This is a genomic window from Sunxiuqinia indica (genome assembly GCF_009847015.1).
GTDB classification, from domain to species: Bacteria; Bacteroidota; Bacteroidia; order Bacteroidales; family Prolixibacteraceae; genus Sunxiuqinia; species Sunxiuqinia indica.
The window spans coordinates 1-113,338 of the sequence record NZ_WVEM01000016.1 but is presented as its reverse complement, the minus strand read 5'-3'; the positions used below and the strand labels follow the sequence as shown (position 1 = coordinate 113,338).

Here is a 113,338-nt window from a genome sequence, read left to right as displayed (position 1 = left end):
AGCAGGGATTATTGCAGACCGTTGATTTTAAACAAATCCGAGCAAGCTCAGCACGAAGAAATATGCAAGGAAAGAATGCGCGAGGCTTCAATGAGATACCGAAAGTAGTATTTGCGGTAACGGTGGTAACATGTTGTCGAAAGCCAACCACTGCCACCGGATTCAGCGTACAGCCTTAACATGGCTTTTGCAATATGTTACGTGTTATATGCTGGGCTTTCATGGCTTCACTGACTTAGATTAAATGAACAAAAAAATAAAAAGAGAAGGGATGGGGAAAACTTCTTTTAGAGTACCTAAAATTTAATACATACAGCAAAATGAAACGAATAGTTTTTTTATTAATGGCTTTAACTGCCATAGTTTTTACAAGTTGCGACAAAACTCCGAAACCGAATGCAGACAAGGAGTTACAGAAACAGACTGAAATTGCGATGCAGGAATCAAATAGACAAGTTGGAATGCCTGCAATCATCAATTTTCAGGAAAAGAAAAATCTGAAATGGATTTACGAATTGTGCGACCAAGAGGATTTAGTTTGCTATGCTTACTTATTTAATGAAATGCAGGGAACAATCGGACAATATTTAGGCGAATGCATTGGCTACGGAATACCGTACAGTACACAATTTAGTAATCCTGAAAAAATGGTTGATGGTGGAGAAATGCTTGGTTTTTCACTGCATAATTACGAAACAGTTCAGCCGCTTCCACAACCCGAACCAAACGGATTGTTTAAGCCAGAAGGATTGAGCGCAACATGGTTGATAATGCTTGACCCGGAAACTAAAAAGCCGCGACCTGTTTATATTGAACCGCAAATAATTGTTTCACCTTTTAAATTGAAATAACATGAAAAGAACAGTTTTATTATCAATAGTTGGATTTATCCTGTTTATCGGCTTGATGATTGGATTGAGCTACGCTTTTGGGTGGATTGGTGTTCATCAAACTAAAACTATCGGTAAAGCGCAACAAAATGCTAAACGGGAGGTTTTTGAGCAAACTCAAAGTTACGTTGAAGGCAAAAGACAAGCAGCCTTAAAATATTACAAAGAATACCAGCAAGCCGATGAAGATGCGAAAAAAGGTTTAAAAGGTATCGTTTCTCAGGATTTCGCAAACTTTGACGAGGACAAATATTTAACAGGTGAACTTCGCAATTTTATACACAATTGCAAGTACAATCCTTAACAGCTTTGCTGTATGCGGGCTGGGCTTTTTATTTTTTCATCGCACTGCACGGACTTTGATTAAATGAACTGCCCAAGCCTTGCATATAACGGACGAGTATATGGTGCGTTGTTGCACTGAACTAATTAAATAAACAAAAACTATGAATTTACACGGAAAGATTACAAAAGACACGGACGACAATGCACTATATACATTGTTAGGTGCTGTGCGTTACAAGAATTTTAGCGAATTGTATAACCGTTTGAAAAATGATGATGAATTGCACCAAGTTTTTAAATCTGACTATCTAAGTAGTGAAAAACTTGATAAATGGTTTGTACAGGAATTTGCAACACAAGAACCACAATGGGATTTAAAAACGATGATTGACGATGAGGACTACTTTGATTTAGTGCAGAGAATTAATGACGGTTATTCAATGAGCGGATTTGTACTTGCTCACGTTGATAGCGTTACAGATAAATATTATAGAGATGGGTGTCATTAGCATTGCACCTAACGGATGGCAATAAGAATAGTTGGCTTATCCGAGTTTGCAGAAAAGTTGAATTGAAACACAAATAAAAACAAAAATAGCGATGGATATTAGAACAGAAATGCACAGCAATATAAGTAAAGATGAAGCTTATAACCTAATGGAGAAGGGGCATAAGATATGCCATGAATATTATTCGGATAATGAATACTTAAAAATGAAAGATGGTGTTATTCGTGATGAAAATGGGTATAATATGGGAACTAAACACGGAGAATTTTGGAGTAAAATACAAAAGTGGGAGACTGGATGGATGACTACAAATGCGCGGTAGGCTTTTGTTTTTATTCCTACAAATTACGCAGAAACTTTCGCACGAAGCACAGCCAATTATTTTTATTGCGTGTTGTGCTTAACGAAGTGGCGTTTTAATGAAGCACAACGGTTGGTGTTTGTGGTGTTGCTTCACTGACTTTGATTAAATGAACGAAAGTAGTTTTTATTGTTTTTTTAGGGAGGGATTTTTTATGGTTTTAAATCACGGTAGTTTATTTTCAGGAATTGGAGGTTTCGACCTCGCAGCCGAATGTATGGGATGGAACAATATTTTTCATTGCGAATGGAATCCGTTCGGGCAAAAGATTCTGAAATATTACTGGCCAAATGCAATAAGTTATGGAGACATTAAACAAACAGATTTCACTATTCACAGAGGAAATATTGACATCCTTACCGGAGGGTTCCCATGCCAACCATACAGCGTTGCAGGGAAAAGGCTTGGAAAAGAGGATGAACGCCACTTGTGGCCAGAAATGCTTAGAGCAATACGAGAGATTCACCCGACGTACATTGTGGGGGAAAACGTTCCTGGGTTACTTACTTGGAACGGGGGATTGGTTTTCGACGAAGTGCAAGCTGACTTGGAAAATGAAGGGTACGAAATATGGCCGGTTATACTTCCAGCTTGTGGCAAAAATGCTCCCCACAAAAGAGAACGAGTTTGGTTTGTGGCCTACTCCGGTGACGAGCGATGCAACAACGGGAGCAATAATAGGGAAGAACGACACCTTCAAACAGACTGCCGGACTTCCACGGAAAATAAACCAGAACGGAACGGATGGGAGCGTAGGATTAGCGAGGTTAGTGAAACTATTACCAACACCGAACGCTTCGGACAATCGGGACAGGGGCGGACCAAAGGACAATGCAGTGAAAAGACGTATAGAAATTGGGAAGCAAGTTGGACTAACGCAAATGGTGGATGGCCAACTCAACCCTGGGTTCGTAGCGGAAATGATGGGATTTCCGACAGATTGGACGGAATTACCGTTTCTGAATGGAGCAAAGAAAGCCTAAAAGCCTACGGAAATGCGATAGTGCCACAAGTTGCACTGGAGATATTTAAAGCGATTTCAAAGGCCGGGTCGGCCAGGCAAAAAAAACAATGAAAACGGGCAATTATGCACAAACTTAGCTATGAAATACGGCAGCAATACCATAAACACGGTGTTATGCACCGTGCTTTCAGTACTTTGAAAAACTGCCATTGCATCAGAGCTATTAAATTGATTTTTAGCATGGTGCATAACGACCGAATAAACTCACCATACACTAAATAATTAATTACTAACCAATTAAAACTAATCTATTGTGAAAATATTAGAAAACTACACAAGAAAATTAAAGATTTTAGGGATGGCCGAAAGCACTCAAGCACAATACTTGAGTGCCTTTAATAGCTTCCTGGAATATTTTGAAGGTAAGGATTCAAGGTATATTTCTAAAAACGACATTTTGAATTACCTGGAATCATTGTATGATCTTGGAGTATCTAAATCCTATATCAATTCACGCATTAATGCCATTAAGTTTTACTACGAAAAGGTTCTGGATAATCCGAGAGATACTTATTTTATTGACCGGCCTTTTAAGGACCGTAAATTGCCAACTGTATTGTCGATCGAAGAAGTAGATTTAATTCTAAATGCCATTCCAAATTTTAAGCATCGGTGTATTATTGAGACAATTTATTGTCACGGATTACGAATATCCGAAGTAATCAACCTGAAAGTGCTTGGCATCGACTCAAAAAGAGGTCTTCTTTATGTCAGGGATGGGAAGTTTAACAAGGATCGGCAAGTTGCATTGGATGACGAGTGTCTGCATAATCTTCGTAGATATTACAATCAGTACAAACCTGAGAACTGGTTATTTAATGGCCAAACGAAAAACGGACAGTATTCAGCAACTTCAATTCGTAAGTTTTTACAGAAAGCGGTTAATCAAGCAGGAATAACCAAAAATGTAACTCCACATACCTTCAGGCATTCTTTTGCAACCCACTTACTCGAACAAGGAGTTGACATTCGTGTTATTCAGGAAATTTTAGGACATGCAAGTAGTAAGACAACAGAAATTTATACGCATGTATCTACCCGATACATTGGAAGGGTCAAGTTGAGACACCGGATGTCAGCTTAATGGTTAAATTTCTTTCGGATGAATAAAACATCGTAGTACAAGTCCGGGCCTTTCGGTAAAGTCAAGCACCCTTCTTTTTTCAGCAACTTCAATTCCTTCGCGCCCCCCACTTGAATTGGTGTTTCCATCTATGGTTTTGATGTGGTCGTGTGCATAGTCAATGACTATTCCGGCATGGCCCGACCATTGCATTTGTCTTTTAGCATTAAAAGAACGCCACACAGCGATATTTCCCTCCTTTGGGGCGTCATCTACCACAAACAAGTCTGATCGTTTAAAATTAGCCTCCGTTTGAGCCACAGAAGCCGAAAACAATCTATTGAGTTCCGGTATCATCATTGAATCGTATTTGGCATACGCCAGTTTCCAGATTACTTCACAATTGAGCATACACCAGGCATAGCCTTTCTTCCACCCTATCGTTCTAAACAATTCCTCCGGGTGCATGTGTGTTAACGCCTGAATCCCTTCATGATCATAGAATCCTGAATTACCTGGTTTCTCGGTCAACCCGATAAATTGGTTGGCTATTTCAATGATTTTATTCTCAATCATGCTTTTCATTAGTGCCTCTAAAATTATCGACTCTCAATAGCTCTTTAAGACCATTGTTAAATTTAAAATAAATAACATCGGAGTTATTGGGGTTCCTAATTGCTTCAACATCTGCTGAATGCTCAATATTATCAAGATAGACGTAGTTTCCTCTTGAAATGAAATTTTCTAAAACATATCTTTCATCTATCTTATTGTCTAATTCTTCTTTCAGCTGCAGAATGTCTTTTTTATTTTCGGCGGCTCCCTGCTTAGCATTATACGCTGTTGCCGTAGCCGGACCTGCAAGAGCTATTGTCAGCCCAAGCATTGTAAGCATTGTGCTTATTGCAACTATCATTGTTCTATGAACGTTTTTTTTAATGGAGGTCATATGCGACTCCATTTGTTCTTCTATCAATGCTAATAAATAGTCCCTTTCACTGTCACTCATAATCAAAGATGTTTATTTCGTAAACTCTATTTTTGTAACTTTTTTCTCTCCACAATCCGAATAAGCCTTAAATTCTTGTTTACCTTTCCACCATAAAAACCCTAAAAATCGTTCTCTGGTCACTAATAGTTGAATTGAATTATCTGATCGTCTTTCAATAACATTTAATCTACTTTCGGGATCGTGAGAAATTATTTCTCCTTTCATAGACCAACAGGAGCCTTTAATATTTGTCGGAATTCGATATAGTGGTTTAATATTCTGAATGATGATTGGAGAGATCGTATCTTTCGGTTGAATAATCTCTTCTGGTAGTCCCATCTCTGCCGTTTGAGTAGTCGTATCAATATAAACCGTTTTAACTACTGTTGCCGATTTGACTTCTTTCAGTTTAATGTTGTACTCCTTCCTGATTGAATCAATCTTTTGTTTAGCTTCAAGATTCGATTCTTTATACTCTTTACGAGTCAGTTTAAGTTCTAAATCCTTATCTTTTAAAAGACTTTTTACGTTGGCTGTTTCGCGCTTGGCTGTTTCCCTGCTCTTTTTATACAGATAAGATTGAGCCGAAAATGCCAAAGACAAGGCAATTATTACACCAATAAGTGTTTTAGTGAGCATGTTCATGATATTGGCTTTTTGTGATTGGAAAACCACTCCGGAACTGTAAGGCCAACAAGACCAAAGGCAAGACCAACAATAGCATAAATCACAATCTCATTAATTTGAGTGTTTACAGCCGCCCGATTTAACATCCATAAGCACCAGAAAAATCCAACCCGTTTACTTGATATGCTTCCAGCCTTATCTTCAACAACAGTTGCAATCCACTTTACCATTCGTACAAACCAATTTTCTGTTTTCATTGTCTTTATGTTTTAACTTTTTAATAAAAAATATTTAATTCTGCTATTCATCTGCCGTTGTCCGAGGTCTTTTTTTCATTTTTAAAATCTAATTTGTAGTTACTATAAATCCTTTCGCCTCTAAACTAGCCTTTGCTGCTAATCCATTATAGCCGCCAGAACTACTATCTGGGGCTGCATTAGAACCGGCTATTGAAATTCCCCTGCCGGTATAATCTCCACCACTTGCTTCCGAAACTACAAGCACAGATAAATCATATAAAATATGATTCACTTCTTCGCTTGTGAGATTGTTGTTTGATAATTTTATCTGACACCCATCAACCTTGACAAGGTTGATTATTCCAGAAAAATTAATATAACCCAAATCACAAGCACTTGCATCAAACAATGAAATTGTTCCTGTTGAAGCAGGCAGTAAAATAGAGGTAAGGTTTGGATTTGAAGATAATCTAATTTCAGCCCCGGAAGCAAGGAATGCAGGTATCATCGATAAATCAAGCGTTCCTGTTAAATTGCATGAATAGGCATAAATTGTTCTAATTACTCCTGTTATACTTGAGTTGATAGTAAGACTCGTAAGACCTGCATTACCGTGTACCCGTATATCTGAATAAGAAGGTGAAAAGGCTGAAAAACCTGTTAAATTAAGATTTCCTGTTAAATTACAATTGTACAAGTACAGATATCTAACATATCCAGTTATAGAGTTTGAGAAATTTATCTGTGTTAAATTTGGATTCGAAAACAAATAAAACGAGCAATTAGAAATACTGGTAATCATCGATAAATCAAGCGTTCCTGTTAAATTGCATGAATAGGCCAAAAAAGAAGACCAATCGCCTACTACTGTCGGAGAAATTAAAATATCTGTCATTTCTTGATTTAAAAAGGCGTATAAAGAAAGAGAGCTTAGTTCTGTTACTCCTGTTAGGTCTAGAGGACCAACAATTTTTGCATTATCAACATAGATTCTTGATAAAACAGGAGATTCTTTTCCGTATAATTTTGCAGCAATCAAACTACCGGATAGCGGTAATGATAAATCATTTTGATTGTAATCTATTCCATCGACATTCCATTTTAAAACTCCAGAATCATTATTTATGTCGGTTATTAATGTCCCATCTTTATTCGTTTGAAAATCAGCCAACAGTTCCCATTCATTAGATATTCCTACCCAATCAATATAATCCTGACTCTTACAGCTCGAAAATATTGACAATAGGATAAACGATACTAATAATACTTTTTTCATGACGTTAATTTTTTAAATAGTAAATTATCACTTTTGAGCCGGTTCCGGCAGTTGTACTTCCAACCTGGTCGATGTCTATAGTCATTTGAGCATCATCAGCTATGGAGCTGTCCGAAATCACATAAGGAGCGCCTGCTGTTTTGCTTGTTGTTTCCCCAATGTCGATACTCAGCTTTGTTGATAGGATTGATGTACCACCCTCATTAATATCTAGAACCAAGTTGGTACCACCCGTTGCTGTTGTTAAGCTGGCTCTGAGTTTTGTGATTGTACATGCTACAGGCATTCGAAATGTCCTGATTGCTGTTCCAATCGTTAAATCAGTTGTTTCGTCGCTCAGTGCTATGGTGGTAAATAGGGTGTCGGCACTCGATCCACCGCTTAATGATGATAAATCAACTGTTTTTGTGGCTTCACCGTCATTCTCAACCGATAGCTGTAAGATGTTGCCAGCTAATTGAAAAACATCAATAGTTTGATCATCAGTTCCGGCAGTTGGCAAGTCTGCTTTTGTTGCGATAATTGTAGTATCTGCTTTTAATGGATTACCTGAAGTTCCATCGCCTGTCAAGGTATTATCGCTAACTACAGTTTGTACGCCCCAATTATCGCCACCAGCCGTTCCAGTGCTATCAGTCCATGAAACGGTATTCCCATTTTCAATTTGAAGATGGAAGGTTTTCGTTCCTGCGTTATAAGATGAATCGAGTGAAAGAATTTGGTCATCGGTAATGGTTGGTTTATTGATCAGGCTATTGTAGTTACCATCAAAGTCGTCCGAAACGTCTTTATCCCATCCGTCAAAGGCAGCTTCGTTACCGGTTGGCTCACCTGTTGGTATTGGCTGTTCTATTCCACCTTGTAACTTAATCAGATCGATATAAAACCCGGCATGTTCGGTATCTGCTCCGGTTTTTCCCCAGCTAAATACAATCGAGTCAACATCGGTTCCAAAAATACCCAGCTGATCGATTGTTAATGAAACGATTTGCCACTGTCCGGTAGCTGATTTATCTACTGGCAGTGTTACTCTCGGTGAAGCAATCGAACCTGAATTAAAACATTGTATTCTTAAACTGTGCCGATTCGACATACTTTCATTCAAATAAATAAAAAAGGAGAAGTTGGTATAGTTGGTTTTATCAATAGCCGTAGCGGTTGAGAAGGTAATTACATCTCCGTTTGATATCGCACTAACACTGTCGCTCTTTACCCCGTTATAAGCATTAGACGTATTGTCAAAATCATTAATAACTCCGGTCGATGATCCGGTCCATTCAATGTTTTCATCGTAGATAATTTCATCTTCAATTGTTCCACCACCCGAGCCTCCGGGAATAATAGATCCGGCCGGAATCCATACCTGTGTTAACTCAATCTGGTATTGCGGATCAGCTGTAGGCTTTTGCGGATTAGCTGCCGGAACTCCTGCAACAACACTAACTTGCCCGAGTGTATCAACAACAATAATATCAATTCGTGAATAAGTCGGATCAGCATCGGCAAGCGTAACAAATTCAGATGAAGTTGTGTAGAATTCGCCATTTATGTAATACGCTGCCGGGCTGACAGCAAAATTCAAGCTGTCAATCCAGGTAACATTACCCCCCTCTTTTAGTCCATCATACTTAAACAACTGAGTAACGGTATAGGTGTTTAGTCCGTAGTCGTATTTGAGGTATTCAGTGTTAAATACTGAATCAATTTCAGTATAGATTGTGTCTATTCCATTACCGGCTTCAATGGCATCAATTTGTGTTTGTAAATTGCTCCTTGAATTATCCAGGTTGCCGAGTTCGAAAGTTGAAATAATGGGGCTTACAGCTATCTTCCCTTCGTCGCTTGATATCAAAGCTCTCCCACTGTTGAGATTATCACTCGCCACAGTTGATGCAGCCCCATTAATTATATCTTGTTTGCTATCTAATGAATCCTGAAGATTTGTAATTTGTGAAATCGGGTGTAGATGACTACTATCTTTAACAATTCCGGTTATTAAGTTGCTGGCATCGAAATATTCAAAAATAACATCGCCATAAGTACCGTCGTCTATAATTCCACCAACGGCATCTTGCGCCATTTCGTCGTTATAGCCATTGGATGTAATTATTTGCTGATTGATGTACCATTTAGTACCAATAATCGAGGTGTCTACCTTTAGCGGGTCAGGCTCTGTTCCTGAACCAACAAGCGTTGTGTCGTGGTGTACAATAAATGATATTTGCGGCAGGTAAACACTGTCGATCACGTTAGCCCCGCAATAAGCCCTTAAATATTCATCAACATCATATGTCAGGCTGTCCAGGCATAAGTTAGACTCTACATTGGTCCACCAACCATCAATGCGTTTAATGATCTGACCATCGGCCGGAGTTACATTGCGCCCAAACTGAACCGAGTCGCCATTTAAGATCAATACCGTATCAATAACGGCCTGTTCTCTAACCTTCAAAAAATAAGCATCTCTGTCCTGTGCTTTTGCCGACAGGATACTTACGAATAATGCTATGAGTAAAAATGTTTTTTTCATGTTGTTATAAAAAAATGTATTCAACAATAATCCCCGTTAAGTCAATGCTTTCATCAATGTAAAATGAAAACCCCTCGGTGCTCACATCAAGGTTTAGTGGAGTGTATTTAATGTCAGTTGTATTCCCGTCGCCATGTGTTCGCACCTTGTAAACGTTAAGGTTTCCCCTGCCTATTGGTATGTCGTCAAAAGCAAACTCAAAATCAACAGCTACATAATGATCTGTCAGCCCGGTAAGGCGACCTTTTTCGATGTGTATTCCCCCGCCAAGCCCACCGGCGCCAGCTAGTAGTTCGCCCAAAGAGAACCGCTTTGGTTTCGACCAGTCAACATAGTCAACCATTAAGAAAATATTATCCGGATCAACATATTCAGGGTCACCCTCTCCATACTGAATATAGAGTGGAAGCTCATATGGCCTGGTCTGCGTTATCGGATTCTTTATAATTAATTCTTCGGGCATAATTTCCGCATTAAACAATTAATTTATCATAGCCTATTGGTAGGCCGTGGTAATAGTCGAACTCCTCGTTTAAGTCGCGTTCGAACTGTAAAAATTCGTTATTGTCAGCGACAAAGTAGTAATCTTCGTGCCTGTAAACAGGTGTTATTGTTGTCGTTTCATTGTCGTAGTCGTATTCTTTTTCAATGATATTTGCCATACCTAGCCCGGTGAGTAAATAATGGTCTTCAATAATCCCCTTCAGTTTAATTTGTTTCCCGTTCCGGCATTTTTTTGTGAACTTGAAATTGACTATATCTCCATCGATATAACCCCTTGACCATGTTCCTTCGTAATTTCCAAAATTTCGTAGCAGAGATGGCGTTGACAGCAAGCCATTGGGAACTTCTTTTTTTGTAATTATGCCCTTTCCGTAGCGTATTGTCTTTGATGTTCCGTCATCGATGTAGTTTACAAGCAACATCCCGTTTTCAAGTTCATCACGGTATTCAATAGCATGTTGCACATCTGTACAGATTACCTTTGTTGCCAATTCCTGTTTAAGATCTCTGTTTCGCTTGTTGGTTACAATCTTATCAAAGATCATTTCGCTTCTCTTGAAATCCTTGTAGCTTGAGTTTAGTTCTTCGCGAATAATATTACCATAAAGCTCGTCGGGGTTGAAGTCGTACTCCTTATAATCACCAACATAATTGTATCCCGTTATATTTATAATGTCAGTAAATACAAGAAACCGGTCGGTAAACCGCAAATGTTCGATGTGCAAGTTGTAATCCTCGTCGATCCACCAAATTAATGAAGGCCATTTTACCTTTAAATCTTCAAAGAAATCTTTAAAGCTTACTTTAAGGTCTGTGTTTTCTTTATCCGGATTATATACTGTTTTAAGATCGGATGTATGCACAGCGGCAATCTGGTTTAGATAATTACCATTTTTCCGATTCATCCGGTAATAGTTTTCGCCATTCTGTAGTTCCAGGAAGTCCATAAACGGGGAATCGTTCCAAAAGAACGCCGAATACACCTCTTTTGATAACAGGCTGTTATGCGTTCCGCGGTATATTTTACGGCATACATCACGAAAATCTACTGCAGATTCGATTGTTTCTGAGTTATCGCCGGCTGGATATTGCTTTATCGATGTTGATTTTTCCGACCATCCCCATTCATATTCGCTACCTCCTGACGTATCTTTTGGGTATTTCACCCAATTGCCAGCGCCATTGTATGGGGTTCTGCCCCACTTGGTATATCCTTTTTTATCTTCGGTAATATTGATGTTCGCCCATCCTCCGCCGTCAGGTTTAACCGATTCACCATTGTTATCATTTTGGGTCCAGATTTCTTCACGGGCAAACTTGGCACTCGCTTTTAAACTTCTGTATTTTTTGAAAAACTGCGTGTAGGTATTGTTATCCTTGTAAATTGACAGTTCGCAAATTTCGCCTAAGAAAAATGAAGAATTTGGATCGTCCGCAAATTTATTCATCAAATCGGTGATGTATTCTTGTTGTCCATTCTCGTCTGACGGGCCAAACTTTCCATCAGCCAGCAATGTTTCATTAGGGCTCCCATCGTCATCAAAATAATCGTCAATGTTAGGATAGTCCTTTTCCCTGATACCAACTCTGAAAAACTCCGGATAAAAACTACCATCTTCGCGCTTAATGCTTTCCAGCTTATATTCTTTAAATTTATTATCAAGCAAGCTCACATCTACCGACATGTAATTAATATCGGATGTTGCGAATTCGAGTGAAGTGACATACAGGTGCGAAAAATCAGCTTCAGAATAATAGAACAGAACAGGAGCTTTATAGTAAAGCCTTATTTCAACATCGCCCGAAATTGGGAAAGCACTGATTGTTTTATTAAAATATGAAAAGCTATCAACCGAATCAGTCGGAAGTGGAACCTTATTGGTAGCGTATTTTATTTCTTGCTTCCCGGACGATAATATCCAGGAATCCTGATCTGTATATTGGTAAGTATCCGTATCATTCGATATTGTCAAGCTATATTCAAGGTCTACATTCTCCGTAAGGTTTCCAACAACACGATAGTAGAATGATAGTTGAGACTGTGCCCCCTCTCTTAATCCTGCTACCGTTTGAGTAAGAATAGACATTGTTGGAAGGTAGTATGGCGGCAACCCTCCATCGATATAATTATACGATCCTAGTTTAGCACAGTATTTGTCGAGCAAAATACCACGGGCAATACCTGTTGATGATTCGAATCCGATTGGGAGTCCATCAAACCAATTTTCAAAATCTCCGTTACGAACCACGTTTGATGTTCCGAATACATTAACTTTTGTTTCGTAGTTTTCAAGAAACTCAGTGTATTGATCAAGTGTTGCCGCATCTATTTGGATCAACGAATGATCTTCATTTATTTTGCAATCTACCTTTCCGAAGTACCCTTTGACAACCTGAGTTCCAAGGGTGAACCTAACGATGTATTTTGTAGTTGGGGTATAATTTGGATCATTCACAATGATATCGTAAAGCCGGAAACCATTCAACGCGCTTTGCTTGTAATTGTAAGGTTTATTCCTGATCATAAACGGCTGCCATGTTTTTCTCCACGAAGGCATTCTGTCAACCATTTCTTCACCATGCTTCACCCCGTTTTCAGGCTCAACCTCAAAGTAATTTTCCTCGTTGTCAAGGCTAATATGTAGCGAGTAATTCAACATGCAGCACGTATAAACTCTTAATTTTGATTGATTTTATATATCAAAATTACTAATTTAATAGATATTATCTATTGATATTGCTGCATTTTTTCATTGAATATGCTTTTTGTTTATATATATTCGCATTTAATTGCTTTTGTGTCGCTGTGTGGAAACTTATTGCATTTTTAAATGCATTTTCGTGTTTCTAAGCTAAATGAGTTCTTTTTGGAAATGTATTCCGGGTATTGTATGTTTGTAGTGCGAGATACTTTAAATATTACCTATGATGCTACAAACATCTATTACACGACTGAAACAAAGATACAGGGGAGGCATATCGGTGCAAGTCCGCCAGTCCTTTCATAGCATCGCTTTGAAGTGTCTCGCAGTGACCTCCCCGCTTTGTTTAATTTTAATCATTTCATTATGCGAGACACAAATGGACAGAACAACCAGCCACTAACGGCTGAAGAAGTAATTAACGGCTTTGCTAAACTTACCGACATTGCCGAAGTACGAACTATTTTTACCAACCTTTTTTTAGAATGGGTGGCATCGGACACTGAAACAGATCAATCCTGCCGATCATCTGCTGTAATGACCTATAAGTTGATTAACGAACTTCTTTCAGATATTGAAAACTATCAGGAAAGGAGCGCGTCATGAATGAACTTGTATTTCAATCATCAAAAGGTAATCCGGTTACTAATTCGTTGTTGGTGGCTAAAAAATTCGGGAAACATCATAAACATGTACTCGAGTCAATTGATTTTCTCGTGGCCGAAAATTCGGCTGCCAGATTTTTTCATAAAACAACCTATGCCAACAGAGGAAAAGACTACCCAATGTATTTAATGAATCGTGACGGATTTAGCTTATTGGTAATGGGATTTACCGGAGCCAAGGCATTGCGATTTAAGATTGAGTTTATTCATGCTTTTAATAAGATGGAAGAAACACTTCGCAAAGGAATTGATTTTTCTGATCCGAATGCTGTTTTGATGTTGGCTCGTAATTGGGCTGACGAACAAAAACGAAGGATTGAAGCTGAAAAAAGAATACATGAGCTGGCTCCAAAAGCTGAATTAATGGACCGGGTACTGGACTCGGACGACCTGATTGACTTTGGACAGGCTGCTAAGATTCTTGGATTGCCGTTTGGCCGGAATACCCTGCTTAAAAAAATGAGGCAAAAGGGTATTTTATTTGCCAACAGGAACGAACCAAAACAGGAGTATGTGAACCGCGGATATTTCACCGTAAAAGAAAAGTTTATTGAACGCAATGATCATCCGGGATTTGTTGTGTTAAAAGTGTTGATTACCCAAAAGGGGCTTAACTATTTGAGTAAGCTTTTCAAAACAGACAAGCCAATTAAGAAAATGGCTGCTATTGAATAACAAAAGGGGCGTGATGCCCCTTTTGTTTTATATTTCAATTGATTAAAACTTAAGGCCAATTGTTAATCCATTTTTATTAGGTATCAGATAAGCACGTTTCAACCATCTATAGCTAAATACATGCAATATACTGCCTCCAATAATTAAGATTCCACCACCAACATTTAAGACATCAATTGTATTATTTAGATCATTTATTTTGTTCTCATACTTTCGCTCGGCTAAAATTCTTCTTTCAAGACTTGTGCCTGCTGCTGCAATCTCATAATTATAGGTATCAAGCGCATTACCCATTCCATTTAAAGCATCTATGTTTGCAATAGCAATTAAAACACCTCCTAATAATTGGCTGCTTATTCCAAGCATATTCTCCTTCTGAAATTTATATAAACAATAATTTGTATGGTTCATGATAAAAGATAAAGTATCAGACCCTATATCTCTACTATAATCTTGATTTAATTTAACTTTTATTGATCCTAAAATAGAATTCCTGTTTGTCTGTGAAAATGAATATATACTCAGACATAATAAAAGAATGATAATGGTTAATTTTTTCATTTGATTTTAGTTTTAGAAAGATTAAAATTATGGCAAATAAAACTAAAATGCAAATGGGTGTTAATTCAATTTGTTGTTTACGCTGATTGTTTCGCTGATATCGATAAAGGTAAGTTTTAACTGGTAAGTTTTATTTCCGTTGTTTTCGGTTACATCGGTCATGATGTCGTTAGCGGTATAGCTTACCGACTTCCATGTTACGGTAACTGTTCCGTTACTTTCGAGCACCCGTAGCCCGAGCAAAAACCGGTAGATATACTCGGCAGCGTAAACCTCGAACTCGTGTAAAGGTACCAGGTTGCCGTAAAGGACTTTTGTTACGCCTCCCCTTGTTGCAATTTCTTCATCAACTTCGGGTTGTAGCCCCAGGTATTCCGAATTTATATAGCATTCGAATGTAAACCCGGTCAAATCCATGTCGTAGTAATTGCTCAGCCTTATATTTGATGAAACGGCTGTTATTTTAAGCAAGTCGTCCAGGTAGTACTCGTTGCTGGTCCATCCGAAAACATCGGTATAATAAACAACGGCGTCAATCGTTATTTTCAGGCTGTAATCGCCATCGTCGTAGCCGCTTAATGTTGTACCGGCATAAATTACTTTTTTATAGCCTGTTTCGGATAATATGGTCATTGACAACGGACTGCCAAGCGGATTATCGTTTGCATCGAGCAATTGGACTGAAGCGGTACTGGCATTGTCAACAATAAGTTGGATTGCCGGGATTGTATTTGTTTCCAGAAATATTCTGAATAGTTCAGGATTACCGTTTACTTTAAGCGACTCCCAAAGCCGCGCCTCTTTACTTGCGTAAACTCCTAATACATTGTATTGCGCCAGTATGCTCATACTACTTTAGATGTTATATATCCTCGTCGGATATAGGTTTGGCCGTTGCGCTCAAAGACTTCTTTTTTGCGCCTTGTATTGTCTTCAATTTTTTTGAGGTACTTGTTGGTACCCGACATGTCAATTACATTGTCGTATGTATGGTTAACGGCATAGTCTGCCAGCCACTTTTGTGTTTCGTCGTGTGGGATAATTGTTGAGCCGATGTATGATTTATCGTTGTAATACGTAGGCTTGTTGGGGGTAATTTCAACCGTCCCATCCGGTTTAAATATTGCCTCTGAACCTTCGTCACCCGCAATAAATTCTTTTGGTGCACTGTCTGTTCCCTCGGCAAACTCCGGTATTGGCGTAGCAAGTACAGTAGCCAGTTGTGCGGCTCCTAGAACACCTATTATTATTGAAAGAGGAATATTTGGCAATGCTTCGACAATAGCTGCTGCTGTGTTTAGCGCGATGGACAAGGCGGCCTGTGCTTTCTCGGCAATGGCCTGCCGCTTCATGATTTCATTTTTCTCTTTCTCGTATTTACGTTCGGCTATTACCTTTTTTTCAAGGCTATCTCCTGCTGCAGCCACCTCGTAGTTGTAGCGTGTTTCTACATTTTGCAATTGCCTGTCGTAAAGTGCCGAAGCAAAATTAAACCCCTCCATCAATAATTCTTTTGATTTCTCGTAGGTCTGCTGCCTCAAATCCTGCTTTATTTTCTCGTTTTCGGCAAGTTTTTGATTCTCATTTTCACCCTGTTGCTCTCTTAGTCTTCGTCTTCGCTCAACGGCACGTTCGTAGGCGTTGGTTTCGGAATCCATCGATTCAATGGCAATATCAAGCTGCTTGATCTCATTAGCAATTAAATCATCAGTTAGTTGATCGTCAATTCGTTTTATTTCAGTGGCCTTACCTTTTGCTGCTGAAATTTCGTCTTTCGCTTGCGCCAGCCTTTTTATGTAGTATTCATGATTAGCCGCTTCAGCATTGGCCAGGGCATTGTCGGCCTCTTGCTCGTTGACATTATTTTTATCCTTCTCAATTTTTTCAAGTTCTTTCTGCCGTATTTTTTGTTCATCGAGAAGCCTGTCTGTTAAATTTTCTTCGACCTGTGTTACCAGTTGGGCTTTTTGAGCAATTAGTTTCAATTCTTCGCTTGTTCCTTTATCGGCATATTTCAACTGTTCATCGATGAATCCAATTCGCATTTGTAACAACTCCTGGTCGTTGTCGAATTCAGCCTGTCTACGTTGGTCGGCTGTCAGCTGTGTATTTTGAAGCAGTAATTGTTGCTGTTGCTTGGTTTCTTCAAGAAGTAATTTTTGTTGCTCTTTCAGCTTTTTAATTTCTTCCTTCGGATCACTAGTGTCAATGTCAGGAGTTTTCGTTTTTGTATTTACCAGGTTTTCAAATTCAGTAGTAATGGTGTTTATTGCTTTAACTATCGCATCACTATCTTTTTCATAGTCCTTGCGTACATATTGCAAATCAATACTTTTGGTAAAACTTCCTCCAAGCCCAATTGCCTGGTTGAGTTGCTCAGCAAATTTTGTTAAAAATCCGGGTTCTTGTTCTTGTAATTTATTTATTTTCTCGTTTACATCGAGCCGTTCTTTTTGTAAGTCACCAATCTTTTTGACTAATATCTCCCTTCTTTTTTCGACATCTTCCGTTTTTACCATTTCATCGCGAATATCGCTTACAATCTTTGCGCTCCTTTCTCCAATTGTATCGGCATCAGATTTCATTAAGGAATTTATTCGCTGTATGGAGTCGGCAAATGAATTATAAATTGAGATTAACGGCTTACTCGCATTCAGTTCATCAATAAATCCCTGCCATGCCAATGTAAGCCTGTTTTGTGCAGCAACCAATGTGTCAACACGATCTACGCTCTCGATACCAAATGACCGTTCTAATTCTTCTGCAAACTTTGGCAGTACCTCGGCAGATAAAACCTCACCTTTTTTGAGCATTTTATCAAGTTGTGGGATGGTAACATTAAGTGCTTTTGCCATGATACCAAACGCACCCGGAAGACGCTCACCCAATTGCCGGCGTAATTCTTCGGTTGTTACCTTTCCTTTGGACAACATTTGTTCTAAGGCCAGGAATACACCTCTTAGTTCATCGGTACGAAGTCCAAGTACTGACCCCGCTTTTGCTGCAGATTCGAATATTTTCTGTGTATCCTTTGCCGATAAGTTGGATTGCATGGCAGCGGCACGAAATTTTATATATCGTTCTGTTGTTGATACGAGTTCAATACCGTAAGCCTCTGTTATATCGGCTAAGAATTGCTGTGTTTGAGCTAATTCAATCTGATCGGTAATCACTCGTTTCATCGCAAAATCGAGCGAGTCAAGTGTCGCTGTTGTTTTGATGATACTGGATATTAATTCGCCCGCTTTTGCTATGCTAAGATAGATTAGCAAGTAACTTTTTAGCGACTTAATCAGATTGTTAAAAGATCCTAAAAGACCTCTGTTTGAAGTAACAATTCCCTGGTTTGCTCGTGCTTTTTCTCGTGCGGCACGAGTAGCTTCCTGTAATCTTACTTTTTCTTCGATTAATTTTTTACCTGATTCCGTTCTTAATGCGTTTGACCTGGCAATCGTTTTTTGCAGTTGTGTTTCTACTCTTAACCGTTCCTTTTCGGCTTGAGATAAGTTTCGTGAATTCGTAGTAGCTTTTTTAGACAAGCTAATTATTTGAGACAACGACTCAGCTCCACCAACAGATTTACTAAGCCGTTCGCCCTCGTCGGCTACGCGCTTAAACCCATCGATAACTGGCTGAACAGCTTTTGCTATTTCAGTTAGCTCCTGCTTAATTCCAGCATCAAGTATGTCTTCTCTTCTCAACTGCCCTGCCATTACGCTGTGTTTTTAGTTTTTTGCTGTTCTTCGTTTGCCTTTACTTTTTGCTGCTACCTGTGCTTCGGCTTCGCGTTTCTGCCTGATATCGTCCAGGTAAGCAACCCATCGTTCAAGGTTTACTTCGGTTGTATTTAGCTGTCGGTTTAAGCTTCGTTCAACACTGGCCAACATTTTATAAAAGGTTGATGCTTCGTGGCTGTCGGCCTTTTTACTTTTCCGGTCGGCGGCTGTTTTCGCAAAGTCCAGCTTTGTTTCTTTTCGAAAGATGGCCGACTTAATTTTGTCCGGTTCTGTCGCTTTTATTTTAAAGTACTGCAAGACCTCATATCCTTCATCACTTCCTAATTCCACCATGTGTAATGCGGCCTTGCAGCTTATTATTTCGTTTTCGAGCTGGATTATTTTTTTCAGGGAACGCTTAAATTTCTGAAAGCTCTGTTTGTTTGTTCCCTCGTAATAATACTCCTGCAGGTCGAGCCAGACCTCATCCAGTTTTTCAGGACTTACCTTGCTTTTTGGGTTTACTTTTAGCAGTTCCCTGTTTCCAGTCTCCATGATCTGGTAGAACAGCTCCACGTTTATCTTCCTTGGTGTATCGTACAACGGCACTTGGTTTTCCGGGGTAGTCTTTAACTGGTTTGAACCGGAAGATTTTGTACCTGTTTTCGACTGTTTGGAAGACGGCCTGGTCTTCTCTTGTTTTTTGAGCCTGTTCTTTTGCAAGAATTTTAACATGGTCGATGTTTTGTAATTTCAGATTTGTCATAACACTTCATTTATCATTGATTTCCAAATAGCGAAAGCCTTTGGATGAATAAGGCCATTAGCCTTATCGGTTTCCATTTTTTCAAGCCTTCGGGTTAATTTTTTCTTGTATTTCGATTGCCATAACCTGTCGGACCAATGCGGATTTTTGCTTGCCCTTTTCAGTTCATTGATCATATGCAGGTATTTGGTTTCCAGTTCGTGTCCGTTTGTTTTCATTAGTCTTCGTTTATGAGGTTATCAATCCGGGAGTTTATTTCCAGTTTAATTTCATTGAGCTTGGTTTCCAGCAGGTCTTTTACCGGAATCTGATCTTCTTTACCTTCCGACATTCTTTCTGCTGCTCTGTAAAAAAGATTCCATAGTCTTGTTTCGAGTACTTCCAGGTCGGCTAATGACAGTTTTTCCAGTTTCATGGTCTTTAGTTTAAAAACATGGCATTGTGTAGTGCCTGTTTAAATTCCACGTTAATTGAGTTGATTAAAATAACCCTTGATTCTTCTGTTAGTCCATAAATGGAAGAACCGTATTTTGCTTCCAGTTCAGACGCTTTACTGTCGAACGATTCGAGGGAAATGCCATAAGTACCAAACCCGGCTTTCAGTGCTTTGTAAAAGTCGCCGGAATAGCGAAGGTCTGTTGTTGGGAAAATGTTATAGGTGTCGATGTACTGTTCTTTAAACCCGGCATACTCGATATTTTGATAGTCCGGCATTGCCGACCCGTCAGCACGTTCGCCCCTGCTCAACTGATCCCTGTTTAGTTGTTCAATTTCGTCAAAATGCTTTTCCAATATTGGCCTTAACAGTTCCCAAGGGTCAATATTCAGGATGTTATTTTGAAATTGAATCAGATCCATCGCCAGTAGCTTTAGATAAGGATGCCAGAATAAAAGGCATCCTTATTTTATAATTATTCTATTATGCAATAGTTACCGTTGCTGCCCCGGTTGATTTAATCAATAAACCATCGGACACCATGTTTGCAGGTGTTTTCAGATCCATTGTTCCGGTGCTGAATGCGGCTGCCGAAGCGAATGTATAAGTACCATCGCCATTATCGGTAAATCCGGTTTCAGCGGTCCATACGCCTGCCGTTGATTGCCAGTCGGATTCAACGATACCCTTAATACCTATTTTTTTGACCGACCCATCGGAGTCTACCCCATCGCTACCGAATACGCGAACAATAATTTCGCTTGCTGTTGGTGTCCCAACCACTTCAAGATCAACGTCAATCAGCGGTTCAAGGTCGTTTGCTTCCCATGTAGGTTCAATAAACTCACCGTACATATCCCACTCGCGGTAATTATCCATATCGAGGTAAAGCGGAGTAAATGCCGGAGTTGAGCCATCGGCAGGAACTTCTTTCATCCGGCCAATGTTGATCATATCAGTTGAAAACCCTTTGGCTACTCCACCATCGTTGTAAAAACAGATTTTACCGTCGCGCAATGGCCAGTAAGTTAAATCGGCATTGTTGTAGTCTTGTTGTAGAGTACGATGTACCGATAAAGGAATGTCCAATTGGAACATCATTCTTGTTTTTCCACGTTTCAGCAATTTTCTGTTCCCAAGTGCTGATTCATAAATGGTGTCATCTGAAGATTGATCTTCGTAACTGTCGAGTCCGTTAAGTGGCATCACTGTTCCGGCACGAATACCTGCAATCCAAGTTGCTTCTAAGGCAAGGTCAGCAATGCTAGGGGCAAAATCAGAAGTAGTGAGGATAACGCCATCGATAGAAACCATTTCGTTATCTTTTCTTGTTCCTTTTACACCCAAATTGCCGTAGCTTGCGCTTGTTACTTTTGCTACTGTCATTTTGTATAATTTTTCAAGTTTTTAATTTCTGTAAACCTTAATACTGAGTTCTTTTAACTCAATGGCATCGATAAAGTCTATTCCATCATTGCCGACATCTTTTTTACCCCAATAGAGGTGATTAATCGGTTTGTGAGGGATAGATTTATGATCGATGTGTAATCCCCGTCTACGCTTCAGGTGTTTTAAAAACAGGTCGTAAATGGGTGTTAAAATGGTGTTGAATGATTTTTCGTAACGCTGAGTGGCCTTATAGCTTGAACTTGAATCGGTCATGATTACAATGTTTAACTTTGCTTTTGACCGGAACAGGCCCAGCGGACCCTCTGCTTCAAAATCTTCGAAAAGCGCAATCAGCGGGTACTTTTTAAATTTGTATTGAGCATCTTGCGTCTTCTCAATCAGCGTATTTACAATCTCCAGTGGGTGACCATGCAGGTAGTAGGGTTTTTCGTTGTTTTCGGGGTCATATTCGGCCCTTACATCATCGATAACAAGACCGATTAGATCAACAATATTCTGAACCTCACTATTTACTACATATTCAACTGTCATATCCCAAAAGCATTTACATTCCTGATTGGGGTAAATACCCAATTGGAATAGGTTTCAACATTGGCAAGCAAAAAGTTGTAGGCAGAAGGTTTAGCATTAAAATGCCGGTAGTCTGCGCTATTTAAAAATTGATAGTACCTTTTTGCTGCTGCCGGAATTTTACCGTATAAATCCAACATTTGACTGTGCACACGCACCATTTTATTTAGCGGGCTAACTTTTTGAGCATTTTCGCTTTTTGAAGACACTTCACCGATTCCGGTATATTCTGATTCGTGATTAATACGATGGTTATAATACACGTAGTAGGCAATCAGGCTTTTCTTTTCGGTATTGATCAGCCCGTTCCATTTTGTGTTTATTGTTTGCCCGTTCCATGTAAATGAAAATTCGGCTCCATCGCGTAAGTCGATCCATTTTTGAGCCAGGGCAACATAGCCCTCGTTCCCTTCGCCTATTGCGTCGGCAGTTACCGCATCGGTAAACTCTTTCCACAGCTGGTACCCTAACAATTTCAGGAGAACTTCATTCTCATATTCGGTTACCGCATCTGTGAATACACTGTTAAGCTCCGGCTTTTCGCTCAGCGGAACGTTGATATCACGAATAAAATATGTGGTGTCTATTAAGCTCATTACTCAGAAAGCTCTCTCAGTTTTTTCTTGTAAGCATTTTTTACAACCTGCCGGGTGTCGTCTTTGAACTGTTCCAGATCTTCGGTTTTTTCAACCTTTTCAATCAGTTCTTTCACCTGGTTGGCAGTTGGTGGTGTCGCATTTTCTTCTTTCCCTGAATTTTCAGGATTATCAGTTGTTTGCGGCTCTTCCACCAGATCGTTGTTTTCAACAGGAGGTTCTTGTTCAACCTCCTGCTTTTTATCTTCTGTCAGTGATACCTTCAACCCGTATTTAGCCACCCGAACACGACTGGTTTTAGCAATTATTTCGAGTTGCCTGATATCACCTTTTATGGTCAGAGTTCCCATTATGCAGCTTTAATTGCAGCAACAGCAGTTGAAAAATCGCCAACTACAAACATGTACTTGTTGTAGATTGGGAACAATACTTCTTCCTGGATAATTGCTTCAACGTAGTTACCCAATTTCTCCTGAGTAGACTCAGAGAATTCAAGCACAAGCTCAGAGAATTCGAGCAAGGCGGCAGCCATGGCCCAATCGCCAACAGCAAACTTACCGGCTGGCATTGCAGTAGTTTCTACCACCGGAATACCGGAGATTGTCAATATACCGTTATCCAGGCGTTGCACATCGATGTAATGTTCATCATTACCTTTCAAGGTCTCGATAAGCGTAGCATCAATTGGGTTAAGAACAATACCGCTGGCTGTGTATTCTTGTGAGGTAACCAGTGTTTTACCTACTTTAAGCGCATCAATTTGCTGTGCGGCAGCAATAGAGCCTTTAAACGGACTGTTGACAACAAATGTCCATGCAGAAGTATCAGCTTCGGCAACGTAAGTCAAATCAATTACAATTTGAGTAGGACTGATAACGTATGCTTTATACGCTGCGTTATAAGTTGCTTCGGTTGCACTTGCAAAGGTGATTGTTGAACCGTTTTGAATGTTCTGATTAGCTGCAAACGTAACTAATGTTTTAGCTCCGCTATCGTAAGAAGCTACGCTGGCTACTGAATTAGCGGCACCTGTAATGGTTGTGTTAACCAAGGTTGCAAAATCGGACGCTACTTTACCAATACCCAATACGTTATTTCCTTCTCCGTCACCCCAAAGCAATTGGAAGTCTTCGAAAAATTTAACCAAGGCAGGAAGTTTCTGCATCAAGTGATTCAAAATATACTGAGTTGATTTCAGCATGCGCTTAGAAATCGGAACGTGGGTTCCAATCCGTTTTGCATCGGCAGTTGCTTCGCGAACTTTGAACGAGCTTTCGGCCAATGTTCCATTTTCAGTATTCATGCCAATTGCGCGATTCCAGTCGTAAACCTCGGTAAAGGCCAAGTATGGAAGGTCGGTTGGCATAACAGTTAACAGGTCGCGAATATTCAACCTTGTCACCTTTGGATGATCAACTACGCGGCTGTCTCTTGATGTGATATGCACCCGTGAATCTCCGGTATAGTTATCGGTAATAGAGGTTGCTTTGAGGCTGAATGACGCTTTTTTCTTACCATTGCTATCAACAAACTCCTTAAACTCATCGGTTGAAAGGATATCGCCAATTTCTTTACGCAATGATTTGTCATCGCCGCCCATTCCACCTTCTTCAAACTCTTTCAGTTTTAAGTTGCTTTTCTTTAGCGACTCTTCAAACTTTTCAAGAGACTTTTCAAACTCAGCAAATTTTCCAGCATCGAATTTTTCAAGTTTGCTGGTAACTTCCTGAAATTTTTCGTTGAATGTTTTTTCATCAATCAACCCTTTTCGGAAGTCGGCACCAAGATTCTGAAACTCTTTTTTGAATTCGCCAATTTGCTCTTTGTTTTTCTCTTTAATATCAGCAAGCAATTTTTCATGCTTCGCTTGTTCTTCAGCCGTTAATCCTACCGGCATAGTCATAGCCATCATAATTCCTGCTTCGGTACCACCTGCCATAAAGGAAATGGTAATTGCTAAAAAGGCAAATAACCCCACCAGCCAGTAGTTTGATTTTTTACCCATTCCAAAAAATAATCTTCCTAATTTCATTGTTTTAATTTTTAAGATTTTCGATTAAAAAGTCATAATTAATTCCCTTGTGAGTGCCTGCTGGCGGCTCGGTATATTGTTCTTGAGTGCCTACTGGCGGCTCATTTTTTGAACTCACGCTTAATGTTGGAGTAGCCCAATTGCTTCCCTTGGGGACCGCACTACCTTCGATGACCTGAGCATCGCGAACAGCCCAGAAAAATCCGGAGTTGTCGGCATCTTCTTTATTTACTATTTGCGAATAGTACTTTTCCCAAGCATCATGTTCAGCTCCGTAGTCTTCGTCATTTATGCAAAGGATAAGCTTAATATAGCGCATGCCTACGCTGTGGTTTCTAACGTACCCCTTTTGGTACTGATCGAACATATAAGGGTTTCTTGCCCGTTTAATTGTTGATTCGAAAACCAGTGCTTCGGTATCACCTTCGAATTCGTACCCGAGTTTTTCCCATGTATATGTTTTGGTGTAAGCCTTTAAGTCGTCACCATCTGAGATTATTTTATCGAACTTCATTTGATGTTCCTGAAGGTGCATAATGAGCTTGTTTTCCTTTAAGCTCTTATGCCATAATCCGGGAATGTGAACATCTTTATGGCTATCAAGAAGGTTTGTTGTATTGATGACAACCTTCACTTTTATTTCATCCGGATTATTGTTATCGTTATCTTCGTCGGCCTTATTTGCTCCTGTGTTTTTGGCAATCTTTATGCACTGAAAAGAAATTGCGTCAGCACATTTCATCTCTGCTTTTTTTTGAGCAATAAGACTGTTTTGGTTTTTCACCAAAAAATCAAATAGTTCCTTTTGTGTTTTAAATTCGGGTATTTCCATCACTTTCGAATTACATCATTATCCCTAATCTCTTTTTCCTTATCCTTGATCAGTTTTTCTTTATCAAGCTTTTCCTTTTTCTTATCCTTGGTTGTGTTTATCGTGTGTGCCATATCGTTAAGCGTTTGGGTTTTCCAATGAGTCGTTTATGGTATAATTGCCTTTGATTTTCTGAATTTCATCCATTGACATTTCGGTAATTCGCTTGTTACCCCATGAGGTAGCCGGTAGTCCTACGGCCTGTATCCAGTCGTTATAAGTACAAGCCCCTGCAAAGAACATTTCCTTGTATTGAGCACTTACAAACTTGTTGGTTTCGGCCTTGTCTTTTTCGTTTTTCTGCAGCACCGGGATGTGGTCGAAGCTGACTATGTACTCATAGTTGAAGTCGCGGCATTTAAGCCAGTTATTAATATCTTCCCACCGGTCTTCTTCTTCCGGGATGGTTGTATTTTGATACATGCGTCGTTCGGCCGTGTCCTGATTTTCAAATGTGGCCCCTTTCATGTAAAGCTTTACCAATGTTTCGGGAACATTATAGCGGGAGCAAACAATCATGGCATCGGAAGCAATTTCGTTTAACAGTCCGAGTTTGCGAACATCCTGATCGATATGATGAACATTGATGTTATTTTTTGTGACCATGAACTGGCTTTGCCCTTCCATGAATCCGTATTCTGTTTTCAATGATTCCTGTACCTCTTCTTTCTCGGTGTCGTCCATTGGCATGGTTCCAGCAACGCCATCGGCCTGAGCACTTGAAATAATAGCCCTCATTCCCCGTTCCCTGGCGATAACATTACGGCTTTCGTAAGCTATTTTAATGTTTGACAAGGCCCACGATAAAGATTCCTGCCGGGACTGACCAAGCACCATATCGGTAGATCTTGTAAATCGAACGTTTGGCTCCTTCCGGTGTAAAATCTCATCGGGGTGAAATTCTTTTGTATATACTCCTCTGACAAACTCCCATTTGCGAATAATCCCTTCCTTGCTTGTGCGGTCGAAGTATTTGCCTGTAATATCAGGGATCATAAACTGTGACCAAACATGCCACAAGTATTCGACATCTTTAATATTAATGTCGTCTGTGCCGCTGTTCGCGTAGGTATATCCGTTGCCAAATACATCTTTAAAAATGGATGCCAGAGCCAGAAATTCTTTTGTAGACTGAACCGGGTTTGGGTTGTTTTTTAGCCGGAACATCTTTTGGACAATCTTGTCTACACCTTTACTTTCGCGGTATATTTTATCGGTAAATATTTCTCCGTTCCTGATATCGCGGACGTAAATTCTGGCATTTGAGGCATAATCAGCTTTTAAATTGATTACCGATGCCAAAACCGGATTTTCGCAATATTCTTTCTCGAGCTGAGTCATTGTGCCAAGCCTTGTGAACATTGGCGTTCCGGCACCTAAGAGAACTTCTCTGGCTGAGCTTATATTTAAAGGTGATAACGGGTCGGATTTTGCGACAATAGCTCCACCCAAAATTTTCTCTGCCAATTTATGCCTTAGTTTGCTTGCCACATTGATAAAATTTATTGTGCATTGTAAAATTATAGATTTTTTCTATGATAATGAATATTTTCATAGATTTTATTTATTTATCAATGTCGTGAAAGTGAATTAATTGAATAATTGGCCGTAGAATGTTCGAACAACATAGGCCAGTCCTGCAATTGAATCGGGAGCGTCGTCGCGCTTTTCCTTCCCGTTTTTAAGGTATCGCCAAATTTGTTTCATGAATTTACCATATTCTGAATCAGGAACTATCTCGGCACGAAATACGAAGTGATCCTTAATGAATCCTTCCTGTGATAAGATTCGGATGAGTTTATTGGTTGTATTTTTAACCCCATGCACCTTTGTAGACATCTTACTTTTACCGGATTTTGCCAGTCGTTTATTGATTACATTTTGGTAAGCCGGTATATTTTTACGCAGGTCTTTAATATGCAGCGACCCGGCGTTGTTGGCTTCTATAAATACTTTTACCGGGGAGTGGTCGCCAACAGCTACGATTATTCGGGGTTCGATTGCTGAAAGGTTGTCCTGTGCGAAAATAACATCGTGAATATACACTTTGCCATTAATTATTTTAGCCATTGGCATGGAGTAATTATCTTCTCCTTCGTCGGCTGTATCGCCATAAAACAGTTCGATACCGGGCTGCTCCATCATTCTGTCGAATTTTATATCATCGAGGTATTGCAGTTCGCTTTTTGCAAAGCACAGTCCTTCTTTTGGCTGTGGATCTTGCATGAATTGGGTTTCGAAGTGGGTGGTATTTTTTAGGCGGGCTTTTTTCTTTTCTTTGGCAATTTCTTCGTGGTTTAACTTAAACGGCCACAGCGGATCGCCTATTTTAATCCCAGAGATATCAAATCCGTATTTTTGGGCTGTTTTAATTGAATCTTTATCCCATACGACCGGCAGTTTAATTACTTCCCATTCGTCGGGTTCACTTTCCATTAGGTAGCCGCATAAGTCTTCGGGATGTAGCCGCTGCATGATAATGACGATGGGGGTATTTCGACTATTTACACGATTTCGGATGGTATTTTCAAATCGTTGGTTTACTTTTTCGCGTCGGGTAGTGTAATCGGTATCTGCAGGTTTTATGGGGTCGTCGATAATAATGGCTCCGTTAAATCCCCGTTTATCGTCAATGCCATCGATAAAGTTTAAGATATCAATGTCGGACTGAATGTCGGTTTGGGTATCGTCATCGTCAACTTTCCCGGCACCAAACCCGGTAACCTGTCCGGCCGCTGATGCCACATAAATACTACCACCGGCTTCTGTTTTCCATTTTTTCTTTGCCTTGGAGTCTTTTTTTAGTTGAACATTCCCGAACAGGGTTTTATATTCATCTGATTCGATGATATCCCTGATTTTCTCCGAGTTTTCGAGTACCAGGTCATCGGAATACGACAGGTGCATGAAATTGCTTGACGGATTTAAAGCCAGGGCATATGCGATGAAGTTGATAACGGCAAGCTCGGTTTTTCCAAAACGTGGAGCGATGTTTATAATTAGCTTTTTGCATTCGCCACGCATAACCCGTTCGAGTGCATTTGCAATAATTACATGGTGTGGCCCGACCATAAATTTGCGCTTATGGATTGCCTTAAAGAAATAGCGGGTGAAGAAAAGCATTTCTTTTTCGCACTTTACCTTCGCTACTTTGAGTCTTTTTATTTCGTCGGGCGTAAGATTTGACATAGATAAAACTGATAATCTTTAGCAAAGATATAGATTTTATCTATGTGTTTTAGTATTCGATTGATTTTATTGATATCGCGGATCTAATGTAAGCTGTACTGTTTCATCATCTTCGTGCAATCGAGTTGGGAATACAATAATCTTTGGTCCGTCTTTACATTTCCTGTTTTTTATGGTTTTATCAACCCATTTTTGAGCTTTTTCTTTTTCTTCTGGAGTTGTTGGCATTCCGTAAGGGTCGTCTAATAAAGTAATATGCCGTAATTCTATTCTGTCCATAATTTTTAAAGGTTAGGAGTAATCATACTATTTGAAATAAAAATCAAGCAACCCCTAAGCGTGTCCTCTGACAAGAATAGGGATTGCTGTTATCGTGAATTGAACGTGTGTGCTTAATTTCCGATCCATGGGTTGTTCCACATTCTTAGCCGGGATGAATCTTTAAACAGTAATTTTTTGCGCTGGGGTACGTTTTTAATTCCTACAATATTGATTGTGATATTTCCGGCAAACTGATTTAATTCGTTCACTTGGCAGTACCCATACAGTTTTGTATCCCAAAATTTCAATCTTACTATTCCAGTGTCATTCAGGGCAATTATACTACTGTCAATGCCTGTAATATTGACAAGACTGTTCTTGTAAGAAATTAGATGTAGCTTTGCCTGAAAGCCTGTTGAAAAGCTTGGCACCGTATCTCCCTGGCTTGTCTCTGTTACATTATCGAACATGTATAAATCAAACAAGTCAGTCGTGAATGTTTGATTTGTGGACAGACTGTAAAACTCAGCATAGACATTTTCATTTGCTGGGACACGAAAATCATATGATTGCGAGAAACACGCTATCGAAAGCGTAAGCATCAATATGGATAGGATCTTTTTCATTTTATTTGGTATTTTTTAATTTGAGGTGTGTTCTTCCCTGCATCATTCTTCAATCATCTTACATCCACATCAACCAACACCACACCTCAAATTATTTTTTTATCGTTAATTGTAAATTCATAAAAAGGATTCAACAAGCCCTATAGGTGAATTAGAAAGAGTAAGTGCCGACTGGTACAGGTGTCACATTCATGTCACACCACTCTCCTGCCTTTTTTATTACTATTTCATCCCTGTTTGTATCGTAAAACATAGCTCCATTTTCAGCATTTTTCAGAGCAATATAAAGCACACACTTTGCATTCTCTGGGTTATTATCTGGGTTATAAGCCGCATCGGCTTCTGCGATCGTTTCGTATGTGCTGTTTAAGTCAGTTGTCGGGTCAATCCTGGCAAGCGTAATTACATTTTTCAAATCCCATTCACCATATGCAATCGCCTTGTCGCGGGTAAATAAAAAAGAATGATCTCTTACGTCCGACCCAACCTTAAACCACCCATACGACGCCGCACTATGCGTGTGTTCTGTTAAATAATAGTATAACTCTGCCATCGGAATTCCTCCTAACGTATGCTTATTAACAAGCATCGTTATACGCTTAATTTCATCCGCAGCATATCCTTCAAACACATGATACCCCCAGCGCATGAAATTGGTATTAATTCCGCCTGCAATTACTGTCCCTTGCGAGATTAGCTGTGTTAAAATTTCGATTGGCTTTGGAATTGCGGTTTTGTCGACACCAAACACCAGCCGGGGTTCATCCCACCCATTCCAATTAGCGTTGATTACAGGAGCAAGTATTTCTTTTAGATTATCCTGTATTTTTTGGGCTTCTACCCCCCATGTTGTGTCTGTTATTTTTATGTCTTTCATAAAGAGGTATTTGAATTTAAAGGTGTATCAGAGTTCAAAACTGTCTGAGGCTTCAACAGCCATTCAGACAAAAAAAAACCATTCCCATCATTATAGACATCGAGAACCTGCTGATCTGTCCATGCAATTTGATTTAATGAAGCCCAGTTCATGTTTCCTTCCATGTGATATAGATCGCCCCCGGTGGAGTTCCCTAGAATCAACGGAGCCGCAGAAAGCTCTTCCGTGATAATAGCATTTCCACTCTTTACAAGTACACCGTTAGCGAATAGCTTAATTGTATCATCGTTAATGACAAGAGTTACCATAGTTGGCACGTTTAATGGTATTTCAAACGCACTCTTGACTAATACATAGTTTCCTTCATCGTAGGTAAACACCTGTAGGAAATGATCAATACCCCATCCAAATCCCAATCCAGTACTGCCTCCAACAGTTCGAGGTATTGTGAAAATTCTTTTCATAGAGGCTGTGGTAGCATCAAGAGTTCTTTTAATCCATGCGTTAAATGTGATGTTATTGTATGATGTCAGCAAGCTATCTGCATTTGGGATTTCAACATTCCGAAATGGATCTGCAAAATCAGCTGCATAGGTGTCAATTACACCAGCATTGCCAAGTATTCCTGCAAAAAATGCTTCTCCGTCATTCCCTTGCGCACTGGCATCAGCTGCAACCACTCCAGATTCTTCGTTTAACGGAAGAAAAAACACAATTTCGTTTAACAGGTCATTTGACGGAACCTGGTTCAACAATGCCCCTATTTGAGCGTTTTTATTGCGACCTGTTATTTTGCCGACAACCTTGCCTGCTATTTTAAATGCATCGCTCATAGGTTACGATTCTGAGGTATTTATGTCGATATTACCGACACTTCCAGCTTCAGGAGTTACTTTGACCTTTAAAAGTGCACTGTTCACCCCGATATAGTTGCGGCTTCCGGCACTGTTCCCGGCCAGCTTAAAACGGATAGGTCGGTCGGCTCCATCAAACAGGGTTTCGTAATTTACCCCTCCATCGTCCGAAACGAGTAATTCCAATTCAACAACTTGCTTTTCGTCCACTGCTCCACTGATCTTCCACTGTATTCGCACATTGTTTGCATTGGCTACGGCTGTTGATAGCACTTCACCGGTGCTTAAATCGAGATTGTCTACTATTAATGGCATTTCGAAACGTGTTAAGTTATAAATACTTTCTATCTATTTTCAAAATTACATAGATATTCTCTATTAAGCAAGACAAAAAAATGCCATCCTTTAAAAGACAGCATACAAAAACACTAAATAATTGGCGTGGATTAATCTACAGAACCATTTAACACGACCGAATAAATGTCATTCCCAAGGGGGCTGCTTTTTATCTCATGTCCTGTTATTCGTGTAAATTCAGCCTTGAATTTTTCGATATCCATTGCTGCAACCGCGCATTTATCTCCTGACTTCAACTTTCCAAGAAGTATAAGCGCATTGGAATGTGTTTTCCAAACGTTATTTCTACGCCTGTGATTAATAATAAGCTCGTTAGGAGGAGTATCTAAATACGCCAAGCGAAATTTATCGCTGTTCGGATATTCTTTTTTCATTATTTCTACAAAATCTGAAAATGATCTTTGTGGATTTTTATTCTCCATGATTACAAGTTTATGAAATTAAAACGGTAAGTCATCCTCCTCTTCCGGAGCATTATATTCTTCCGGTAGATCTTCCGGGGATTGACTGTTGCTTGTTTCTTCTTCCAACGACTGTACATTAAATGCATTGACGTTATGGTACCAGCGGCCGTTGAATTCCCTTGACTCAACATCGAATAACACCTTAACCAAATCGCCTGTCTTCAGGTTGTCCATGAAGTCAATATTGTCGCCAAACAGGTTAAAACAGATCTTTTTAGGGTATTGATCTTCCGTTTCAACCAGAAATTCACGTTTTTTCCACTCCTTACCGGCCTTAGACACACCTGACTGTTTATCAAATATCTCCTGGATACGTCCTGTTGCTTCGTAGTTACTCATGGTTTTATTATTCCTAAATTTTTAAACTATTCCCATTTCATTTAGCTTATTAAAACACCGCATCGTTGCCTTTACATCTTCCAGTGAATTGTGAGCCGGAAACGTTTCATTAAACAGCTTCAAATACAGTTCTTCAAGTGTCGGAAATTTACCGCTTCCATTAGCCTTTCTTGCCCCTACATACTTCATAGACTTGTACATCGTGTCAATACGCTTGTATTTATCCAACGCCTTGTTTGTATCAGCAAAGAAATCATCATCAACACCAAAATTCCGGATTACATTGGCCTTAATAATCGATGTGTCAAAATACATGTTGTGACCAACGATCTTTTCAGCACTCAAACAGTCGTGAACAAACAACGGAATCACATCCTTAAAAGGAACACCAAGATTCATGGCCATTTCATGCGTTATCCCATGTATCTCTGTAGACGATTCTGGAATAACACATCCATCAGGCTTGATTATATAATCGTGAAATACATCTTCAAACCACCATGACAACTGAACCACATAAGGGAACGTGTCATAATCAATTTCGTACTTAGCCCCCTTTAACGGTAAGCCCGTTGTCTCTGTGTCGAAGAATAGAATGTTGTCATTCATAGCAAGTCGATGTTTACATACACCAACAAATTTATAACTTTTTTGCATACTTTACTGCATCTCATCTATTTCGTTATACTTTTTGCAATATCATATCAAATGAAGCCAAATAAGCCCTTTTAAGAAACTATCGGTTTTCGTGCGACTAAATACTCCTATGACTGGATAAATGAGTTAAAAATACATGGGGCTGCTAAAATAAGGCTGGATTATTGATTGAATTAATCGGCTTTAAGGTGGTGGAAAATGTTACAAAGTTGTGGAGGGTTTAGTTTGATTATACGCCCCAATAGGAATAAAAGCGTTTTCATTTTGGGGTGGGTACCCCTGGGCGGCTCCTGGGCTTGGGTTCGTGGATTATTGAATGAATGAAGGGTTGATAGCTTGGGCCGGCGGCGATCGATACCGCATTAATTCAATCAATCAATATACTTTTATCCTCTGACTGTCAATAAATTACTGGCAGTATGGCAGTGTTTTAAAATCATTCACATATTCGAACATAATAATACATAGATCGCTGTATTTTATTGATATTCAGCATTATACTGTTTAATATATTGTTTGTCTTATAGTTTGTATTGTGTTTAGTAGACATATATTATTGATAAACTAGAGTTTTGTTTTCCCTGCGTGGATGCCTGCCTAACACGTTGATATTGTGACATATACGAAATACATATAAATTACTGTTTATTGTTAATTATATCGCTGTTTTTAATACCTTTTTAGCTATTTCCTGAGCATGAAGCATATTAAACAGAAAAGTCCCAACCTCATAGAGATTGGGACTACTAACCTAACTAAAACTAACTATATGAAAAAATCAAACGCTATCTTCTAAGTCTTCATTTATTCTTTTCGCTTCATCCCTGGACATTGCAACCCCTTTTATAGTCTGGTCATTGGATGTAATGTCTTGTTTTTGTTTCAGTCCTAATAGCATGGCCGCAATTGCTGGATTTGCTTGACCTGTAGTCGCATTGTCGGTCAATTCAGAATCGAATAAATCACACACGTACGCGAAGGATTGGAAAAAATCTTTATATTTTTCGTCCTTTTCGTAGTTCCATAACGTTTTTCCGTCAATACCTAGAAACACTGTAAATCCTTTACGTGAGGGGATTCTAGGCCGTTCAATGTCTACGACATCGCCACCGCGTGGACCTGATTTAATAAGTTCTTTGACGATTATAGGATTATTAGTACAATATTCAATATAGTTTTGAGCAAGATCGATTATTTCTTCAGGGTTTTCGAATAGCTTATCTCGGCCGTGTTTCTTCCGTTCCTTCCAGTATTCGTTGTATTTAGGCGCTCCCATTTCGTTGAGTTTAATTGTTTAATTCAAAGATACTGCATTTAATAGATTATATCAATACTATTTGCAGTATGATAGATATTTAGTATCAATTATACTGCATTTTGTTTGTTTTTTTACTGCATAAAGTTTCGTATTTGACACAAATGTATTATCTTAGTAGTAACAAATAAGGGAGTTAGCGACAAACAGCGGCTTCCAAGTCTTCGCAAAACATAGACATTAAACATTGCATAACGGTACAGAGCAGATGACCGGATACGATAAAGTATTATCCTGCTTAATGTAGCCAGTTTTTATAACTGATAGTCACAAGCCTATTGAATACAGAGTGAGCGAGTTAATAACCTATTAAAACAAAATATCATGAAAACTGAAAAAATTGATATCAAAAACTTCAATCAAAGTAAAATGGTAGCCCGTTTACTGGTTCTTCAAAAAGACTTTAGAATTATGGACCATGAAAACAATGAACAGTTACTTAACTACTGTGAAGGAATAGCAAAGGAAAACTTTGTTATTAACGCCTATCCTTTAAAAGTCTATTCTAATCAACTGGCTTTGTTCTTTTTGGGTTCTAAAAAATCAGCTTTCACACAATTTGTAGATAACCTTTAAAAAATACAATCATGAAAACATTAACTATTTCTGAAAAAATCAAAGTGGCGGCTTTATTCGCTGGAATGGTTCTTATCTCTCTCTTCACTGTATTATCTGTTTTAGATTTTTTCAACCCTGCTTTATTAAGAGGGATTTTGTTTTAAACCTGTAAAAAACTCTAATATGTTCGAAATAATAGAAAATAAAAAAACAACTGCTATAAATGAGCTAAAAAACTATATTTTTCTATTAATTTAGATCAATCTAATCGCACCCGCAGGGAATTTATTTAAACCCTTAAAAATTAACAATATGAAACATTCAGCGTTACAATTAGCAAGACAAATCGTAAACGACAACAAACAGTATATTGATGGAAACATTGCTGAGTATATGATTTTAGAAGTTGATTCAAACGACAATAACTTCTATCAATATCTTACCGATGAAGAAATCGAAGAAATGAACGGAAATCCTGAAAAATGGAATGAACTTGGAGAAGAAGTTCATGCAATGCTTCGTGAAAACTTTGATTTTGACATTACAGAATTTGAATACTAATGAAACGTAAAAAACGTAATAATTAAAAATTGAAATCATGAAAAACTTAACAGTAACTCAGAAAAAACAAATTGCAAAATTGGCAGTTGAAAAAAGCGAAACTATTGAAAATGGTACAATGCACATATATTCAAATGGTTCAAACTTCGAAATATTAATTAATTCTGAATACCGTGACGATGAACACGAGCATATTGCTTCATTGAAAGTATGGAATGAAAGCAAACCTTATACACAGGCTGCTTTTATTCGTCAACTTGAAAATAATTTCTAATAATCCCGCAGAAACTTAAAAATTAAATATCATGACTACTTTATTTCAAACATCAGAAAAAAACGCAAAATTTAGCACTAAAGGAAATGGAACTTTTGGTAACGTAACTCGCACAGGATGGGTAAAAAGCAGATTAGGAGAAGTTAAAAAACAGGCTATTATTGAAGCATTAAACGATAGCAACGTAGACCAAGTTTACAAAAGAGGTAATAAAATTTATGCTTTTCTTCTTAACGGAACTGAAACGCAAATAGCATAATGATTGAACTAATCGAACAAAAAATAAAGGAGCTTTACGGAAGTAAGGCTTTCTATCCGGTTCAATGCCGGAGCAGCGGCAAAATATTATTTAATAATTTAAAACTAAACATCATGAAAACTTCAAAATTCTACATCGGAAAATTTAAAAACGGTCAAGACTTCGCTACTATACTTGATTATTTTGGACATTCAGAAGAAAAAGAGGCCGTGGACGAATTAGTGAAAATGTATAAATCTACTGAATTTGATGAAGATGATTTTGACGGTGATTTAAGCGAAGAAAGTTTGCGCGAGCATCGCCAGTTTAGCCAAGATACTACGAATTACGGTATATTTGAGCTTTCAGAAGATGAAGAAACCGGCAAACTAGAAGCAGCAATAACACGCACATGGGGCGGCCGGAATTTCGACACAAATCAAATTTGATCTAAAAAATAGTAAGAGCTTTATTTATTACTATTAATCCCCGTATTTATTTTTATATATACGGGGTTTTTAATGAGCTAAAAGGGTGCCAACCTCCACAGTTGGCACCCTTTTTTAATTTAAAACATTCGAGTAAAAAACATTTTAACACTACAAAGTTATGCAAAGATTAAACACGAAAGCAAAAAGATTAGAATATCTAAGCTACCAATTTGAAAGCCTTGTAAAAAACGGCTATAAAAAACAGACTTACAAAGATGTTAATTTTTTCACTCAGGCCGGGCCTGGTTGGTTTCTTCTGAAAGTATTTCAGGGAACAAGCACAAACCCGACTCACTTCGTAAAATATCGGGATGAAAGCCGGATGAATGATAAAATTGAAGAAATAAAACAGCTTTTTGACAGTCGCGAAAAGTCAAAAGCTGAACGCAAAGCAAAAAAAGGGTTTTTAACTGGCGCGGCGGCTTGTTCTGCAGCTATAAAAAAGGAACTGAAAAAAGAATTTCCCGGCGTTAAGTTTTCTGTTCGTTCAGACACTTTTAGCATGGGCGATTCTGTTAATATTTCATGGACCGACGGACCAACAACCGCAGAAGTTGAAAAATTCAGTGATAAATATCAATACGGCCGGTTTGATGGTATGATAGATATGTACGAAAATACAAACAGCCGCGACGATATCCCCCAGGCTAAATATGTTTCTGCAAATCGTGAAAAATCGGAAGAAACAGCTAAAAAACTAAGCGAATTTTTAGAAACTTCTCTAAAAGATTCTGATGACTGGCAGATAAAGCGCGAAAAAGAAAACAGCATCTACCGGATTTTTAATAAAACATCGTTCCCGGTTGGTGGAAAAATAAAAGAGATTGGCCGAACTGGTGAAACGTGCGGACAATATGAATATTTTTACAAGATTGTTTTTGAAGGTGGCGAAGCTCCCGAGAAAAAACAAGAGGTAAAAAACAGAGATCCGGAAAAAACAGAAGAAAATGAAACTTTTGTAAGCTTTGAGGAATTAATCGAAGAAGCCGAAAAACAGCGTAAAATTAACGAGTACAACCAGCGCAAAGCAGAAAAGGCCGAGCGTTATAAAGAACTGGCAGAAAAAGCGAAAAACGAATCAGACACAGCCTATAAAACAGCGAAGCAAATAGGCGATTTTATCCCAATGGGGCAACCTATTTTGGTGGGTCATCATTCAGAAGGCCGGCACCGTAGAGACTTAAACCGGATTGATAACAACATGAAAAAAAGTGTTCAGGCTGATAAAAAAGCGGAATACTACGAACAGAAAGCAAAAAACGCTGAAAATTCAAATGTTATCAGCTCCGATGATCCACAGGCTATTGAAAAACTCGAACAAAAATTGGCCGGACTTCAAAAAGCTCATGAATTAATGAAAGAAGCGAATAAAATAGTCCGCGAAAAACACACACTAAGCGCGGCGAAGGTCAAGCAATTAATTGAATTAGGGTTTAATGAAGAACAAGCCAACGAAATTTTGAAACCCGATTACGCCGGGCGCGTTGGTTTTGCCTCTTATGCTCTTTCAAATAACAGCCAAAATATGGCAACCGTTAAAAAACGGATTCAGCAGCTTGAAAAAGCCGAAACAGAAGAACCCACCGAAATAGAAATAAATGGGGTTAAAATTCTTGATAATCCTGATTTAAACCGGGTCCAGGTGTTTTTTGACTCAATACCACCGGCCGAAACAAGAACCGAGCTAAAAAAGAACGGTTTCAGATGGTCACCCCGGAATAAAGCCTGGCAAAGTTACCGGAATCAATACCAAGTAGACCGGGCAAAACGAATTTTACAGGAGTAAAAAAATATCCTTTGTTTTATTTAATGGTTAACACAACACCCGAAAAGAAAACAGTTTCCTAGTAGGGTGTTTAAAAAACTGACATCATGAAAAATACAATCGAATTAACCCCGGAAAAGTTCCGGGAAATATACAGCAATCCAAAATTCAGAAATGAAGTAGCAAGAGCACATAAAAACTGTAATAGCGACGGAGTTTTTAAACACTTTCAAACCTGCTCATATCCGACTACATACATTGTAACAGAATCACAAATAGAAGCCGCAAAAAACGAGCTTTTGAAGGCAAAAAACGAAACGTTTAAAAAACATGAAAATGATTTGCTTTTTGTGTCGATGGGTTCCGATTATGAACCGCGTTTTAATGATGATGCTTGTAATCATCGCATAAGAACCGAGTTTTTAAATTCAGAAGGGAAACGGTTTTTCATTGAAGTAGGTACCGGACGAGGCGAAGAAATTCGGATTGATCACTCCATTGACAGGGATAAAGAAATTGAGATAAAAAACATGCTATCCCATGCCTTTCTTCAAAGAAATACTAAAAAATACGGCTCCAAAGATTGGGTAAAATGGAACGAAAAAATTAGACATCTTCACAATATTGGATCAGGAAACTATAAAGATTTAGAACGCGCCCACATGGGGCTAAAATACACCAAAACAAACGTTTTAGACCTTGTAAATAAATACTTTGATTGCAATTTCAAAAACATTGTGATTGATGGTTATGATATCTCTTGCGCTGATCGTGAAATTATATGTACCAGCCCGAAAAGAGAAAGTAAAAAACAACTTTTAACCGAACAAAAAACACTATTCTAAAAAATGAAAAATACAATACTTTCCATTTTAGGCATGGCTATAATGGCCGGGGCTGCCTTTTATTTCGATGTAAAAAATATAGACCTGCTGAAACGAATTTTTGCAGGTCTTTTTCTGGTCCCCTGGGTGCTTTGCCTGGCTTCTATTATTACTGCAAACCGTAAAAAATAACGACCATGTACCGACCTACACAAAGAAGTTACACAGAAAAAACAACGGGCCAAAGTTTCCGGATGTATCAGAATGACACGACCGGAGAAAATAAGCTCATTAATGAGAAAAGCGGCAAAAAGGCTAAAAGCTTTTTAGTATCTGCATTCACTGGTAAAAAATACCGTTTTGAAGATAATACAGAAATAGCCTTAAATGCGGGTGAATTTATATGTATTGATCCCAAAAATAAGCCGACACACGAAAAATTTTTCTTCCAAAAACGATTTAAAAAACTAATAGCATGTACGACCACCGAACAGCAATAAAAAAAGCACTGGCCGATAAAAAAATAAGCCAGACTGAATTATCCGAAAAAATAGGCTACTCCCGTTGTAACTTTAATCAATTCCTGAAAGGGAAACGCACCATGCCTCTCGATAAAATAGAGCAGGTTATGAGCGAATTAAATATTAACATTGTTTGAGAAAAATAACAAATATGGATATAGATAAATTTTTAATAGACAAAGGCGATAATAAAGAATTTAGAGATAAGTATTTTGCTGAACCAAGCAAGGAATGGATTGAAGCACAGGAAAGGGCTTTTAATGCTGCCTTAGCTTACGAAAAGAACTGTATAGCAAAATACGACTATGTAGATATGAGACCAAGCCGCCCACCAAAAAAAGGTGAAAGAATGGAAGATTTTGCTTTTAGATATGGAACTACAATAAAGGAGATGAAAAACCAATGGCGGCAAGTAGAGAGAGCGTTGGCAAATGAACGCTAACGGTTGAGGCTAAAAGCAGTTGCCTATAATAAATACTGCTTGGTAACACGCTTAGTGGCAATTGCTTTTTAGCCTTTGTTATAAGTTGAAAATTAAAGTTATTGTGTTATGGGAATAGAATACGACATTGTTATATTTAATAGCATACCAGATGATGAGTATGTTGATATTAAGGAATTAGAAAAATTCATAGAGGATGCTGAAATAATATTATCAAACTATGGAATGGCATGGTCAAGATGTTTTGTTAATAAGGTTGGCGATTCCCTACGTGGCGCAACACTTGAGTTCAATGATGGGTTAATGATTTATGGGTATGATATTGAAAGTAAACTTGTGCGCAGGCAGAAATAATTTTAATTTTTTGCTTATAACGACCTGTACAAGTTGCGTTTTTTCCAGTGAATTTGATTAGATGTACGAACCTAAAAAAAAGAAAAAGGGAGGGTTTTAAAATGACTTATAAGGATTTTATAGAAAAAATTGGAAAAGTAGTCGATGACTCGAAATTGCTTTTGAGAATACAAGGAGAAATTATATTTATTGACGGTGATTATTTTCATGAAAGTACTTTAAATAAACTTCAAAGATTACTGCAATTATATGGCGAATGTGAATGGTGGATATTAGTTTCTGACACTATTACAGACGGCGTAATGTATAAAATAAGAATTTACAATTACAAGTAATTATGAATGATAAAGAGAGGATATTAACAACAATAGCAGCAATGACTGCTTATTCCACAACCGAACATCGCGTGTTTGATGAAAATACAATAAGATGGGAGCATATCCATGAAGATACTGAGTTAAAAAAAGGTGATATAGTTTGTGGAATGACAAATCCAAATCATGAATTTGGGGTTTCATTTTTTATAGAGCGCACAGGATATAGTGATTTTCTTGTTCAGGAAATTGGCTCAAACAAAACATGTAACTACACTAATGAAATGTTTTTAGTTCTTAGAAACTTCCCTGATATGTATAAGTTATGCGGAAATGAGCATAAAATAATGTTAAAGATACGAAAAGCTCTTTATGACATTTACATGTGGAAATTTGTAAAAGTTGATTTTGAACCTAAAAAATTAAAAATAACACTAAGAGAAAAATGGACAAACAATATGTTTTCGTTTGACTTTGATTATGACTGCCCATTATCGAGAGTAACATTGAAGAGTCTCAAAATAGCAATTGAGAACGAAACAAAATCAAAATAGCTTTGAAAAAGCTAACGCGGGTAGGCTTTCTTTTTTTTATTATTAAACCACAAGCGTTGATTAAATGAAATGAAAAATGATTTATGTAGCGTGTTAGCGCGGCGAAGCGAACGTTTTTAATAATTGAGTATAGAACTTATTAATCGCTTCTTAAAAATGCACGCTAACGTTTCGGGCTAAAGTGAGTTGCCATAAATACTCACTACACTTTCAAATTAAAATGACATGAGTAAAACGCAAGAACTTATCGGAAACTCGCAGACTGGCAATTCATCTTTAGGTGTTGTTATGCCCCGTAGTTTAACTGCTGAAAACGGAGCAAAGGCACTTTTAATAGGAGAATTTTTTGAGGAAATAGAAGTGCCAAACGAAGAATATTGTGGATGTGGTGAATGTGATTACTGCATAGAAATACAAGATGAAGATGCAACTGAAACGGTAATTCAAAAAGTACCTGTAAGTTGGGATACCGTTAAAAGAATATATGAAAAGGTTGTGACTCACTATGGGGCATAACGGCTGGCGGTATGGTGTCGGTTTGCCTTGCAGACTTTTTCAACATACTACCGCCTTTAATGGCAAACTGCACTATACCGCTTGTTGTGTGTCTGGTGCGGGATTAACATATAAAACTTGATTAAATGAACAGAAGTAATAATTAAATATTTTTTAGCGATGGATAAAATAACTCTTATAAAAAGCAATGGATTTATTGATGTAATAGAATCTGACATTGAAATATCGGACGATTATGTAGATATGGAGAACATTGAGGATACATTATCAAATTATGACGATGGTATATTTCAAATTACCAACATTAAACTTTATCATGACAGTGGACAGATGGGTGATTTCGGCAGATGGGAAATAGCCCCGTATGTTTGTATTGATAATTGTAAGGTTAAGAAGTTGTGTAATATTTATGAATATACAACCAATGCAGAAAAAATACACAATAGAAAGTTAAGAAATGAAAAAATGAGAGACAATCTTCAGAAATTTGTTCAATCGTTTTCAAATAATAAAACAAAATATCAATTGTGCAAAGTTTGGGCGCATGATAGATTAGCACTAAGAGAGGTAAGCGGAGAAACATTTCAGATATTTAAAACTATACATGAATTTGAAAATGATTCATTATCTACTCAAAATATCGGTGCTATAAAAAAGTGGATAACTGAATATTTTAATGGTTTTGAAAAAAACCAAAGCGAGTGGTGAAAAAATATTTAATTATGGTCAAGTTGCTGCAACTGTTGATTAAATGCTCTATCGTAGCACTTGCACACAACGGATGGCAATAAGAATAGTTGGCTTATCCGAGTTTGCAGAAAAGTTGAATTGAAACACAAATAAAAACAAAAATAGCGATGGATATTAGAACAGAAATGCACAGCAATATAAGTAAAGATGAAGCTTATAACCTAATGGAGAAGGGGCATAAGATATGCCATGAATATTATTCGGATAATGAATACTTAAAAATGAAAGATGGTGTTATTCGTGATGAAAATGGGTATAATATGGGAACTAAACACGGAGAATTTTGGAGTAAAATACAAAAGTGGGAGACTGGATGGATGACTACAAATGCGCGGTAGGCTTTTGTTTTTATTCCTACAAATTACGCAGAAACTTTCGCACGAAGCACAGCCAATTATTTTTATTGCGTGTTGTGCTTAACGAAGTGGCGTTTTAATGAAGCACAACGTGCGAATAAACTCACCATCCAGAAACACCTTATAAATCAATCCTTTCAAAATCAATTCTTGTTTTTTCTTTAGCGAATAACACATAAGGATTCAAGCAAGAACTTTTATTCAAATAATCAACAACCTTTCGGTTAGCCTTGTCTACCAAGTCCTGATCATAGTCAATATAAATAGAGGTTGTTTTACTCCCTATTTCATGCCCCAGGGCAGCCGAAATTACATCCTTCGGAACCCCGTTTTTTGATGCTATGGTCGCCCAGCTATGCCGTGCCCAATAAGTAGACAGATTTGTAAAAAACGGGGTTCTTATTTTCTTCCCTCCTGGTCCCTTCCTTTCTAAAAAACCAATCTCTTTCAAATTTTCATTTAACCGGTGCCTGAAATCTCTGTAATCTGAATATCCATCCATCGGGAAAAGTAAAAAATCGGAGCCTTTATATTTTTCTATCAACTCCATCGCTTCTGGAAGCACTTTAATATCATACTGCTTGCCCGTTTTCTCCCGCTTATAGTTTATCCTTCCATTTTTAATTTCCTTCAAATTCACCAAATCAATTACATTTATTCCAATCAGGTAAAAAACAAGCATAAAAAAGTCTCTGTATTTCTCTTGGTGAGGTTCCACCGGGAAAAACCGAATTAAATTCAATTCTTCAACAGTAAGTGATCGCTTGGCTGTTTTTTCGCTCTTAATTTTAAACTCCCTAAATGGGTAAATGTTTTGTGATACCAACCGGTATTTAATGGCATCGTTAAAAACTGCCCTTATATTTCTTAAATGAATTGACCTCGCATTTATCCCCGATCCGGTAGATAAAAAACGCTCAAATTCCTTTAACCACCCGTAATCTACTTCATTAAACATCACCCCTTCCGAAAATAAATTAATCTTGTCAAGTGTGTATTGGTATGTTTCAGCCGTTTTAGGCTTGTTGGCCGCCGCTATGTATCTTTTAAAGTGTTCAGCCAGTTTATATCCTGATTCGTTCGATTCAGCCTTTATATCGCCAGTCTGAATGATTAGCTTCAACTCCTTATTGCTTAAAAAACGTATTTCACCCGACGAATGCAGGTTAATAATGTTTGTCTTGGCCGTTTGTAGTTTATTGCTGAACCCCTGGTTGAGCTTTCTCTTTTGCGGATGATTGACAATTTGCACCCCGTCCCACTGATTTTTCTTGAGGTATATTTTCAAATTAACTGTAAATGACCCTTTATGAGTAACAGCTAATTTTAACGGGTAAGTTCCATCTTTTCGTTCTGACCGGGTGTCGAAATAAGGTTTTACTGAAGCCATTTTTGCATGAATTTTGCATGAATAATGAAACTAAATTACCCTTTTTGCATCAAAAACACCCATAAAAAAGAGATAAAAAATAAAATAACCTCACCATATATAAACCAAAAACCCTACCAAAAGCCTTGCTTGGTAGGGTTTGTAAGAGTTTCCCAATCTGTCGGGATACCAGGATTCGAACCTGGGACCCCCTGCTCCCAAAGCAGGTGCGCTAACCGGACTGCGCTACATCCCGAAAAATATTTTAATGCGGAGAGAGGGGGATTCGAACCCCCGGTACCCCTTGCGAAGTACGCCAGTTTAGCAAACTGGTGGTTTCAGCCACTCACCCATCTCTCCTGAAATATCGTGACTAAATTTTTTCTCCTTAATTCTCTTTAGAACTGTTCCACTCTAGGCTTACCCCTTTGTGAATGTGCGTGCAAATATAGAACTACTTTTTTCTTTCGCAAAATTATTTCGACAAAAAAACAAATCATTTTCACCCCTTAAAAGCAAAGTGGCTTATTGCCAAGCAAAAACAATAACAACAAGGGTTTCGAGGGCATTTGTACGCAGAAAAAATAAGAAAGTTAATCTCGAAAAACATTGCCTTATCCGATCGTATTATAAATCAATGAGATATTCTTAAAATGTTATAAAATCCCACATTTTACTTGGAAAGTCAGCATCCTAAAACTATATTTGATCTAAGAAAACGTTCTTTCACAAAGATATTGTCCGCATTAGTTCAAATTTGGTAAATTCAACAGTTTATATCGAACCGAGAAAGCTTATGGACGTAAAGACAGGCCTTGTAGCCCCGAGTATTCGGGGTGAGTAGTTTACTACCGGTGGAAGTCTGATCGTTCAGGCACTCAAATCCTTATTTTTAGGGATTTTACACAAACGAATTAATGCGGATTTTTTTCTTTTTAGTTACCTTCTTTTATTCTCTTCTGAACAAAAAAATATAGCAATAACAATACAGTAACGAAGGCACTTATTCGTCCAAGGTAATCTCCATATTTTACGTAAAAAGTTAGTTTCTCATTGGCTCTCAAATTACCTTTCATAGCTGTTTTTACGCCATACGTCGTTTTTTTCAGAATATCTCCCCGCTGGTTTATCAATGCTGAAATACCGGTATTGGCTGAACGTGCAATACTTCTTCTTGTCTCAATCGCTCGTAGGCTCGAAATCGCTAAATGTTGACGATAACCAATTGTCCCTTCCCACCAACCATCATCGGTCAGCATCACAATCAATTCGGCACCATTCATCACGTTTGTGCTAATGTACTGTCCAAAAACTGATTCAAAACAAATGACGGGAGCTACTTTTAAGCCTGAATTAGTTATGAAAATTGTTGGTGTATTTTGCCTTCCAAGACTACCGGTTGCCCCGCCCAAATCAACGATATATCGTTCGATAAACGAAAAATATTTACTGAAAGGCATCTTCTCAACCCCACTAACCAACTTCCCTTTGTGATAAATCTGCACAAAAGGATTTTCATTGACCAGCAAGGCTGAATTATAGATATCAAAGTATTGATTTCGATCAGCGTCCCATCGAGCTGTTTTGGAAAGTTTTTCGTCACCACTATAGTATTTCAGGGTATTTACACCAACTACAAAGCTGACCAGCGGACTTTGTTGTGCCAGTTTGCGAAACTGAAATATCGAAGACCGGGTGAGTAAACTGTCATTTTCAGTTAACGTTGGCAGAGCAGTTTCCGGAGCAATCACAAGAGCTGTATTCTTATTCAATAATGAGTCAGTTAGTTCCAACAAAGTAGCGATCTGTTTTTCACGTTGCTTATCGTCAAACTTTTCGGTGTATGGGTCAACATTAGGCTGAAGAACCAAAACGTCATATTTTTCTCCTGTCTCTACATAATTCAGATAATAATGATTCGACCAAATGAATGGTATAAAAATAACAGCGCAGAATACAAACAAATAAAACACAGCCTGAAAAATCTGCTTTTTGAGAACATTTTTCAGGAAGCTCAATAGAATAAGATTGGCTGCCAAAATCAAAAGCGAGCCACCCAAAACTCCGGTGAATTCATACCATTGTATCAGTCTCACTTGGTTGGCAAATCCATTACCTAAAGTTAGCCACGGCCATTCCATGTCCCAATTGAAATGTAAATATTCGAAGGCAAGCCAAAAAGCAAGCAGTGAAATATTAGCAAGATTTACATTGAACTCTCGCTTCATACGATGAAACATCCACCAAGCAGCAGACATCAACAATGCGTTGAGTGTAACAATGACAATCATTCCAAAAGGAACCGCCCGTCCGATCCAGTAACAGGAAAGTAAATTCCAAGTCAAAAAGCTTAAAAAGGAATAGCCTAAAAACTCAATGTGAGAATTTTGTTCTTTGTTGCTACAAAAAAAATCTTCGACCAACAACAGCGGAACAAAAGCAAATAACAAAACCCACCCTGCAGCGGCTGTAAACCATGGAAGACTTAGCAAGACTCCACTCAATATCGACAATAAGACGAAGTGTTTTTTTTTCATAAATCGGTCAGCGAATTCTGAGTAAGAATCGCTTCTTTGGTATTTCTATTTCGATCAAAAATAAAATCAATCCGGCCCAGAGCCATTCCTCCCCAGCCTGCCTGATTGACAATAATCCGATTACCATCTGCATTTCTCAGCTCCAATGGCGCATCCAGAAATGTATGTGTATGCCCTCCAATAATCAAATCGGTATGATGAGTTTCTGCCGCCAGCAGTTTATCCGAAATTTTCGATTCCGTATACTCCAGTCCAAGGTGAGATAAGCAAATGACGACATCGCAACCTTTCTCATGCTTCAGAAAGTCTTCCTTTTCGAGTGCGATCTTTACCGGGTCTCGGTATATTGTCTCCTGGTAATTGCGCTCACTAACCAAGCCTTCTAACTCAATGCCTAAACCATAAACGCCCACCTTGATACCACTCTTACGGAATACTGTAAACTCAGGAAAAACGTTAAAAAGACGTGTATTTGAAAAATCGTAGTTACTGCATACAAATGGAAAATTTGCGAAGTCAATAGAATTCTCAATACCTTCAAGTCCATTATCAAATTCATGGTTTCCAATAGTCGAAGCATCATATCCCATTTCTGACATAACCTTCAATATCAGCTCACCTTTATAATAGTTAAAATAAGGAGTACCCTGAAACATATCACCCGCATCGAGTAACAAAACATTGTCATTCGCTTCTTTAATTCGATTAATCATTCCAGCCATTCGGGCTAAGCCTCCCCGCCCCCGATAAGTCGAATTATCTTCAGGAAAGGGATCAATATGGCAGTGAATATCGTTGGTGTGAAGAATTGTCAAACTTTCCAGATCCTGCTTAGCCAATAAATCGTATGGCAAAGCAGATAAACCAACACCGGCTGAAACTCCCGCTAAATCTCTTAAAAACTTCCTCCTGCTATTCATAATACATCCTCCCGTCAAGTTGAATCTGTATACGCTTACCCCTTTTAAACTGTTCATTCAGACTATCAATCACCAAATCGCGAATTTTTAATCCTGTACTTATAAATTGCTTTCGATCCAACAACATACTCATATTATCACCTCCCGCTGCCACATAGTCGTTGGTTACAATCCAGAAATCTTTCGATCTATCAAATGGCTTTCCTCCAACGAGAAGCGTTCCGATAGAATCATCATTTACTCCCAATTGAATGCCAGCAACTCCATCACCTCCACGACTTGCGATTTGACTGACAAACTCGTACATAGTTTCGCCGTCAACTTTTAATAAAACCATGGTATTTTCAAAAGGCATCAACTCATAAATATCTCCCACAGTAATCTGTCCTTTTGGCAACGACGAACGCAAGCCACCGTAGTTCACAAAAGCCATATCCGGTCTAAAATTTTTATTATTTATTTTACAATAAGCACCCCCCGATTGCAGGATGAGGTCTGCCATCAAATTAGTCAACTTGCTTTCAGGCTTTCCGGCAACCAATTCTTCGTTCGAGATTGAAATTACTTTCGACATATCGCTCTCCAAATTGAGTTTATAGGGCATAACCATCAGAATAATTGAAGAATCGGCAGATAGTTCGGTTGAAGCAACAGGGATATTCCCACCCTCTACATCACTGATATTCAGAGACGTCTTACAGGAACCCATGATTATTAACAATCCGATGATGAAAACTGTGCTTCGCATTCGTTTTATTTTTACGGAATATAAAATAGCTTTATTCAAAATTACGTTCTCAATATTAAATATAAACATTAAACTTAACATTTCGTTCTTATTAAAACATTGTGAAAATACATGAAAAACAAATTTTCAGATAATAGAATCAGCTTTTCGTATAAATATTTCCGTTTGTTTTTGTTGTTCCTTCTCCTTACAACCAACATCCTGGCGCAAGAATATAAAACAGTTGTTGCCCAAAAAGGAGACGGAATTTACAGTTTACTAAAACGGAATGGACTGTCTCCTTCAGATCACTTTAACCCATTTATTGAGCTAAATAAAAGTAAACTGGGCAGAAACAACACCTTATTTGCGGGTCAAAGCTATTCGTTACCTATTGAAGCAGAAATGACAAATAGCATACCTGTAAGCGGAGCTACCTATTCGATTTTCGGAAAAGCATACGAAAAAGTCATTCCAATTGACAATGCCTTAAATGGTGCTGTTTACTATTTAGTAAGCGGCCATGGCGGCCCAGACCCCGGAGCTGTTGGTCGCTACGGCAATCATACGCTTTGCGAAGATGAGTATGCGTACGATGTGACGTTAAGGCTTGCCCGTAGGTTGATCGAACATGGCGCCTTGGTTTATATGATTATCAGGGATGAAAATGATGGTATCAGGGATGACAGCTACTTAACTCCTGACAAAGATGAAAAGTGCTACCCAAACCATACAATACCCCGAAATCAGGTAAGACGACTTAGACAACGAAAAGACGCTGTAAACAAGCTTTACATTAAGCACAAAGGAAGCTTTCAAAGGCTAATCATTACTCATGTAGATTCGAGAAGCAGAGGAGAAAATATCGATGTTTTTTTCTATCATGACAAACGCAGTAAAACAGGAAAAAAATTAGCCAGCAACCTACAGCAGACTTTTAAAAAGAAATACGACACTCATCAACCCAACCGGGGATATCATGGAACAATTTCAGATCGGAATTTATACGTATTGAAGTACAGTTACCCTCCCGCCGTTTTTATTGAATTGGGAAATATCAATCACTATCGCGATCAGCAAAGATTTATACGCAACAATAATCGGCAAGCACTAGCAAACTGGCTTGCCGAAGGTTTATTGCTCGATTTTAAAAACAACAAATGATTCAAATTCCCAAGCCTAAAAGCATTGTCCTGTTTGACGGATACTGCCATTTATGCAGTCGGTCGGTGCAGACGATTCTAAAGCATGACAACGAAAAGAAGTTTTTATTTTGTCCGTTAAGCAGTGACGCAGGCCGAGAATTAATCGATCAATTCAATATCCCTTCAGGCATTGATTCAATTATTCTAATTCAAAATAAACATTACTATATCCAATCGAACGCAGCCTTGGGTATTGCAAACGAGCTGGGAGGTTTTTTTAAACTCGCACTGGTATTTAAAATACTTCCACGAAAGTGGCGCGATCAAATCTATCGGTGGGTTGCTAAAAATCGTTTTCATTGGTTTGGAAAACGAAACAGCTGTATGATTCCATCAGCCGACGACAAAGATCGTTTTCTCTAAAACTCGAATTTGCCTCGCTCGTGCTGAAGATAACGGGCAGACAAATGCCCCATCAGTTTACTAATATGGTCGACAGCAGATTGTGTAGTAGCGGAAATCTCCTTGTTTTGCAGGCGCAATAGAATAATGCTGTACAAAGCTTGAAATCCCAATCGAATATCGTTATCCTCCTTTTCCAGGCTCTTTGATTTAAATTCGTTCAACACGGGTTTAGCTAGTTGAAATAATGCAGGGTACTGACGATCCTTGCCTGTTTGCAATAGCTTGATGTGAAATTCATTCAGATCATCAATCAAGTTCAGGATAAACTGCAAATGTCCGGTCTTTGTAACTCGTTCCTTCTCCATCATGGTAGCCAAATTACGGTACCAATCGAAAATTTCGAGACGCGTATCGTCATCAACATCAAACCGGGAAACTAAACTTTTGCCAATTTGATCAAGATCAAATTTCAATGCGCGCAGCAAATCCTCAACCTGCCACAGGTATAGAATATACTCTGCAATATTTGTCTTCCTTTTTTCTTTGGCAATTAACATGATTACTCGTCTCCTTGAAAGAAGTCATCTAAATCTCTTCTTTCCTTTTTTGTTGGGCGGCCTGTTCCACGTTGACGGTTAAACCAACCCATATTCTTTTGCACTTCCAGTATTTCCAGCTCTTCTTTTGGTGTTACATCCTCCACAAAGTCATCAATAAGCTTCGCCCCCATTCGTTTCCCTGCGAGTTTTAATACCTTATAACTATAGGTTACCGGAGATTTACGAACTTTAATAACGTCCCCTATTTTTATGTTTCGCGATGGTTTTACGGGCAAATCGTCAATTGAAATCCGACCTTTCTTAACGGCTTCTGTTGCTGCACTTCTGGTTTTAAATACCCGCACAGCCCATAGCCATTTATCAACACGAACCTGATCACCCATGTCATTTTCGTTTATTGAATTGATTCATTGTCCGGGCAACACCAATTGTGCCGTAGCTTTTGATAATTTCTATACAGGTATCTATTTTCAGAGGCAGTTCAGCAGCTTCGTCTTTGCTCCATTCTTCAAGCACATAATCCACCTGCTGCCCAGGACGAAAATCACTACCAATACCAAATCGAAGTCGGGCATAGTCGCTTCGCCCCATTACCTGTTGGATATCTTTAAGACCATTGTGTCCGGCATCTCCACCTTTGGCACGTAAGCGAAGCGTACCAAAAGGCAGCGCCAAGTCATCGGTCAGAATCAAAAGATTGTCGAAACTTATCTTCTCCTTCTGCAACCAATAATTCACAGCCTTTCCACTCAAATTCATAAAAGTGGTTGGCTTCAGCAAAACAAATGTTCGCCCCTTGAATTTGTATTCAGCAATAAAGCCATAACGCTTATCGCTAAAAACAATATTGGACGCATCAGCTAGAGCGTCCAATATTTTAAATCCTATGTTGTGCCGGGTATTTTCATATTCACTACCCGGATTTCCTAGTCCTACTATTAAATATTTCATACGTTGGTATTCATTTTATCTGACAGTAACGTATGCAAAGGGAAATTCCCTATTCTTCAGAAGCTGCTTCTGCTCCTTCAGTTTCTACTTCTTCAGGCTCATCCTCTGGAAGAGGTGCTAACCCAAGCGCTGCACGGGCAGCACGTGTAATAACAATAGAAACAACAGGCACTGATTTGTTATTCAAGAATTCGATATTCTCCATTTCCAGTGAGCCAACTTTAAAGCTATCTCCCAACTCAAGATTAGTAATGTCGATCTTGATCGTATCAGGAAGGTCTTTTGCTAAAGCTTTAACTTTCAAACGGCGTAGGTTCACTTTCAACTTACCACCGGTTTTCATACCTTTTGCATAACCCGAAACTTTAATCGGAACTTCAATTTTAACTGGTTTTTCATCGGTCGTTTTCAAAAAGTCAACATGAAGCACCTGATCATCAACCGGATGAAATTGAACATCTTGCATAATTGCTTTATAAACAGTTCCGTCAATATCCAAATCAAGCAGATATACGTTTGGTGTATATACTAATGGACGAAAAGCAGCTGCATCTGCATAAAAATGAATTGGTTCCTCATTTCCATACAAAACACATGGAACTTTTCCTTCACTTCTTAATTTTTTCGATTCTTTTTTTCCAAGACCTTCTCTTAAATGGCCTTTAACTTCAATTGATTTCATTTTTTAATATTTTTAAATTATGGTACTCAGCCCTCCCTTTTTTTATAAAAGGGCAAACAGCATACATAACTACTATGCCGTTGAAAAAGCGGTGCAAATGTATCAAATTATTTAAAGAAAAGCGAACTTATTGACTCATTTCTATACACTCGCTGAATAGCCTCTCCAAACGCTTCGGCTACTGAAATATATTTAATTTTTTTTGATTCCTTTTTGGGTGGTATCGAATTGGTGAAGTAAACCTCCTGCAATGCAGATTCTTCGATTCGTTCGTATGCAGGCTCTGAGAGTAAACCATGAGCAGCAAATGCCCGAACCGAATTTGCTCCTTCTTTGATCATCAAACCAGCCGCCTTAGTTATTGTTCCTGCTGTATCAATCAAGTCATCAACAATAATCACATCTTTGTCACGCACGTCACCAATCAAGGTCATGCTTCCTACAACATTAGCTTTAGCTCTCGACTTGTGACATATTACCATATCGGTTCCAAGCATTCGAGCATAAGTATTGGCTCGTTTCGTTCCACCAACATCTGGCGAAGCAATCACAATATCACGTAATCCCATTTTCTTAATAAAAGGAATAAACATCGCTGAGGCAAACAAGTGATCAACAGGAACATTAAAGAACCCCTGAATTTGATCAGCGTGCAAATCCATGGTGATAATGCGATCGACTCCAGCTGCTGAAAGCAGATCGGCCATTAACTTTGCTCCAATAGAAACCCGTGGTTTATCCTTTCTATCCTGGCGAGCATACCCAAAATATGGGATACAAGCAATAATTTTATACGCTGAAGCTCTTTTGGCCGCGTCTATCATCAACAACAGCTCCAATAAGTTGTCGGCTGTAGGGAAGGTTGATTGCACCAGAAAAACATGCGCTCCACGGATTGTTTCTTCAAAACAGGGTTCAAACTCACCATCTGCAAAAACAGGACAGGAAGATTTTCCCAGGTCAACATTAACACTTTTACAAATCTCTGTAGTTAGATACTTTGTTGCCGTACCTGTAAAAATCTTTAACGGAGCCTTTTTTGACATTTTTTTTCTTTTAATTTATGTAGCTTGGGATCGCGGGCAAAGGTAAAAAAATCTTTAAAATATCTTTACCTGTATGAATTGGAAGTTCATTTAAATTGCATACAAAGCACTTCACGAATAGCATAAATCCCTGTTTTCTAACAGAAAAAAAACTAATTCAGATACTTTGCTCAATGAAGTTTAATATTTCTTCTCGCCCCATGCCATTTTCTGCCGAACTAACCAGAACAGGAGGTAGTTCCTCCCACTGCTTCAATAGCGTTTCCTTGTACTCTGTCATATTTTTGGCTAATTGGTTCGTCCCAAGCTTATCAGCTTTAGTGAAGATTAAAGCAAAAGGCACCTCTTTTTCACCCAACCAATTAATAAATTCCAGGTCGATTTGCTGAGGCTCATGTCTGCAATCGATCAAAACAAACAGGCAATACAGACTTTGTCTTTTCAACACATAATCGACAATATAAGCTTGAAATTTCTGTTTGCTTTTTTTCGAAACTTTGGCATAACCGTAACCAGGTAAATCAACCAAATACCAATCATCATTGATTACAAAATGATTAATTAACTGAGTCTTCCCCGGGCGCGAAGAAGTTTTGGCTAATTTTTTCTGCCCGGTCATCATATTGATCAACGAAGATTTGCCCACATTTGACCGGCCAATAAAAGCAAATTCCGGCTTATTGGGAGCTGGACATTTACTGACATCTGAATTACTCATTAAAAACCGGGCATTTTTTATCTCCATAACTTCAATAAATTTCAAGTTCCAAATTCGGTGTCAGTAATTACTGTAATAAATATCAGCAGCAATGACCAGCGAGATTAATTCTCTATTACAAATAAACTTCCAATAGCTTTACACCTTTACTTTGTGGGGTGAGGATAAAATGCTCCAAAGCCGCAGGAACCAGTATTGTATCACCTTTCTTAACCGTTTCAAGTCCTTCCTGATATTCAATTTCCAAATCTCCTTCCAGGCAAATGTAAATCACAAAAGTATCCTTTTTATGAAAGTCGCGCTCCAGTTTTTGATCTAACTCAAGCACATTTGTTGTAAAGTAGTCACACGTTACAACTTCTACCGGTTCATTTTGCTTCGGTGTATAATCCGTTTTATAAGACTCCGGTACTGCGAAATCAATGGCATCCAAAGCTAACTCGGTATGCAACTCACGCCCATTCCCCTGCGCATCTTTTCGGTCGTAATCGTAAATACGATAGGTGACATCAGAAGTTTGCTGAATCTCTGCAACCATCACGCCACGGCCAATTGCATGTACACGACCTGCCGGCATAAACAACACGTCTCCTTCGCTTACCTCCTCAAAGTTGAGAATTTCCATGAGTTGACCAGCATTGAATTTTTCCAGGTATTGATCTTGTGTCAATTCACTTTTAAAGCCCAGGTTCAGTTTAGCCCCTTTATCAGCCTGCATCACATACCACATCTCAGTCTTCCCGAAAGCCTGATGCCGTTTTTTCGACAGCTCATCATCAGGATGTACCTGGATAGAAAGATCATCATTCGCATCAATAAACTTAATTAAAAGTGGAAACTCGACACCAAATTTCTCATACACTTTGTCACCGACCAATTCGCCCATGTATATTTCAATCAGCTCTTCCAGGCTATTTCCTGCCAAAAAGCCATTCTCAACTACCGACACATGATCCTGAACTCCGGATATTTCCCAACTTTCGCCACAATTGGGCAAATTCCCAAAATCTTTTCCTAGATGTGTTTTAATCTTATTTCCACCCCAGATTTTATCCATAAACTGGGATTTAAACTTCAAAGGATATAAGCTTTTCATTGATTGGTTTTAATGTTTTTTTTAGAACTCAAAATCAACTGCTGCACGTTCTACTGTAGTTTCATTAATCAGCTCCACCACTTTTAAATGCTCCGGATGAACACGGTAAACATCCAAATCAGATAGCGATTCAAAATGCGAAATCAGGCAAATATCATACGATTTTGCATTCAATTCGTAATTTAAACCAACTTCTAAATGTTTAACTTGTTCAATCTTACTTTTTAGTGCTTCCAACGCTGATTTCACTTTCCGGATCACGGCTTCTTTTTCAGCTTCAGGATATCCTTTTAATTTGAAAAGAACAACATGATTTATCATATCAAAAAAAATTTGGTTACGGTTTGTTTTTCGTTTGCGAAGGTAATATTTTCCAACTATAGAGCCATAAACAACCATTAGAATATAGAAAAACGTTTGGGCTTGTTTATCTTTACTTCAAAATTATACAAGAATGATCATTATCGGTATTGCTGGCGGAACCGGCTCAGGCAAAACAACGGTTGTCCGAAAAATCATAGAACAACTACCTCAAAACGAAGTAGCTGTCATCTCGCAGGACTCCTATTACCGCGATAGCAGCCATATTCCAATGGAACGACGCAAGGAAATAAATTTTGATCACCCTGATTCCATTGAATTTAGTCTACTAACTAAGCACTTGGCGGAACTAAAGGAAGGAAAGAGTATTGAAGAGCCAACCTATTCCTATTTAAGCTGCACCAGACAAGAAACTACTCGAACAATTCATCCAAAATCAGTATTAATTGTTGAAGGGATTTTAGTGCTGTCTAACGCTTCGTTGCGCAAAATGATGGACATTAAAGCTTTCGTCGATTGCGATTCGGATCTCCGTCTTTCGCGGGTTATCCAACGCGACATTATTGAGCGAGGACGCAATGTTGAGGAGGTACTAACACGATACGAAGAAACCGTTCGACCAAGCCATTTGCAATTTATAGAGCCCACCAAACGGTTTGCCGACATCATCATTCCACAAGGTGGCAACAATACGGTGGCGATCAATATTTTCACCAATTTCATCAAACAAAACCTATAACCATGCTCACTCAATTAAATGTAGAAGACATCCTGTTTATCGATATTGAAACGGTACCACAACAGCCTGATTTTGGAGAACTACCTGAGGTATTTCAGCAGTTATGGGATAAAAAATCAACCTATTTCAGAACTGATGATCAAACCGCCGGCGACGTATACGAACGCGCCGGGATATATGCTGAATTTGGAAAAATAATTTGCATATCAGCCGGAGTTGTCACACAAAAGCAAGGGGAACGATTCTACCGGGTTAAGTCGTTTTTTGATGACAATGAGAAAAAACTGCTAAGCCAGTTTAACGACATGCTCAATAAATTTATGTCGCATCCGGGAAGACGAATTTGCGCCCACAACGGACAAGAATTTGACTACCCGTATATTGCCAGGCGAACTCTGATCAACGGTCTGCCGCTTCCAAAATCGCTGGATATTGCGGGCATGAAACCCTGGGAAGTTAAAGACCGATTAATGGACACCTTGCAACTTTGGAAATTTGGCGATTACAAAAACTATACGTCACTGAACTTGCTTTGTGCTGTCTTCAACATCCCAACTCCAAAGGACGATATTGACGGCAGCCAGGTGGCCAGTGTTTATTACAATGACGGAGAAATTGACAGAATCATTCGATATTGCGAGAAAGATACCTTGGCAGTAGCTAACCTACTGCTGCGCTATAAAGGCGAGGAAATAATCCCAATGGAAAATATGGAAGTCGTGTAAAAAAAAGTGCCTCCCCAATAATGAGAAGGCACTTATCATTAGTCAATTATTTATTTTATTGCTTCGAATCTTTACATGCATTATATATTCCTTCGAACAACTCGTTAACATCTGCAGCTGCTACGGCCGAAAATGCAACACGCAGCACGTTATTCAAGTTGATCAGTCCAATGCTGTAATTGTTAATCAATATTTTGCGGATTTGTTCTCCGTCTAATCCTTCAGCAAGCTGAACACACATAAAATAGCCAGAGTTGTATGGTAATGCTGTAAAATACTCAGCATACTTTTCTTCTTTTAGTGCTTCTTTTACTGCGTGATATCGTTTGTTCATGATATCAAACTTTTCCGCTTTTTGCGCTTGGTAAGCTTCATCTTCAAATGCTTTCAAGAGTAGCGATTGAGAGATATTTGCTGCGTTGGAGATGTTTCCACGAACAGCTCCGGCAGTTTTAGCTTCAAGGGCGGTATACAATTCAGTATCGCCACCTTTAATACCATAAGTCATAAATCCTACGCGGAATCCCCAAACGTAATCTTCTTTTGTAGGACCGTCAATTTTCAGCGCCAATACATTCTCGTGCAGGTCGCATAGAAACGAAAAGATACTTTCCTTTTCAATGCCATCTTCATACACCAGTCCGAAATAAGCATCGTCGGAGAAAACAACAATTTTATTGCCTTGCTCTGCTGATTCTTTAATTACCATGACGATGTCTTTGATCTCATCCGTTGTTGGAGTGTACCCTGTCGGATTGTTGGGGAAATTTAGAATCAGTACTTTTTTACCAATTCCGCCTTCTGCTAATTTAGTTTTGAATGAATCAACGTCAAAACCACCATCATTAAAAAGGTTAAATTTGGATACTTCAGCCCCATAGGCATGGTTCAAAATCAAGTTATAATTTCCCCAGAACAAGTCGGGAACAATTACCTTTTCGCCTTCATTTAAAAACAGATACCCGGCCATGCTTACACCGTGAGTTAAAGCATTGGTTACAACAGGCACACTTAATTCCTTATTTCTTAAAGTCGGATTTTTCTCGTAAATCATGCTTTTCCATTTCGCACGAATATCAGGACGGCCATAGCTTGGTGCATATGGAAAAACCAATGAAGGATCTAACTTAACGTTTGATTCAATACTGCCCAAACGCATTGGACTGCCATTATCCTCAACAGCTGCTCCAATGGTGGCATTTATTTTTGTGCCTTTTGCATCAGCTGTTTGTCCTAAAATCCCTTTCTTAGGAAAAAAGATATTCTTTCCTTTATCAGACAAAAGATCGTAAACAACTGGATGTTTAGCTTGAATAATTTTGTTTAATTCTTCAGCTTGTGGATTCATATTTAATTATTTAACAGTTTAGAAAAACTCCATATTCCTGACTGGATCAAAAACGGGCGCAATTTATTAAAAAACTTGATTCAATAGTTAATTTTCTTTCAATTTGAAATTATCAATATCGTTTTATTTACGATTCGTAAAATCAAACAAAACAATAGTCCGAAGATTGAACGATTCGTATTATTTTAACAATTCTTCGTCGCGAATGATCATTAAAATTGAAGCATGTGGCAAAATAATATATTTTTCTTTCTTGAATTCAATTTCAAAACCACTCTTTGCCAGATAAATTGCCAAGTCGCCAACATTTACCTGCAATGGAATATATTTGGCTTCATTTTTCGGCCGTTCCCATGGTTCACTTTCATCAGTGATTGATGGAATTGGATATCCCGGACCTACTTTTACAATGTAACCACTTTGTGTTTTTTCATTTTCCTGAACAGTTGGAGGAAGGTACAATCCAGATTTTGTCTTGTTTTTCGGGTGTTTGGGTTTAATCAACACCCGATCTCCTATCATGATAAATTTTTCGAGATCCTTTTCTTCTATAACTAGAGACATGTTTTTTTTTCTACAAAGGTAAAATTTATACTTGGTGTGTTATTATTCAGATTCATGAAAGAGGACCACATTCCTTAATCGACCAACGGTAGGGTGAAACTAACCTCTGTACCCTCGTTTGGCACACTTTTAATGAATAATTCTCCTTCGTTTTTCTGAACAAACTCTTTGGTAAGAATCAATCCAATTCCTGTTCCGGGTTCCTGAATGGTTCCCGGGTTTGAAAACGAAAGTGATGAATTAAAACGCAGCAGCAATTCTTCGCTCATACCAATTCCACGATCGCTAACAGTAACCAGCATTTTATCCTCCTTTTCGACTGCCGAAATGCGTATTTCACCTTCGAGATGCGAAAATTTTATGGCATTCGAAACCAGATTCCTTAAGATAGCACTCGCCATATGATAATCGGCAAATATTTCAGAGTTGCTTTTCATTTTCAGAAAGATTGAGAGCTTTTTCCCTTCAAGCAAGGGATTGAAAAGCTCAATAACCTCACGGTAGATTCTCTCCAATTTAAAAGCAGTCGGAGAATATGGAATATGATCAAGCTGAACGGTTGACCACTTTAACAGATCCTCGAGCAACTTATAATTGTTTTTCGAAACATTAGCCATTTGTTTAATCAATTTCATCCGGTCTTCTTCTGATATCTCATCGTATTGCTCATTCAACAGCGTTGAAATAGACATGAAACTACCAATGTGGTCGCTTAAGTCATGTGAAATAACAGACAGAAACTTTTCCCTGTTTAGCGCCAGGTTTTTATACCTCTGCTGACTGGTCTTTAATGAAGATGATATTTTTTCTAAGCGGCCATACAGGATTTCAAAAACATATTCGTTGGCAAAAGCCATTGCAGAAATAAAAAAGAAAACAATTGAAAGCCGACAAATGAGACTGATGTTGTAACCAGGACTCCAAGAGAACTCTTTTAACCCATAATAAGCGACCGCGTTTAACACAAAAAAAATGCTCAAAGCCAATAGCCCTCTTTCTTTCCCAAGTATTAAAATCACCGGAAGAGGAAGCATCAACATAAAAGCAATGCCGGAATTATTGCTCCCGCCCGTTAGAAAAAAGTAGGTGCTAATAACTGAAATAACGATAACAAAAATGAGGGACGGAATAAATATATTTTTTCCCTTTCGCAATAAATAGAAAGTCAATAATCCAACAATCAAGCAGCTAACATTGAAAATGGCAGTTGTGTAATCAGCACGAAAGATGTTACTAACCAGGGAAACACTAATCGCTAAAAAAAACAGGTAGAGGAAAAGATGCAATAGAATGCTCTTCTTCTTTTCTTCCAGTAACTCGTATGAGCTATCATTCGTGTTAAAAAGTAGTAATTTAAAATAGTAATCAAAAAGCTTACTCACAGCATTATATTTTCATACTAAAATAGCCAATTCAGTAGACTAATACACTACTCAAAAAATATTAAATGATAAAACTTTAGCGGTAATCACCACTTACATCCGAAAGTACTTCATAACCATCATCGGTAACCAGAATGGTGTGTTCGAACTGAGCAGAAAGTTTCCCATCTTTTGTCCGGGCCGTCCATCCATCTTCTCGATCAACTTTTGTTGACGCCCGTCCTTCGTTAATCATGGGTTCGATGGTAAAGGTCATTCCCGGTTGCATAATATCTCCGGTATTCTTGCGGGCAATATGATCAACCTGAGGTGCTTCGTGAAACTCCAGCCCTACTCCATGCCCACAGAATTCATAGACAACGCTGTATTTTTGAGCTTTGGCATATCGTCCAATCACAAAGCCTATGTTTCCAACGTAATTACCTGGCTTCACCTGCTGAATTCCCAGATCCAGTGAATGTTTGGCTGCCTTGATCAATCGGCTTGCATGCTCCGATATTTCGCCAACCGAGTACATCTTGCTGGTATCGCCATAATAACCATTCAAAATCGTGGTTACATCAATGTTCAATATATCACCTTCTTTCAAAATCTGACTATCGCTTGGTATGCCATGGCATACAACATCGTTGAGTGATATGCAGGTTGCTTTGGGATAACCATTGTAACCTATCGTTGCCGGAACGGCTCCATGACCGCGGACAAATTCCTCAATCCTGGCATTCAAAAACTCTGTACTCACCCCAGGTTTCACAAATTCCTCAATCATTACCAATGACTGTCCCGCTAACTGACTACTTTTTCTTATCCCTTCAATCTGTTCGGGCGTTTTTATAATAATATCACTCATCTTGTAGAAAAAATTTTCGCAAAAGTCGCAAAAGCTTCTTTATTTTCAAAACTGAACAATATTTTTGTGGAAAGGTTTAAAAAATACCACAACAACAAATGAAAAAATTCATTCAAGATTATACCATAGGTTCATATCACACTAATCAATACGCTAAAGCATCGGTTACTTCATTATTTAATATGATGCTTGAAGCAGCCTGGAAACATGCTCAGGTAATGGATTGGGGGTACGACAATTTAAAACTAAATAACATGTTCTGGGTGTTGTCGCGAGTTTATTTCGAGTTTGAACGATACCCGGAGTGGCAAGAAGAAATCACGCTAAACACCTGGTCGGCAGGCACTGATGGAATGTACGCCTATCGCGAGTTTATTTTAGAAGGAGCCCACAAAGAAGTATTACTTAAAGCAAGTTCAGCCTGGTTAATTCTGGATGTGGAAACTAAACGCATTGTCAGACTTCGTGATTTTATGGATACGTTTCCTCGGCTGAATGAATCGCAGCCCTGTCGAAATCCCAAACGAATTAAACCACCCAAGGCATCAGAAGGCTTAAGTTACCGACCTGTATTGTTCAGCGATTTAGATGTCAATAAGCATTTCAACAGTGTAAAGTACCTGGAGCGTGTTTTGGATTGCCTGGGAATAGATTTCTTGAATCAGTATGAACTGGCGAGCCTCGAGATTAACTACCTAAAAGAGGGAATGGCAGGAGATCAACTAGCTGTTGACTCACAAAAGCTTGATGATTTACATTATAAATCGACTATTTTTCGGGAAAGCGATGGACTGCCATTGTGCTGTATGGATACGCATTGGCGAACTCGTAAAGCTTAGTTTTACAAGCCGAGTAATTCACTGATATTTAAAACCTTATCCTCCAAGGGCATAAATCCATCCAACCAGTGAATTTGAGTTCCGTGCTTTTCCATACGTCGAAACCAGGTCATTTGCCGCTTGGCAAATTGGTGAATGGCAATTTCGAGCTTTGTAAACATTTCATCGTATGAAATTTCGCCTATCAAATGAAGAGTCAGATACTTATATTCCAAGCCATAATAAGTCAACTGCTCGGGTTTTAATCCTTTGTCAAGTAAACGTTGTACTTCATCAAGCATACCATCTTCCAGGCGTTGTTTTAACCGCTCAGTAATCCGTTTTCGGCGATTTTCGCGGTCAAATTTCACACCAACTACCAAACTGTTGATTTGTGGCATGTCATCAGATAGCTCCGGGTTATTCTGCATGTAAGTTTCAATTTCAATTGCTCTCAACACCCGGCGATGATTTTCGGTATCAGTTGTATTGTGCAATTCAGGTTTCATCACCTCCAGAATTTTTGCTAATTCTTCCAGACTTTTATCTTCCAACTGACTGCGTAACTCCAGGTTTTTAGGAACCTGTATGAGTTTATAATTGTTTAAAACAGCTTCAATGTAAAGTCCACTCCCCCCGCAAAGAATTGGGAATTTACCTTTTGAATTGATTTCATTATAAGCCTTTAAGAACTCATTATGAAATAAATAAACATTGTATTCATATCCGGCATCAACAATATCAATCAAATGATAGGGAATCTGTTGTCCATCCACTTCATAATCTTCATAATCTTTTCCTGTGCCCAGATCCATACCTCGGTAAATCTGTCTTGAATCTGCCGAAACAATCTCTCCGCCAAGCAGTTTAGCTGCGTGTGCCGCAACTGTTGTTTTACCCGAAGCTGTTGGACCAAGTATGGTCAGCATATGATATTTTCGTTGATTCATCGACATTTATGATTAGGGTTTACAAATTAATGTATTTTTGTAACGCAAAACCAGAGATTATGGATTTTAAACAACGATATCGCCAGCTTTTTCAAACATGTAGCAGTGTGATTATTGAACCAACTAAGGTTTGGAAAAATGAAAAAAGTGAAGATTCTGCTCAAACAACTTTTAAAGACTATTTCTTACCATTGGTGCTCCTGGTTGGCACAGGTGTTTTTTTAGGCGAAGTGATTTTCCGCGGCGAGCTTTTGTTTGGCTATGCAGTTGCAAAAGCAGCCCGCGAAGTAATAAGCTATATCCTTCAATACTACATTTCGGTTTATGTGTTGAATGAATTGCTAACCAGTTTTGGAGGAAAAAAAGACCAGAGTGCTATTAGTCGGCTTGTAGCTTATTCGTTCTTGCCTTTTTTAGCAGTATCATTTATCACCGGATTATTTCCCGGATTATATGTCATCGGTATTTTAGGCCTTTACGGAGTCTTCTTATTTTTTCAGGGTGTAAAAGAAAGCCTGAATTTACCGGCGGAAAATCAGAATCGTTACATATTAATTGCCTTGCTCCTGATTTTTCTTATCTTCATAATTTTGAACGTATTTAGTTGGAAATTACTTCAAGCCTTTTACGGATATGGTGCATAAAAAACAACATATAAACATTAAGAACAAACGAGCTTATTTCGATTACGAAATTTCAGAAAAGTTTGTTGCCGGCGTGCAGTTGGTTGGGACAGAAATAAAGTCAATCCGAAACGGAAAGGCTTCGGTAGGCGAAGCTTATTGCCGGTTCACAAGAAATGAGCTATATGTGGTGAATATGAATATTTCAGAATATGACTTCGGAAATATCAACAACCATGAATCTCGTCGTGATCGCAAACTTCTTTTGAATAAAAAAGAGCTTGACAAGCTGCAAAAAAAGATAAAAGAAAGCGGATTAACTATCATTCCCCTTCGCATGTTCCTAAATGACCGTGGTTTGGCAAAGCTCGAAATCGGTCTGGCAAAAGGAAAGAAAACACACGACAAGCGCGAAACCTTAAAGGAAAAAGATGCAAAACGCGACATGGATCGAGCCATGAAGTTTTAATCCTTTATATAAGACAAAAAACTCTTCTAATTATTTGCAACCATTATTACGATTGTTGTAACTTGTAGCATATTAAATTTTAAACACTAAAAACTTATTGTGCTATGCATAAATATTTACCCCAAATTCTGGTTATTTTAGTTCTTCTATCATTATCTGAACCTACTTCAGCCCAAGGTTTTTTAAATAAATTGAGCAAAAAAGTTCAGGATAAGATCGAGAAAAAGGTAGAAAAAAAAGTTGACGACAAGGTTGACGAAGAGGTTGACAAAAACCTGGATAAAGTTTTTGAAGGAGAAGAAAATGCAGATGAAAATAAGAGTGCCCGGCAAAACGAACGCATGCAGAAAATGATGAAAGGCCTGGGCATGTCCGGCGAACCTGTCTCAATCGAAGATGATTATTCCTTTGACTCAAAATTGCAAATGCATTTTGAATCGTATAAAAAGAATGGTAAAAAAGATAGCGACGGCGAATTTATCACCTTCATCGACCCAAATGGCAAAAACTTTGCTTATCAGGTTGTTAACGGAGATATGAAAGAAAAGGGACAAGGCTTGTTTATCATGGATTTTGAAAATAAGGCCATGATTATTCTAACTGATGAAGATGGTGAGAAAAATGGCATCGTGTATGGATTTGATGGAGCAGGTGCGCTGGGAATGGGCTTTGATATGGAAGACTATGAGGAGCTTGAAGATGAAGACGTGTCAGACAATATTGCCATGAATCCCTATGTAAAAAAGACCGGACAAACAAAGACCATTAAAGGATATAAATGCGAAGAATACCGATACGATAACCCGGAAGAAGAAACCAAATCGAATTTCTGGATTAGTGAAGATGTTGATATCATTACCCGTGATTTTTTTGGAACAATCATGAAATCTGCTCAGTATTCGAACGGAATGCCGTGGGGCTTTGTCATGGAAGCAGAATCGGAAAATACAAAAACCGGGGAGCGTTCAATTATGAAAGTAACGGATATTGATACCAATGCCAACAAAAAATTTAGCATGGGCAATTACAAAATCACCAATATCGGCTCAATGAACATCCCAAATATGGACAAAGAGTAGTCGGATTATAGAAACTACAAAATGGCTGTCTTTATTCGACAGCCATTTTCATTTGTAGATAAACCTGTATATTCTGTTTATATTCCCCGAAACAAGCCCAATTGAATACGCCCAAAAACTCTACTCGCCTCAAGCTTATTGGTGTTTTTCAAAAATTCATTCGATAGTAAATTTTGCCAGTCAAGCAGCTTTAATTCCGGCATTAAAATCCATGTATCCTCCCAATTGCAATTAGTTGGCAATGCTGCCGTATTCAACGGAAGTATCACTAAAAAATACTCTTCTTGAAACTGCCGGTAAAAAGCAATCAAATGTTTTTTGTATTTCCCTTCTACCTCGAGCGGAACATAGCTCCCTTCCTGAAAAAGTTTCTCATTGTCCTTCCGTTCTTTCAAGGTCAGGTAAGTAATCCATTGCTTGATCCGGCCACTTTCAGGTTCCTGCATCAACCGATTGGCAAAGTTTAGTTTGTCAACCTCACTATTTCGAATCATCTCATCCAGCTCACTTTCTAAATGTGCATAATCAACCGGCTGACGATTATCCGGATCAACAAAACTCAAGTTCCAGCGTTCGCAGCCTTGATAGGTGTCCGGAACTCCGGGACATGTATTTTTTAGAATCAGCTGGGTCAACGAATTAACGATCCCATGCGGGATAATATCTACAACAAAAGCCTGAAAACGTTCCCGGAAGTCGCTCTTTTCTGACAAAACATTCCGCACAAATTGGATCGTTTCTGTTTCATAGCTTTCATCAGGATCACTCCATGATGAGTTGACTTTTGCTTCCCGCATCGCTTTGACCAAATATTCAGTCAAACGATCAATAAATGTCTCATCCAATAAACCACCCATGGGCCAATGTGCACACAATACCTGATAGATAAAGTATTCATCATTGGCCGTCGGCATTTCTCGTTCGTCGTCAAAAATCTTGAACTTCTTATTCAAAATGCGCCAATCTTTTGTGGCTTCAATCCATTTTTCAGGGACATCACTCAGCACATTTAATCGTGCCCGGGCATCTTCTCCCCGCTTGGTATCGTGGGTTGAAGTGGCATCCAAAGTTAGTGGTTCTTTTGTTTGCCGCTCTTGCATCAGTTGATGGAAAGTTTCTGTTCGAATCCCCAAAAAACCGGGTGAGTCACCAACTTCGTTATGACCAATAAATGGATTATAAGAATAAAAGGCGGTATCTTCAATTCCCTTAGCCATCAATGGACCGGTAAATTGCATACAATGCCGAAAGAACGTATCAATTTGTTTTCGCTCACTCTCCTTGTCAATATTTTTTAACAGAAATAAGTTTCGTAGCTTCTCCAATTCGTCCTTTTCTGATTGGCCCCCAGTTATCGCAGCGTCAATGATAGAATTAACTTCTTCCATCTCGGTGTTGGAGAACACGGAGGGTGACTGGTAGATTTTATAAACGGGACAAAACACTAAAAACTCGCCAAGCGCCCGCTGTGCATTCTCTTCCTGTAGCGGGATTCCTAAATCAGCACTAATTGAGCGCCATTCCTGAGTCAAGTTGATTAATTCACCTTTAAACCGGTTATATAGAATAAATCGGTTTTTCTTGTGAAAAACATCCCGATATTCATCCGTCTTTTTAATCCAGTTATTGTAGTATGAATAAAAAACTGGTCCCTTTTCAGGATTAGTCAGTAAGTTGTTCACCAATGCCAAAAAGTCGTAACCTGTGGTTCCTTCAATTGGCCAATCTGTTGGAAGATTCTCGTCTTTCTCCAGAATTTTCTCGATTGTAATGTGTGTATCTTCTCCTGCCAGTTTTCTCAGGCGCCCCAGATATTGTGACGGATTAAACAACCCGTCGATATGGTCGACACGAATTCCATCTACCAGCTTTTTTTTGATCCAATCAGCAATCATTTTATGTGTGGCATCAAAAACTTTTTCGTGTTGAACATTTACACAAATCAAGCTATTGATGGTGAAGAAACGGCGATAGTTGATCATTTTCTCCGTCTCTTTCCAAAAGGTTGGCCAATAAAACAACTGATTCATTACCTCCATCATTTTCTGCGAATTGGAGTTCACAATCGATAGGCAGTGATTGATATGGCGAATCACCTCGGGTTCCTGCTTGCATACTGCGAAGAGCTTTTGCTTGGCACGATCCCATGGCAAGTTATCCTTCTCTATTAACCATTCATGTAAATCGATTGGAATACGTTCCTCTTTTAAAGGGTTTAGCAAAACGTTATAGGCATTTTTCGACACCGGATAAGTATTCTCATAGTACTTTAGTTGAAATCCCGCTTCACTGTATTCCGCTGAAAGCTCATTCCTTTCGATTAAGGCATCTAACTTTTGACCAAAGAAAGGCAGCATCAGTTTTCCCTTCGTCTGATCTTTAAAATGACGAAGTTGAATATCGAAAAATTCTACATACTCCGATTCCTCCCCAAGCTCCAACACATCTGCAATCCACGGATTTTGAGGTGAATAAGCCATATGATTTGGCACGATATCCTGAATCCATCCCATTTTTCGGGCATGTAACTTATCGATCACTCGTCCAAAGTCATCCTCTCCTCCGATTTCAGCGTTTATTTTTAATGGATTCGTCACATCATATCCGTGCATACTTCCTTGCACCGCCTGAAAAACAGGAGACGCATAAACTGTTTTAACTCCTGTTTTATCCAGATATCGAATAATATTTTCTGCATCCGTCAACGTGAAATCGCTATTAAACTGAAGACGATAGGTTGATCTGGGGTTATATGTTGTCATAAACTTTAAAGATTCTATAATTCCTGAGTAAAATACACGACTCCCAATGGTGGTATCATGATATTAATGGATTGCTCTTCACCGTGATATGCCACCGGGTTGGCTTCTACACCGCCAAAGTTCCCCATTCCACTTCCGCCATATTGAGTAGCATCGCTATTGAGTATTTCGACCCACTTTGTATCATCAGGGACTCCAATCCGATAGTTATATTGTGGTACAGGTGTAAAATTCGCGACAACCAACACATGCTGTTTTCGCTCTTTATCGTACCGAACAAAGCTCAGGATGGAGTTTGTCGAATCGTTAGCATCAATCCATTTAAAGCCATCAGGTGTAAAATCCTGTTCATACAAAGCCGGATGTCGCTTATACACACTGTTTAAATCTTTCATGAAAAACTGTAATCCCGAATGTGTATCGTAATCGAGTAAATGCCAATCGAGACTGGTTTTGTAGTTCCATTCTTTCCATTGGCCGATTTCCATACCCATAAAATGAAGTTTTTTACCAGGATGACCAAACATGAAACCAAACATTGCCCGGAGGTTCGCAAACTTTTGCCAAACATCGCCCGGCATTTTTTCAATCAAACTGCCTTTGCCATGAACAACCTCATCGTGCGAAAGCGACAACATAAAATTCTCATTAAAAGCATACATAATACTAAAAGTCATCTGGTTGTGATGGTAGCTGCGGTGAATTGGTTCGCGCTGAAAATACCCCAGCGTATCATGCATCCATCCCATATTCCATTTCATACCAAATCCCAGTCCGCCGGTATAAACCGGACGGGTAACCATTGGCCAGGCAGTCGATTCCTCTGCAATGGTTTGTACATCCGGAAAACTCGTATAGATCGACTCATTTAAATCTCTTAAAAAGGAAATCGCTTCCAGGTTTTCACGACCTCCATGTTCGTTTGGAATCCATTCTCCCTCTTTTCGTGAGTAATCGAGGTACAACATCGACGCTACTGCATCAACACGAATTCCATCAACGTGGAAATTTTCCAGCCAGCTATGTGCACTGCTAATCAGGAAATTTCGGATTTCACTACGTCCGTAGTTGAAAATATAACTACTCCAGTCGGGATGATATCCTTTTCGTGGATCCTGATGTTCAAACAAATAAGTACCGTCAAAAAAATGGAGCCCATGTTGGTCGCCCGGAAAATGAGATGGCACCCAGTCGATAATCACACCAATATCATTTTGGTGCATCACATCAACAAAATGCATAAACTCATCGGGGGTTCCGAACCGGCTGGTCGGCGCAAAGAAACCAACAACCTGGTATCCCCACGAACCTGAAAACGGATATTCAGTAACCGGCAGAAGTTCAATATGTGTATATCCCTGCTCTTTAACGTAGGCGCTCAACTCCTCTGCCAATTCCTGATAATTGAGTGGCCGCATGTCTTCCTCCGGTTTGCGTCTCCAGGATTCCAACTGCACCTCGTAAACCGAAAACGGGCTATCTAGCGCATTGTTCTTTTTTCTCTTTTCCATCCAGGAAGCATCTTCCCAGTCGTGTCCATAATCCCAAACAACGGAAGCTGTTTTTGGCGGCTCTTCACTATACGTTCCAAAGGGATCCGTTTTTTCAACCTTATAGTCATCATATTTCGACGAAATAAAGTATTTGTAAGCTTCACCTTTGCCAACAAAAGGAATAAATCCTTGCCAAATACCTGATTCATCTTCCCTCAACTTCAAATGATGCGACTCTCGGTTCCAACCATTAAAATCGCCAATTACCGAAACTGACTTTGCATTGGGAGCCCAAACGGCAAAAAAAGTTCCTTTGGTTTTCTCATGGGTTATGATATGTGCCCCAAGCTTTTTGTGAAGGGAAAAGTGCTTCCCCTCGCGAAAAAGGTAAATATCATACTCGGTCAAAAATTCATCAAATTCCCAAACAGAAGATTTTTTATTTTGAGTTGGTTGCTCTTTTGACACTTGTTTAACTTTTGGCTTGGCAACCGGCTCTTTATTTTTTGCTTTTGAAGATATATTCTTTTTTGCGCTCATTTTTATGTTATTTTCTGATTTTCAATTTCAAATTATTGATTCGATTCCACGAGATCGTTCAGAATCTTTTTCAGTCCATTTAGCGGGATATGCAACCAGTCGGGCCGGTTATTAAATTCGTAATCGGCTTCGTAAATTGCCTTTTCAATGGTGTAAACTGAAAGAAGGTTGTGTACCTGGATTTCTTCTGATGGAATAAACGAAGCATCGCCAGCTGTTTTTAAATAGCTGTTAATAAAAATATCATAAACCACTTTATACCATGCCTCAAGCCACGGCTGAATAAACTCGGTGTTGCCGGCAATCTTGGTTTTGCTCTCCAATTGCGACATATAAATTGCGTAATGGAACGAACGTAACATTCCGGCGACATCTTTAAACGGACAATATTTCAAACTACGAGCAGTAAGCGACCTGGTAGGCTCTCCTTCAAAGTCAATGATCATGAAGTCTTTTCCTGTAAATAAAACCTGACCAAGATGATAATCACCATGCACCCTTATTTTTGAAGAATGGATCTTCTTCTTTTCCAGAGTCTTTTTAATCGTACTCAGCAAGAGTGGCTCATTTTTAACAATATCATCAATCAACTCTTGCTGCTCATCATCCAGCTGTTTTTTCGACGATTTGATATCATTCATCGTTTGCTTAATTAGCGTACGGAATGACTGATACAAAGACTTTTGATACAACAACGAGAAAGGTTCTTCCACAAAATCTTTCTTGTTTTTAACAGAAGCCAGTGCCACATGCATCTCGGCAGTTCGCTGAGCTAACAATTCAACCATTTCGACAAAGAATGGCCCGAGCAAGTCCTTCATTCTCTCCGCACCGACATGATCAATCAGATCATTCTTCTCGGAGTATCCGGCCATTAACTCTTCTTTACTTGATAAAACCCGATCGAAGTATCGCTCAATCGAAGACTGGGTAAACTCCCAGGCATTTCCTTCATTCGGAACAAAATCAACCATAATCCCCAACGGCAAATTATCCATTCCCGCAGCACGATACTCCAAGGTACCGGCATAATTCGGGAAATTTTTGAATGATGTATTTTCAGACAAGGTTTTTATAATATCCAACTCCGGATTATTTCCTTCTTCCGGGCTACGGTACATTTTGAAAAAGAAATCATGTTGGTACAAGAAAGAAGTATTGGACTGCTCGGCTGCCAAAACTTTTGAAGGCAACGGAAGCTTATCTTTTTCTACTTTTGTATTTAACTTTTTACCCGGAAGTCCAACGATTGAGCCACTTTGATTTCGAATCTTTCCGCGTTGATAAATAATTCTAAAAATACTGTCTCGTACTTCTTTGTTATACGAACCGTCAAACATGACACCTTCGTGACCATCCACCTCGACATCAACGACCACTGCTTCGGGAGTTTTATGCTTGATATCGAAAACCTGCTCTCCGGTTGCAATGGAAAGGGGAATAACATAGTGTTCATCTTTACCTTCAATGTATTGGGTTTCAACAAGCAGAATATACGATTTCAGTTCATTATTGGCAATCGGGATAGTCTGACTAATCGCAATCTTTTTAATTCGCTTTGATTTTCCTCTAAACCAACGGCTTTTATTCATATACTCTTTAAGCAACTTCGAAAGTGAGGTCTTCGTTTTCTTATCCATCTTGTTCCAGTCGGCCGATGTTAATGACATACTGAATTCCGGTGAAAGACCTTCAAGCTGTTCGTCTTCTTGGGGTTTCGTCAGTTCAAACCAAAAATAGTTTTTGAACTGCAAAGGAAACATATATGGATCTTCACTAATCTGAGCAAATTCATTTCTACTAAACACCTCCACGGGCGTGTATCCTTCAAACTCAGAAAGATCGAGTTGTGCTTGCTGAGAATATCGGGACAAGTTGATCACCACCAATATTTTTTCTTCTTCGAAACTTCGGGTAAAGGCCAATATTTTAGGATTATTCGTATCGATAAACTCGATATTTCCCCGGCTAAAAGCCTTGTATTCCTTCCGTTTTTCGATTACGCGGCGCATCCACCAAAGTAGAGATGACGGATTTTTCTGATGATTTTCGACATTGATAGACTCGTAATGATAGTCGTGATTAAAAATTACGGGTAGAAACATGCGCTGTGGTTCTGCACTTGAAAAACCGGCGTTTTTATCGGAGGTCCACTGCATGGGTGTGCGAACACCATCGCGGTCGCCCAGGTAATAATTATCACCCATCCCAATTTCGTCGCCGTAGTATATAATTGGTGTTCCCGGCATTGAGAATAATAAAATATTCATCAGCTCAATGTTCTTCCGGTCATTATCCAGCAATGGAGCTAATCGTCGGCGAATTCCAAGATTTATTCGTTGCTTTGGATTTTGAGCAAACGCTTTATACATGTAGTCCCGCTCTTCATCTGTTACCATTTCAAGGGTTAACTCATCGTGGTTACGCAGGAAAATTGCCCACTGGCAAGAATCCGGGATTTCCGGTGTTTGCTCTAAAATATCGATCAAAGGAAAACGGTCTTCCATGCGCATCGACATGTACAAACGCGGCATTAATGGAAAATGAAAATTCATGTGGCACTCATCGCCCTCTCCAAAATACTCCGAGGCATCATCAGGCCACTGGTTGGCTTCTGCCAGTAACATTTTATCGTCGTATTTCTCATCAATATGAGTTCTAAGCTTTTTTAGAAATTGATGCGTTTCCGGCAAGTTTTCACAATTGGTATCTTCTCGTTCATACAAATACGGAACGGCATCCAATCGCAAGCCATCCACTCCTATTTCAAACCAGAAATCGAGCACTTTGGTAACCGCCTTGTGCACACTCGGATTATCAAAATTCAGATCTGGCTGATGTGAGTAAAACCGGTGCCAATAATAGGCTTTTGCTACCGGATCCCACGACCAGTTGGAAATCTCAAAATCCTGAAAAATAATCCGGGCATCTTTGTATTTTTCCGTATTATCATTCCAAACATAAAAGTCACGATAAGCGCTTCCTGGCTTCGCCCGTCGGGCTCGTTCGAACCATTTGTGATCGCTCGACGTGTGATTTAAAACCAGCTCTGTAATTACGCGTAGTCCTCTTTTATGTGCTTCGCGAATAAAGCGCTTAAAATCAGCCATTGTACCATAATCTTCATGAATACTGGTAAAGTCAGCAATATCGTACCCTCCATCTTTCAACGGCGATTTGTAAAACGGAAGCAGCCAAATTGCATTGACCCCTAACGATTGCAGATAGTCTAGTTTTTCGATCAACCCTCTAAAATCGCCAATTCCATCTCCATTGCTATCTTTAAATGAACGCACATGACATTGGTAAATAATGGCATCTTTGTACCATCGCTTGTTATTTTCGTTTCCCATAATAGTTAAGTTTTTACATGAAGTAGTCAAAATCTTTCTCCGAACGGACTTTCCTCCGCACCTTAAAAATCTGCACTGGCATAACGCCAGGGTCAATCTCTACATAGTTGTGGTCGCCATTCCATAAATAGAAAGCACCACTCAACAAGTCGTGCACCTGAAATGGAGTGTGTTCATCCATTTCAAACTCTTCCAGAGGAAATCGCACCCAGCCGGAATGGGTATGATGCGGATCGAGGCTCACAACAACCAAAATAATATTACTTAGGTCATCAGTCGTTTTACTGTAGCAAACCAGAGCCTCGTTTTCAATGTCATGAAACTTCAGGCTATGCGTATTTTGCAAGGCTTCATTTTCATGCCGAATTTTATTGAGCCTCTTTATAATTTTCCCAAGATTGTTGGGCTTATTGAGGTCCCAATTTTTAATTTCATATTTTTCTGAATTGAGGTATTCCTCTTTTCCCGGATGAGTAGGCGTGTTTTCCATTAGTTCGTAGGCCGGCCCATAGATACCATAATTGGAACTTAAAGTAGCTGCCAGTGCAATGCGCTGAATAAAGCCGGCACGGTTGGCAACCTGTAAAAACTCCGGTAAAATATCGGGCGTATTGGGCCAAAAGTTTGGTCTGAAAAAATCTCGTGCATCCGAATTCACCAACTCTTTACAATATTTGGTAATTTCATATTTGGTATTTCGCCACGTGAAATAGGTGTACGATTGCGTAAATCCCTGCTTTGCCAAGTTATTCATCACTTTGGGGCGGGTAAAAGCTTCGGCCAGAAAAATCACATCCGGGTGTTCCTTTTTAATGTTCTGAATAGCCCACCCCCAAAACCGCATCGACTTTGTGTGTGGATTATCAACCCGAAATATTTTCACCCCTTTCTCAATCCAAAACAAGAAGACGCTTTTCAACTCTTCCCATAAATTTTTCCAATCCTCAGTTTCAAAGTTTAGAGGATAAATGTCCTCATATTTTTTTGGCGGATTTTCGGCATATTGTAAACTGCCATCGGGTCGTTGCTTAAACCATTCCGGGTGGTCTTTCACGTAAGGGTGGTCCGGAGAACACTGAAATGCCACATCCATCGCAATATCAATTCCTTTTCCGGCTGCTTCCTGAACCAGCTTTTCAAAGTCGTCCATCGTTCCCAGTTCCGGATGAATCGCTTTATGCCCTCCTTCTTTACCTCCTATAGCCCATGGAGATCCGGGCTCGCCTTGCTCGGCGGTAACATTGTTGTTTTCCCCTTTTCGGTTGGTTTCACCAATCGGATGAATAGGCGGCAAGTACAGCACATCGAATCCTAAATTGGCTACATAGGGTAAAAAATTAACCACGTCATTAAATGTTCCATGCTTTTCATCAAGCCCCAGCGAACGCGGAAAAACCTCATACCAACTGCTAAAATTTGCCTTCACACGCTCAACGTTTACTTCAAACTCTTTGGGATATAAAGTAACATGCTTTTTCACCGGATATTGAGTCATAATCTGGTAAAGTCGTTGACTTAAAATGACGTCAATTTTGTCCTCAGCGGCTTTATCTTTAGCTTGAAAATCCTGAATTACATTTTTTAGAAATTCCTTTTCTTTGGCACTAACTTTTGAATTATTCTGAAGTGCTTCCGCTATAATTTCTGCACCAATTAACAAATCAACGGAATAATCTGTTTGGGCATCAATCCGTTTCAAGATATCGCGATGCCACGATCTGAAATGGTCAACCCACGCCTGCACCGAATAAGTATACGACCCAAGTTTCGAAACAGTGAATTCTCCTTTCCATCGGTCGTTCACCAGATGCTCCATTGCCGCAATGTGCCATTCCTTTTCTCCTTGAAAACGAAATAAGACTTCAGCACTCAACACATCATGACTATCGCAAAAAATATCAGCACTAACTTCTACCTTGTCGTTTATTACACGTTTTACAGGAAACGCCCCGCAATCAATTTGCGGTTTTATACTTTCAATAATTACTCGTTGTTGACCATTCATAGTTGCTTAATTTGAATATATTAGAATTGCTTCTTTTGCTACTTTAATCGTTTCGCCCGCTATTATTTTTTGTGGGCTGGTTTCCCCCTTACCATTCCAGTTCGTTGATGTGGAATCGAGAATTTTGTCCATGTTGCCAGACTGATTAAATGGTACTTCCAATTCAGTATCATTCTGATCAAAATTCATGAATGCCAAAATCTGGCGATCGCCCTGCCACCGATGCAGTGTAAACCCTTTTCCATTTTCGGTAATCGTTAATTTATCCTTATCCGGAACTTGCAGTACCGGATGATTTTTCCTCAACTCAATCAACTTTTTATAATAATTGTACATCGATTGATATTCCGGATTTTTCTGAATGCCCCAGGAAAGTTTTGACCGTTCAAAAGCCTCTTCTGAAGCGGGATTAACAGCTTCCCCTTTGTCATCAAAGAAAGTTTTAAACTCTTCTTTCCGACCTTCATTCACCAACCTGTTGAGCTCTTCGTCCAGGTGACTCACGAAATAGTAAAAGGGATTTCGCTCACCATATTCTTCACCCATAAAAAGCATCGGAACATTTGGAGATACAAACATGCATCCGGCAACGAGCTTGGCCATTTCAAAACTGCTAAGCGAAATCAGCCGTTCGCCATGTTTCCGGTTTCCAACCTGATCGTGATTTTGACTGAAAATTACAAACTGCTCACCGCTATTATTTTTTGTTGAATTTCCGTAGGTTTTCTTTCTGTATTTCGAATACAATCCATCAAAAACAAAGGCTTGCTTGATTGCTTTAGACAATTGTTCCGGAGTGCCAAAATCTTCATAATACCCCCTTGTTTCGTTGGTTGCGAGTGCGTGTATGGCATGATGAAAATCGTCTGACCATTGACCATTTAATCCATACCCACCCTTTGAGTGAGATGAAATGTAGCGAACATCATTTAAATTAGACTCGGCAATCAAATAATAGGGTTTTTCTGTTTGTTGGCTTAATTCGTCCAACTTCCCTGCCAACTGTTTCATAATATGCTCAGCACTAAAATCATAAATTGCATGAACAGCATCCAGCCTTAGTCCATCTATATGAAAATCACGACACCACATTAATGCATTTTGTAAAAAATAATTTTTAACCTCGTCCGAATTTGTGTCATCAAAATTCAACGGTTCTCCCCAAGGTGTAGAATATTTTCCCGAAAAGTAGTCGCCAAAATTCGACACGTAATTTCCCTCTGGTCCAAAATGATTATAAACCACATCAAGAATTACAGCTATCCCCTTTTGATGGCAGGTATTGACTAGTTTCATCAGCTCTTTGGCTCCACCATACCCATCATGCACTGCAAATGGATACACCCCATCGTATCCCCAGTTTCGGAAACCACTGAACTGCGCCACCGGCAACAGCTCAATCGTATTGACTCCCAAGTTCTTGAGGTAATCCAAACGAGCAATAACTCCTTCAAATGTGCCTTCCGCCGAAAATGTTCCTGTATGCAGTTCATACTGAATCATGCGATCAAGAGGAATATTTACCCACTCATCATCAGTCCACTCAAAGTCATGAATATCTATCACTTCCGAAGCTTCATGCACGCCATCGGGTTGTGAAAGTGACGCCGGATCCGGGAAACTGTTATTTCCATCAAGTTCATATCTATAGCGGGTGCCGGCATCAATGCCCGAAACGATTAATGACCAATAGCCAAACTCTTCTTTATTCATGGTAATTTCGAGCTTCGGAGATTCAGCCAAAAGCCTTACCGAACGGGCTTTAGGTGCCCATACTGTAAACTTGTAATCGTTGTTTTTTAAACGTGTCGGGAAAATTGTTTTTTCTGTCATATTGTGCTATCATTTTGTATTTTAAGATTCTCAAAAGCGAGACCGAAATTGATTTTCAATAAACGACTGGGATTTTCATCCTAAAATCGGGCAACTGCCTACCTAAGAGGGAAACTTCCTGCCAAAATCTCAATTCTGCGAATTCACTCTTCATTGATTGTGGCATGATTATTTATCGGGTTTTCCTGTATTTGGGTTTATATTCAGATAAAAAGTTATTCACCCTACTTATTAATCAATTGATATACCAAGATGAAAAAATACAAGTCACCAGTCTTACCAGGGAAACCATATCCACTTGGAGCAACTTATGATGGAAACGGAGTCAACTTTGCCATTTTTAGTGAAAATGCAACTAGTATCAAACTGTGTCTTTTCAATTCGCCTCAGGATGAAGAAGAATATGCACAAGTTGATTTTGATGAAGTAACGGACTATGTCTGGCACCTCTATTTGCCTGACATAAAACCTGGTCAACTTTACGGTTATCGTGTTTATGGCAGGTATCAGCCAAAAACCGGCATGCGCTTTAATTCTCAAAAATTATTGATTGACCCTTATGCCAAAGCGATTAGCGGTCGCATTGAAATCGATGATAGCATGTTTGATTATCAGTTTGGTTCTGTTCCGAAAAAAGGACATGCAAAAAAAAGTAGTGAAGACAGTTCAGCCAAAATGAATAAAAGTGTGGTGATTGATACCACATTTGACTGGGAGGGGGTCAAAAAGCCTGAAATACCGATGCACAACTCAATCATTTACGAATTGCACGTTAAAGGTTTTACCGCCCAACATCCCGATATTCCGAAAGAAGAACGCGGAACTTACAAAGGATTGGCAAACCCCAAGATTATCAACTATTTTAAGGAACTGGGCATTACAGCTATCGAACTCATGCCGATCCATCATTTTGCACACAATAAATTTCTGCTGGATAAAGGGTTGAACAATTATTGGGGGTATAACTCCATTGGATACTTTGCTCCACATAGCGAATATAGTGCATACGATTCGTATGGAGATCAGGTAACTGAATTTAAAGAAATGGTGAAAGCCTACCACAAGGCCGGCATTGAAGTAATTCTCGATGTGGTCTACAACCATACTGCTGAAGGAAATCATTTAGGTCCAACATTGGCTTTCAGAGGTATTGATAACGAAAATTATTATCGCCTTGAACCTAAAAACAAATACTACTACACCGACTATACAGGAACCGGAAACACACTGAACATGCTTAGCGCGAGAACCCTGCAATTAGTAATGGATAGCTTACGTTACTGGGCTAACGATATGCAGGTTGATGGTTTCCGTTTTGACCTGGCATCTACATTGGCACGCGGATTATATGACGTTGGAAAACTATCAACCTTTTTAGACACCATTCATCAAGACCCGACTATTTCTCAGCTTAAACTAATTGCCGAGCCTTGGGATTTAGGCGAAGGAGGTTATCAGGTTGGAAACTTTCCCGTATTGTGGGCCGAATGGAATGGAAAATACCGTGACTCTGTTCGAAAATTCTGGCGAGGTGATGAAAGCCAGGTAAGTGAACTGGCTTTCCGGCTAAGTGGTAGCAGTGACTTGTACGAAGACAACGGAAAAATGCCTTCGTCCAGTATCAACTTTGTTACGGCACACGATGGATTTACCTTACATGATCTGGTCAGCTACAACAACAAGCACAATGATGCAAACCTGGAAGACAGTATGGACGGGGAAGATCACAACCTCAGCTGGAACAGTGGCATTGAAGGAATCACTGATGATAAAGAGGTTATTCAACTTCGGGAACGAAGAAAACGAAGTTTTCTGGGGACTTTACTATTAAGCCAGGGAGTTCCAATGATCAGTCATGGCGATGAATACGGAAGAACACAATATGGTAACAACAACGTGTACTGCCATGATAACCAACTAACCTGGATGAATTGGGATTGGGACGAAGATCAACAGAAACTCTTTGAATTCACGAAAAAGATTATCCATATCCGAAACAACCATCCGGTAACACATCGACGTCGTTATTTCAAAAACCGTCGCATCCAGGGTGAAGGAATTAAAGATATTCGTTGGATCAATACCGATGGGATTGACATGAGCCAGGAAGAATGGGATACCAGTTTCATCCGCGGAATGGGCATGCTACTTAATGGTGAGCTGATGAAAGAAATAGATGAAAATGGGAATGTGCTAGGCGAAGACATTTTGCTGATTTTGGTAAACAGCTTTTGGGAGCCTATTTCATTTACACTTCCGCATGAAGGATTGAGCACTGATTGGGAGGTTCTTGTTGATTCCTACCTGGATGATGTTGATCCTAAAAACAATAAAGTATCAAATGTTTTTGAATTGAACGGACGATCCATCGCACTTTTGAAAAATATCAAATAAATAAGTTTAAACACATCTTAACACGACAATAAAACACTGACAAATAACAACTTAAATTATAAACAAAGTACTTTCTATTTTATTCTGAATCATCGATTTCCTAAACCTGAGCGAGATAAGGCTTTTTTCCGGTTGTTATTCCTAATTTTGATCTTTCAATAAATGAGGAATTCTGGAAATGGAAAACAGCAATTATAATTTCAAGCCACTCGAAGGATACGAGAATTTTGAAGCAACGACTCAGATTATCATTGCCGAAATTCTGCGTCGCAATCTTCCTTTTGAGATTATTGATGCCGATAACAACCTCCTCGCGGTAAAGTACAACAACAAAGAATACATTATCCACGAGGGAACCATCTCCGATGCCAACAGCCTGATTGCATACTGGATTTCGAACGACAAATGGATGACGCGTCAATTTTTAAAAAGGAAAGGAATTCGACAGGCCAGCGGAATTTTGTTGTCCAGAAATTATCAGCCGGAGCAATTAAATTCAATTAATTTCCCAGCGGTCGTGAAGCCTGCTGATACCGATCATGGCATTGCTGTCAGCACGAACATTCAAAATCGTGAAGATTTGAAACTGGCCGTCAGCTCTGCTTTTTTGCATTCTGAAAAAGTCATTATTGAAGAATATTTTAAAGGGCAGGAGTATCGCTTTTTAGTCATTGATGAAAAAGTTCGGGCCATTGCATATCGGGTTCCAGCCAATGTAACGGGCGATGGCCAATCCACCATCAAACAATTGATTGATCAAAAAAACAAAGGCAGGGGAACCGATTACCGTCATCCATTGTTAAAGATTACTATTGATGAAGAAGTACAGAGGCATTTAAAAGCCTCATCGCTAACACCCGAAAGTATCTTGAAAGATGGAGAGAAAATCTATTTAAGAAATAACTCCAATTTGAGCACAGGGGGCGACAGCATTGATGTGACTGACGACATGCCTGACTTTTACAAAGACGTGGCCGTAAAATCAGCTCAGGCTGCAGGCCTAAACATTGCCGGTATCGACATTATTATCAATGACATGAAAAAATCTCCGTCAACCGAGAATTACATTGTGGTAGAACTAAATGCTCCAGCCATGTTGTCGATGCACAATTTTCCTTACAAAGGGAAAAACAGGCACGTCGAGAAATATGTCTTAGATAGTATTTTGAACTCCAAACAGATAAAACTTAAGTCGCAGGATTGATCATATTTTCGACTTTAAAAAAAACTCAACGCAGGCAAAGTACTTGTTAGATGACAGAAACAGAACGTAAAATAGCAGTATCACATAAGTCGCAATTGGTTGAATACTTTGAAAGAGGTAACAAAGAGCCTCAGGATTGGGGCATTGGAACCGAGCACGAGAAATTCCTTTTTCAAGTCGGGAACTTTAAGCGACTAGCCTACAATTCGGAAACAGGAATTCGTACGATTTTGGAGCACATGCAGCAAAATGACTGGCACCCCATTATGGAACAAGAACACCTGATTGGCTTGCGCAAAAATGGTGCCTCAATCACCCTCGAACCAGGCGGACAGTTCGAATTGTCGGGTCGAAACTTTAAAACCATACACCACACCTATATTGAAACAAACAAACATTTTGAGGAACTGAAACTGATTTGTCAAAAGCTCAATTTTTTCAGTTTGCCAATGGGAATTGATCCCATAACCAAACTGGAGGATGTGCCATGGATGCCCAAGGAACGCTACAAAATCATGCGTAACTACATGCCAACCAAAGGGAATTTAGGTTTACAAATGATGACCAATACGGCCACCATTCAAGTCAACCTCGATTATGACAGTGAAAAAGACATGGTTGTGAAAATGCGTATTGCGCAAGCCCTGCAACCAATTGTTTCCGCCATTTTTGCGAATTCGCCATTCTCGGCAGGCAAACCCAATGGTTACCTCAGCTACCGTTCAAAAATATGGAACGACACCGACCCGGATCGTTGCGGATTCTTGCCTTTTCTTTTCGATGAAGGATTTGGCTTTGAACGCTGGGTTGATTATTTGCTGGATATCCCAATGTATTTCATTTATCGTGATGGGAAATACATCGCGGCCAACGGCATCACCTTCCGCGAATTTATGCACGGAAAGCATGGCCTATCGCCAACAATGGAAGATTGGGAAACACATACGTCAACGGCTTTTCCGGATGTTCGATTAAAACAATTCATCGAAATGCGTGGAGCCGACGCAAGCTGTGCCGTACATATCGCCTCTCTTTCGGCACTTTGGGTTGGATTACTTTACGATGGACAAAGTCGCGATGAAGCCTATAAAATGATCTCAGAATGGGATATTGAGACGATTCAGACTGTAAGAAGTCAGGTTCCAAAACGAGGACTAAAAGCAGCATCAGGAAATATTAATGTTGGCAAAATAGCCAAAAAGCTATATCAAATTGCCGTAGATGGATTGATCCGACGATCAGTAATTTGCAATTCCGAAGACGAAGCTCAATATCTTGAGCCGGTTCGCAGAATTACAGAAAGTGGAATTACTCAGGCTGAAAGGTTGCTGGATCGCTATCACAACAAATATAATAGTAACTTAACCGCGCTCCTGGATGATTGGCAGATGTTGCAATTGCAAAGTTGTCCAAACGAATAAAAAGTAAAACGACACGTATATTCATGTTTTCGAAACTGAAATTCTTACTAAGCTACACACATAAATATCGCTGGTGGTATACCGGAGGACTGCTCTTTTTAGCACTAACAGTCTGGGTATCAGTCACCATACCCGAATTCATCCAACAAAGTATCGACCTGATTGAGAAGGGACGCATAGGCAACGAATCGGAATTCCACAAAAATGTACTGATAATTGTGGGACTTGCGTTAATACTTATACTCGTGAGAACCTTTTCGCGAATCCTTATTTTTATTCCGGCACGCCTTATTGAAAAACAGCTTAAAGGTATGATGTTTAAAAAGCTGTCCTCATTTGGAAAAGACTATTACGATTTAAACTCAACAGGAAATATTATTTCCCGAATCAATAACGACATCAATGGCGTGCGCATGATTACCGGATTTGGTATTCTGCAAATCGGGAATATCATACTCTCCCTTTCGCTCACACCCTACAAAATGTGGAAATTATCGCCCGAACTAACGCTGCTATGCGTTATTCCAATGGTTGTTGTTTTTATCGTTGTTCGGGTTGGAATGGCAATTATGGTAAAAAACACCCGTGCACAAATGAGTATTCTCCAGAAGTTATCGGGTAAAACAATCTCCTTTTTATCAGGGAACAGTATCATTAAAAGTTACAACATCTACCCATGGGCTGAAGAAGAAGTCCATCAAGAAAGTGTCTCGCTGTATAAAAGAACACTTAAAATCAGCTGGATTCGCTCATTCATTATGCCATTGCTCGGAAATCTTGGGCAAATCCTGAAAATCGTCGTGCTTTTTGTAGGCGGAATGTATGTCATCAATGGGAAGTTCACAATTGGAGAGCTCACAGCTTACATGGCATATGCAGCCCTGTTAAGTCACCCCATCATGGGATTGGGCTGGGTGCTTACCGTTTTTCAGCAAGGCTTTGTTGGTATTAGCAGCTTACAAACTATTTTAAACCGTGAGGGAACCGACGATCATAGAAAAGCCCTGCCAGCTCAAGCAAAAGACCAACTTTTCAGTGAAGGCATCCGGGTAAAAAATCTCAGTTTCACCTACCACAACGGAGACAAACCCGTTTTGAAAGACATTTCATTTTCGGTAAAACCGGGGCAGGTTGTTGGTATCACCGGACAGGTTGGTTCGGGTAAAACAACTTTGATTAACTGCCTGAATGGTTATCTGCGTCCTGAAAAGGGAATGATCTATTTGGACAAGCAAGACACGGCTGATTTACGAAGTGAAGATATTCGATCGGTCGTTCGAACCGTAACACAAGAGGTATTCCTGTTTTCCGACACGATTGAAAACAATATTATTTTTGGCGCAGAAAAATCGACTATAAAGAACGAATTTGATGATGTGATTTATAAAAGTGCCTTTTATGATGATTTACATCGACTGAACAAGCAAGAAAAAACATTGGTTGGCGAGAAAGGCATCATGCTTTCGGGCGGACAGAAACAACGGATTAGTCTGGCTCGCGCACTCTACACTCCTTGCGATTTACTCATTCTTGATGATGTATTTTCGGCCGTAGACACAGACACCGAACGATTTCTGATCAAACAGATTTTCGATCATCACCCGGCAAAGAGCCTGTTAGTTATTTCGAACCGGATAAGCGTGCTCGAAAAAACCGATTTTACGATTGTTCTGGAAGAAGGGCGAATGGCAGCCAAAGGAAATCATCAGGAGTTGCTTCAAACATCAGATTTTTACCGGGAGATTTTAACCCTGCAACAAGAAAACTAAGAACTGAAGACAAAAGAAATGTTTAAGGCAACAATAAATAAGATATCGAATACTAACGATTGGAAACTACTCCGAAAATTTGCGGGATTTTTTGTGCCTCACAAAAAGTGGTTCTTTTTAAGCATTGCTTCAATTCCGATCACAACCGTTGCCGGTATTTTATTCCTTTGGCTGGTTGAAAATATTGTTGATAATTATATTGTACCAGGCAATGTTGATGGGCTAACAACGCAAATTATTTTACTGGCAGTGGTATTGCTCGTCAATTTACTATTCGATGGTTTTTACAGCTATTCCTTCTCCAAAGCCGGAGGATTGGCTATTGTTGACCTTCGCAAAAGGTTATTTGGAAAGTCGTTGCGATTTCCCTTGAGCTACTTCGACAAAAAGCCTATCGGTGTAACCTTATCGCGACTCACTAGTGATATGGAATCTATCCAAGAATCGTTTGCTGCCGGAATTTTAGGGCTGCTGGCCGACAGCATTAAAACGCTGGCACTGGTGAGTTACCTGTTTTATCTGAATTGGAGACTAACCCTGGTTTTGCTTCTGGTTGTGCCTCTGATTGTTTTGGTCATGCGGTATCTTCGGAAAAAGATTCGCCAAGCCTACAATACTTCCCGCAGCAGCCTGGCCAAATCGGCAGCTTATTTACAGGAATCACTCAATGGTATGAAAACCATTCAGCTTTATGCTGCCGAAGACGAAGTACTCGAAAAATATAACGACCTGAACAAGCAGTACTGCGATGCCCAAAACAGTTCAAACGTATACGATTCAGCACTTTATTCAATTGTTGAAGGAATTACATCCCTGGCAACAGCGTTGGTAATATGGTACGGTGCCATCCAAATTTGGGATTATGGATTTACAATGGGGGTGCTCATTGTTTTCGTCACAACACTGGAACGTCTTTTTATTCCGGTCAGGCAGTTTGCACAGCAGATTTCCACCATCCAACGTGCTTTATCGGCGCTGGAACATATCAGCGAGTTATTTAAACAAAGAGTTGAAGCACCCGAAGAAGTTGCAACCAATCAACCAACCGAGCCAATCGAGCTAAAAGAAATTGAATTTAAAAATGTTTTTTTTCGGTACAATGAAGATTCGCCAGATGTGTTAAAAGATGTATCGTTCAAACTTGAAAAAGGTGACCGAATGGCATTGGTTGGCACAACCGGATCAGGCAAGTCGACCATCATTAAACTACTGACCAAAACCTACACCGGCTACCGCGGATCGATAAAAATTAATGGCATCGAACTCACCGACATCCCATTAGCACAGGTTCGCGAAACAATATCGGTCATGCAACAGGATATTTTCATGTTCAATAACTCGGTTGAATTTAATATTTCGTTGGGTCGAAAATTCATAAGTCGAAGCGATGTCGAGCAAGCAGCATCTTTTGTTTTTGCCAATCACTTCGTCAACCAGCTTCCGGGAGGGTATGATTTTATTATTCAAGACAATGGCGACAACCTTTCAAAGGGTCAGGCACAACTTATTTCATTTGCCCGGGCAATTAGCGGCAACAGCGAACTAATCATCCTGGATGAAGCAACCAGTGCTGTAGATTCAGTTACTGAACAATACATCCAACAAGCCATAGCTAATATTTTCTCGATGAAAACAGTAATTGCTGTGGCTCACCGACTGAGTACAATTAAAAACTCAGACTTGATTTTGGTTCTGGAAGACGGAAAAATTATTGAACGGGGAAATCATACTGAGCTAATTCGACACGGGGGAAAATATGCACAACTGCTTCATCAATTGGCCGAAGAAAATCAACAAGAATAGCAAAAGCTAAACGAAGAAAATGGCGACTCCGATTACTGTAATCACGGCACCAATAATTTCCTTCCAGTTTACTTTCTCTTTAAAAATAAGAATAGCCGGAGGAATAATTAAAACCGGAACAATTGCCATAATCGTTGCCGCAATTCCTGCCTTTGTATTTTGAATGGCAATAAGCGAAAAGGAAACCCCCAAGAATGGCCCAAAGAAAGAACCCAGCGTAATGCGTTTCATCGCTGAGATATTTTTCAAAGCCGCCCACACCCGATGATAACGTTTCAATACCAACAACAAAATGGCAAAGCCAACAATTCCACTCATCACCCGAATTTGAGAAGCCGCAAAAGCATCGTAATCTCCCATCCCCTTTTTGCTCATTACTAAGCCGGTAGCCTGGCCAAGAGCGCCACCCAACGCCAACAAAATGCCGGGGACTGAATACGCTGAAGTTAACCGTTTACGAATTTTTTTCTCTCCGTTCAAAGGCCCAGCCTCACGCTTCAAAATCACCATGCTAATTCCACATAAGGTGATTGCCATGCCAATCCAATTCGATAGTGAAAGAACTTCGTCCAATACAAAATAGGAGATAAACGCGGTGAAAGGCGGAGTCATGGCCATCATTAGCATTGAAATACGGGCACCAATAACCACAAAGGCCTGAAACAACAGCAAGTCGCCAATTACAAACCCGACGATGCCCGAAGCAGCCAACCAAAACCACTGATAGGCGTTCGCATCAAAAGGAAACCACATTCCACGTGTTACCTGTGTATAGGCCGAATAAATAAAGAATGCGATAACCAATCGGATCAGATTTACAGCCAAAGAGCCTACTTTTTTACCGGCTGACTCAAATGCCATACTGGTTACCGTCCAAAACACAGCGGTGAGCAACGCTGCGATTTCACCCCAATAAGTCTGCATTACAACGAAGCCTCCTTCATACTTGTACTTTAACTCTGATTTTTAAATAGTCATTGAAAGGCGGCTAATTTAAAGAAATAATCAGACTTACAAACATATAAAATTCAGCTTTTAAAAAGGACATCTCGCTTTCGAGTTTTCAGCAGTAAACCAGCGTAGTTCTATGCGATTAAGATCCTTTAGGGGTAAATAAAAATCATTCGGGAGGCCTGTTTTTGGTGTAAAAGTTACTTTTTGCCTTTTTTCAATGCAAAACACACAAATTACTAAAAACATTGCCTTAATTAGCATGATTAAATATGAAGCAAGATCTTCATTTTTGTTACTCATGAATGAAAGACCGTCTAACCAACGGTCTTTCTATTTAATGACTCCCGATAAGTCAATTCGTTTTTACTCTGAAAATAACAAGTTGGGGTTTATGATTCAGATCTAGAATTAGCACCCCCGAGCTCATTACTACATTTTAAAAATCGGTTATAAAATTATCGAATAAGAATGAATGCTTCCTTTATTCTTCGAACTGAATAACTTCTACCGGACACTCTTCTGCTGCTTCTTTAATGCAATCTTCGTTAGCTGCATAGTCAGCTCCCTCTTTAACAATAGCCTCATCAGGCATTTCAAACACATCAGGACACGAACTTTCACACAATCCACACGACGTACAACCTTCTTCAATCCAAACTTTTGTAATTGCCATAACAATAAATTTTAGTTGTAATTAATTTAAAACTTCTATTTAATCAGCACTTTATTTTTCAACGAGAGAAGCTTTAAATTGTTTTAAAATAATTCTACTTTCAGTGTTTTAAACAAAAAAAGCCAGTGTCTTTCAACACCGGCTTCCGCTCATTTTTGGCAAAATGTGCCATTGCTTTTCAGCAACGCTTATTTATAAGAGGTTTTGGTCTAAACTTATTTTTCAAATATTTTGCTTTGCTCATGCACACCACTTATTGAGCGTCCTGATGGATCAACATTGTCCTTGAACGATTCATCCCAAGCCAAAGCTTCGGCAGTACTACACGCAATTGATGGTACCGATGGCACGCATGATGCAGCAGCATCAGAGGGGAAGTGCTCCTCAAAAATGGTACGATACAAATACTCTTCTTTCGATCTTGGCGTATTTATCGTAAAACGGAAATTAGCATTTTCCATCATCTCATCCGAGATTTTATCTTTAGCAATTTGCTTCAGCGTATCAATCCATCCATAACCAACGCCGTCTGAGAATTGTTCCTTTTGTCTCCAGGCAACGCTTGCTGGTAAAATATCTTCAAATGCTTTACGAACAACCCATTTTTCCATCTTTTCTTTGCCAGCCATTTTTGCCTGAGGATTCATGCGCATGGCCACGTCAATAAACTCTTTATCAAGGAATGGGACACGACCTTCAACTCCCCAGGCTGCCAAGGACTTATTGGCACGCAAGCAATCGTACAAATTCAGTTTGCTTAGTTTGCGCAGTGTTTCCTTGTGAAACTCTTCGGCATTTGGCGCTTTATGGAAATACAGGTAACCTCCAAAGATTTCATCAGCACCTTCACCGGTCAGAACCATCTTGATTCCCATGGATTTGATGACACGAGCCAACATATACATCGGAGTAGCAGCCCGTATCGTCGTTACATCGTAAGTCTCAATGTGGTAAATTACGTCGCGAATTGCATCAAGTCCTTCCTGTATGGTATAATTTATCTCATGGTGAATTGTTCCAATATGGTCAGCTACTTTGCGCGCTGCAGCCAGGTCAGGAGATCCATCTAGTCCAATTACAAAGGAGTGCAATTGTGGCCACCAGGCATCTTTCTCATCGCCAGCCTCAACCCTTTTGCCTGAGAATTTTTTAGCTAAAGCAGAAGTAACAGAAGAATCTAAGCCACCGGAAAGCAAAACACCATAGGGCACATCGGACATTAATTGACGATGTACTGCTTTTTCCATCGCCTCTTTCAATTCTTCGACACTGGCTTCATTATCTTTTACATTTTCGTAATCCATCCAATCGCGGGTCCACCATGTTTTAACTTCGCCATCTTTACTATATAAATAGCTGGCAGGAGGAAATTCCTCAATCTTGGTGCAAACACCTTCCAGTGATTTTAACTCGGATCCAACGTAGAAGTTTCCGCTTTTGTCCCATCCCATGTACAATGGAATAATGCCAATATGGTCGCGACCGATCAGGTAAGTATCATTTTCAACATCATAAAGGGCAAATGCAAAGATTCCGCTTAAGTCATCCAGAAAATCAATCCCTTTTTCCTGGTAAAGTGCCAAAATTACTTCACAATCCGACCCTGTTTGATATTCGTATTTATCTTTGGTTTGTTCCCGAATTTCCTGGTGATTGTAGATTTCGCCATTAACGCCTAAAATCAGCTTTTTATCTTTACTATATAACGGTTGACCTCCCGATTCCGGGTCAACAATTGATAATCGCTCGTGGGCGATAATTGCTTTGTCGCCACAATAAATCCCAGACCAGTCTGGCCCGCGATGTCTAATTTTTTTTGACTGTTCTAAAACCTGAGGCCGCAATTGCTGGGCATCTGTTTTCAAATCAAATACACCTACTATTCCACACATAATGCCAAAATTTTAAATCTAATTCTTTATAATATTTTCAAACAACCTGACAAAAATAAGCTTTTTGATCAAACACAAAAACATATTCTGACATTTTTCTACAAATATTGAAACTATATTATCATACAGAGATAAAAACAAATGTTTTGGTTTCTATTTGAAACGCAAGTAAATTCATTATGCCCCTAAAAATAGGTAGTGCCTATTTGAGAAAGAAATCTTTTCAGAAAAGCACCCCCGATTTTCGACACCCCTTCATTGAAAAAGATAACCTTTTATAGAAACTTCACGAATACGCGTGATTTTTAGAGCTGCAACAAAAAAAGCAACTTTTTCAAGCTGCTTTCTATATTTAGGGTTGATAATGTACATTAAACATTAAACCTGAAATGCATAATATCTCCATCCTGAACCACATATTCCTTCCCTTCAACGGCCATCTTCCCGGCTTCTTTACACGCTTGCTCCGATCCTAGCGTTGTAAAGTCGTTATATTTTATAACCTCGGCGCGAATAAAGCCTTTTTCAAAATCAGTATGAATAACTCCGGCAGCCTGAGGGGCTTTAAAGCCTTTTTTATAAGTCCAGGCACGCACTTCTTTCACTCCTGCGGTAAAATAAGTTTCCAACTCCAGCAATTTATAGGCCGTCTTAATTAATTTATTAACGCCCGATTCTGCAAGGCCAAGATCATCTAAAAACATTTTCCGCTCTTCAAAATCTTCCAACTCAGCAATGTCAGCTTCTGTTGCTGCTGCAATCATCAACATCTCCGCATTTTCATCCTTAATCGCTTCTTTCACTGCCTCAACATAGGCATTTCCAGTGGTTACCGAAGCCTCATCAATATTACAAATATAAAGAATGGGTTTGTTAGTCAAGAGCTGAAGATCTTTTGCGATTTTTAAATCATTTTCATCCAGCTCAACCGTGCGGGCAGACTTTCCCTGATTCAAAGCTTCTTTATACAGCGAAAGAACTTTAAACAACCTTTTGGCATCAGGATCGTTTCCGGTGCGGGCTTGTTTTTCAACCTTTGCTAAACGACTTTCAACAGTTTCCAGGTCTTTCAGCTGAAGCTCAATATCAATTGTTTCCTTATCACGAACCGGATCAATGGTGGTATCAACATGTGTGATATTTTCATTCTCGAAGCAACGCAATACATGAATAATTGCGTCAGTCTCCCGAATGTTTCCCAGAAATTTATTTCCCAGCCCTTCGCCTTTGCTGGCTCCACGAACCAAGCCGGCAATATCAACAATCTCCACTGTTGTAGGCACTACCCGCTCGGGATTTACCAACTCTTCCAGTTTAATCAAACGATCATCGGGGACAGTAATTACTCCAACATTCGGTTCAATGGTGCAAAACGGAAAGTTTGCCGACTGAGCCTTTGCGTTCGATAAACAATTAAACAAGGTTGACTTACCTACATTGGGAAGTCCTACAATTCCACACTTTAAAGCCATTCTATTCTCTTCTTAAAAAATTGAGGGGCAAAGTTAATCCTTTTTGACTATTTTTGAACACCGATTCTATTCTGGGATTAATAAATTAACAAAACAAAAAATTGCAACAAACTACCATCAATGAAAGGCTGATTTAAACGCAAACACACAACGTTAAAAATCGTTAAGCAGATTAAACCATTGCAAGATTAATTGATCTATCGACTAAACCCTTTCGGATAATTTCATGAAAAGCGACCAGCAAATCATTCTCGAACTAAAACAAGAAAAGACAAAACAAGCAGCTTTTCGATCTTTAGTATCGACCTATAAAGAACGATTGTACTGGCACATTCGCAAAATCGTAATTAGTCATGATGACACCGACGATGTTTTGCAGAATACTTTTATTAAGGTGTGGCGCAACATCGACAATTTCAGGGAAGAATCCGGATTGTTTACCTGGCTGTACCGAATTGCGACGAATGAATCTCTAACTTTTCTAAACCAAAAAAAGAAGAAAACCTTTGTCGGCAACGAAGAGTCCAACGACTATATTTTGGAAAATCTACAGACTGATCCATATGTTGATGGTGATGAAATTCAGTATCGGTTGCAAAAAGCAATAGCACAGCTGCCAGACAAACAGCGTTTGGTTTTCAATATGCGTTACTTTGATGATATTAAGTATCAGGACATGGAGAAAATTCTTGAAACGTCAGAAGGTGCACTTAAAGCTTCGTATCATCATGCGGTAAAGAAAATTGAAGAATACTTTAAATCAGAAGAATAACATGGCATTTTTAGCGCAATGATTAAACTTTTCTAAATATAAAAAGTCAAAGTGGATGATGAGAAAGAATACTGATATATGGGACGAATTACAAAATGAACCTTTGGAACCACCTTTTAGAGTTCCCGAAGGCTATTTTGACACCTTAGACGATCGAATTGAATCTCGGATTGAAGAAGAATTTCAACCTGTATCGCAAAAAGGAAAAGTAATTCGAATGCTTAAACCATTGCTGGGAATGGCTGCAAGTTTTGCTCTTGTTTTTCTGTTGGTCTATTATCCACTAAGTGTTTATTTGCCCGATTATCTGGCAAAAAGTACGGACAAATCCGAGACAAATCAGGGGATCGCATCTGAAGAAGACCTTCTGTATTCTTACTTTTCGATCTCATCAAACTCTGTTTATGATCTATTTGCCAATGATGAAATTGCAACGGAAGAAGAAATTAGTTCGGACGAAATGTTGGATTATTTGACACTTTCGATGAATGAGGCAGAGATTTATGCCGAATTAAAATAAAAAAAAATTAAACCGAAATAAAATGAAGAAATTTTTTTTATTGACTTTACTGATCCTTTCAACAATGAGTTTTGCTTTCGCTCAAAACAGGATGAAACTGGATGATGACTGGATGGAAAAAATCAGATCAGAAAAAGTAGCTTTCCTGACGACCAAGCTAGAACTAACCCCGAAGGAAGCACAAAAGTTCTGGCCTGTATATAATGAGTTTGAAGAGAAACGTTTCAAAATTCATATGGAGCGCCGTAAAATGGAACATGAAACATTGGAAAATACGGATGGGTTGTCTGATTCTGAATTAAAAGCCATTTCGAATGATTTTGTTAGTTTGTTTCAACAAGAAGCCGATCTAATGAAAGAATACAGTCATAAATTCTTCGATGTTTTACCTGCTAAAAAAGTGGTCAGTTTTTACGATGTCGAAAATGACTTTCGATCACACATGCTTCAGGAGTTCCGAAAGAAAAAACGAGATAATAACCATTAAAATGAGCCGCAACAGCGGCTTTTTTTATGTCTGAGGAATCGGGGAATAACATCTACATATCCACACAATACTTTCCACTGACACCTTTTAATCCACACACACATACACACACTACTAGACTATATACCAACATATTAGCACAAAAAAGCCAAGTATCAGTCCATATTGGCAGGATTTTTTCAATATCCTTAGAGAAAATGCATAAAAAAACAATGAAATGGACAATGTACAAGGTAAAAATAAGAATACTCAAAATATTACCCCTGAAGAAGAACACTTTTTAAAACTAATTCAGAAGCGTTGGAGTCCCCGGAGTTTCAGTGATGAAAAAATCCCGATCGAATCAATTCAGCAGATTTTTGAAGCTGGAAAGACAATCATGTCGAGTTTCAATGAACAGCCCTGGCGAATCATCTTTGCGTTTAAAGATGATCCTCATTACTCAAAATTATTTGATTGTTTGGGGGAATTTAACCAAGACTGGGCTCGAACAGCACCCTGTCTCGGAGTAGTAGTAGCAAAAAAACACTTCACCAAAAAGGACAAGATAAATCGACATCGCTTTTACGATTCGGGTGCTTTTATGGCGGCTGCTACTTTGCGAGCAACAAGCATGGGACTATTTGCTCACCAAATGGCCGGATTCACACCCCAGAAGGTGGTCGATCATTTTGATCTTCCTGATGAATTTGAGCCGATCACCATGTTTGTCATTGGAAAGCCAACTGATCCCGGGCAACTCCCCGAGGACCTCAGAAAACAAGAAACGAAAAAGTCGGAAAGAAAAGAGCTTGATGAGTTTTTGTACCAAGAATGGGAAGTTCCGTACAGAAAAGCTTAGTAAAGTAAAAAAGCAATTTTTAAAATCTTAATCATGAGTAACAATAACCAATACGACACACTGGTGGGAGCAATTGAAGCATTGAAAAAACGCGGTTTTACGCATAATTTTTCAGTCAACAAATCAGGTCAACTTGAAGAAAATTCTGATAAGCATTATCAGGCTTCAGAAGTAATACTACATGAATTCCACCGATTTGAAGGAAATACCAATCCGGCCGACATGAGCATTGTTTATGCCGTTGAAACAAAATCGGGAGCGAAAGGAACAGTTGTCGACTCCTACGGTGTCGATGGCTCTGAAATCGTTTCAGAATTTATGAATAGTGCTGAGCAAAAGCAATTTGACTAATTCCATGATAAAACGAAGAAATTAATCTATAAGTGCAAAAAATATGTCACAAAAGATCTACACAATTATTGTTGATATCTGCAAGGACAGCGTAAAAGTTTATGAAACTGCTGCAGATAAAATTGAGAAAGGTGACCTGTAGACTTTATTCCTAAGGTTATCGCAGCAACGAAAATGCTTTTTTGAAAAGATAAAAAACGAAGCGTCCGAATTAGGCGCCGAACTAGATCTAGATGAATCCGGCTCGACCAAAGTTTTTTTTTACCGCACTTGCTTAGTCACAAAAGCTGTTTTTTCCAAGGAAACCAATGAAAAGGTTATCAACGAAAGCACGCAAGGCGAAAAAGTAGCAGTTGACACCTATAACAAAGTCCTGAGTAATGAAAATATCCCCAGATATTTGCGCGAAATTTTGGAAGAACAACAAAAATTAATCAAAGGTGCCATTTTATAACTAAATGGACTTAAAGCAGAAGTATAATCACAATATATACTTTAATTCAATCAATTTAATAAACAATAAAAATTAATATTATGAGTGCAACAACAGACAAAATCAAAGGAAACTGGAACACCATTAAAGGTAGTCTTAAACAAAAATATGGTGAGTTAACCGACGATGATTTAACCTATGCTGAAGGTCAGGAAGATGAACTGATCGGACGTATCCAGAAAAAAACTGGAAAAAGTAAGCAAGAAGTCAAAGATTTCATTGACAGCATTTAATACAAAACAGCATGGGAACATTAACAGGAAAAAAAGTAGCAATATTAGCGACTAACGGTTTCGAGGAATCGGAGTTGTTTGGGCCAAAAGATGCTCTTGAAAAAAGCGGTGCTGATGTTCGGCTAATTTCGCCGGAATCAGGCAAAATTACTGCGTGGAAACATGGAGAATGGAGCCGCAAGATCGACGTTGATGTTGACATTTCGGAAGCTGAGGTTTCAGACTATGACGCGCTGATGCTTCCGGGTGGGGTAATTAATCCCGACAAACTCAGGCGTGATAAAAAAGCGGTCAGCTTTGTTCGTGATTTTATGGAAACCGGGAAACCGGTTGCAGCCATCTGTCATGGGCCTCAAATGCTAATTGAAGCTGATGCAGTTAAAGGACGAACAATGACCTCCTTCTTTTCGATCAAAAAAGACCTGCAAAATGCAGGAGCTACTTGGATTGACCAAGAGGTGGTTGTTGACAATGGTCTGATCACTTCCCGCAATCCTTCGGATCTTGAAGCTTTTAGCTCAAAAATGGTTGAAGAAATCGCCGAAGGTAATCACTAATATTCTATTGTAAACAATAATGAAAGATCGAAACCAAAGGCAGTAGCATGGTTTCGATCTTTTTTAACTTCTAAAATAGACATCATGCCTAATAAAAAAGGATCATCTCGAATTAAGAATGAAGATCAGTACGAAGCACTGATTGAGAAAGGCGCTAGCAAGCAAAAAGCAGCACGAATTGCGAATTCACCTGATTCAGGAAAAAAAGGAGGTTCAAGCGAAAAATATGAAAAATGGACGAAAAAAGATCTGTATGAAAAAGCAAAGCAAGTTGGAATTGACGGACGAAGCAATATGTCGAAAAAAGAATTAATCAACGCCCTGCGAAATAGCTGACAATTCAACGTATTCATTTTTTACAGAATGAAAACAGAGCAACTTTCCTCCTCGCTTGTTTATGCAACCGACGAAATGCCAGGATACCACCGAATAAAAATCAGTCAAGGTTTTATTTACAAAAAACGAAGGAGAAAGAAAACGACACTTATGGTACAACGACTCTGCCTTAAAAAACATCTGAAGGAAGGCGAAACCACGCTCGAAATCCAGTTTAAAGGCAAGAGTGGAAAGTTTAAGACTATAACAACAAATCATCCAACATCGAAAAAATTATTGAAAGGATGCTCTGAACTTCCCGGGTACGAGTTGTTCCACTGTAAATCAAATGATGGTTACAAAGTGTTGAATTCCGAAGATGTAACCGAATACCTGCGAGAAATTTCCTCCCACGAGACCATTGCCAAAAACTTCAGGACATGGAGAGGTACCGTTCTATCAATCAAGTTTGAGCCCGAAGCGAGAAAAATTGTCGAAGAACCCCCACGAAAGAAAAAAATGTAACCTTCGTTCGCTTAGTTTCGAAAGAATTAAATAACACCGTTGCCCTAAGAGCCGGAAGTATTAGATTTACCCCAAAATACTGCCAACCATGAGCAAGAAAAGTTTAAATGATTTTGATTTGCTGAAAAATATCAAAGGAAAAAAGCGATATTCAAAATACGAGCTGTTTGCCCTGAGTATTTTGGAAATGGACCTCGGGCTGAACGAGAACAACTAATATGCGTCAAAAAAATTTATGAACATGGAAATGGTTGTCAATCAACTCTGGATTTTACTCGACGTTGTAATCGCTATGGTTTTATGCAGTGTGATTGGAGGCGAACGGGAAAAACTGGATAAACCGGCTGGCTTACGCACCAATATGATTGTTGGAAGTATTTCATGCTTTTTCGTAGCAATTTCTCCGGCTCTAAGTAATTTTATCAACGAGAACATTGCAACCGATATTATGAGTGTTGATCCGGTGAGAATTTTGCAATCGATCGTGGTTGGGGTTAGCTTTATTGGCGCTGGCACCATTTTGAAATCAAAAGATGAAAATACGGTTCAGAATCTCACGACAGCTTCTACCCTGCTCTATTCGTCGGGGATTGGAATCGCCGTGGCTCTAAAAGCATATGTTATTGCCGTGGGGCTTACCCTTATCATTTTATTCATCAACTCAATCAACCATTTGAGAGGCATTAAAGCACGATTTAAGAATAAGAGGAAATAACTGTTGGGTAATCATCTATGAATTACTAATTTAGTCTACATCATTTACATTTGTATAAAAAAGGCTATGCGATACATTCTGGTTTTGCTACTAACCACACTCCTATCTTGCTCTGAAGAAGGTGACCATGAAGGGAAAATAATTACGATTAATGGCCCCGTTAATCCAAGTGAGCTTGGGAAAACCCTTGCACACGAACACGTTTTGGTCGATTTTGCAGGTGCAGCAAACTACCATCCAGAAAACTACGATCACCGTGATGCGTTAAAAAAAATACTCCCTGAACTACTCAAGTTAGAAACATACGGGGTCAAAACATTAGTTGAATGCACTCCTCTTTTTGTTGGAAGAGATGTAAAACTGCTAAAACAATTAGCCGATTCAACAGGAATGCATATTCTGACAAATACCGGATTTTATGGTGCCCAAAGCAATAAATTTATCCCTGAGCATGTACTGGAGATGCCAGCTGAGGACATTGCTGAATTTTACATTGCAGAGTTTGAACAAGGTATTGAAGGTACTGGAATTAAGCCCGGCTTTATCAAAACAGCTGTTAATCGAACCCCACTTTCTAAGTTTCATCAAACACTGATACGGGCTGCTGCAATTGCGCACAAGTCAACCGGCCTTCCAATTATGGCACATACCGGGCCTGCAATTGCCGCATTCGAAGAGCTTGAAATATTAAAAGAAGAAGGCGTTTCTCCCAAAGCATTTATCTGGACACATGCGAGCGATGAAAAAGATTGGGGAAACCTTGTTAAGGCAGCACAAATGGGAGCTTGGGTTTCACTGGATAAGTATGGATGGAATGAAAAACATCTCGAAGGTGATGCTCTTGTTTATTTAAAAGATCAGGGCGTTTTAGACAGAATTTTAGTTTCACACGATGCCGGCTGGTACGACCCGTCACAACCCGGGAACGAATTCAAACCCTACACAAACATTTTTCAATTGCTCATTCCAAATCTGAAAGCAAAGGGATTCAACGAAGAAGATATCAACCAACTTTTAATTTCAAATCCGGCAAAAGCGTTTACCGTTGGCAAACGTCTGATTAATAACTCAAACTAAATTATCATGAGAAAATACAGCTACCTCATTCTATGGCTAATGCTTTCCATCCTACTTTTTACAGCTTGTGCAACTCAATCGGCTGGCAATATTACCAATCCTCCGGGTTTTTGGCACGGACTATTTCATGGCTTCATCATCTTATTTAGTTTTATAGCCAGCTTATTTAGCGACTACGAAATTTATGCTTTCCCCAACTCAGGAGGATGGTACAACTTTGGATTTCTGATTGGTGTAATGATGTTTTGGGGTGGCGGCGGTGCCAGTTCAAAACGAAGAAAATAATTCTTTGAGTTTCCTCATTTTGCATGAAAAAGGATTATGCAGAAAATAGTTGAACACAACTGTATTCAACTCCTAAGAAAACACATTGAAGCATTAAATATTGCTTTTAAAACTCGCATTATTTAAAGGAATGATTAAACTTTACAACATCATCAAGCTGAATTAACTTCAAACCCAATCATTGCCCGTAGCTTTGCGGCCTAAATGAAATTTCATGTGGGTATTGTTAACATTGCTTTCGGCATTTCTGTTGGGTATTTACGATGTTTTTAAGAAACTATCGGTAAACGAAAATGCTGTTTTTCCGGTTCTTTTGATCTCGGCAATTACCGGAGCTGTCATCTTTATCCCTCCCACGCTAGGTTCCTGGTATTATCCTGAGTTTTTTCAATCCATTAGTTTTTATGTGTCTCCAATCACACTACAGGAACACGGCATGATTTTTCTGAAAACCATGATCGTAGTAAGTAGTTGGATTTTGGCATTTACCGGTTTAAAGCATTTGCCAATTACCATTGTCTCGCCCATTCGGGCAACAAGTCCGTTGTGGACATTAATCGGAGCCATCATCATTTTTCAGGAACACCTCAATTTTTTGCAATGGGCAGGCGTTATTACCACCCTGTTGTTTTTCTACCTGCTATCAACTGCCGGTAAGCTAGAAGGCATCCACTTTCGCAAAAATATTTGGATTTTGTGCATCATTGGAGCAACGCTGCTCGGTGCATCCAGCGGGTTATACGATAAATTCATTATGCGGAAAATCGACCGTTTTGCGGTGCAGGCCTGGTTTTCGTTTTACCAAGTGGTAGTCATGCTTCCGGTAGTTGCCATTTTTCGATGGAGCAAACCCAAAAGCAAGCGACCACCATTCGACTGGCGATGGAGCATTCCTGCGATTGGTGTCTTTCTGCTGATGGCTGACTTCGCCTATTTTTATGCACTGAGCTATGAAGACTCCATGATTTCTGTTATTGCTGCATTAAGGCGAGGCGGAGTGTTAGTGGCTTTTGTAACCGGAGCATTTCTTTTTAAGGAAAGTAATATCCGACAAAAAGGAATTTATCTACTTGGCATTTTAGCCGGAATCTTAATGATTAGTTTAGGAAGCTAACTTTTATTCCGATAATAATCTTGTTAACTTCGATTGATTAAATCAACAAATATGGATCGAATTCAACTTTTACAAGGCGATATCACCGAAATGCATGTTGATGCTATTGTGAATGCAGCAAACCGAAGTCTTCTGGGAGGTGGCGGCGTTGATGGAGCTATTCACAGGGCAGCCGGCCCTAAGCTAAAGGAAGCTTGTGCAAAGCTAAACGGTTGTGAAACCGGGCAAGCAAAAATCACAACAGCTTATCGTCTGCCATCGCGTTATGTAATTCACACGGTTGGTCCGGTTTGGCATGGTGGCGAGATTGGTGAAAAACAACAGTTGGCTTCCGCATACCAGAATAGTTTAATTCTGGCCAAAGAACACAAATTAAAAACGATCGCGTTCCCAAACATCAGCACTGGTGTTTATGCCTTCCCCAAAGAGCTCGCCGCGAAAATCGCAATACAAACAGTCCTTGAATTTTTAGATGATGACGATTGGTTTGAAGAAGTCACTTTTTGTGTTTACGATGATGAAAATTACAAAATCTACCAAGACCTTTTAAACGTCTGATTTCACTGAACATTTTACCTTTTCAACAGTCTTACAATAGGAGTTAATTTGAAGAACGAGAAATAATTTATATGCTTATTTTTCGTTCTCCAAAATACCAGTTTGTATTGAACCAATAAATTAGAGGCTCAATCGCGATAAACAAGTACGGTTTAGTCAAAAATTCAAATTCATTCTTCTTTATGAGAGTAGTTAAAATTATATCTTTAGTTGTTCTTATCTGTTTTATGGGCTTTTCAGATTTGAGTGCTCAACGCGATTATAAAACAGCGATCGGATTCCGAGCAGGCCCTATGGCTGGCTTGTCGCTGAAGCATTTCATCTCCGAAAGCAAAGCGCTGGAATTCATCGTTTCATCCAGATGGAATGGAACTTTATTTCAAGGACTGTATGAAATGCACCAGGACGTTTTTAACGACTCAAATTTCAATTTATACTATGGAGCGGGCGCACATCTTGGTTATTGGGATTTGAATGGACACATACATCCTTGGTACGACAATGACGGAACTTACACCGCTTTTGGGATTGATGGAATATTGGGGCTCGAGTATGTCATTCAAGATGCTCCGATCAGTGTTTCGGTTGACTGGAAGCCCATGTTTAATGTGATTAACTATACCGGCTTTTGGATGGATGACATTGGCTTGACAATACGATTCAACTTTAGATAGTTTACTCCAGCTACATCGGTGTCATAAAATAGTTAAATTTGATTCAAATGATTGATTGATGAAACGTATTAAAATTGAATTCCCTGTAACAATACTTACAGCAATAGTAGTGCTGGGCGTCACTTTTTCCGGCTATCTGGTTTATCAAAGTTTATCACAAATCGTTGATTCTATTCACCGCGAAGCCCGACCCGACTTTAAGTTGCTGCAAATAAAAGACATTGCAGCTGACCTCACCGAAGTAGAAAGTACCGTTAGACTATATTCAGTAACCCGCGATGAGAAATATTTTCATCCCTACAAGCAAATCAATCAATCCATTCAGAAAAAACTAACTAACCTCGAAGACTATGCACAGACCAGCGAAGAACAAAAAATGCAGATCGATTCAATTCGGCAGTTGACAAATGCAAAGCTGGCTGTATGGAAAGAAATTTTGGTGCTTCATCATGCCCGCGAAGACGCACACGAATCTTTCACCGACCTGTACACAAAAATCGACAGTGCAAGAACTGAGCCTGATACCATTTTAGTTGAAGTTGAAGCTCCCGAAAAAAAACGCGGATTGCTAAAACGTATTTTTGGAGGTAAGAAAAAAGACCCTGAGATCATTGAACAAATTCAGGTTCAACCGGTGGATTCCAATACCATCGACAAAGATTCGATCAAACAGGAAATTGCACAAATAGAAAACCGCATAAGAACAACCAACCAGACAATCTCTGTTCAGGAAAAGGCATTGCTCGAAGAAAACATTATCCTTTCGGAACTGCTCAAAACACTAATAACTAAATTGGAAACCGACGAACGAAAAAAGCTACTTGAGAAAACTCAGGAAGCAGACCGGTTGGCAGCCATCACCTACAAACGGTTGGCCTTATTTACACTGGGATCGGTTACTTTATTATTATTGGTTTTATTTCTGTTTTATCGATATTTAAACAGATCCAGAATCCATCAAAACCTACTTCACAAGGCTAAAACTGATGCTGAAAAGCTAGCTCGTGCCAAAGAAGTTTTTGTAGCCACTGTAAGCCATGAAATGCGAACGCCTATCAATGCCATTTACGGATTAACCGAACAGTTGATAAAAAAGACAGATAACAATAAACGTAAAAAGGATTTGGAAATCATTTACACTTCGACCGAGCATTTAATTTCACTGGTAGACGACACGCTTGATTTTTCGAAAATTGAAAGCCAGAAATTGAAGTTGGCCAAAGATGATTTCTCGCTGAGCAAATTACTTACTGAGGTTATCGTCCTCAACAAAGGAAAAGCAAAATCGAAAAACTTACGGCTTAAATTAGACACGGATGGTCTTGAACCAATTGTGCTTCGTGGCGATGCATTCAGGTTAAAACAAATCCTGATCAACCTGGTTAACAACGCGATTAAATTTACTGATCAGGGCAGTGTGACCTTAAAAGTATCGGCCAAAGAAAATAAATGGCGCAAGATATGGGTCAGCATTCAGGTGATCGACACCGGAATTGGCATATCAAAAGAAAACCACTCGCTAATATTTGACGATTTTGTACAACTGGAAACCGACCTGACCAGAAAACAAGGAGGTGCCGGACTGGGACTGGCCATTGTAAAAAAGCTGATTGACGTGCAAAAAGGGAAAATATCCATCGACAGCGAATTAAGTAAAGGAACAACAATTTCCCTCGAAATTCCTTACGACATTGGCGACCCGTCAAAAATTAAACAAGCCAAACAGGAAACATTGACAATCCCTGATCATTTTAGCAGCCTGTCAATTTTAATTGTTGATGATGAGGAATTCAACCGATATCTACTAAGATCGATCCTCGAGAAATGGAATATAAATGTAGCGGAATGTTCCAATGGTCAACAAGCGGTCGATTTGTACAAAAAAGAACATTTCGACCTTGTTTTCATGGATATTCGCATGCCGGTTTTAAATGGATTGGAAGCAGCAAAGCAAATTGTGCAACAAAACAACGCAGCTAAAATTATTGCACTCACGGCAACCAATAAACCTGATGATATTGAAAAGTGCAAACAAGCGGGTATGCAACAGTTTCTGCCAAAACCCTTTACTGAGAAAGAACTATTAGCAAGCCTATCAGAGGCAAGTGCTCCCCAACACACACAGGATGAATTGCGTAAAAAAGAAGAAGCAAAGGCACAAATAGATTTAAGCGAGTTGAAACGCATGGCAAATGGAAATATTTCATTTGTAAATGAAATGTTAGAAATCTTTATTCGATCGAGCGATAGTGGTTTATCAGAAATGAAAAAAAACATTGCTCTGAAAAATTGGGATATGGTTCGGGAATATGCACATAAAATGGCTGCTCCTGCCAAGCACATCAAAGCGCTAAATTTATACTCAAAAATTAAGGAAATAGAGCACGAAGCTCGGCTGGGAGAAAACGAACAGGAAATAATCAAGCTATCTACAGAAATAGAATACGAAGTGAAGACTACTAATCGCTATCTGAAATCCATCCTCGAAGATCAATAGTGTAGGTTTCAAAATCATTTTTAGATAATAATTCTCATAATGAGAGAGCCAATTCCATGCGCAAAACAAAACGACACTAATAACCAAACATTTAAGCAAACAAAAATCTGGAATACCGCTTTGGCACTTGAATTGCAAGGTTCAGAGTCAAAGAATTCATCGAAAAACTAACCGTCGGGAAAACAGTTAGAAGAAGTAAATGATTACGGTATTTAAATGATTTTTAGCCATTTCGTCACCTCTATATATATTTTATTAATAATCCCCAAAACCTCCGCCGGTTTTGGGGATTTTCATATAAAAATTTAAAGTTAAAACCCGTAAATAGCTATATTTTCACAAAATATTTCCATAACATTGCATACAGAAAAGCAATATTTTCCCTGAACCTATTTTATGGACACTGGCAAACCATTTAAAATATTTGTTGTTGAAGACGACGATTGGTATAATCGACTTCTTGTTCATAACCTGTCGTTAATTCCTGAATACGAAATCGAATCGTACACCACCGGAAAAGACTGCATAAAAAACCTGAGTAAAGAACCGGATGTTGTGACCTTAGACTATCGGTTACCTGATATGAAAGGACTCGAAGTCTTGAAAGAGATCAAAGCGATCAATGACGATATTCAGGTTATATTAATATCCGAGCAAGACGATATTGAAGTCGTGGTTGAGCTACTTCGGCATGGCGCTTACGATTACATCGTGAAATCGTCAGACGTGAAAGAACGACTGTTGAATACCATAAATAACATTCGTAAAGGAAGTCGGCTCAAAAAAGAAATTGTTACACTACGCAAAGAAGTTAAAAAGAAATACAGCTACCAAAACACAATTATTGGCAACAGTCCTGCTGCCGAAAAAATGTTCTCTTTAATTGAAAAAGCCACACGCACCAATATTTCGGTTACAGTAACCGGCGAAACTGGTACAGGAAAAGAACTGGTAGCAAAAGCCATTCACTATAATTCCAACCGGGCGAAAAAACCATTTGTACCGGTAAATGTTGCAGCGATCCCAAAAGACTTAATTGAAAGCGAGCTATTCGGACACGAAAAAGGATCATTTACGGGTGCCTCATCTCGCCGAATCGGAAAATTTGAAGAAGCCAGCAGTGGAACTCTTTTTCTGGATGAAATAGGTGAAATGGACATTTCCCTTCAGGCAAAACTGCTTCGGGCCCTGCAAGAAAAGGAAATCAATCGGGTTGGAAGCAACGAAGCAGTAAAAGTTGATTGCCGAATCATTATTGCCACTAACCGAAACCTGCTGATGGAAGTTCAGGAAGGGAACTTCAGGCAAGACTTGTATTATCGCTTATTTGGCTTACCAATTGAACTTCCGCCACTTCGCGAGCGTGGAAACGATGTAATTATTTTAGCCAAGCACTTTATAAAAAGCTTTTGCAAGGAAAATGAGCTCGATGAAAAAGCATTAAGCTCCGAAGCGGGCAGAAAACTACTTTCCTATTCATTCCCGGGAAACATCAGGGAGTTAAAGTCTATCGTTGAACTTGCAGTCACGCTTTCTGATCATGACGAGATTACTAAAGATGACCTTGTATTTGGCGGGCAAAATATGATGGATAGCCTGACTAACGAGGAATGTACCATGCGCGAATACACTATTGAGATCGTTAATCGCTTTTTATCTAAATACGATAATAACATTAAATTGGTGGCCGAAAAACTGGATATTGGTGTAGCAACCATTTATCGTATGCTAAAAGAAGAAAATAAATAATTCGTGCGATCTGAAATTATCAATTTGCGAAACCAGTAATCAGATTGATAAAAACAACGAACGACCCAACAAAACGAACCTCTCATTTACAACCACTTACCAAAAATTCATGTTGTTGGCACGAGCATTGCTTTCCGCTTAGCACAAAAAACTATAGGAGGAAAACAACATGGACAATACAAGAAAAAAACAATTAGGAATTATCGTCACAGCTGTCGTAGTAGTGGTTTTGGCACTAGTTGGCACCTTTTACGTTTATACGCAGAAGCAATCAGAAGTTGATTCATTATTGACAAAAAACACTGATTTAAATGAATTGATAGAAGATCGTGATTCTGTCGTAAACGAAATGGTTACTGCTTTCAATGATATTGAAAACAACCTTCAATTTATTAAAGAAAAAAGAAAGCAGCTATCCATTGAGCAAAACAAAGAAGGTAATATTGATCAGAAACAAGCCATTCTTGATGACATTACCCTGATGAATAAAATGCTGGAAGAAAGCAGCAAACATATTGCTGATCTTGAAAAGAAACTAAAAAAATCCGGTATTACAATGAACGGATTCCAACAAAAGATTGCTGCTTTAACTCAAACTGTTGAAAACCAAAACACAGAGATGGACGAGCTAAGAAGAGTGATCGAAGAGAAAGAAGTGCTCGTTGCAGGATTGAACGAAAAGGTTGAAGACATGGAGTTTGAAATTGCGAAACAAAACGACACCATCGAAAGCAAACTAAGCATTATTGATCGGAAAACAGATGAGCTCAACACAGCACATATTGCCTATGGAACCTATAAAGAACTAAAAGAAAAAGGCTTGCTAACTAAAGAAGGAGGTTTTCTTTGGATAGGTCAAAATAAAACAATTCAGGAAAGTTTTGATGAGGAGTACTTTACAGAACTGAATATCCAGGAAACAAAAACAATTCCGCTTCACTCTAAAAAAGCAACTATTATTTCTGAACACCCTCTAGATTCGTACACCTTGGTAGAAGAAGATGGACAGGTTGCTTACTTGCAGATTGATAATCCTGAGGAATTCTGGAAAATATCAAAATACGCTGTTATTGAAGTAAAATAATAGCCCAAAAACGACACACTCGAATCTTCACGTATATTAAAACAAGCTCAAAAAAACCATCGGAACAGAGGTTCTGATGGTTTTTTGTTTTTATTGGAGTTTAATCAACTTTTGAACACAAAACCTCCAAGAGTAACATAATATTTAACTTTTGCAAAAAAATACGACCCATTTTTTTCATTATCTAGTTAAAAACACCTTTTTTTTATCGCTTTTTTCGTATTATCGTACTGTTATAACTTTTTGTTTGTAATATTGAGTGTTGGTTTGTAGAAAGAGATAAGCAAACAGTTGAATATGCGGAAACCTTGATGAGTATCCTCCTGTTTGTAAACCCAAATAGATTGAATGATGAAAAAGAACCTCAGCGTAGCACTATCCGTATTTTTATTACTAACGTTTATAGTTCCCCAACTCACCTTTGCAAAAGGCAAAGGCAGTCAACAATGGTTTATAACCCCGCGAATTGGTACCGCAACCTTGATGAGCGAAGTTGAATCAGGCTTCACTTCTGTCGACAATGAATTTAGTCATAACATGGGCTTTAGCATGGACATTACCATCTCAAAAACTTTAGGTACTAATTTTGAATTGGGTGTAGGTGTTGGCTTCTATAGTTTAAGTAGCTCCGACGACTCTCTGACAGTTATGGATTTGTCGGTTTGGAGCAGCTCCCACGAAGGATTTAACGGAGTGGCATTTTATACCAATCCAATAGAATATAAGACAACAGCTTTTACTCCAAGTGTACTGGTCCGGTATTATTTTAAGAAATTTGCTAGTCGTGTTAGAGATGCTCAACTATTCCAACCATATATTGAATTAAATGCCGGTCCGAATATCCTCTATTCCGAACTTGCTTACACTGATGTCTCAGGATTACCAAGTGACGATCCTGCATTTTCAATAGGAAAGGGATTTGAACCCAATAAATCCCCTGAGATAAACCTGCAATATGCGTTGGGTCTCGGTTCAAGATTTAATTTTAAAAGTGGGATGACTCTCACTTTGGCTGCTGAGATTTCAAAAGTAAGTACCGACTATTTAGATGGAGCACCTAATTATGCGACAACTAGCACCGATTCTAAGATCAGACAGGATTTGGCAGGGCTTGTTCCCCGCATCATGTTTGGTGTTGCCATTCCTCTGAATGACGGAAGCACCAGAGGAAATCAATATTTGCCTTGGGCACCTTAAAATAGAAACAAGAACTAAACGATAGTCAGGCTCGGAATTAATTTTCGGGCCTTTTTTCATATGATTAGAATTGCTTATTTATAAGGTATCCTATGGAACTCTCGATGAAATTTAATCAAGCATGTTTGTGAAAAATAGTAGATCAAATTTCATGTTCGTTTCATAGGTGTGTCAATCATTTGAAAAAATAGTATTTCTGATGTAATGAAAAATCTCCGGCTACGTCTTACTTTTGAAAACAGTTAAGAACTTAGTTTGAACATGCTGGCCAAAGAATTTAAAACATCGGTAGTCCCCCTTAGCGGCAAACTTCATCGTTATGCATTGTATTACACAAAAAACGAAGAGGAAGCGCAGGATGTAGTTCAAGAAGTATTTTTAAAACTTTGGCAAAAAAGAAAAAACTTAAATGGTATTGAGAATTTGGAAGCTTTTGCGATACGAATGACCCGAAATAAATGTCTTGATTTATTTCGATCGAGCAGAAACAAAACTGATTCTCTGGAAGATCAAACACCCAATATGGGCAACGAGGCGCATGGCGACCTTAATGATGAGTTGGAATTATCAGAAACATCTGTATTGATCAGGAAACTTATTGGAGAGCTGCCAGAGTTGCAAATGCAAGTGATGAAAATGCGGGATATCGATCAACTGGAATATGAAGAAATTGCTGAGATAACAACAATGAATGTCAACGCTATACGAGTTAACCTTTCTCGTGCACGAAAAAAGGTTAGAAACGAATTATTAAAATATCAGGGATATGGAATTAAAGGAAGTCAAGCAAATTCTGCAAAAATACTTTGAGGGAGAGAGCACAAAACTGGAGGAGCAGTCGCTAGCGAAATACTTTAATTCGGACAATATTGATCCGGAACTGAACGAGTATACGGCCTTTTTTGCCGGAATTGACGAACTCTCAGAAAACCCAAGAAACGAGAAGCTGGAAGATGAAATTATGAATCACATCCTGGAAAATGAAAATCAGGAAAAGATTCACTACAGATGGCTTTGGCAAACCGTTAGTGGGATTGCAGCAGCAATTTTAATCGCTCTGCTTGTTATCAATCTAAATAACGACAATCGACAATGGAACGACACATACAAGAATCCGGATCAAGCTTATGCCAAAGCCAAGAGCACCTTACAATATGTTGCCGGACACTATCAAAAAGGGATGGGTGAGTTACAACCGATAAAAAAAATTGACAACGCTTCGAAGCCACTAAATAAAAGCCTGAATTCCCTAAATAAGGGTTTTGAGGAAATACAGGAAATAGAAAAAATTAACCAAAAACTAAAAAAACAATAAAAAGAAACGAGCATGATCAAAATTTCGCTCACACAGGAGGTTAATTATTGGGAGTTCCATGCGTTGGTGCACCATATAAAAAGCACTAAAGTGGAGTACGGAAATTGCACGAACTTAAATTAAAAAATATAAACACATGAAAAAGCTACTAGTTTTAATAATCTGCCTAATCCCACTATTGGGAATGGCACAGAAAAGCCCCGTTGATAAGTTGTTTGAAAAATACGCCAATAAGAAAGGAATGACTACCGTTAACATTAGCGGTGCCCTACTTGGATTGGCAAGCCAAATGGATAAAAACTCGCCCGAAGGAAATCTTCTGGCAGATTTAGATGGAGTCAGGATCTTAGCAGTCGATGATGATGACCTCAATAAATCACTGGATTTCTACAAAGAACTTGAAAATGATGGGTTCTTCAAAAATCATGACTATCAGGTTTTAATGGAAGTGACAGAAGAAAACGAAGTTGTCCGGTTTTTCGGTCGTGATGCAGGTGCTGGTAAGTTCTCTGAATTACTTCTGGTTGTGGGAGGTGATGACAATGCTTTGATTAGTATTCGGGGATTGATTGACCCCGAAAATATTGGTAAGATTACAGGAGCGCTGAATATTAAATACTGAGTTGGATGGAGGTCTGAAAATTTGCCAGCAATCATTCAGTTACCATGAAACAATTATTGACTACCGAATAGCACAGAATGCAAACATTAGACTGAGCTTAAGGAGTAGATTAGATCAGCCATATCAGTCGCAATCCGCTCAATTTAAGAAGTATGAAAATAGAATAAACCCAACGGGCAAAAATGCTGTTTCTATAAATATTGGCAATAAAAAAGGGAGGTATACCTCCCTTTTTTATTATTCGTCTATGATACGTAATTTACACGGCATCACCTAATTCAGCACCTGGCTTGAATTTTACAACTTTCTTTTCAGGAATCTCGATTGGAGCACCTGATTGAGGATTTCTTCCAGTTCTGGCACTACGAGTAGCTACAGAGAAAGATCCAAATCCGATCAATGCAACACGATCTCCATTTTTTAAGGCGTCAGTAGTAGATTCGACAAAAGCATCCAATGCTTTTTTAGCATCCGCTTTAGTTAGATCAGCTTTTTCAGCAATTGCGTCAATTAATTGAGCTTTGTTCATAAGAAAACTTGTTTAGGGTTAAAAAAAATAAACTATTTAGAAATTATATAATTAACATATTTGTATCTAAAACATCATTAAAAAGAAATTCACATTTCTAAAACATCAGTAAAATCAATGCTTTCAAAAGCTTTATTTTTACGCTTTATAAAATTCTAAAATATGATTCAATTATGCAACCTTTCTTGAAGTTTTTTTTTTTGCTATTTCTAAGTTTTTTTTTGCAATAATTTTTGAGTTTTAAAAAAATCCTCTACTTTTGCCGCCACATCAAGGAGAGATGGCAGAGTGGTCGAATGCGGCGGTCTTGAAAACCGTTGATCTTCACGGATCCGGGGGTTCGAATCCCTCTCTCTCCGCCAACACATAAAAAGCTGCAAGATAAACACTTGCAGCTTTTTATTTTATATCACTTCCTGTTTTTTAGATTCTGCTCACTCCATGCTATCGTTGCAATTGTGATTTACAAATAGCTTTTTCGTAGATACAAAAGGCAGTTATCAATAAAACGGAACAGTTAAAAAAGGTACGATCTACTCTAAAAAAACAATATTATTGAGCCATTTTCTCTTCTTTAAAACATAAAAATATAATCAATCTGCATCATTTAAGGCTCGATTAAGGGTAAATCCTCGTGTTTAAAGGATGAATAATTAAGCTTAGCCTACCTAATTATTCCTTTCGACCTATACTTTTCGATGAAATATTGATCGAGATCGTCAGAATCTTTATACTTTTTTCTCAGTTCAGTCAACTTCATTTTCATTTCGGCTATAATATCTGCATATTCAGGATCATTATAAACACTATTCAATTCATAGGGGTCTTTCAGACGATCATATAATTCCTTTTCATCAACGTCGTAATAAAAATGAGCCAGTTTGTATTCCTTGGTCACGACACCATAGTGATGCTTGACCATATGAAACCCGGGATATTCATTGTAGTGATAATACACGGCATCTCGTGTCCATTGAGCTGGACTTGCGACAAAAAGTCGGACAATTTTTTAAAAGACTATGCCGCATTGTTAATTTTCTGGTAAAATTCCTGTTCCATCTCATAAGGGGTTCTGTACCCCAATAAAGAAAGCAACCGCTTCTTGTTATACCATATTTCTATCCATTCAAAGATTTTTGATTTAGCATGCTCAGTACATTCAAACTTATTGCCATATACTAATTCTGCTTTTAAGGTTTTGAAGAAGGATTCTGCTACCGCATTATCCCAGCAATTGGCTTTCCCGCTCAACGATTGAGAGATGAAAAAATTGGTCTTTAATAGTTTTCTAAATTCCCTTGAGGCATATTGCATCCTCCTATCAGAATGAAAAAGTACCGGTTGTGTTATTTTTCTTTTACCTACAGCCATTCTCCAGGCCGGAATAATCGTTTTCTGAGTATATAAATTTGTACTTAATGACCAACCGATGATTTGTCTATCGTATAAATCCATGATAGTGGTTAAATGCAACCATCCTTTTTGAGTTTTGATATAGGTAATATGTGATACCCAGGCTTGGTTTAATTTATTTGATCTAAAGTTACGGTCCAGTAAATTTCTACACTCCGGATAACTATGATCACTGTCGGTAGTGACTTTAAACTTTTTTTTGTATTTACTGACCAAACCATTTTCTCTCATGATTTTGGCTACCCTGCGTCTTGAGATTTTAAATTCTTTACTGTAAACACGTTTTTTCATTGCTCTAAGATATTTGTTTATCAGCAAATAGTCTTAAAATTTGTGTCCGAGTAAAAGTAGCAACTCCACTATCATGACTGGCAAGTGTTTGAGATGAATTTTGAACGAGCACACGAACAGTTTTTGAATAAAATTAAAGAAATGCATCCTGAATTAACCTCAAAAGACCTACGGCTGTGTGCTTACCTTCGCATGAATTTATCATCAAAGGAAATCGCTCCGTTACTAGGCATATCAGTTCGAGGAGTTGAAAATCATCGATATCGGGTTCGCAAAAAAATGAAACTCGAACATGATGAAAAGTTAATCGATTTGATTTTAGAACTTTAAAACGAGTGAAATATTTTTATCGAATCAGCTCAGTTTTTCTAGGTAGTTTTTCAAGAATTACTATATTTGCACTCGCATTCAAATACGGGTGTAGCTCAGTTGGTAGAGCACTGGTCTCCAAAACCAGGTGTCGGGCGTTCGAGTCGCTCCTCCCGTGCAAAAGAGTTGTTCTGTTGAACAGCTCTTTTTTGCTTTGGCAACACTACAATACTCTTCGATATAACGTAAAAACCCTTTATATTTGTCCAAATCTTTTACCGATTACCATGACAGTAGATTTATTTGTTCCCTGCTTTATTGATCAGCTTTATCCGGAAACCGCCTTTAACATGATCAAATTGCTCAAAAAGGCCGGAGTTACAGTAGAATACAATCCGGAGCAAACCTGTTGCGGACAGCCAGCCTATAATAGTGGATATTGGAACGAATCAAAAAATCTAGCCCATAAATTTGTAAAAGACTTCCCGGGCGACCGTCTTATTGTTAGTCCATCGGCATCGTGCACCGGATTTATCAAAAATTACTACGGCGACCTCTTCAATAAAGAAGATTTGGATTACGAAAATCATTTAAAACTAAAAGAGCGACTTTTTGAACTGACTGATTTTTTAGTGAATGAGCTGAGGTATATTGATTTTGGAGCAAGCTTCCCTCATAAAGTATGCTACCACGATGCCTGCACTGCCCTTAGGGAATATGGTATAAAAAGAGAACCTCGCTTATTGCTTTCTAAAGTAAAAGGACTAGAACTGGTTGAAATGGAGGATACAGATACTTGTTGTGGTTTCGGTGGTACTTTTGTAACCAAATTCAAAGCCATTTCGGCGGCTATGACTGAACAAAAAGTTGAACATGCATTGAATACCGGAGCAGAGTATATTATCTCTACCGAATCATCTTGTTTATTAAATATTGAAAGCTATATCAAAAAAAACAAACTACCCATAAAACCTATCCACATAGCTGATATTCTGGCAAGTGGCTGGAACAGTCAATAAACCTGTAACGCAAACGGAAATTCAGGTCGAAAAAAACATTGCTGACTTCCATAACATTTTCAAATTCACTGCGTAAATCTATATTCAAGCGATTCTTTGTTATAGTGACTATATACCTATAATTCTGACGTCTCTGATTTCTTGATTGCAGGTTCGATCTTCTTAATGCGTGGTAATGGAAGCTATACTGTGATCATTGAAGAATCACGCCAGTTATTCGTTTTATTCTTAGTTCATCAAAATGAAAGTAAAAATCAAATCAAACAAAGTTCCGTTTATTAATGAAAGTCATATTGACACCAGTTATCTAAAAAAAGCAAAAAGAAGACAGTATAAACCTTTCCCTGCAAGTGATGGATTGCATTGCAAAGGAAACCGCTTTGATTATGTTGTTGAATGGGAAATTCCAAAAGAAAAAGATCGGGAATTCTCTTAACAACCCAACAAAAAGACATTGGTTTGAATTTCTGCTATAGTTATCGCAAAACAAACATCATCTCTGATCATTCAAACTAGTTTCTAAAGGTGTTTTTTTTCAAACTAAACGGAAAAACCCAGCAAAAACAGAAAAAATGTTTTTACTGGGTTTTCTTTTTTGTCGGGATGACAAGATTTGTCACCAATCCTATAAATATTTTATTATCAGAAAGGTATCTGAATATTTCCAGAAAGAACTCACCGTTTAACTCACCTGAAATTTGATCAGATTTCAATCAAATTGAAATGAGTTACTTATTTACAAAGATACAAAATAATTCGCAGTAACTTGGATAACGCACTGCAATTTATCTTGGATCATCTTTCTATCTCATCATCAATACCTCCTATTTTTTATTCTGATAACAAACACCGGAATTGGTTAATCTTCAAATGGTTTCATAATGAAAATAGCAGGCGATGGATCGTCAAAATCCCAGGCTGTAACTAGGGCTTTTAGGGTAACTTCCCGCAACAGCCGGTTCGATCTGTCCGCTACCTTTTCGTTTTGCTCCCAATTCCCTGTAACCGGCAATTGAACCAATAACTTAAAAAGCAAGCGGGAGGAGGACTCTTTCCGGGCGAAAAAAGCAAACATAAAAAGAACATCCCATACCGGCCCGTCTGGTTCTGATGGCCTTCCATCCCTTTAGGAACTTCCACATATTTGTCCCAAACTGTGCGGGTCAGGTATCCTTTCTTTGTTGTGGGGACAACTTTGAAAAGATAAGGATGGGTCGATTAACAGGCAAACCCGTAGAACGTCTCTGACCACGTTCAGAGAACGTGGATTGCTAATTTGAATTAAAATCGGATTCATCAGTAATACCAATTTAACTTACAAATGCCACATTGAAATTATCTAAGTATTTTTTATTGTGGGTGATTGACATTATTTGTTTTTCGGTCATTTATTTTACACTTTCAGCTAGCCAATCTTTAAGGTTCTTCATGGTTTCAAAAGTTTGGTT

The 113,338-nt window shown here is 38.9% G+C and carries 126 protein-coding genes, 4 tRNA genes and 2 pseudogenes; 67 read left to right on the top strand and 65 right to left on the bottom strand.

All coding sequences use genetic code 11. The features are described 5' to 3' along the window. Nucleotides 1–320 precede the first annotated feature (320 nt). The 6 genes from GR929_RS19160 (at nucleotide 321) to xerA (ending at nucleotide 4,153) form a co-directional block, all read left to right on the top strand. Nucleotides 321–851, top strand: coding sequence for a hypothetical protein (locus GR929_RS19160; protein WP_159522905.1), 531 nt, complete (start codon nucleotides 321–323; stop codon nucleotides 849–851). 1 nt (nucleotide 852) lies between these two features. Continuing rightward, the gene (locus GR929_RS19155) at nucleotides 853–1,194 is read left to right on the top strand and encodes a hypothetical protein (RefSeq protein WP_159522903.1); all 342 of its coding nucleotides are present in this window, start codon (nucleotides 853–855) and stop codon (nucleotides 1,192–1,194) included. A 142-nt stretch (nucleotides 1,195–1,336) separates the two neighbouring features. Next, on the top strand, nucleotides 1,337–1,684 hold the full coding sequence (locus GR929_RS19150; RefSeq protein ID WP_159522901.1) for a hypothetical protein: 348 nt from the start codon (nucleotides 1,337–1,339) through the stop codon (nucleotides 1,682–1,684). A 91-nt stretch (nucleotides 1,685–1,775) separates the two neighbouring features. Beyond that, nucleotides 1,776–2,006 carry a hypothetical protein gene (locus GR929_RS19145; RefSeq protein ID WP_159522797.1) on the top strand — a complete coding sequence of 77 codons (231 nt, stop codon included), beginning with the start codon at nucleotides 1,776–1,778 and terminating at the stop codon, nucleotides 2,004–2,006. 193 nt (nucleotides 2,007–2,199) lie between these two features. After that, entirely contained in the window at nucleotides 2,200–3,120 is a 921-nt protein-coding gene (locus GR929_RS19140) for a DNA cytosine methyltransferase (RefSeq protein ID WP_159522899.1), read from the top strand. 202 nt (nucleotides 3,121–3,322) lie between these two features. Beyond that, nucleotides 3,323–4,153 (top strand): site-specific tyrosine recombinase/integron integrase, encoded by an 831-nt coding sequence (gene xerA / locus GR929_RS19135; RefSeq protein ID WP_159522897.1) that lies wholly within the window; start codon nucleotides 3,323–3,325, stop codon nucleotides 4,151–4,153. 3 nt (nucleotides 4,154–4,156) lie between these two features. Here the strand turns inward: xerA and GR929_RS19130 are convergent, their stop codons facing one another. The 8 genes from GR929_RS19130 to GR929_RS19095 form a co-directional block, all read right to left on the bottom strand. Next, nucleotides 4,157–4,708, bottom strand: coding sequence for a hypothetical protein (locus GR929_RS19130; protein WP_159522895.1), 552 nt, complete (start codon nucleotides 4,706–4,708; stop codon nucleotides 4,157–4,159). After that, nucleotides 4,701–5,141, bottom strand: coding sequence for a hypothetical protein (locus tag GR929_RS19125; RefSeq protein ID WP_159522893.1), 441 nt, complete (start codon nucleotides 5,139–5,141; stop codon nucleotides 4,701–4,703). Before GR929_RS19125 ends, GR929_RS19130 begins: the two co-directional genes overlap by 8 nt. Before the next feature lie 12 nt (nucleotides 5,142–5,153). Next, nucleotides 5,154–5,768 carry a hypothetical protein gene (locus GR929_RS19120; RefSeq protein ID WP_159522891.1) on the bottom strand — a complete coding sequence of 205 codons (615 nt, stop codon included), beginning with the start codon at nucleotides 5,766–5,768 and terminating at the stop codon, nucleotides 5,154–5,156. After that, a complete protein-coding gene (locus tag GR929_RS19115; protein WP_159522889.1) occupies nucleotides 5,765–6,007 on the bottom strand; it encodes a hypothetical protein in 243 nt (80 codons plus the stop codon). The genes GR929_RS19120 and GR929_RS19115 overlap by 4 nt, the downstream gene beginning before the upstream one ends. 88 nt (nucleotides 6,008–6,095) lie before the next feature. Next, entirely contained in the window at nucleotides 6,096–7,265 is a 1,170-nt protein-coding gene (locus GR929_RS19110) for a hypothetical protein (protein ID WP_159522887.1), read from the bottom strand. A gap of 4 nt (nucleotides 7,266–7,269) precedes the next feature. Continuing rightward, the gene (locus GR929_RS19105) at nucleotides 7,270–9,795 is read right to left on the bottom strand and encodes a hypothetical protein (RefSeq protein WP_159522885.1); all 2,526 of its coding nucleotides are present in this window, start codon (nucleotides 9,793–9,795) and stop codon (nucleotides 7,270–7,272) included. A 4-nt stretch (nucleotides 9,796–9,799) separates the two neighbouring features. After that, nucleotides 9,800–10,258 carry a hypothetical protein gene (locus GR929_RS19100; RefSeq protein WP_159522883.1) on the bottom strand — a complete coding sequence of 153 codons (459 nt, stop codon included), beginning with the start codon at nucleotides 10,256–10,258 and terminating at the stop codon, nucleotides 9,800–9,802. Nucleotides 10,259–10,268: 10 nt separating this feature from the next. Beyond that, on the bottom strand, nucleotides 10,269–12,959 hold the full coding sequence (locus tag GR929_RS19095) for a hypothetical protein (protein WP_159522881.1): 2,691 nt from the start codon (nucleotides 12,957–12,959) through the stop codon (nucleotides 10,269–10,271). Between the two features lie 408 nt (nucleotides 12,960–13,367). Here GR929_RS19095 and GR929_RS19090 point away from each other — a divergent pair, with 408 nt between their 5' ends. Both GR929_RS19090 and GR929_RS19085 read left to right on the top strand, forming a co-directional pair. Beyond that, nucleotides 13,368–13,607 carry a hypothetical protein gene (locus GR929_RS19090; RefSeq protein WP_159522879.1) on the top strand — a complete coding sequence of 80 codons (240 nt, stop codon included), beginning with the start codon at nucleotides 13,368–13,370 and terminating at the stop codon, nucleotides 13,605–13,607. Continuing rightward, nucleotides 13,604–14,341 carry a phage regulatory protein/antirepressor Ant gene (locus GR929_RS19085; protein ID WP_159522877.1) on the top strand — a complete coding sequence of 246 codons (738 nt, stop codon included), beginning with the start codon at nucleotides 13,604–13,606 and terminating at the stop codon, nucleotides 14,339–14,341. Before GR929_RS19090 ends, GR929_RS19085 begins: the two co-directional genes overlap by 4 nt. Nucleotides 14,342–14,383: 42 nt before the next feature. Here GR929_RS19085 and GR929_RS19080 read toward each other — a convergent pair whose 3' ends face one another. The 25 genes from GR929_RS19080 to GR929_RS18960 all read right to left on the bottom strand — a co-directional run bounded on the left by GR929_RS19080 (nucleotide 14,384) and on the right by GR929_RS18960 (nucleotide 34,199). Continuing rightward, nucleotides 14,384–14,902 (bottom strand): hypothetical protein, encoded by a 519-nt coding sequence (locus GR929_RS19080; RefSeq protein WP_159522875.1) that lies wholly within the window; start codon nucleotides 14,900–14,902, stop codon nucleotides 14,384–14,386. Nucleotides 14,903–14,962: 60 nt separating this feature from the next. Continuing rightward, nucleotides 14,963–15,751 carry a hypothetical protein gene (locus GR929_RS19075; protein ID WP_159522873.1) on the bottom strand — a complete coding sequence of 263 codons (789 nt, stop codon included), beginning with the start codon at nucleotides 15,749–15,751 and terminating at the stop codon, nucleotides 14,963–14,965. Beyond that, complete coding sequence (locus GR929_RS19070; protein ID WP_159522871.1) at nucleotides 15,748–18,615, bottom strand: tape measure protein; 2,868 nt, start codon at nucleotides 18,613–18,615, stop codon at nucleotides 15,748–15,750. Before GR929_RS19070 ends, GR929_RS19075 begins: the two co-directional genes overlap by 4 nt. A 12-nt stretch (nucleotides 18,616–18,627) precedes the next feature. Next, nucleotides 18,628–19,173: a hypothetical protein gene (locus GR929_RS19065; protein WP_159522869.1), complete on the bottom strand. Its 546-nt coding sequence runs from the start codon at nucleotides 19,171–19,173 to the stop codon at nucleotides 18,628–18,630. Then, a complete protein-coding gene (locus GR929_RS19060) occupies nucleotides 19,115–19,384 on the bottom strand; it encodes a hypothetical protein (RefSeq protein WP_159522867.1) in 270 nt (89 codons plus the stop codon). Before GR929_RS19060 ends, GR929_RS19065 begins: the two co-directional genes overlap by 59 nt. After that, nucleotides 19,381–19,602, bottom strand: a complete 222-nt coding sequence (locus GR929_RS19055; RefSeq protein ID WP_159522865.1) for a hypothetical protein — start codon at nucleotides 19,600–19,602, stop codon at nucleotides 19,381–19,383. Before GR929_RS19055 ends, GR929_RS19060 begins: the two co-directional genes overlap by 4 nt. Beyond that, nucleotides 19,602–19,799 carry a hypothetical protein gene (locus GR929_RS19050; protein ID WP_159522863.1) on the bottom strand — a complete coding sequence of 66 codons (198 nt, stop codon included), beginning with the start codon at nucleotides 19,797–19,799 and terminating at the stop codon, nucleotides 19,602–19,604. The genes GR929_RS19055 and GR929_RS19050 overlap by 1 nt, the downstream gene beginning before the upstream one ends. 5 nt (nucleotides 19,800–19,804) lie before the next feature. After that, nucleotides 19,805–20,242 (bottom strand): hypothetical protein, encoded by a 438-nt coding sequence (locus GR929_RS19045; protein ID WP_159522862.1) that lies wholly within the window; start codon nucleotides 20,240–20,242, stop codon nucleotides 19,805–19,807. A gap of 61 nt (nucleotides 20,243–20,303) precedes the next feature. Beyond that, on the bottom strand, nucleotides 20,304–21,206 hold the full coding sequence (locus GR929_RS19040; protein ID WP_159522861.1) for a hypothetical protein: 903 nt from the start codon (nucleotides 21,204–21,206) through the stop codon (nucleotides 20,304–20,306). A gap of 21 nt (nucleotides 21,207–21,227) precedes the next feature. Continuing rightward, nucleotides 21,228–21,761, bottom strand: coding sequence for a hypothetical protein (locus GR929_RS19035; RefSeq protein ID WP_159522859.1), 534 nt, complete (start codon nucleotides 21,759–21,761; stop codon nucleotides 21,228–21,230). Further along, nucleotides 21,758–22,396, bottom strand: a complete 639-nt coding sequence (locus GR929_RS19030) for a hypothetical protein (RefSeq protein ID WP_159522857.1) — start codon at nucleotides 22,394–22,396, stop codon at nucleotides 21,758–21,760. Before GR929_RS19030 ends, GR929_RS19035 begins: the two co-directional genes overlap by 4 nt. Continuing rightward, nucleotides 22,396–22,746: a hypothetical protein gene (locus GR929_RS19025; RefSeq protein ID WP_159522855.1), complete on the bottom strand. Its 351-nt coding sequence runs from the start codon at nucleotides 22,744–22,746 to the stop codon at nucleotides 22,396–22,398. The genes GR929_RS19030 and GR929_RS19025 overlap by 1 nt, the downstream gene beginning before the upstream one ends. Beyond that, nucleotides 22,746–24,428: a phage major capsid protein gene (locus GR929_RS19020; RefSeq protein ID WP_159522853.1), complete on the bottom strand. Its 1,683-nt coding sequence runs from the start codon at nucleotides 24,426–24,428 to the stop codon at nucleotides 22,746–22,748. The genes GR929_RS19025 and GR929_RS19020 overlap by 1 nt, the downstream gene beginning before the upstream one ends. 4 nt (nucleotides 24,429–24,432) lie before the next feature. Then, nucleotides 24,433–25,170, bottom strand: a complete 738-nt coding sequence (locus tag GR929_RS19015) for a hypothetical protein (RefSeq protein WP_159522851.1) — start codon at nucleotides 25,168–25,170, stop codon at nucleotides 24,433–24,435. Nucleotides 25,171–25,377: 207 nt separating this feature from the next. After that, a complete protein-coding gene (locus GR929_RS19010; RefSeq protein WP_159522849.1) occupies nucleotides 25,378–26,790 on the bottom strand; it encodes a phage portal protein in 1,413 nt (470 codons plus the stop codon). A 99-nt stretch (nucleotides 26,791–26,889) separates the two neighbouring features. Beyond that, the gene (locus tag GR929_RS19005) at nucleotides 26,890–28,488 is read right to left on the bottom strand and encodes a hypothetical protein (RefSeq protein WP_159522847.1); all 1,599 of its coding nucleotides are present in this window, start codon (nucleotides 28,486–28,488) and stop codon (nucleotides 26,890–26,892) included. Nucleotides 28,489–28,554: 66 nt separating this feature from the next. Next, nucleotides 28,555–28,767 (bottom strand): hypothetical protein, encoded by a 213-nt coding sequence (locus tag GR929_RS19000; RefSeq protein ID WP_159522845.1) that lies wholly within the window; start codon nucleotides 28,765–28,767, stop codon nucleotides 28,555–28,557. 113 nt (nucleotides 28,768–28,880) lie between these two features. Beyond that, complete coding sequence (locus GR929_RS18995) at nucleotides 28,881–29,375, bottom strand: hypothetical protein (protein ID WP_159522843.1); 495 nt, start codon at nucleotides 29,373–29,375, stop codon at nucleotides 28,881–28,883. Nucleotides 29,376–29,526: 151 nt separating this feature from the next. Continuing rightward, nucleotides 29,527–30,252 carry a hypothetical protein gene (locus tag GR929_RS18990; RefSeq protein WP_159522841.1) on the bottom strand — a complete coding sequence of 242 codons (726 nt, stop codon included), beginning with the start codon at nucleotides 30,250–30,252 and terminating at the stop codon, nucleotides 29,527–29,529. Then, nucleotides 30,249–31,085 (bottom strand): LamG-like jellyroll fold domain-containing protein, encoded by an 837-nt coding sequence (locus GR929_RS18985; RefSeq protein WP_159522839.1) that lies wholly within the window; start codon nucleotides 31,083–31,085, stop codon nucleotides 30,249–30,251. Before GR929_RS18985 ends, GR929_RS18990 begins: the two co-directional genes overlap by 4 nt. A 3-nt stretch (nucleotides 31,086–31,088) precedes the next feature. After that, a complete protein-coding gene (locus GR929_RS18980) occupies nucleotides 31,089–31,421 on the bottom strand; it encodes a hypothetical protein (RefSeq protein WP_159522837.1) in 333 nt (110 codons plus the stop codon). A 131-nt stretch (nucleotides 31,422–31,552) separates the two neighbouring features. After that, the gene (locus GR929_RS18975; protein ID WP_159522835.1) at nucleotides 31,553–31,885 is read right to left on the bottom strand and encodes a hypothetical protein; all 333 of its coding nucleotides are present in this window, start codon (nucleotides 31,883–31,885) and stop codon (nucleotides 31,553–31,555) included. 18 nt (nucleotides 31,886–31,903) lie between these two features. Then, complete coding sequence (locus GR929_RS18970; protein ID WP_159522833.1) at nucleotides 31,904–32,266, bottom strand: DUF3127 domain-containing protein; 363 nt, start codon at nucleotides 32,264–32,266, stop codon at nucleotides 31,904–31,906. Between the two features lie 21 nt (nucleotides 32,267–32,287). Beyond that, a complete protein-coding gene (locus GR929_RS18965) occupies nucleotides 32,288–32,875 on the bottom strand; it encodes a 3'-5' exonuclease (protein WP_159522831.1) in 588 nt (195 codons plus the stop codon). An 826-nt stretch (nucleotides 32,876–33,701) separates the two neighbouring features. Then, entirely contained in the window at nucleotides 33,702–34,199 is a 498-nt protein-coding gene (locus GR929_RS18960; RefSeq protein WP_159522829.1) for a terminase small subunit, read from the bottom strand. 363 nt (nucleotides 34,200–34,562) lie between these two features. Between GR929_RS18960 and GR929_RS18955 the strand changes: the two genes are divergently transcribed. The 17 genes from GR929_RS18955 to GR929_RS18880 all read left to right on the top strand — a co-directional run bounded on the left by GR929_RS18955 (nucleotide 34,563) and on the right by GR929_RS18880 (nucleotide 42,738). Further along, on the top strand, nucleotides 34,563–34,814 hold the full coding sequence (locus GR929_RS18955) for a hypothetical protein (protein WP_159522827.1): 252 nt from the start codon (nucleotides 34,563–34,565) through the stop codon (nucleotides 34,812–34,814). Between the two features lie 11 nt (nucleotides 34,815–34,825). Continuing rightward, complete coding sequence (locus tag GR929_RS22050; protein ID WP_262886063.1) at nucleotides 34,826–34,960, top strand: hypothetical protein; 135 nt, start codon at nucleotides 34,826–34,828, stop codon at nucleotides 34,958–34,960. A gap of 148 nt (nucleotides 34,961–35,108) precedes the next feature. Next, complete coding sequence (locus GR929_RS18950) at nucleotides 35,109–35,357, top strand: hypothetical protein (RefSeq protein WP_159522825.1); 249 nt, start codon at nucleotides 35,109–35,111, stop codon at nucleotides 35,355–35,357. A 37-nt stretch (nucleotides 35,358–35,394) separates the two neighbouring features. Further along, nucleotides 35,395–35,631, top strand: a complete 237-nt coding sequence (locus tag GR929_RS18945; RefSeq protein WP_159522823.1) for a hypothetical protein — start codon at nucleotides 35,395–35,397, stop codon at nucleotides 35,629–35,631. A 31-nt stretch (nucleotides 35,632–35,662) separates the two neighbouring features. Continuing rightward, entirely contained in the window at nucleotides 35,663–35,890 is a 228-nt protein-coding gene (locus GR929_RS18940) for a hypothetical protein (RefSeq protein WP_159522821.1), read from the top strand. Continuing rightward, nucleotides 35,890–36,318: a hypothetical protein gene (locus GR929_RS18935; RefSeq protein ID WP_159522819.1), complete on the top strand. Its 429-nt coding sequence runs from the start codon at nucleotides 35,890–35,892 to the stop codon at nucleotides 36,316–36,318. The genes GR929_RS18940 and GR929_RS18935 overlap by 1 nt, the downstream gene beginning before the upstream one ends. 160 nt (nucleotides 36,319–36,478) lie before the next feature. Further along, nucleotides 36,479–38,146, top strand: coding sequence for a DUF3560 domain-containing protein (locus GR929_RS18930; protein ID WP_159522817.1), 1,668 nt, complete (start codon nucleotides 36,479–36,481; stop codon nucleotides 38,144–38,146). Nucleotides 38,147–38,232: 86 nt separating this feature from the next. Beyond that, nucleotides 38,233–38,970: a hypothetical protein gene (locus GR929_RS18925; RefSeq protein ID WP_159522815.1), complete on the top strand. Its 738-nt coding sequence runs from the start codon at nucleotides 38,233–38,235 to the stop codon at nucleotides 38,968–38,970. A 3-nt stretch (nucleotides 38,971–38,973) separates the two neighbouring features. Next, nucleotides 38,974–39,141, top strand: coding sequence for a hypothetical protein (locus GR929_RS18920; RefSeq protein WP_159522813.1), 168 nt, complete (start codon nucleotides 38,974–38,976; stop codon nucleotides 39,139–39,141). 62 nt (nucleotides 39,142–39,203) lie between these two features. Beyond that, nucleotides 39,204–39,449, top strand: a complete 246-nt coding sequence (locus GR929_RS18915) for a hypothetical protein (RefSeq protein ID WP_159522811.1) — start codon at nucleotides 39,204–39,206, stop codon at nucleotides 39,447–39,449. Next, complete coding sequence (locus tag GR929_RS18910; protein ID WP_159522809.1) at nucleotides 39,425–39,607, top strand: helix-turn-helix domain-containing protein; 183 nt, start codon at nucleotides 39,425–39,427, stop codon at nucleotides 39,605–39,607. Before GR929_RS18915 ends, GR929_RS18910 begins: the two co-directional genes overlap by 25 nt. A gap of 14 nt (nucleotides 39,608–39,621) precedes the next feature. Next, nucleotides 39,622–39,912, top strand: coding sequence for a hypothetical protein (locus GR929_RS18905; RefSeq protein ID WP_235934482.1), 291 nt, complete (start codon nucleotides 39,622–39,624; stop codon nucleotides 39,910–39,912). 108 nt (nucleotides 39,913–40,020) lie between these two features. After that, entirely contained in the window at nucleotides 40,021–40,266 is a 246-nt protein-coding gene (locus tag GR929_RS18900) for a hypothetical protein (RefSeq protein WP_159522805.1), read from the top strand. 337 nt (nucleotides 40,267–40,603) lie between these two features. Next, complete coding sequence (locus GR929_RS18895; RefSeq protein WP_159522803.1) at nucleotides 40,604–41,134, top strand: hypothetical protein; 531 nt, start codon at nucleotides 40,604–40,606, stop codon at nucleotides 41,132–41,134. A gap of 225 nt (nucleotides 41,135–41,359) precedes the next feature. Beyond that, on the top strand, nucleotides 41,360–41,650 hold the full coding sequence (locus GR929_RS18890; RefSeq protein WP_159522801.1) for a hypothetical protein: 291 nt from the start codon (nucleotides 41,360–41,362) through the stop codon (nucleotides 41,648–41,650). A 159-nt stretch (nucleotides 41,651–41,809) separates the two neighbouring features. Continuing rightward, nucleotides 41,810–42,358: a hypothetical protein gene (locus tag GR929_RS18885; protein ID WP_159522799.1), complete on the top strand. Its 549-nt coding sequence runs from the start codon at nucleotides 41,810–41,812 to the stop codon at nucleotides 42,356–42,358. Nucleotides 42,359–42,507: 149 nt separating this feature from the next. Further along, nucleotides 42,508–42,738 carry a hypothetical protein gene (locus GR929_RS18880; protein WP_159522797.1) on the top strand — a complete coding sequence of 77 codons (231 nt, stop codon included), beginning with the start codon at nucleotides 42,508–42,510 and terminating at the stop codon, nucleotides 42,736–42,738. Between the two features lie 139 nt (nucleotides 42,739–42,877). Here the strand turns inward: GR929_RS18880 and GR929_RS18875 are convergent, their stop codons facing one another. From GR929_RS18875 to GR929_RS18850, 6 genes are all read right to left on the bottom strand, one after another. Then, the gene (locus GR929_RS18875; protein WP_159522795.1) at nucleotides 42,878–44,146 is read right to left on the bottom strand and encodes a site-specific integrase; all 1,269 of its coding nucleotides are present in this window, start codon (nucleotides 44,144–44,146) and stop codon (nucleotides 42,878–42,880) included. Nucleotides 44,147–44,306: 160 nt separating this feature from the next. After that, a tRNA-Pro gene (locus tag GR929_RS18870) sits at nucleotides 44,307–44,381 on the bottom strand. A 15-nt stretch (nucleotides 44,382–44,396) separates the two neighbouring features. Continuing rightward, nucleotides 44,397–44,485: transfer RNA gene (locus GR929_RS18865), tRNA-Ser, on the bottom strand. Nucleotides 44,486–45,060: 575 nt separating this feature from the next. Further along, nucleotides 45,061–46,662 carry an apolipoprotein N-acyltransferase gene (gene lnt / locus GR929_RS18860; protein ID WP_159522793.1) on the bottom strand — a complete coding sequence of 534 codons (1,602 nt, stop codon included), beginning with the start codon at nucleotides 46,660–46,662 and terminating at the stop codon, nucleotides 45,061–45,063. Beyond that, a complete protein-coding gene (locus GR929_RS18855; protein ID WP_159522791.1) occupies nucleotides 46,659–47,582 on the bottom strand; it encodes a bifunctional metallophosphatase/5'-nucleotidase in 924 nt (307 codons plus the stop codon). The genes lnt and GR929_RS18855 overlap by 4 nt, the downstream gene beginning before the upstream one ends. Further along, on the bottom strand, nucleotides 47,575–48,330 hold the full coding sequence (locus GR929_RS18850; RefSeq protein ID WP_159522789.1) for a 5'-nucleotidase C-terminal domain-containing protein: 756 nt from the start codon (nucleotides 48,328–48,330) through the stop codon (nucleotides 47,575–47,577). The genes GR929_RS18855 and GR929_RS18850 overlap by 8 nt, the downstream gene beginning before the upstream one ends. 111 nt (nucleotides 48,331–48,441) lie before the next feature. Between GR929_RS18850 and GR929_RS18845 the strand changes: the two genes are divergently transcribed. Further along, a complete protein-coding gene (locus GR929_RS18845) occupies nucleotides 48,442–49,473 on the top strand; it encodes an N-acetylmuramoyl-L-alanine amidase family protein (RefSeq protein WP_159522787.1) in 1,032 nt (343 codons plus the stop codon). After that, nucleotides 49,470–49,877: a thiol-disulfide oxidoreductase DCC family protein gene (locus tag GR929_RS18840; protein ID WP_159522785.1), complete on the top strand. Its 408-nt coding sequence runs from the start codon at nucleotides 49,470–49,472 to the stop codon at nucleotides 49,875–49,877. Before GR929_RS18845 ends, GR929_RS18840 begins: the two co-directional genes overlap by 4 nt. Here the strand turns inward: GR929_RS18840 and GR929_RS18835 are convergent. From GR929_RS18835 to GR929_RS18800, 8 genes are all read right to left on the bottom strand, one after another. After that, on the bottom strand, nucleotides 49,874–50,416 hold the full coding sequence (locus GR929_RS18835; protein ID WP_159522783.1) for a DUF4924 family protein: 543 nt from the start codon (nucleotides 50,414–50,416) through the stop codon (nucleotides 49,874–49,876). The genes GR929_RS18840 and GR929_RS18835 overlap by 4 nt on opposite strands. Before the next feature lie 2 nt (nucleotides 50,417–50,418). Next, a complete protein-coding gene (locus GR929_RS18830; protein ID WP_159522781.1) occupies nucleotides 50,419–50,802 on the bottom strand; it encodes an RNA-binding S4 domain-containing protein in 384 nt (127 codons plus the stop codon). A 1-nt stretch (nucleotide 50,803) separates the two neighbouring features. Continuing rightward, complete coding sequence (pth, locus tag GR929_RS18825; RefSeq protein ID WP_159522779.1) at nucleotides 50,804–51,370, bottom strand: aminoacyl-tRNA hydrolase; 567 nt, start codon at nucleotides 51,368–51,370, stop codon at nucleotides 50,804–50,806. A 49-nt stretch (nucleotides 51,371–51,419) separates the two neighbouring features. Then, on the bottom strand, nucleotides 51,420–52,052 hold the full coding sequence (locus GR929_RS18820) for a 50S ribosomal protein L25/general stress protein Ctc (protein ID WP_159522777.1): 633 nt from the start codon (nucleotides 52,050–52,052) through the stop codon (nucleotides 51,420–51,422). 107 nt (nucleotides 52,053–52,159) lie between these two features. Then, nucleotides 52,160–53,098 carry a ribose-phosphate pyrophosphokinase gene (locus GR929_RS18815; RefSeq protein ID WP_159522775.1) on the bottom strand — a complete coding sequence of 313 codons (939 nt, stop codon included), beginning with the start codon at nucleotides 53,096–53,098 and terminating at the stop codon, nucleotides 52,160–52,162. 157 nt (nucleotides 53,099–53,255) lie between these two features. Then, the gene (yihA, locus tag GR929_RS18810) at nucleotides 53,256–53,843 is read right to left on the bottom strand and encodes a ribosome biogenesis GTP-binding protein YihA/YsxC (RefSeq protein ID WP_159522773.1); all 588 of its coding nucleotides are present in this window, start codon (nucleotides 53,841–53,843) and stop codon (nucleotides 53,256–53,258) included. A gap of 88 nt (nucleotides 53,844–53,931) precedes the next feature. Next, a complete protein-coding gene (locus GR929_RS18805) occupies nucleotides 53,932–54,912 on the bottom strand; it encodes a type I phosphomannose isomerase catalytic subunit (RefSeq protein WP_159522771.1) in 981 nt (326 codons plus the stop codon). Between the two features lie 21 nt (nucleotides 54,913–54,933). Next, nucleotides 54,934–55,233, bottom strand: a complete 300-nt coding sequence (locus GR929_RS18800) for a Dabb family protein (protein ID WP_159522769.1) — start codon at nucleotides 55,231–55,233, stop codon at nucleotides 54,934–54,936. A gap of 133 nt (nucleotides 55,234–55,366) precedes the next feature. On the opposite strand from GR929_RS18800, the gene udk reads away from it, so the two are divergent. Beyond that, nucleotides 55,367–55,972 carry a uridine kinase gene (gene udk, locus GR929_RS18795; protein ID WP_159522767.1) on the top strand — a complete coding sequence of 202 codons (606 nt, stop codon included), beginning with the start codon at nucleotides 55,367–55,369 and terminating at the stop codon, nucleotides 55,970–55,972. A 2-nt stretch (nucleotides 55,973–55,974) separates the two neighbouring features. Then, nucleotides 55,975–56,697: a 3'-5' exonuclease gene (locus tag GR929_RS18790; protein ID WP_159522765.1), complete on the top strand. Its 723-nt coding sequence runs from the start codon at nucleotides 55,975–55,977 to the stop codon at nucleotides 56,695–56,697. 55 nt (nucleotides 56,698–56,752) lie between these two features. Here the strand turns inward: GR929_RS18790 and GR929_RS18785 are convergent, their stop codons facing one another. The 4 genes and pseudogenes from GR929_RS18785 to map form a co-directional block, all read right to left on the bottom strand. Further along, nucleotides 56,753–58,045 (bottom strand): aminotransferase class I/II-fold pyridoxal phosphate-dependent enzyme, encoded by a 1,293-nt coding sequence (locus GR929_RS18785; RefSeq protein ID WP_159522763.1) that lies wholly within the window; start codon nucleotides 58,043–58,045, stop codon nucleotides 56,753–56,755. A 180-nt stretch (nucleotides 58,046–58,225) separates the two neighbouring features. Beyond that, on the bottom strand, nucleotides 58,226–58,609 hold the full coding sequence (locus GR929_RS18780; protein ID WP_159522761.1) for a co-chaperone GroES: 384 nt from the start codon (nucleotides 58,607–58,609) through the stop codon (nucleotides 58,226–58,228). A gap of 74 nt (nucleotides 58,610–58,683) precedes the next feature. After that, entirely contained in the window at nucleotides 58,684–59,991 is a 1,308-nt protein-coding gene (locus tag GR929_RS18775) for a sensor histidine kinase (protein WP_159522759.1), read from the bottom strand. A 76-nt stretch (nucleotides 59,992–60,067) separates the two neighbouring features. Then, nucleotides 60,068–60,844 (bottom strand): annotated as a pseudogene (gene map, locus GR929_RS18770) (type I methionyl aminopeptidase); the annotation flags it as partial. A 95-nt stretch (nucleotides 60,845–60,939) separates the two neighbouring features. Here map and GR929_RS18765 point away from each other — a divergent pair. Beyond that, complete coding sequence (locus GR929_RS18765) at nucleotides 60,940–61,680, top strand: acyl-[acyl-carrier-protein] thioesterase (RefSeq protein ID WP_159522755.1); 741 nt, start codon at nucleotides 60,940–60,942, stop codon at nucleotides 61,678–61,680. A 2-nt stretch (nucleotides 61,681–61,682) separates the two neighbouring features. On the opposite strand, the gene miaA is transcribed toward GR929_RS18765, so the two are convergent. Continuing rightward, nucleotides 61,683–62,609 (bottom strand): tRNA (adenosine(37)-N6)-dimethylallyltransferase MiaA, encoded by a 927-nt coding sequence (miaA, locus tag GR929_RS18760; RefSeq protein ID WP_159522753.1) that lies wholly within the window; start codon nucleotides 62,607–62,609, stop codon nucleotides 61,683–61,685. 59 nt (nucleotides 62,610–62,668) lie between these two features. Here miaA and GR929_RS18755 point away from each other — a divergent pair, with 59 nt between their 5' ends. The 3 genes from GR929_RS18755 to GR929_RS18745 all read left to right on the top strand — a co-directional run bounded on the left by GR929_RS18755 (nucleotide 62,669) and on the right by GR929_RS18745 (nucleotide 64,780). After that, nucleotides 62,669–63,253: a Yip1 family protein gene (locus GR929_RS18755; protein ID WP_159522751.1), complete on the top strand. Its 585-nt coding sequence runs from the start codon at nucleotides 62,669–62,671 to the stop codon at nucleotides 63,251–63,253. Then, nucleotides 63,243–63,701 carry an SsrA-binding protein SmpB gene (gene smpB, locus GR929_RS18750; RefSeq protein WP_159522749.1) on the top strand — a complete coding sequence of 153 codons (459 nt, stop codon included), beginning with the start codon at nucleotides 63,243–63,245 and terminating at the stop codon, nucleotides 63,699–63,701. The genes GR929_RS18755 and smpB overlap by 11 nt, the downstream gene beginning before the upstream one ends. A 104-nt stretch (nucleotides 63,702–63,805) precedes the next feature. Beyond that, the gene (locus GR929_RS18745; RefSeq protein ID WP_159522747.1) at nucleotides 63,806–64,780 is read left to right on the top strand and encodes a DUF4412 domain-containing protein; all 975 of its coding nucleotides are present in this window, start codon (nucleotides 63,806–63,808) and stop codon (nucleotides 64,778–64,780) included. A gap of 77 nt (nucleotides 64,781–64,857) precedes the next feature. Here GR929_RS18745 and treY read toward each other — a convergent pair whose 3' ends face one another. The 5 genes from treY to treZ are packed head-to-tail and all read right to left on the bottom strand — an operon-like array spanning nucleotide 64,858 to nucleotide 76,766. Then, nucleotides 64,858–67,542: a malto-oligosyltrehalose synthase gene (gene treY, locus GR929_RS18740; protein WP_159522745.1), complete on the bottom strand. Its 2,685-nt coding sequence runs from the start codon at nucleotides 67,540–67,542 to the stop codon at nucleotides 64,858–64,860. A gap of 14 nt (nucleotides 67,543–67,556) precedes the next feature. After that, nucleotides 67,557–69,575 carry a 1,4-alpha-glucan branching protein GlgB gene (gene glgB / locus GR929_RS18735; protein WP_159522743.1) on the bottom strand — a complete coding sequence of 673 codons (2,019 nt, stop codon included), beginning with the start codon at nucleotides 69,573–69,575 and terminating at the stop codon, nucleotides 67,557–67,559. A 32-nt stretch (nucleotides 69,576–69,607) separates the two neighbouring features. Next, entirely contained in the window at nucleotides 69,608–72,928 is a 3,321-nt protein-coding gene (treS, locus tag GR929_RS18730; protein WP_159522741.1) for a maltose alpha-D-glucosyltransferase, read from the bottom strand. Nucleotides 72,929–72,941: 13 nt separating this feature from the next. Continuing rightward, entirely contained in the window at nucleotides 72,942–74,933 is a 1,992-nt protein-coding gene (locus GR929_RS18725; protein WP_159522739.1) for an alpha-1,4-glucan--maltose-1-phosphate maltosyltransferase, read from the bottom strand. Nucleotides 74,934–74,939: 6 nt separating this feature from the next. Next, the gene (gene treZ / locus GR929_RS18720) at nucleotides 74,940–76,766 is read right to left on the bottom strand and encodes a malto-oligosyltrehalose trehalohydrolase (protein ID WP_159522737.1); all 1,827 of its coding nucleotides are present in this window, start codon (nucleotides 76,764–76,766) and stop codon (nucleotides 74,940–74,942) included. A 252-nt stretch (nucleotides 76,767–77,018) separates the two neighbouring features. On the opposite strand from treZ, the gene glgX reads away from it, so the two are divergent. From glgX to GR929_RS18695, 5 genes are all read left to right on the top strand, one after another. Then, nucleotides 77,019–79,160 (top strand): glycogen debranching protein GlgX, encoded by a 2,142-nt coding sequence (gene glgX, locus GR929_RS18715; RefSeq protein WP_159522735.1) that lies wholly within the window; start codon nucleotides 77,019–77,021, stop codon nucleotides 79,158–79,160. Nucleotides 79,161–79,338: 178 nt separating this feature from the next. Next, nucleotides 79,339–80,364 carry a glutamate ligase gene (locus tag GR929_RS18710; RefSeq protein ID WP_159522733.1) on the top strand — a complete coding sequence of 342 codons (1,026 nt, stop codon included), beginning with the start codon at nucleotides 79,339–79,341 and terminating at the stop codon, nucleotides 80,362–80,364. A gap of 50 nt (nucleotides 80,365–80,414) precedes the next feature. Continuing rightward, nucleotides 80,415–81,785 (top strand): glutamate--cysteine ligase, encoded by a 1,371-nt coding sequence (locus GR929_RS18705; RefSeq protein WP_159522731.1) that lies wholly within the window; start codon nucleotides 80,415–80,417, stop codon nucleotides 81,783–81,785. Between the two features lie 23 nt (nucleotides 81,786–81,808). Continuing rightward, a complete protein-coding gene (locus tag GR929_RS18700; RefSeq protein WP_159522709.1) occupies nucleotides 81,809–83,554 on the top strand; it encodes an ABC transporter ATP-binding protein in 1,746 nt (581 codons plus the stop codon). Nucleotides 83,555–83,572: 18 nt separating this feature from the next. Beyond that, entirely contained in the window at nucleotides 83,573–85,357 is a 1,785-nt protein-coding gene (locus tag GR929_RS18695) for an ABC transporter ATP-binding protein (RefSeq protein ID WP_159522707.1), read from the top strand. A 6-nt stretch (nucleotides 85,358–85,363) separates the two neighbouring features. Here the strand turns inward: GR929_RS18695 and GR929_RS18690 are convergent, their stop codons facing one another. The 4 genes from GR929_RS18690 to ychF all read right to left on the bottom strand — a co-directional run bounded on the left by GR929_RS18690 (nucleotide 85,364) and on the right by ychF (nucleotide 90,348). Beyond that, entirely contained in the window at nucleotides 85,364–86,281 is a 918-nt protein-coding gene (locus tag GR929_RS18690; protein ID WP_159522705.1) for a DMT family transporter, read from the bottom strand. 511 nt (nucleotides 86,282–86,792) lie between these two features. After that, a complete protein-coding gene (locus GR929_RS18685) occupies nucleotides 86,793–86,984 on the bottom strand; it encodes a ferredoxin (protein WP_159522703.1) in 192 nt (63 codons plus the stop codon). 215 nt (nucleotides 86,985–87,199) lie between these two features. Beyond that, on the bottom strand, nucleotides 87,200–88,876 hold the full coding sequence (gene asnB / locus GR929_RS18680; RefSeq protein WP_159522701.1) for an asparagine synthase B: 1,677 nt from the start codon (nucleotides 88,874–88,876) through the stop codon (nucleotides 87,200–87,202). 371 nt (nucleotides 88,877–89,247) lie between these two features. Further along, entirely contained in the window at nucleotides 89,248–90,348 is a 1,101-nt protein-coding gene (gene ychF, locus GR929_RS18675) for a redox-regulated ATPase YchF (protein ID WP_159522699.1), read from the bottom strand. Between the two features lie 226 nt (nucleotides 90,349–90,574). Here ychF and GR929_RS18670 point away from each other — a divergent pair, with 226 nt between their 5' ends. The 24 genes and pseudogenes from GR929_RS18670 (at nucleotide 90,575) to GR929_RS18560 (ending at nucleotide 108,329) form a co-directional block, all read left to right on the top strand. After that, complete coding sequence (locus GR929_RS18670) at nucleotides 90,575–91,120, top strand: RNA polymerase sigma factor (protein ID WP_159522697.1); 546 nt, start codon at nucleotides 90,575–90,577, stop codon at nucleotides 91,118–91,120. A gap of 55 nt (nucleotides 91,121–91,175) precedes the next feature. Continuing rightward, the gene (locus GR929_RS18665) at nucleotides 91,176–91,640 is read left to right on the top strand and encodes a hypothetical protein (RefSeq protein WP_159522695.1); all 465 of its coding nucleotides are present in this window, start codon (nucleotides 91,176–91,178) and stop codon (nucleotides 91,638–91,640) included. A gap of 22 nt (nucleotides 91,641–91,662) precedes the next feature. Beyond that, nucleotides 91,663–92,127 (top strand): hypothetical protein, encoded by a 465-nt coding sequence (locus tag GR929_RS18660; RefSeq protein WP_159522693.1) that lies wholly within the window; start codon nucleotides 91,663–91,665, stop codon nucleotides 92,125–92,127. A 217-nt stretch (nucleotides 92,128–92,344) separates the two neighbouring features. Continuing rightward, nucleotides 92,345–92,968, top strand: coding sequence for a nitroreductase family protein (locus GR929_RS18655; RefSeq protein ID WP_159522691.1), 624 nt, complete (start codon nucleotides 92,345–92,347; stop codon nucleotides 92,966–92,968). Between the two features lie 33 nt (nucleotides 92,969–93,001). Further along, complete coding sequence (locus GR929_RS18650; RefSeq protein WP_159522689.1) at nucleotides 93,002–93,319, top strand: phosphoribosylpyrophosphate synthetase; 318 nt, start codon at nucleotides 93,002–93,004, stop codon at nucleotides 93,317–93,319. Between the two features lie 154 nt (nucleotides 93,320–93,473). Next, nucleotides 93,474–93,773, top strand: a pseudogene (locus GR929_RS22200) (DUF2383 domain-containing protein); the annotation flags it as partial. 80 nt (nucleotides 93,774–93,853) lie between these two features. Then, complete coding sequence (locus tag GR929_RS18640) at nucleotides 93,854–94,045, top strand: CsbD family protein (RefSeq protein ID WP_159522687.1); 192 nt, start codon at nucleotides 93,854–93,856, stop codon at nucleotides 94,043–94,045. 11 nt (nucleotides 94,046–94,056) lie between these two features. After that, nucleotides 94,057–94,602: a type 1 glutamine amidotransferase domain-containing protein gene (locus tag GR929_RS18635; RefSeq protein ID WP_159522685.1), complete on the top strand. Its 546-nt coding sequence runs from the start codon at nucleotides 94,057–94,059 to the stop codon at nucleotides 94,600–94,602. A gap of 84 nt (nucleotides 94,603–94,686) precedes the next feature. Further along, on the top strand, nucleotides 94,687–94,938 hold the full coding sequence (locus tag GR929_RS18630; RefSeq protein WP_159522683.1) for a DUF7218 family protein: 252 nt from the start codon (nucleotides 94,687–94,689) through the stop codon (nucleotides 94,936–94,938). Between the two features lie 27 nt (nucleotides 94,939–94,965). Further along, entirely contained in the window at nucleotides 94,966–95,442 is a 477-nt protein-coding gene (locus tag GR929_RS18625; RefSeq protein WP_159522681.1) for a hypothetical protein, read from the top strand. An 88-nt stretch (nucleotides 95,443–95,530) separates the two neighbouring features. Further along, a complete protein-coding gene (locus tag GR929_RS22045; protein WP_262886062.1) occupies nucleotides 95,531–95,659 on the top strand; it encodes a hypothetical protein in 129 nt (42 codons plus the stop codon). Between the two features lie 24 nt (nucleotides 95,660–95,683). Beyond that, nucleotides 95,684–96,157, top strand: a complete 474-nt coding sequence (locus GR929_RS18620; protein WP_159522909.1) for an MgtC/SapB family protein — start codon at nucleotides 95,684–95,686, stop codon at nucleotides 96,155–96,157. A gap of 66 nt (nucleotides 96,158–96,223) precedes the next feature. Next, complete coding sequence (locus tag GR929_RS18615) at nucleotides 96,224–97,234, top strand: phosphotriesterase family protein (RefSeq protein ID WP_159522679.1); 1,011 nt, start codon at nucleotides 96,224–96,226, stop codon at nucleotides 97,232–97,234. Nucleotides 97,235–97,240: 6 nt separating this feature from the next. Next, nucleotides 97,241–97,519 (top strand): hypothetical protein, encoded by a 279-nt coding sequence (locus GR929_RS18610; RefSeq protein ID WP_159522677.1) that lies wholly within the window; start codon nucleotides 97,241–97,243, stop codon nucleotides 97,517–97,519. Nucleotides 97,520–97,733: 214 nt separating this feature from the next. Continuing rightward, nucleotides 97,734–98,633: an EamA family transporter gene (locus GR929_RS18605; RefSeq protein WP_159522675.1), complete on the top strand. Its 900-nt coding sequence runs from the start codon at nucleotides 97,734–97,736 to the stop codon at nucleotides 98,631–98,633. A 51-nt stretch (nucleotides 98,634–98,684) separates the two neighbouring features. After that, a complete protein-coding gene (locus GR929_RS18600) occupies nucleotides 98,685–99,191 on the top strand; it encodes an O-acetyl-ADP-ribose deacetylase (protein WP_159522673.1) in 507 nt (168 codons plus the stop codon). A gap of 182 nt (nucleotides 99,192–99,373) precedes the next feature. Further along, nucleotides 99,374–99,865: a hypothetical protein gene (locus GR929_RS18595; RefSeq protein WP_159522671.1), complete on the top strand. Its 492-nt coding sequence runs from the start codon at nucleotides 99,374–99,376 to the stop codon at nucleotides 99,863–99,865. Nucleotides 99,866–99,923: 58 nt separating this feature from the next. Further along, nucleotides 99,924–102,362, top strand: a complete 2,439-nt coding sequence (locus tag GR929_RS18590; RefSeq protein WP_159522669.1) for a response regulator — start codon at nucleotides 99,924–99,926, stop codon at nucleotides 102,360–102,362. 396 nt (nucleotides 102,363–102,758) lie between these two features. Then, nucleotides 102,759–104,111, top strand: coding sequence for a sigma-54-dependent transcriptional regulator (locus GR929_RS18585; protein WP_159522667.1), 1,353 nt, complete (start codon nucleotides 102,759–102,761; stop codon nucleotides 104,109–104,111). A gap of 169 nt (nucleotides 104,112–104,280) precedes the next feature. Further along, a complete protein-coding gene (locus tag GR929_RS18580) occupies nucleotides 104,281–105,195 on the top strand; it encodes a Cbp1 family collagen-binding glycoprotein adhesin (protein WP_159522665.1) in 915 nt (304 codons plus the stop codon). Nucleotides 105,196–105,543: 348 nt separating this feature from the next. Then, nucleotides 105,544–106,392: a hypothetical protein gene (locus GR929_RS18575; RefSeq protein ID WP_159522663.1), complete on the top strand. Its 849-nt coding sequence runs from the start codon at nucleotides 105,544–105,546 to the stop codon at nucleotides 106,390–106,392. 261 nt (nucleotides 106,393–106,653) lie between these two features. Continuing rightward, entirely contained in the window at nucleotides 106,654–107,202 is a 549-nt protein-coding gene (locus GR929_RS18570; RefSeq protein ID WP_159522661.1) for an RNA polymerase sigma factor, read from the top strand. Then, nucleotides 107,159–107,707, top strand: coding sequence for a hypothetical protein (locus tag GR929_RS18565; protein WP_159522659.1), 549 nt, complete (start codon nucleotides 107,159–107,161; stop codon nucleotides 107,705–107,707). The genes GR929_RS18570 and GR929_RS18565 overlap by 44 nt, the downstream gene beginning before the upstream one ends. A gap of 136 nt (nucleotides 107,708–107,843) precedes the next feature. Next, nucleotides 107,844–108,329 carry a DUF4252 domain-containing protein gene (locus tag GR929_RS18560; RefSeq protein WP_159522657.1) on the top strand — a complete coding sequence of 162 codons (486 nt, stop codon included), beginning with the start codon at nucleotides 107,844–107,846 and terminating at the stop codon, nucleotides 108,327–108,329. Between the two features lie 259 nt (nucleotides 108,330–108,588). Here the strand turns inward: GR929_RS18560 and GR929_RS18555 are convergent, their stop codons facing one another. After that, a complete protein-coding gene (locus GR929_RS18555) occupies nucleotides 108,589–108,858 on the bottom strand; it encodes an HU family DNA-binding protein (RefSeq protein ID WP_159522655.1) in 270 nt (89 codons plus the stop codon). A 274-nt stretch (nucleotides 108,859–109,132) separates the two neighbouring features. Here GR929_RS18555 and GR929_RS18550 point away from each other — a divergent pair. Next, nucleotides 109,133–109,220 (top strand) — tRNA-Ser (locus GR929_RS18550). A gap of 302 nt (nucleotides 109,221–109,522) precedes the next feature. On the opposite strand, the gene GR929_RS18545 is transcribed toward GR929_RS18550, so the two are convergent. Then, a complete protein-coding gene (locus GR929_RS18545) occupies nucleotides 109,523–109,864 on the bottom strand; it encodes a sulfatase/phosphatase domain-containing protein (RefSeq protein WP_159522907.1) in 342 nt (113 codons plus the stop codon). 11 nt (nucleotides 109,865–109,875) lie between these two features. After that, nucleotides 109,876–110,562 (bottom strand): IS3 family transposase, encoded by a 687-nt coding sequence (locus GR929_RS18540; protein ID WP_159522653.1) that lies wholly within the window; start codon nucleotides 110,560–110,562, stop codon nucleotides 109,876–109,878. A gap of 93 nt (nucleotides 110,563–110,655) precedes the next feature. On the opposite strand from GR929_RS18540, the gene GR929_RS18535 reads away from it, so the two are divergent. The 4 genes from GR929_RS18535 (at nucleotide 110,656) to GR929_RS18520 (ending at nucleotide 112,326) form a co-directional block, all read left to right on the top strand. Continuing rightward, the gene (locus GR929_RS18535) at nucleotides 110,656–110,892 is read left to right on the top strand and encodes a helix-turn-helix transcriptional regulator (RefSeq protein WP_159522651.1); all 237 of its coding nucleotides are present in this window, start codon (nucleotides 110,656–110,658) and stop codon (nucleotides 110,890–110,892) included. 84 nt (nucleotides 110,893–110,976) lie between these two features. After that, nucleotides 110,977–111,049, top strand: a tRNA-Trp gene (locus GR929_RS18530). 109 nt (nucleotides 111,050–111,158) lie between these two features. Next, nucleotides 111,159–111,890, top strand: a complete 732-nt coding sequence (locus GR929_RS18525; RefSeq protein WP_159522649.1) for a (Fe-S)-binding protein — start codon at nucleotides 111,159–111,161, stop codon at nucleotides 111,888–111,890. Nucleotides 111,891–112,131: 241 nt separating this feature from the next. After that, nucleotides 112,132–112,326: a hypothetical protein gene (locus tag GR929_RS18520; RefSeq protein ID WP_159522647.1), complete on the top strand. Its 195-nt coding sequence runs from the start codon at nucleotides 112,132–112,134 to the stop codon at nucleotides 112,324–112,326. A gap of 423 nt (nucleotides 112,327–112,749) precedes the next feature. Here the strand turns inward: GR929_RS18520 and GR929_RS18515 are convergent, their stop codons facing one another. After that, the gene (locus tag GR929_RS18515; RefSeq protein ID WP_159522645.1) at nucleotides 112,750–112,965 is read right to left on the bottom strand and encodes a hypothetical protein; all 216 of its coding nucleotides are present in this window, start codon (nucleotides 112,963–112,965) and stop codon (nucleotides 112,750–112,752) included. Nucleotides 112,966–113,338 lie beyond the last annotated feature (373 nt).

Bases quoted from the DNA above. Each gene is read 5' to 3' on its own strand.
- GR929_RS18990 (WP_159522841.1), bottom strand. From the start codon at position 30,252: ATGAAAGACATAAAAATAACAGACACAACATGGGGGGTAGAAGCCCAA.
- GR929_RS19075 (WP_159522873.1), bottom strand. From the start codon at position 15,751: ATGAGCATACTGGCGCAATACAATGTATTAGGAGTTTACGCAAGTAAA.
- GR929_RS18960 (WP_159522829.1), bottom strand. From the start codon at position 34,199: ATGGGAGCGCCTAAATACAACGAATACTGGAAGGAACGGAAGAAACAC.
- GR929_RS19155 (WP_159522903.1), top strand. From the start codon at position 853: ATGAAAAGAACAGTTTTATTATCAATAGTTGGATTTATCCTGTTTATC.
- treZ (WP_159522737.1), bottom strand. From the start codon at position 76,766: ATGACAGAAAAAACAATTTTCCCGACACGTTTAAAAAACAACGATTAC.
- GR929_RS19130 (WP_159522895.1), bottom strand. From the start codon at position 4,708: ATGATTGAGAATAAAATCATTGAAATAGCCAACCAATTTATCGGGTTG.
- GR929_RS19015 (WP_159522851.1), bottom strand. From the start codon at position 25,170: ATGAAATGTGCTGACGCAATTTCTTTTCAGTGCATAAAGATTGCCAAA.
- GR929_RS18930 (WP_159522817.1), top strand. From the start codon at position 36,479: ATGCAAAGATTAAACACGAAAGCAAAAAGATTAGAATATCTAAGCTAC.
- GR929_RS18625 (WP_159522681.1), top strand. From the start codon at position 94,966: ATGAAAACAGAGCAACTTTCCTCCTCGCTTGTTTATGCAACCGACGAA.
- GR929_RS19030 (WP_159522857.1), bottom strand. From the start codon at position 22,396: ATGAGCTTAATAGACACCACATATTTTATTCGTGATATCAACGTTCCG.
- treS (WP_159522741.1), bottom strand. From the start codon at position 72,928: ATGGGAAACGAAAATAACAAGCGATGGTACAAAGATGCCATTATTTAC.
- GR929_RS19110 (WP_159522887.1), bottom strand. From the start codon at position 7,265: ATGAAAAAAGTATTATTAGTATCGTTTATCCTATTGTCAATATTTTCG.
- GR929_RS19050 (WP_159522863.1), bottom strand. From the start codon at position 19,799: ATGAAACTGGAAAAACTGTCATTAGCCGACCTGGAAGTACTCGAAACA.
- GR929_RS19115 (WP_159522889.1), bottom strand. From the start codon at position 6,007: ATGAAAACAGAAAATTGGTTTGTACGAATGGTAAAGTGGATTGCAACT.
- GR929_RS18815 (WP_159522775.1), bottom strand. From the start codon at position 53,098: ATGTCAAAAAAGGCTCCGTTAAAGATTTTTACAGGTACGGCAACAAAG.
- yihA (WP_159522773.1), bottom strand. From the start codon at position 53,843: ATGGAGATAAAAAATGCCCGGTTTTTAATGAGTAATTCAGATGTCAGT.
- GR929_RS19070 (WP_159522871.1), bottom strand. From the start codon at position 18,615: ATGGCAGGGCAGTTGAGAAGAGAAGACATACTTGATGCTGGAATTAAG.
- GR929_RS19055 (WP_159522865.1), bottom strand. From the start codon at position 19,602: ATGAAAACAAACGGACACGAACTGGAAACCAAATACCTGCATATGATC.
- GR929_RS18940 (WP_159522821.1), top strand. From the start codon at position 35,663: ATGACTACTTTATTTCAAACATCAGAAAAAAACGCAAAATTTAGCACT.
- GR929_RS18780 (WP_159522761.1), bottom strand. From the start codon at position 58,609: ATGTCTCTAGTTATAGAAGAAAAGGATCTCGAAAAATTTATCATGATA.
- GR929_RS18745 (WP_159522747.1), top strand. From the start codon at position 63,806: ATGCATAAATATTTACCCCAAATTCTGGTTATTTTAGTTCTTCTATCA.
- GR929_RS18605 (WP_159522675.1), top strand. From the start codon at position 97,734: ATGTGGGTATTGTTAACATTGCTTTCGGCATTTCTGTTGGGTATTTAC.
- GR929_RS19045 (WP_159522862.1), bottom strand. From the start codon at position 20,242: ATGGATCTGATTCAATTTCAAAATAACATCCTGAATATTGACCCTTGG.
- GR929_RS18905 (WP_235934482.1), top strand. From the start codon at position 39,622: ATGGATATAGATAAATTTTTAATAGACAAAGGCGATAATAAAGAATTT.
- GR929_RS18975 (WP_159522835.1), bottom strand. From the start codon at position 31,885: ATGGAGAATAAAAATCCACAAAGATCATTTTCAGATTTTGTAGAAATA.
- GR929_RS18785 (WP_159522763.1), bottom strand. From the start codon at position 58,045: ATGAATCCACAAGCTGAAGAATTAAACAAAATTATTCAAGCTAAACAT.
- GR929_RS18660 (WP_159522693.1), top strand. From the start codon at position 91,663: ATGAAGAAATTTTTTTTATTGACTTTACTGATCCTTTCAACAATGAGT.
- GR929_RS18535 (WP_159522651.1), top strand. From the start codon at position 110,656: ATGAATTTTGAACGAGCACACGAACAGTTTTTGAATAAAATTAAAGAA.
- GR929_RS18640 (WP_159522687.1), top strand. From the start codon at position 93,854: ATGAGTGCAACAACAGACAAAATCAAAGGAAACTGGAACACCATTAAA.
- GR929_RS19095 (WP_159522881.1), bottom strand. From the start codon at position 12,959: ATGTTGAATTACTCGCTACATATTAGCCTTGACAACGAGGAAAATTAC.
- GR929_RS18900 (WP_159522805.1), top strand. From the start codon at position 40,021: ATGGGAATAGAATACGACATTGTTATATTTAATAGCATACCAGATGAT.
- GR929_RS18620 (WP_159522909.1), top strand. From the start codon at position 95,684: ATGGAAATGGTTGTCAATCAACTCTGGATTTTACTCGACGTTGTAATC.
- GR929_RS18980 (WP_159522837.1), bottom strand. From the start codon at position 31,421: ATGCCATTAATAGTAGACAATCTCGATTTAAGCACCGGTGAAGTGCTA.
- GR929_RS19125 (WP_159522893.1), bottom strand. From the start codon at position 5,141: ATGAGTGACAGTGAAAGGGACTATTTATTAGCATTGATAGAAGAACAA.
- pth (WP_159522779.1), bottom strand. From the start codon at position 51,370: ATGAAATATTTAATAGTAGGACTAGGAAATCCGGGTAGTGAATATGAA.
- GR929_RS18585 (WP_159522667.1), top strand. From the start codon at position 102,759: ATGGACACTGGCAAACCATTTAAAATATTTGTTGTTGAAGACGACGAT.
- GR929_RS19085 (WP_159522877.1), top strand. From the start codon at position 13,604: ATGAATGAACTTGTATTTCAATCATCAAAAGGTAATCCGGTTACTAAT.
- GR929_RS18755 (WP_159522751.1), top strand. From the start codon at position 62,669: ATGGATTTTAAACAACGATATCGCCAGCTTTTTCAAACATGTAGCAGT.
- GR929_RS18800 (WP_159522769.1), bottom strand. From the start codon at position 55,233: ATGATAAATCATGTTGTTCTTTTCAAATTAAAAGGATATCCTGAAGCT.
- GR929_RS18895 (WP_159522803.1), top strand. From the start codon at position 40,604: ATGAATGATAAAGAGAGGATATTAACAACAATAGCAGCAATGACTGCT.
- GR929_RS19120 (WP_159522891.1), bottom strand. From the start codon at position 5,768: ATGAACATGCTCACTAAAACACTTATTGGTGTAATAATTGCCTTGTCT.
- GR929_RS18925 (WP_159522815.1), top strand. From the start codon at position 38,233: ATGAAAAATACAATCGAATTAACCCCGGAAAAGTTCCGGGAAATATAC.
- GR929_RS18610 (WP_159522677.1), top strand. From the start codon at position 97,241: ATGAGAAAATACAGCTACCTCATTCTATGGCTAATGCTTTCCATCCTA.
- GR929_RS19020 (WP_159522853.1), bottom strand. From the start codon at position 24,428: ATGAAATTAGGAAGATTATTTTTTGGAATGGGTAAAAAATCAAACTAC.
- GR929_RS18915 (WP_159522811.1), top strand. From the start codon at position 39,204: ATGTATCAGAATGACACGACCGGAGAAAATAAGCTCATTAATGAGAAA.
- GR929_RS18790 (WP_159522765.1), top strand. From the start codon at position 55,975: ATGCTCACTCAATTAAATGTAGAAGACATCCTGTTTATCGATATTGAA.
- GR929_RS18955 (WP_159522827.1), top strand. From the start codon at position 34,563: ATGAAAACTGAAAAAATTGATATCAAAAACTTCAATCAAAGTAAAATG.
- GR929_RS18935 (WP_159522819.1), top strand. From the start codon at position 35,890: ATGATTGAACTAATCGAACAAAAAATAAAGGAGCTTTACGGAAGTAAG.
- GR929_RS18805 (WP_159522771.1), bottom strand. From the start codon at position 54,912: ATGAAAAGCTTATATCCTTTGAAGTTTAAATCCCAGTTTATGGATAAA.
- treY (WP_159522745.1), bottom strand. From the start codon at position 67,542: ATGACAACATATAACCCCAGATCAACCTATCGTCTTCAGTTTAATAGC.
- GR929_RS18525 (WP_159522649.1), top strand. From the start codon at position 111,159: ATGACAGTAGATTTATTTGTTCCCTGCTTTATTGATCAGCTTTATCCG.
- GR929_RS18670 (WP_159522697.1), top strand. From the start codon at position 90,575: ATGAAAAGCGACCAGCAAATCATTCTCGAACTAAAACAAGAAAAGACA.
- GR929_RS18630 (WP_159522683.1), top strand. From the start codon at position 94,687: ATGCCTAATAAAAAAGGATCATCTCGAATTAAGAATGAAGATCAGTAC.
- GR929_RS18710 (WP_159522733.1), top strand. From the start codon at position 79,339: ATGGAAAACAGCAATTATAATTTCAAGCCACTCGAAGGATACGAGAAT.
- udk (WP_159522767.1), top strand. From the start codon at position 55,367: ATGATCATTATCGGTATTGCTGGCGGAACCGGCTCAGGCAAAACAACG.
- GR929_RS18725 (WP_159522739.1), bottom strand. From the start codon at position 74,933: ATGAATGGTCAACAACGAGTAATTATTGAAAGTATAAAACCGCAAATT.
- lnt (WP_159522793.1), bottom strand. From the start codon at position 46,662: ATGAAAAAAAAACACTTCGTCTTATTGTCGATATTGAGTGGAGTCTTG.
- GR929_RS18705 (WP_159522731.1), top strand. From the start codon at position 80,415: ATGACAGAAACAGAACGTAAAATAGCAGTATCACATAAGTCGCAATTG.
- glgB (WP_159522743.1), bottom strand. From the start codon at position 69,575: ATGAGCGCAAAAAAGAATATATCTTCAAAAGCAAAAAATAAAGAGCCG.
- GR929_RS18890 (WP_159522801.1), top strand. From the start codon at position 41,360: ATGAGTAAAACGCAAGAACTTATCGGAAACTCGCAGACTGGCAATTCA.
- GR929_RS19145 (WP_159522797.1), top strand. From the start codon at position 1,776: ATGGATATTAGAACAGAAATGCACAGCAATATAAGTAAAGATGAAGCT.
- GR929_RS18845 (WP_159522787.1), top strand. From the start codon at position 48,442: ATGAAAAACAAATTTTCAGATAATAGAATCAGCTTTTCGTATAAATAT.
- GR929_RS18565 (WP_159522659.1), top strand. From the start codon at position 107,159: ATGGAATTAAAGGAAGTCAAGCAAATTCTGCAAAAATACTTTGAGGGA.
- GR929_RS18875 (WP_159522795.1), bottom strand. From the start codon at position 44,146: ATGGCTTCAGTAAAACCTTATTTCGACACCCGGTCAGAACGAAAAGAT.
- GR929_RS18910 (WP_159522809.1), top strand. From the start codon at position 39,425: ATGTACGACCACCGAACAGCAATAAAAAAAGCACTGGCCGATAAAAAA.
- GR929_RS18945 (WP_159522823.1), top strand. From the start codon at position 35,395: ATGAAAAACTTAACAGTAACTCAGAAAAAACAAATTGCAAAATTGGCA.
- GR929_RS18985 (WP_159522839.1), bottom strand. From the start codon at position 31,085: ATGAGCGATGCATTTAAAATAGCAGGCAAGGTTGTCGGCAAAATAACA.
- GR929_RS18855 (WP_159522791.1), bottom strand. From the start codon at position 47,582: ATGAATAGCAGGAGGAAGTTTTTAAGAGATTTAGCGGGAGTTTCAGCC.
- GR929_RS18520 (WP_159522647.1), top strand. From the start codon at position 112,132: ATGAAAGTAAAAATCAAATCAAACAAAGTTCCGTTTATTAATGAAAGT.
- GR929_RS18655 (WP_159522691.1), top strand. From the start codon at position 92,345: ATGGACAATGTACAAGGTAAAAATAAGAATACTCAAAATATTACCCCT.
- GR929_RS19060 (WP_159522867.1), bottom strand. From the start codon at position 19,384: ATGACAAATCTGAAATTACAAAACATCGACCATGTTAAAATTCTTGCA.
- GR929_RS18695 (WP_159522707.1), top strand. From the start codon at position 83,573: ATGTTTAAGGCAACAATAAATAAGATATCGAATACTAACGATTGGAAA.
- GR929_RS18885 (WP_159522799.1), top strand. From the start codon at position 41,810: ATGGATAAAATAACTCTTATAAAAAGCAATGGATTTATTGATGTAATA.
- GR929_RS18575 (WP_159522663.1), top strand. From the start codon at position 105,544: ATGATGAAAAAGAACCTCAGCGTAGCACTATCCGTATTTTTATTACTA.
- GR929_RS18540 (WP_159522653.1), bottom strand. From the start codon at position 110,562: ATGAAAAAACGTGTTTACAGTAAAGAATTTAAAATCTCAAGACGCAGG.
- GR929_RS18595 (WP_159522671.1), top strand. From the start codon at position 99,374: ATGAGAGTAGTTAAAATTATATCTTTAGTTGTTCTTATCTGTTTTATG.
- miaA (WP_159522753.1), bottom strand. From the start codon at position 62,609: ATGAATCAACGAAAATATCATATGCTGACCATACTTGGTCCAACAGCT.
- GR929_RS18600 (WP_159522673.1), top strand. From the start codon at position 98,685: ATGGATCGAATTCAACTTTTACAAGGCGATATCACCGAAATGCATGTT.
- GR929_RS18920 (WP_159522813.1), top strand. From the start codon at position 38,974: ATGAAAAATACAATACTTTCCATTTTAGGCATGGCTATAATGGCCGGG.
- GR929_RS18615 (WP_159522679.1), top strand. From the start codon at position 96,224: ATGCGATACATTCTGGTTTTGCTACTAACCACACTCCTATCTTGCTCT.
- GR929_RS18570 (WP_159522661.1), top strand. From the start codon at position 106,654: ATGCTGGCCAAAGAATTTAAAACATCGGTAGTCCCCCTTAGCGGCAAA.
- GR929_RS18555 (WP_159522655.1), bottom strand. From the start codon at position 108,858: ATGAACAAAGCTCAATTAATTGACGCAATTGCTGAAAAAGCTGATCTA.
- GR929_RS18820 (WP_159522777.1), bottom strand. From the start codon at position 52,052: ATGAAATCAATTGAAGTTAAAGGCCATTTAAGAGAAGGTCTTGGAAAA.
- GR929_RS18580 (WP_159522665.1), top strand. From the start codon at position 104,281: ATGGACAATACAAGAAAAAAACAATTAGGAATTATCGTCACAGCTGTC.
- ychF (WP_159522699.1), bottom strand. From the start codon at position 90,348: ATGGCTTTAAAGTGTGGAATTGTAGGACTTCCCAATGTAGGTAAGTCA.
- GR929_RS19005 (WP_159522847.1), bottom strand. From the start codon at position 28,488: ATGTCAAATCTTACGCCCGACGAAATAAAAAGACTCAAAGTAGCGAAG.
- GR929_RS18685 (WP_159522703.1), bottom strand. From the start codon at position 86,984: ATGGCAATTACAAAAGTTTGGATTGAAGAAGGTTGTACGTCGTGTGGA.
- GR929_RS19065 (WP_159522869.1), bottom strand. From the start codon at position 19,173: ATGGAGACTGGAAACAGGGAACTGCTAAAAGTAAACCCAAAAAGCAAG.
- GR929_RS18835 (WP_159522783.1), bottom strand. From the start codon at position 50,416: ATGTTAATTGCCAAAGAAAAAAGGAAGACAAATATTGCAGAGTATATT.
- glgX (WP_159522735.1), top strand. From the start codon at position 77,019: ATGAAAAAATACAAGTCACCAGTCTTACCAGGGAAACCATATCCACTT.
- GR929_RS18700 (WP_159522709.1), top strand. From the start codon at position 81,809: ATGTTTTCGAAACTGAAATTCTTACTAAGCTACACACATAAATATCGC.
- GR929_RS22050 (WP_262886063.1), top strand. From the start codon at position 34,826: ATGAAAACATTAACTATTTCTGAAAAAATCAAAGTGGCGGCTTTATTC.
- GR929_RS18970 (WP_159522833.1), bottom strand. From the start codon at position 32,266: ATGAGTAACTACGAAGCAACAGGACGTATCCAGGAGATATTTGATAAA.
- GR929_RS18560 (WP_159522657.1), top strand. From the start codon at position 107,844: ATGAAAAAGCTACTAGTTTTAATAATCTGCCTAATCCCACTATTGGGA.
- GR929_RS19100 (WP_159522883.1), bottom strand. From the start codon at position 10,258: ATGCCCGAAGAATTAATTATAAAGAATCCGATAACGCAGACCAGGCCA.
- GR929_RS18650 (WP_159522689.1), top strand. From the start codon at position 93,002: ATGAGTAACAATAACCAATACGACACACTGGTGGGAGCAATTGAAGCA.
- GR929_RS19160 (WP_159522905.1), top strand. From the start codon at position 321: ATGAAACGAATAGTTTTTTTATTAATGGCTTTAACTGCCATAGTTTTT.
- GR929_RS18765 (WP_159522755.1), top strand. From the start codon at position 60,940: ATGAAAAAATTCATTCAAGATTATACCATAGGTTCATATCACACTAAT.
- GR929_RS18515 (WP_159522645.1), bottom strand. From the start codon at position 112,965: ATGTTTGCTTTTTTCGCCCGGAAAGAGTCCTCCTCCCGCTTGCTTTTT.
- GR929_RS18880 (WP_159522797.1), top strand. From the start codon at position 42,508: ATGGATATTAGAACAGAAATGCACAGCAATATAAGTAAAGATGAAGCT.
- smpB (WP_159522749.1), top strand. From the start codon at position 63,243: ATGGTGCATAAAAAACAACATATAAACATTAAGAACAAACGAGCTTAT.
- GR929_RS19035 (WP_159522859.1), bottom strand. From the start codon at position 21,761: ATGACAGTTGAATATGTAGTAAATAGTGAGGTTCAGAATATTGTTGAT.
- GR929_RS18850 (WP_159522789.1), bottom strand. From the start codon at position 48,330: ATGCGAAGCACAGTTTTCATCATCGGATTGTTAATAATCATGGGTTCC.
- GR929_RS19090 (WP_159522879.1), top strand. From the start codon at position 13,368: ATGCGAGACACAAATGGACAGAACAACCAGCCACTAACGGCTGAAGAA.
- GR929_RS18690 (WP_159522705.1), bottom strand. From the start codon at position 86,281: ATGCAGACTTATTGGGGTGAAATCGCAGCGTTGCTCACCGCTGTGTTT.
- GR929_RS19040 (WP_159522861.1), bottom strand. From the start codon at position 21,206: ATGACAGTAGCAAAAGTAACAAGCGCAAGCTACGGCAATTTGGGTGTA.
- GR929_RS18635 (WP_159522685.1), top strand. From the start codon at position 94,057: ATGGGAACATTAACAGGAAAAAAAGTAGCAATATTAGCGACTAACGGT.
- GR929_RS18830 (WP_159522781.1), bottom strand. From the start codon at position 50,802: ATGGGTGATCAGGTTCGTGTTGATAAATGGCTATGGGCTGTGCGGGTA.
- GR929_RS18965 (WP_159522831.1), bottom strand. From the start codon at position 32,875: ATGAATGACAACATTCTATTCTTCGACACAGAGACAACGGGCTTACCG.
- GR929_RS18950 (WP_159522825.1), top strand. From the start codon at position 35,109: ATGAAACATTCAGCGTTACAATTAGCAAGACAAATCGTAAACGACAAC.
- GR929_RS18995 (WP_159522843.1), bottom strand. From the start codon at position 29,375: ATGAAAAAGATCCTATCCATATTGATGCTTACGCTTTCGATAGCGTGT.
- GR929_RS19105 (WP_159522885.1), bottom strand. From the start codon at position 9,795: ATGAAAAAAACATTTTTACTCATAGCATTATTCGTAAGTATCCTGTCG.
- asnB (WP_159522701.1), bottom strand. From the start codon at position 88,876: ATGTGTGGAATAGTAGGTGTATTTGATTTGAAAACAGATGCCCAGCAA.
- GR929_RS19080 (WP_159522875.1), bottom strand. From the start codon at position 14,902: ATGAAAAAATTAACCATTATCATTCTTTTATTATGTCTGAGTATATAT.
- GR929_RS19150 (WP_159522901.1), top strand. From the start codon at position 1,337: ATGAATTTACACGGAAAGATTACAAAAGACACGGACGACAATGCACTA.
- GR929_RS22045 (WP_262886062.1), top strand. From the start codon at position 95,531: ATGAGCAAGAAAAGTTTAAATGATTTTGATTTGCTGAAAAATATCAAA.
- GR929_RS19025 (WP_159522855.1), bottom strand. From the start codon at position 22,746: ATGGGAACTCTGACCATAAAAGGTGATATCAGGCAACTCGAAATAATT.
- GR929_RS18840 (WP_159522785.1), top strand. From the start codon at position 49,470: ATGATTCAAATTCCCAAGCCTAAAAGCATTGTCCTGTTTGACGGATAC.
- GR929_RS18590 (WP_159522669.1), top strand. From the start codon at position 99,924: ATGAAACGTATTAAAATTGAATTCCCTGTAACAATACTTACAGCAATA.
- GR929_RS18665 (WP_159522695.1), top strand. From the start codon at position 91,176: ATGATGAGAAAGAATACTGATATATGGGACGAATTACAAAATGAACCT.
- GR929_RS19140 (WP_159522899.1), top strand. From the start codon at position 2,200: ATGGTTTTAAATCACGGTAGTTTATTTTCAGGAATTGGAGGTTTCGAC.
- GR929_RS19000 (WP_159522845.1), bottom strand. From the start codon at position 28,767: ATGGACAGAATAGAATTACGGCATATTACTTTATTAGACGACCCTTAC.